The organism is Gordonia alkanivorans NBRC 16433 (assembly GCF_000225505.1).
In the GTDB taxonomy this organism is placed as follows: Bacteria; Actinomycetota; Actinomycetes; order Mycobacteriales; family Mycobacteriaceae; genus Gordonia; species Gordonia alkanivorans.
In genome coordinates, this window is record NZ_BACI01000016.1 from 1 (window position 1) to 115,343 (window position 115,343).

Here is a 115,343-nt window from a genome sequence, read left to right on the forward strand (position 1 = left end):
CCATACTGCCGATGGCATCGCATCCAGGTCGAACTCGATGAAAGCCACTTCATCGAGTCGATACGTCCCCGGCGAACCGCCGAGGGACGAGAGGTATGTCAAGACGACGCCAGGTAACCGAGCAGAATTCCGATGCAGAAGGTCAGGATCGGGTAGGTGATGAACATCGACAGTTTGCCGGTGAAGTAGGTGCTCAGCTGTCGCCATTTATTGTCGTCGTCAACCACTGGTCTTCCATTTCTCTGATCTCTGATTGGACTGTTTCCGCCGCCGACACGGTAGTCGTGGCAGTGAAAATTGTCAGGGCCGACTGCCCGGTTGGGGTCCGGTAGGCCAGTTGCGCGCGGCGAACGCGCAACTCAGTGTCCTGTGCGGTGTACACGCCGTCGTCTGTGCAGAAGTATCCGTCTCGGTCGACGGTGTGGCCGATGACCGTGGCATGCGGAAGAGCCGTGATATCGAGCGACGTATCGAGTACCGAGAGGCGAACCGGTTCGATGTCACCGAGAGTGAAGTACTGAACAACCACGTTCGACACGAACATTGCTGGCGGCATCTCTGCGCGTAATAACACGCGACTTGCCATCGCACCGTGCGCGGCGGAGGTCTCGAGGTCGTACCACGCTGGCGGCGGATTGAAAGTCAGCTCAGCCGACGTCGCCCGGAGTTCGGCCGTGGCCGCGAAGTTGGCGATTGCGTACTCGGGCGCCGCGATCACGAGTTTGCCGCCCCTTCACAGATCAGTTTGATATCGCACCTCCACACATCAGTCCTAAGAAGAAAGTGAGGCCGGACGGCAGGCACGCCAGGGGTGTCCAGAACATGAAACTGGTTGTACTGTCGGACAGGCTGGTGGACAGCCTTCGTCGCAGACTTTTGTCTTGAGACCGAGGTTTCCACGGCGGCAGAGATTTCGGGTCGCCGTCACCAGAGTCAGCATGTCGCGCCATCAATCGAACCAACCTTTCACGACTTTCATTGCGTCGGATCCGGCTTTGCTGCCGATGGCGGCTCCGATTCCGGCTCCGATTGCCGTGCCGACAGGACCGGCAAACGAGCCCACCACGGCGCCTGCTGCCGCCCCTCCGATCGCTCCGCCGCCGACCGCTCCGACCACGGCGGTAACAGCGTCGCCACCATCTTGCTCGTCGCGATCGTACTTGCTCCATTCGTCGTAAACCGTCACCCCCAACCCGAGGAAGAATGAGCCTTTGGCCATCGACTTGCCGAGAGAGTTCATGCGTGCGACGTCGTCTGGACCCATTCCCGCTTGACCGACTGACCGCCTCGTCCGGCGGTAGGCCTCGGCGATGTCCTCTCCTCGTCGCTGAATGGCGGAGATAGCCGCGGTCGCCGCTGGCCCGGATAGATCACCTTCGAGCCCGAGAGCGGTCTTGATGTACTCGATTCGGGACGGGTCCAGTCCACTCAGTCTGCCCGCTCTTAGGTCCTCCAACTGTTGCGGCGTCAGCGCCATCATGCGCTCGAAACGTCCGCGTTGTTCGGGGGTGGCCGTGCCATCGCGGACCGCTTTGGCATCGCTTTCCGCGAGGTTGGGGTCGATGAGTCCTCGGTTCGAGGCCACAGACGGTGGCGTTATGGCGCCGATCTCGCCGAGTGCGCCATTAATAGCATCCCGGGTCGCTGTCACGGTGTCGTCAGCCGCAGTTCCGAGGCGGATGAGAGCGGCGTGGTGCTCGTACGCAAGCCCGGCGTCGTACTCTGCACCTTCAGGCGCGCGCGCCTGATCGAAGTTCACTGTGTAGCTGCGGCTTCCTCAGTCGAGGATGTAACCATCCCCGTCTGCGAGGATGGTGCGGTTCTCGAGCGCGGTGATGGTGCCGCGGATGTCGGCTGCGCCCGTCCGCAGTGCGGCCGCGAGGTCGCCGTATTCGTCGGCGGTGTTCCTGATCCAGCTCGTGAGTCCAGCGGCGCGATTATCGGCCGGCGTTCTCGCCTCCCCGTGCCATTGCGCGCCTGTCAGATTCAGGACCGGGTTGCCTGCCTTCGGCGCTTCGACCTCCAGGTGTGCCTGGAGCCGAACAATGCCGAACGCGATTTGTGTCATGACCTCTGGTTTCCAAGAGGTCACCTCGCTATAACTCGGAGGCATGAGTTTTACTGCACCGACAACAGGATGCTGAGTGGGACGACGTGATTCTTCTGGTCACCCTGACGCGTGGGATACGGAACGGCGTCTCGGATATGACCGGCGCTCTGACCGTCCGTTGCCACGGTGGTCTCCTTGGCGTCGACCACCAGTTCGGAGAACGCGGCGACTGCGCCGGACAGGTTAGCCAGGGATGTGGCGATGTGCTCGTCTGCGGTGGCGGCCACCACTGACATGTCGGCGGTCGCGCCTTTGAAGTTGCCGGCCAGTTCGCTGAACGTCGAAGACGTCCCCTCCAAGCCCGCATACGAGGACAGCTCGAGCGCCATCAGTCGCGACGCGCAGTTCGAGACATCCGACGCTGCGGTGTCGAGCGCTGACGGGTCAACAACCAAGTCCGACACAAATCCCCCTTTTGATGCCGCAGACCACCATAGATGTTCGGTCGCCACCCTAGTTCGGCAGGTCGCGGCCTTCAGATCTATGTCCACAGCCCACCGGCGAACCTCAACTCGACCCCCAGACCTCGATCGAAATCTGCCGGTCGAGTTGAGGTTCGCCGGTCAGTCGTTGAGCGGCCCGTCGCGATGGGTTTCGAGCACGCGCGCCTTGAGGTGCTTGTATCCCCGGACTCGCAGGGAGGGCATCGATTTGAGGTAGAACCGGTCGTCGGCGCTGATCTCGTCGGCGATGGTGTCATCGATGAGAGTGGTGCCGGGCCGGGCCGAACTCGCCAGCCGGGAGGCGATATTGACGGGTTCGCCGAAGACGTCGCCGAGCCTGGTCAGTACCGGGCCGCGGGCGAGTCCGACGCGGAGCGGCGGGACGTGATCGTTCTCGGACAGTTCGTGGATTCGGATCGCTGCTGCCGCCGCGGCATGAGCATCCTCGAAGGTGAACATCACCGCGTCGCCGAGAGTCTTGACCACGCGACCGCCATGATCGACGACGACGTCGAAGGTGTCGTCCTCGAAAGACCCGAGAAGTGCTTCGAGGTCGGCCAGATCGATACGGCGCGAGAGGCTGGTGTACCCGACGATGTCGGCGAATCCGACGATCAGATCGAACTGTTCATCCGCGGAGTGATCGGCGTGGCGTTCCAGCGCCAGCGCCATGTGGCGTCGCCAGATGAGCTGCTGGACCTGGCCCAGCGCGGCACTCATCTGCTCGAGGGACCAGGGGATGTCGGGGTCGTCGGCGATCTCGCGAAGTTGGTCGGCCTCCCAGTCGGCCAGACGCGACATGGTCTGGCCGATCGCTCGTGCCATCGCGATCTGAGTCGACTCCGGCATCGCCGCCGACGACGCGGCGAACATGCGCAGCGCGGCGACGTCACTCTCGGTGGCGACCTTGTCGTTGGTCGAGCGTCGCACGAAACCGAAAGCATTCCAGGCCTTCTCGGCGAAATCCGATTCGATGCCGAGCTCGGCGATCAGTTCGTCGCGCGTGTAGCGGGGTTCGTTGGCATCGTCGGCGGTGAGGGAGGGGGCGTCTTCCGGCATGCAGAAAGTGTCTCGCACTGCCGGGCCGTTGGGGAGCGCAACGGCGCCAGGGCAGTCAGATCGCCAGCACGCCCTTCATCAGATAGGCCATTCGAGCGGCGAACTGCGGGCTCTGTGCTCCTCGGCGCATCCGCACGGCGTCGTTGACGACCGACAGCGCCGCGTGTACGGCGACCGCGCCCTGGTCGCGCTTGAGCGAAGGATCCACCTCGACGAGCAGATCGATCCACCGCGCGACGTAGCGCCGCTGGATGTCGAGGAGGTCGGTGGCGCCGGGTTGCCCGGCGAGCACGGACGAGTTGTTGAAGCTGACCGAGAGGTCGGGCGTGCTGGTGATGACGTCGACATAAGAGTCGACGAGTGCCGCCAGGAGCTTCGCCGGGTCGTCGGTTGCGCCGTACGCCGCCATCACTCCGGCGTCCAGGCGCGCGCCGCTGCGATAACCGATGGCTACCAGGATCGCCATCTTCGACGGAAAGTGTTTGTACACACTGGGTCCGGCGATTCCGACGGCCCGTCCGATCTCGTCGACGCCGACATCGGAGTAACCGCGGTCGGCGAACAGGGCGGCCGCGGCGTCGAGGATCTCGTCGCGACGCGACCGTGTGACACCGGATATCACCGGTGCGGTGTCGAGGGTCGGTGCGGTCGCCGGACTCAGGGTCAGCAGGCGTCGGACCAGCTTTTCGATCTCCTCCTGGGCGCGGGCGCTCGACATTCGCGTGTGATGGACGGTCAAACTGCCGCTGACACTCAGTATCGCCCACGCCAACTGGACCGCCTCGCGTTCGGTCAGGTCGTCGCGTCCGGTGAGGATCGCCGCCGCCCACTGTCCGATCACCTCGCGAATGCGCAGCGCGACCTGCTTGTTCTGCTCGACGGTCAGGTAGTTGCTCGTCCAGCGCCAGAGCGAGGCCGTCTGCGGACTCTCGACGGCAAGCGCGCACACGGTCGATATCAGCGTCACCGCGTCGTTGCCGTCGCGGAGGACGCGGTCGGTGCACGCTTCGAGGTCGTCGACACCGGCGAGGACAGCCGCGGCGAGGAGTGACTGCTTGTCGTCGAAATGCCGGTAGACCGACGGGGCGGTGACGCCCGCCGAACGGGCGATGTCGGCGACCGACACCCGCGCGTAGCCGCGCTGGACGAAGAGCGACGCCGCGGAGTCGACGAGCTGTCGTTTGCGGTCGGCGCCCTTGGTGCGGGTCGTCTTTCGGTCAGGCATGGTGAACAGACCATAGCGCACATTCGGCGGAGATCCAGACCGGCTGAGCACGGGGTATAGCCAAATAAGTGATTCCGCGTTAGCCTCGGTGAGTAACCAACTGGTGGTTCGTGTGAAAGGAACACTTTCGTGCCTGATCAAGCATTCATCTACGAGGCGATCCGCACGCCTCGTGGCAAGCAGCGCGGCGGTGCGCTGCACAGCGTCAAGCCGGTCGACCTGGTCTCGGGTCTGATCGACGAGGTTCTGGCCCGCCACGGCGGCCTCGATCCCGCCGACGTCAACGACGTCATCCTCGGTGTCGTCTCGCCGGTCGGCGAGCAGGGCGCGGTCATCGCACGTACCGCCGCCCTCAACAGCGGCCTCCCGGAGACCGTTCCGGGCACCCAGATCAACCGCTTCTGCGCCTCCGGCCTGGAAGCCACCAACCTCGCCGCGGCCAAGGTCGCCTCCGGCTTCGACGACCTGGTTCTCGCCGGTGGCGTCGAGTCGATGTCGCGCGTCCCGATGGGCAGCGACGGCGGCGCACTCTTCACCGACCCCGCCACCGCCTACGACCACTACATCGTCCCGCAGGGCATCGGCGCCGACCTGATCGCCACCATCGAGGGCTTCTCGCGCGAGGACGTCGACGCCTACGCCGCCGAGTCGCAGGCTCGCGCCGAGAAGGCTTGGACCAGTGGCTACTTCGCCAAGTCCGTCGTGCCCGTCAAGGACATCAACGGCGTCACCATCCTCGACCACGACGAGCACCGTCGTCCGGGTTCGACCGTCGAGAGCCTCGGCAAGCTGAAGGCCGCCTTCGCCGCCCTCGCCGACATGGCCGGCTTCGACGACGTCGCGCTGCAGAAGTACCCGAGCGTCGAGAAGATCAACCACGTCCACACCGGTGGCAACAGCTCCGGCATCGTCGACGGTTCGGGCCTCGTGCTCATCGGTAGCGAGGAGGCCGGCAAGCGCAACGGCCTGACCCCGCGCGGCCGCGTCGTCGCTTTCGCCGAGGTCGGCTCCGAGCCCACCATCATGCTGACCGGCCCCACGCCGGCCACCGAGCTGGCGCTGAAGAAGGCCGGCCTGACTGTCGACGACATCGACGTCTTCGAGCTGAACGAGGCCTTCGCCTCGGTCGTCATGAAGTGGATGAAGGATCTGAAGATCCCGCACGAGAAGGTCAACGTCAACGGTGGCGCCATCGCCATGGGGCACCCGCTCGGTGCGACCGGCGCGATGATCTACGGCACCTGCCTCGACGAGCTCGAGCGCACCGGCGGCCGCTACGGCCTGATCACCCTCTGCATCGGTGGCGGCATGGGCGTCGCGACCATCATCGAGCGTCTCTGACCTTCACAGAAAGAACTTCTGAAACACCATGAGTGACAACATGATCAACTGGGAGAAGGACGCCGACGGCGTCGTCATCCTCACCATGGACGACCCCAACCAGGGCGCCAACACGATGAACGCGCTGTACCAGGAGTCGATGGCAGCGACCGTCGACCGCCTGGAGGCGGAGAAGGACGACATCACCGGTGTCGTCCTGACCTCGGCGAAGAAGACCTTCTTCGCCGGCGGCGACCTCAAGGACATGACGAGCGACCGCTCGAACGTCTCCAAGGCCGAGATCGCCACCCAGATCACCGAGACCACCAACGCCATGAAGAAGGTGCTGCGTCGTCTCGAGACCCTGGGCAAGCCCGTCGTCGCGGCCATCAACGGTGCTGCACTCGGTGGCGGCCTGGAGATCGCGCTGCACACCCACTACCGCATCGCCGCGGACGTCAAGGGTGTCCAGATCGGTCTGCCCGAGGCCACCCTCGGTCTGCTCCCCGGTGGCGGCGGCGTCGTCCGTACCGTCCGCCTGCTCGGCATCCAGAACGCCCTCATGGGTGTTCTGCTCCAGGGCCAGCGCTTCAACCCGACCAAGGCCAAGGAGACCGGCCTGGTCAACGAGGTCGTCGGCTCCATCGAGGAACTGATCCCCGCCGCCAAGGCATGGATCAAGGAGAACCCCGAGGCCCAGCAGCCGTTCGACGTCAAGGGCTACAAGATCCCGGGCGGTGCTCCCACCAACCCGGCCTTCGCCGCGAACCTCCCGGCTCTGCCGGCCCTGCTGCGCAAGCAGATCAAGGGTGCCAACATGCCGGCTCCGCGCGCCATCCTGGCCGCAGCCGTCGAGGGTGCCTACGTCGACGTCGACACCGCCGACATCATCGAGACCCGCTACTTCGTCTCGCTGGTCACCGGCCAGGTCGCGCAGAACATGATCAAGGCGTTCTTCTTCGACCTGCAGCACATCAACGGTGGCGGCTCGCGCCCCGATGGCTACGACAAGTACACCGCCAAGAAGGTCGGCGTCATCGGCGCCGGCATGATGGGCGCGGCCATCGCGTACGTCTCGGCCAAGGCCGGCATCGAGGTCGTCCTCAAGGACATCGACCTCGAAGCTGCCAAGCGCGGCAAGGGTTACTCGGAGAAGCTCGAGGCGAAGGCTCTCGCCAAGGGCAAGACCACGCAGGAGAAGAGCGACGCGCTCCTCGCCCGCATCCACCCGACCGTCGACCCGCAGGACTTCAAGGGCGTCGACCTCGTCATCGAGGCCGCGTTCGAGTCGGTCGAGGTCAAGCACAAGGTGTTCCAGGAGATCGAGGACATCGTCGAGCCCGACGCCGTCTTGGGTTCCAACACCTCGACCCTGCCGATCACCATCCTCGCCGAGGGTGTGAAGCGGTCCGAGGACTTCATCGGTATCCACTTCTTCTCGCCGGTCGACAAGATGCCGCTGGTCGAGATCATCAAGGGTGAGAAGACCTCGGATGCCGTGCTGGCCAAGGTCATTGACTACACCCTGCAGATCCGCAAGACCCCGATCGTCGTCAACGACAGCCGTGGCTTCTTCACCAGCCGCGTCATCGGCACCTTCGTCAACGAGGCCATCGCGGCCGTCGGCGAGGGCGTCGAACCGGCGTTCATCGAGCACGCGGGCACCCAGGCCGGTTACCCGGCCGCGCCGCTGCAGCTCATGGACGAGCTGACCCTGACCCTGCCGCAGAAGATCCGCAAGGAGACCGAGGCAGCGCTCAAGGCCGAGGGCAAGGACGTCCCGCAGCACGGCTCGAACGCCGTCGTCGACTGGATGGTCGAGAACGGCCGCACCGCCAAGAAGGACGGCAAGGGCTTCTACGACTACGACGAGAACGGCAAGCGCACCCAGCTCTGGCCGGGCCTGCGTGAGCAGTTCAACTCGGGCTCCAAGGAGATCCCGCTCGAGGACATGAAGGAGCGTATGCTCTTCGCCGAGTCTCTCGAGACCGTCAAGTGCTTCGACGAGGGTGTGCTCACCTCCGTCGAGGACGCCAACATCGGCTCGATCTTCGGCATCGGCTTCCCGGCCTGGACCGGTGGTGTCATCCAGTACATCAACGGTTACGAGGGTGGCGTACCCGGCTTCGTCGCGCGTGCCAAGGAACTCGCCGCCAAGTACGGCAAGCACTTCGAGCCGCCGGCCTCGCTCGTCGAGAAGGCTGAGCAGGGTGTCACCAAGCTGACCAACGAGAACCTCGCTGCCAAGTAAGGCTCTCGCTGGGTGACCAGCAGACATCAAGAGCCCCGGCCGGATTCGTTCCGGTCGGGGTTCTTGCGTTCGCTCATTCATTCCGTTCCCGCTCACCCTTCAACGGTGAGCGGGAACGGATTCAGTGAGCGAAACTAGGCGGCGAGGAGCCCGAACTTCTTGAGCCAGGGTCGAAGCAGTGGAACGAGCCGACGTTCCTCGAGGGTCGACCACGTCCATCGGACGACGGTGATGCCTTCGGCGCGCAGACGATCCTCGCGGAGCTTCTCACGAATCACGACATCCGTCGCCGATTCGTCTGCACCGCGCAGCCGACCGTACTTGTGGAGGCCGTCGAACTCGCCGACGAGCAGTTCCTCCCAGCCGAAGTCGCAACGGTACTTCTGACCGTCGACGGTGAACTCGCGCTGCAGCGTCGGAGTCGGAAGTCCCGCGTCGATCATCTGCGCGCGGCTCCAGGACTCGCCGACACTTTCGGAGGCGGCGTCTGCGAACGGCAAGGCGCGGCGAGCATTCCGGGCACTCTGGCGTCGACGGCCCGCGAGCAGATCTGCCATGACCGTCCGATCGGCACTCATCCGAAGTGCGGCGTCGAAGACCACGAGAGCCTGGTCGAAGCTCCCCATGGTCGCGACGTCGACGGCGGTACGTTCGATGGAGGTGACCCGCATGTCGTCGACCTCGACCACTTCGTCGATGTCCAATGGCGCGGCATGCAGGTGGCGGTGGGCGCGGATCGATCCGCCCGAGGCCCGGCCGGTGGTCACGTGGACGAGGCTGAGATCCGGATGGAGCATGGGTAACTCGTGAAGGGCTGCGGCGGAGACGTGGCTGAGTGGATGACCGTCGGAGGGGCCCGAGGTTGCGACCGCCAGGGCACGTAGGCGGTGGCGCTTCTCCAGGGAGTCCACGCCGGTCGGTTGGTCGGCGGCGGGAACCCAGACACCCGGTACCAGTCGTACGAGTTCGCGGCGCGTGACGGCGCCGGACAGTTGCTCGTCGGAGAAACCCGCGTGCAGTGCGCGTCGCGATGTACGAGCCCGAACCGATCGGTGGGGAAGGGTGGCATGGAGATACGACGCAGCGCGCGGCGATTGGGTTCCCGCTTGAGCGATCGCTCACACGATCCGTTCCCGCTCACTTTTCATGGGTGAGCGGGAACGGACATTGTGAGCGAAACTCAGTCCGCCGACGGCACCTCGGCACCGCCGACGCTGAGCACGACGCGCGCACCGTAGGGCACCGACTCGACGAGCCGCAGCTGCGCCAGCGCCGGGTGCGCGTCGAGGAGGCGACCCGCATTCGCAAGTGCCCGCAGTGACGCGGTCTCGGCCCGGGCCGCCTCGAGCTTCGCCAGACCGCGGGTCCTCGCGGTGACCACCTCGAGTGCGGCACTTCGGATCTCCGACGGCACGATGATGTCGCGGATGACGGCATCGAGGACCTCGACACCGACGGTTGCGGCGACCTCGGCCGCCGCCTCGCGGATCGGGCCGACGTCGACGACATCACCGCGTCGGATCAGGTCCTCCGACGCGGTGTCGGCGCAGACCTGGCGCAGTGCGATCTGCGCGGCCAGGTAAACCGCACCGATCGGATCGGCTGCCCGCTCGACGAACGCTCGCGCGTCGACAACCCGGGCACGCAACGACATCGAGACACGTATCGAGATCGAATCCGAGGTGAGGATCTCCTGCGGCGCAACAGGGATCAGTCGGTCGCGCAGGTCGACTGTCACCGTCGAATCGGGCTTGGAGATCCGATGACGACCGGTCGGCAGGGACCGGACCTCGGTACCCCGGTAGGTCAGCACCGTGTGACCCGGTGGGACGGTGATCTCGCGGTAGAACAGCATGGCGATCCTCCTTTCCGTTGCGTCGCAATGCTCGTCGGTCTACGTGGTGGCGACACCGCTCGCGGGCGGTCCGGCCGGTGGGATCGCATCGTCGAATCGCGAACGATCCGTCGACACGACCGCAGGACCGACCGATCCCGTGATCCCGGGAGCGGTGCCGTGATCAGGACTCGAACCTGAAAGGGTTGAGAAGACCCGTTGCCATCAAGGTAGGCACCAGGATTCCGACGCGCAGGAACACGTCGCGGTACCCCGCTCCGGCCTGCTGGTCCTCGTGCCGAACGGGAACTATGCCAGCGAAGAGGATTCGGGGCAACGGATTATTCAGAGACATTCCCGCGGAACGGTTGCCTTCCGGCTTATCGAGCTCGATAAGCCGGAAGGAAACGGAACGGGTTGGAGGAGACGGCGCCGCGGGAACGAGCGGTCAGCGGGACAGGAAGGAAGTGACCGTCGCCTCGAAGGCCTCCTTGGCCTCGATCATCACCCAGTGGCCGCACTTCGGGAAGATGTGGAGCTCGGCGTCGGGGATGAGACGCATGGGGACCATCGCCATGTCGGGCGGGCTGACGCGGTCGTCGCGGCCCCATGTAAGCAGTGTCGGGCAGGCGACCTTGTGCATCGACGCCCAGTACGGCGGGGTGTCGGAGGCGGCCATGAACTGCTGCTGCATCTCGAAAGCCGCAGAGCCGTACATCATCTGGGCGGTCTTCTGGGCGTCGGGGTTGATGGCGGCTTCCCATCGTTCCGCGATGAGTTCCTCGGTGACCAGGGAACGGTCGAAGACCATCGAGTTCAGCCAGCGGACGAGCTTGTCCTTGTCGGGGGCGTCGGTGAACTCCTGCAGGAGTCGCAGGCCCTCGCTCGGGCTGGGGCTGAACACATTCGGGCCCACGCCGCCGATGGTGACGAGCTTCTCGACGCGGTCGGGCTTCTTGATCGCCAGGTTGACGCCGACGACGCCGCCCATCGAGTTGCCGATCATCGGGGCCTTGTCGATGCCGAGCGCATCCATGAACCGGATGACCGAGCCGCTGGCGGTGAGGACCGGGTGACCCTCGACCGCATCGCTGACGCCGAAGCCGGGGAATTCGATCACGTAGCAGTGGTGCGTTTGCGCGAAGTGCCCGAGGTTGCCCCGGTAGTTGCGCCAACCGGTGACACCGGGACCCGACCCGTGCAGCAGGATCAGTGGCGGCGCGTCGGCGTCACCCGCCTCGTGGTAGCGCAGGGTGCCCTGGTCGGTCGTCAGTTCCCGTTTGGTCGCATCGAAGGAGACATCCACGCGAATAGACTAGAACGTGTTCTAATCCGTTGTCACGGGTGTGCGTGATCGTGCCTGTGAACTGGGGTGATGTGACCCACTCCGATGATGTCGTGGAGGATGCGGTGCACGATCGCGTCGCCGACGACCTCGTAGTGGACCCTCCGGCCGACCTTCTCCGACCGGACCCAGCCCTGATCGCGGAGGGCGCGGATCGACTGCGAGGCCGCGTTCTCGGTGATGCCGATGGAGGCGGCGAGTTCGGCGACGGTGGAGCCGGGGTGGGCGTGCATCTCGGCGACGAGCCGCAGTCGCGTCGGGTCGCTGAGCAGTGTGAAACGTGCCGCCCATGAGTCCGCGTCGAAATCGGTCACTGGAGCCTCCTCTGCTCGTCCCGCCCCACGAATTACACCACCGGTCGAGATCGCCGGGGTCGAGTGGCGACAGTCGTATGTCTGGGAGAACATATGTCTGTGACGACACGTGTAGGCCGCCGGTCCCTCGGACGCCGCGGACGACCGGTGACCGTGTCGGTTGCCACGACGCTGCTCGCCGGATTCGTTCTCGCGGGATGCGCCGATGGGCAAGGCTCTCCGGAGTCGGATCAGATCGTGCTCGCCGAAAGCCAGGAGCTCGGACAGTTCAACCCGATGCTCGGCTACGGGCAGTCCGGGGTGTCGCCGATCTACGACGGACTGTTGGTGCCGGCCGCCGACGGCGACGACCGCATCCCCGATCTCGTACCGGCGCTGGCCGCGTCGAAGCCCGAACGCGTCGCACCGCGCACGTGGCGGATGCCGCTCAAGGACGGCGTCACCTTCTCCGACGGCAGTGCCTTCGACTCGGCCGACGTGGTCGCGACCTATCGCGCCGCTGTCGACCCGAAGGTCGCGTCGAGCATCTCGACCGACTTCGCCCCGATTGTCACCGTCGAATCCGACGGGCCGCAGGCGATCAGGCTGACCATGAACACCGACGCCGATCCCTCGCCGTACCTGCTGCTGGGCATCGTCCCGTCGGAGAAGGTGGAGACGGTGCCCGCCGCGCGGTGGGCGCTCAACACCGAACCAGTCGGGACAGGCCCGTATCGCCTAGAATCCCTCGACCCCGACCAGGCGGTCCTCGTCGCCCGCGACGACCGTCCGGAGCCGCCCGCGCTGCGCAAGATCGTCTACACACATGTCTCCGAGGACAATTCCCGTGCGCAGCGGGTGCAGGCCGGCGAGGCCGACGGGGCGAGCCTCCCGCCGCGACTCGCCGACGGGTTCGTCGATCGGCCCGGTGTCGACGTCGCCGTGGTGGCGTCGGCGGACTGGCGGGGCGTGTCGTTGCCGTCCGAGAACGCCTTCACCGCAGATCCTTCCGCGCGGCTGGCGATGAACGTCGGCGTCGATCGATCGGCGATCGTGGATGACGTCCTCGTCGGCAAGGGTGAGCCGGCCAGCACGCCGATCGCGAAAGTCTATGGAGACGCCTACGATTCCGACGCCCAGTTCGCCTACAACCGGTCACGAGCCGCGTCGATCCTCGACGATGCAGGCTGGCGGCCCGGGCCCGATGGCGTGCGTGTCCGCGACGGTGTTCGCGCATCCTTCGTGCTCCTCTACAACGCCGAGGACACCCTGCGTCGTGATCTGGCGGTGGCGTTCGCGGCGTCGATGAAGAGGATCGGGGTCGAGGTGCTGACGCGGGGCACCAGCTGGGACGAGATCGTCACCAAGATGGACACGGCGGGTGTGCTTCTCGGCGGTGGCGCGACCCCGTACAGCATTGACGCCCAGGTCTACGACGCCCTGCACACCCGTGTGCCGGGCTCCTCGCCCTACTCCAACCCCGGGAACTTCACGGCACCCGGTCTCGACGAATTGCTGGACGCGGCACGCGAATCAGCAGCGGGGCCGGAGAACGACGAACGGTACCGTCGCATCCAGCAGGTCTACGCCGCCCGGCCGTCGCAGGTCTTCCTCGCCTTCGTTCACCACGCCTATGTCGCGAGGAGTGTCGGATGGTCGCATGATGCGCCGATTCTCGAACCCCACTCGCACGGCGTGACGTGGGGGCCGTGGTGGAATCTGCCGTCCTGGACGCCGACGTCGTGACCACGCAGACCCGAGCGGCCACCGAGCCGGTCGCGGGTACCCCGCGTCCCGCCCCGGAAAGGCCCTTCGGCACAGTCGAACACACACGACGCCCCACTCGCTCCCGGACCGTCCTTCGACTCCTCGGACGTCGAATCCTGGTGATGATCCCCACGGTGCTTCTCGTGTCGCTGGGGGTGTTCGCGGTCGCCGCGGCCTCGCCGTTCGATCCGCTGACGGCGCACCTCGGCGACAATTACCAGTCGGCGACGCAGGCGCAGCGGGGTGCCGTGACGCAGGCATACGGACTCGATGACCACTGGTTCGCGGCCTGGTGGAAGTGGTGGGTCGCGGTGTTCCAGGGGGACCTGGGGTGGTCGTCGACCATGCGCCAGTCGGTGGCGGACGTGATCGGCCAAGGGCTCCCGTTCACCCTCGGAATGTCATTGGCGGCGTTGCTGTCTGCCGCGGCCGTCGCCATCGCTCTCGGCGCGGTCATCGGCATGCGGCGTGGTGGGCTCCTCGACCGCGCCTGCACGGCGCTCGCCGCGATACTCGCCGCCACCCCGCCGTTCGTGGTGTCCCTCGTGCTGGTCAGCGCATTCGCGGTGGGGCTCGGGTGGTTCCCGACGTCGGGCGCACGACGACCGGGTGACGACTATTCGTTCGACGGACTGATCACGCACGCGGTGTTGCCCTATCTGGCGCTGACGATCTCGATGATCCCGTGGCTGCTGTTGACGATGCGCTCGGCGGTCGTCGACGCGGCCGCTTCCGACGCGGTCCGGGGCGCCCGTGCCCGAGGTGTGGGCGGATGGACCTTGCTGCGCGGGCACGTCGTTCCGGTGTCGGTGTTGCCCACGCTGGCCCTGCTCGGGACACGGTCGCCCGAACTCATCGCGGGCGCCGCGATCGTCGAAACCGTCTTCGGCTGGCCGGGTCTCGCCGAGGCACTGGTCGATTCGGCAGTGGCACTCGACTTCTCACTTCTCGCGCCGTTGGCCGTCGGATCGGTTGTCCTCGTCCTGATCGGATCGGCATTGTCGGATGCGGCCGCGGTGTGGATTGACCCACGGATCGGGTTACGGGCATGACCGCGGTCTTCCAGCCGGCGTTGCGCGACGAGAACCGTTGGGCCACAGCGGCCGACCGGATCAAGACTGCCGCCCCGTGGATTGTTCTCGCCGTCATCGGAGTGCTCGCGGTCGGATGGCCGCTCATCGCGGGAGACCAGACCGCCGACTTCGCGCAGGCGTTGCGCGCCCCCGGCGACGGTGCACTGCTCGGCACCGACCATTCCGGGTACGACCTCGGGGTGCGCACCGCAGAGGGCCTGCGGATCTCGTTGCTGATCGCGCTGGCGTGCGCGGTCCTGGCCACGCTCCTCGGCGTGACGATCGGCATCGCGTCGGTGACGGCCGGGGGGTGGGTCGACGCGATCGTGATGCGCGTCGTCGACGGCGTCAACGCGTTACCGCACCTCGTCGTCGGCGTGGTGATCGCCGCGATGTGGCGCGGCGAGCCCGTTGCGATCATCGCCTCGATCGCGCTGACCCACTGGCCGGCCGTGGCACGGGTGGTTCGCGCCGAACTGCTCGAGGCGACCTCAGCGGGGTGGGTGGAGACCGCCCGGCTCGCCGGGGCGTCGCGGACGTTCGTCGCGACCCGCCACCTCCTGCCTGCGGTGTCGGGCCAGGTGCTGGTGGCGATGACGGTGCTTCTCCCGCACGCGGTGTGGCATGAGACGACGCTGTCGTTCCTCGGCGTCGGCCTCTCTCCGGACGCTGCGAGCCTGGGCACGCTCCTCGGGCAGGCCCGCGGCGACGTCATCACCGGCGCCTGGTGGACGCTGGTGGTACCCGGTGTGGCGCTCATCGTCACCGCGCTCGCGTGCTCGGGCGCTGCGGCCTCGCTGCGTCGGGCCACGCTGCCGCCGAGCGGGGAGGTGTGGCGTTGAGCGCTCGTCTCGACGGGGTGACCGTCGACGTCGCAGTCCGACGCCGCGAACGGGTACGGGTACTCGACGACGTGACCCTGGAACTGCCTGCCGGGTCGATGACGGCGCTCGTCGGCGAGTCGGGTTGCGGGAAGTCGATGGTCGCGGCCTCGCTTTGCGGACTGCTCCCACCTGGGTCGAGCGTGACGGGGCGACTCTCGTTGGGCGACGACTCTTTCAGCGGGGAGGAGATCAGTGGACGCGACCCACGCTGGCGAGAACTGCGTGGTCGCCGGGTCGGGTTGGTCCCCCAGTCGGCGGCGACGTCGTTCACGCCGGTGCGCACGCTCGGCTCTCAGCTCCACGAGGTGATCGCCGGCCTTGACGGCGCGCGCGACGCCGTCGAGCTGTGTCACGCTGTCCATCTCGATCCCGATGCGTTGGAGCTGTACCCCCACGAACTGTCCGGCGGTATGGCGCAGCGTGCCGCCATCGCCGCAGCCCTGGCCGGCGATCCGCAGGTGCTGGTCGCCGACGAGCCGACCTCCGCTCTGGACCCCGAACTCGCCGCCGCCATCTGGGACCTCCTGGCGGCTACCGCCCGACGCGGAGCCGCAGTACTGGTGATCACCCATGACACGGAGACGCTGAGGGGGGGCCTTCGTGACGCGTCCTCCGCAAGCTCCGGACGCTCCTCAGGGGGCGAGGGGTTGGGTGTCGCCGCAAGGGTGGGGGTTCGTTCAGGGGGCGAGGGGTTGGCCGGGGTCGCGGTCATGCGCGCCGGCCGGGTCGTCGAGCATCGCCCAGCCGCCGACCTCGCTACGTCCGATGACGAGTACGTCGCCGCCTTCTTCGAGCCGGTCTCATGACGGCGACGCTCGTCGGCAGCGGCCTGACCGCGAGTTTCGGCGATCGTGAGGTGTTCACCGGCCTCGACATCGCGGCGCACGCAGGATCGATCACCGGCGTCGTTGGACGGTCGGGAACCGGTAAGACGACGCTGCTGCGCATCCTCGCCGGTCTCGCCGAGCCCGCAGCAGGCAGCGTGGAGCAGCGCGGTGTGGACCCACGCCCGGGGAACATCGGGTTACTCGCGCAGCATCCCCGCGTGGTCGCGAACCCACGATGGACGTTGCGACGGATCGTTGCCGAACCCGCCGCGATCGTGCGACGGAACTGTGACGTCGAGGCGATCGCCGGCCGCGTGGGCCTCGACCCCGCTCTGCTCGACCGCTTCCCGTCACAGGTCTCCGACGGTCAGCTCCAGCGCGCCTGCGTCGGCCGCCTGCTGGTGCAGGCTCCACGGTTCGTGCTGTGCGACGAACCGACCGCGATGCTCGATCCCATCTCGGCGCGGGCGGTGATCGGACTACTTCAGGAGCTGGTCGACGACGGTGCGGGAATGGTCCTGGTCAGCCACCAGCGTCGGCTCGTCGGCGCGCGGAGCGATCAGATCATCGACCTGGACCCGTCGTGACGGGCGGTCGGCTCGCAATTCCGGCCCCCTGAGCGCCGTCCGAGGGCACATTGCCCTCGAACCACGCTGAGAGGGACGGAAATCACCACGGCGTCGAGGTCCTTGGCGGAGGGACGTGACCTACATCTGCAACCGCGCCGCGTCGTCCTCGCCCATGGCGTCTTCGAGAACCTCGGGGGAGTAGTCGACGTCGATGTCGGCGACCGAGCGGCCGCGGGCGGATTCGATCGCGGAGAGTCGGCGTTGGGCGCGATCGGCGGCGTAGGTGAGGAACTCGTTGTTGTCGAGGCCGAAGGGTTGTTCGTCGAACTGCTGGTTGACCCAGTCGATCATGCCGAGCGCCAGGGGGAGCAGTTCGTCCATCCGCTCGCCGACGGTGGCCCACAGCGAGTCGTCGGCGGCGACGTGGCGGCGGCAGGTGAAGGTGCCCCACGCCATGTGGCGCCGCTCGTCGTCGCTGATGAAGCGGATCAGCTTCTGCATGCCGGGGAAGATGTCGAAGCGGGTGCACACCTTCTGCCAGGCGTGATACCCGGTCAGCGCCAGGCTGCCCTCGATGACGTGGTTGTAGGTGACACTGGCGCGGATCTGGTTGCGCGGCGACGCGTCGTGTTCCAGGGCGTGCAGAGACTCCGGCAACTCCTCGTAGAACAAACGGCGATAGAAGGGGTTCTCGGACACGAAGGCCTGAAGGTCTCCCCGCAGGCCGACCGAGTCCATCCACATGCGGAAGACCTGGGTGTGCTTGGCCTCTTCGAAGCAGAACTGGGTCAGGTACATCTCGTCGCCGAAGCGGCCCTCGGTGGCCATCGCCTTCATGAACGGCTGGATGTCCTCGGTGACCGCTTCCTCGCCCGCGATGAACTGACTCACGAGATAGGTTGCGCTACGGCGCTGCTCGTCGTTCAGCTCCACCCAGTCCTGGGCGTCGCGCGAGAAGTCGATCGCCATCGGGTCCCAAAACCGTGAGTTCCCTTTGATGAAGAGACGCAACGGAAATGAGTCCCAGTTGAGACCTCCCGGCCGCAATGACGAGAAGTCCTCGCGGCCCTCTTCCTTGTGCTCGATAAGGGTCATGAGATCACCAGCCAACTGACGGGGAATATGCGAATACCCGACGCTAACCCTTTACTGCGCGAACGGTATCAGGTTCAGCGAATTCGCTTGTCGTGGCTGATGTTACGCCTTGTCGAGGACCGGCTCCCGGGCCGCGTCCGGATCTTGTTTCTTCGTGAGGGCGCTGGGCCACCAGATCTTGCGGCCGATGTCGAGGGTCAGGGCGGGAACCAGGAGCGTGCGCACGATGAGGGTGTCGATGAGGACACCGAACGCGACCAGGAACGCCACCTGTGCGAGGAACAGCAGCGGGATCACGGCGAGTGCCGCGAACGTCGCCGCCAGCACGACACCGGCCGAGGTGATGACACCGCCGGTCGCGGTGAGACCGCGGATCATGCCGATCCGGGTCCCGTGCCGCAGCGCCTCTTCGCGCACCCGGGTCATCAGGAAGATGTTGTAGTCGATGCCGAGCGCCACGAGGAACACGAAGGCGAACAGCGGGACCACCGGATCGGCGCCGGGGAAGCCGAACGGGCCGTTGAACAGCAGCGCCGCCACGCCCAAGGTGGTCGCGAACGACAGCACCGTGGTCGCCAGCAGGATCGCCGGTGCCAGGATGCTGCGGAGCAGCGCGACCAGCACGAGGAACACCACGATCAGGACGATCGGGATGATCAGGTTGCGGTCGTGGATCGACGTCTCGCGGGTGTCGAGATCGATGGCGGTGGTGCCGCCGACCAGCGCGTCGGCGTTCGGGACGGAGTCCACCGCCGATCGGATGTCGGTGACGGTCTCCTGGGCGGCAAGCGACTCCGCGTTGTCGGTCAGCGTCGCGGTGATCGCGACCTTGCCGTCGACGACCTTCGGGGCGTCGCCCTCGGTGATCAGTTCGGCGTTGGCCACGCCGTCGGTCGCACGAACCGCCTCGAGAACCGCGGTTCCGGCGGCCTGATCGGCGATGACGTAGGTGGGCGTGCCGCTGCCGGCGTCGAAGTGCTTCGCCTGGATCTCGGCGCCCTCCACGGACTCGACCGAGCCCATGAAGAAGTCGGTCGAGGCGATGCCGTCGGCCTTGAAGGTGGGGGCGAACGCCGCGCCGATGAGCAGCACGATCAGCGTGCCGGCCCAGATGGCGCGCGGCTTGGAGGCGACGGTGTCCGCGATGCGCTTCCACAGGCGGTGGGTGGCACCGCTGTCGGCCGAGGTCTCGGGGGCGTACTTGGGGCGAAGCGGCCAGAACGCGGAGCGGCCGAGGAGCGCGAGCGCGGCGGGCAGGAAGGTCATCGACGCCAGGAACGATGCGACGATGCCGATCGCGGCGACCGGGCCGAGGCTCTTGTTGGAGTTCAGATCGGACAGCAGCAGACACAGGACACCGGCGATGACTGTTCCCGCCGACGCCGCGACCGGCTCGATCGTGGCGCGCCACGCCTGCCGGAGCGCCGCGTATTTGTCCTCGGTCGCGATCAGTTCCTCGCGATACCGGGACACGAGCAGCAGCGCGTAGTCCGTCGCCGCGCCGAACACCAGGATGAACAGGATGCCCTGGCTCTGACCGTTGAGGTCGAGAACGCCCTGCTTGGTCAGGAAGTAGACGAGCCCCGACGCGAGTCCGAGGGCGAAGACCGCGGAGATGACCACCACGAACGGCAGGATCGGGCTGCGGTAGACGACGATCAGGATCAGGATCACGACGGCGCCCGCGACCAGTAGCAGCAGCCCGTCGATGCCGGCGAAGGCCTCGCCGAGGTCGGCGACCTGGCCCGCTGGGCCGGTGACCGCGACCGTCAGGCCGTCGGGGGCGTTCGCCAGTTTGTCGCGCAGGATCTCGACCGTGTCGGCGGGTTCGCCGGCGCTCTGGATCGGGACGAAGACCTGCGCGGCCTGGCCGTCCTGCGACGGGATGGGCGGGGAGACCGCCGGACCGAAACCGGGCGTGCCGGCCAGGTCGGAGGTGGTGGTGCGCAGGAACTCGAGGTCGCCGGGGGTGATCCCGCTCGAGCGTTCGGCGATGACGATGCCAGGGATCTCGTCGGTGTCCTGGAAGTCGGCCAGAAGGTTCTGAACCTGCGTCGACTCGGCCGAGGCGGGAAGGAACGAGCTGTTGTCGTTGCTCGCGACGCTCGCGAGCTTGCCGGCGAAGGGTCCCGTGATCCCGCCGACGATCAGCCAGGCGAGGAGTAGGAGCGCGGGGATCAGCCAGCGGAGCTTGCGGGTGGGACGGGGACTCGAAACGGTCTTGTCCGGCATGGGGCCATCGTTCCATGTGTTGCTCTCACGTGCCGACAAGGGGCTCGAGGACGGTCGCATGCAACCGATTCGACGCCGAGCACGTGCCGGATGGCCGCCGCGCAAACACACGGCACGGATCGCGTGAAATGGCTGCGGCAACCGAGTGCGTGGACCAACATGTGAGCTACGTCGCGTAAGTAGACGGCGATATCTGACGCCCTGTCTCGGGGCGGCACGAGCGAGGAGTACATGTGAAGACCAAGGGTGCAGTTCTCCGGAATCCGGGTGAGAAGTGGCAGATCGAGGAATTCGAGCTCGGCGACCCGGTGGCAGGCGAAGTCCAGGTGAAGCTCGTCAGCTCGGGTCTCTGCCACAGCGATCATCACCTCCGCACCGGTGACAGTCCGGCACCGATGCCGGTGCTGGGAGGTCACGAAGGTGCCGGTGTGGTGACCAAGGTCGGCCCGGGCGTCTCGAACTTCAAGGAAGGCGACCACGTCGTGACCGCGTTCATCCCGGCGTGCGGCACCTGCGAACCCTGTTCGCGGGGCCAGCAGAACATCTGCGACGAGGGTGCGCGTCTGCTGACCGGCCTCGCGATTTCCGACGACACGAACCGCGCGCACACACACGACGGGCTCCCGCTCGTGCAGATGTGCATGCTCGGCACCTTCGCGCCGTACATCACCGTCAACCAGGCATCGGTGGTGAAGATCGAGGACGACATCCCGCTCCAGGCCGCGGCACTCCTCGGATGCGGTGTGGCGACCGGTTGGGGATCGGCGGTCGAGATCGGTGGCACCCACGCCGGCGACACCGTGATCGTCGTCGGCATCGGCGGTGTCGGCATCAACGCGATCCAGGGTGCGGCCGCCGCCGGCGCCCGGCACGTGATCGCCGTCGACCCGGTGCCGTTCAAGCTGCAGATGGCCGAGAAACTCGGTGCGACACACACCTTCCCGTCGATGGAGGCGGCACTCGAGGCGATCGGCGACATCACCTGGGGCAAGATGGCCAACACCACCATCCTCACCGTCGGTGAGATCGACGGCTCGATGATCGCGCCCGCTCTGGCCCTCACCGGCAAGGGCGGACAGGTCGTCGTCGTGGGTATGGGCAACTTCCAGGCGATGGACGCCCAGATGAACCTGTTCGACCTCACGCTCATGCAGAAGCGGGTGCAGGGTGCGATCTTCGGCGGCGCGAGCCCGCGGACCCAGGTCCCGGCCCTGCTCAACGAATACCGCGCGGGCAAACTCAACCTCGACGACCTGGTGACCAACACCTACCGGCTCGACCAGATCAACGAGGCCTACGACGACATGCTGGCGGGCAACAACATTCGCGGCATGATCGTCTACGGGGAAGACGACTACTGATCGCTCCGACGACACGCGAATCGACGACGCCAGGTCACCCCGCGGTGGCCTGGCGTCGCTGATTGATCAGCAGGTTGAGGAATCGCAACCCCAGGCCGAGGAGCACCAGGGTGCTGGCCATCTGGATCGACACCGCTACCCGGGCGCCCTGTGAATCCGCGGCGATGTCGCCGAAGCCCGTCGTGGTGAACACCGTCAGGCAGAAATACAGGGCGTCCACGCGGGTGAGGTACTCGTTGAAGCTGCCCGGATCGTATTCGGAGAACAGGTAGTACGTGGCGGCGAAGGCGACGACATAAAAGGTCGCCAGGGCGACCAACATCTCCATCGCGGTCGCGATCGGATGGATCGACCGGGCGAACCTGCGGACCTCCCAGACGCAGAACGACACGAGCAGGGTCGCGCCGAGCAGCATGCCGAGGACGTTGAGGTCGCTGTTCTTGTTGATCGGCAGCAGAAAGTACCCGGCCAGCAGCACGACGGCGGCGCCGATGGGCCGGAGGAGCGCGACCGTCAGCTCGCGGCCCTTCGCCAGGACGAGGGCATCCCGCGACCCCGGTACCGGCGGCGGGGCGCCGTCATGCGGGCCGCGGGCGCCGGATGCCTCGCTCACCAGATCCGAACCCGCTGCTCTTGTTCGAGATACAGGTCGTCGCCGGGCTTCACGTCGAAGGCCTCGTAGAACGCATCCATGTTGCGCACGACGCCGTTGCAGCGGAACTCCGGCGGCGAATGCGGATCGATGGACAGGCGGCGGATCGCCTCGGCGTCGCGGGTCTTGGTGCGCCAGATCTGCGCCCAGCTGAAGAAGACTCGCTGCGTACCCGTCAGCCCGTCGATCACCGGGGGTTCGGTGCCTTCATTGGCGATCTCATAGGCAACCAGCGCGATCGACAGCCCGCCGAGGTCGCCGATGTTCTCACCGATGGTGAAGTCGCCGTTGACCTTGTGCTCCGGGTCGAGGCCCGTCGGGGTGAACTCGCCGTACTGATCGATGAGTTTACGTGTGCGGGAGGAGAACTCGGTGCGGTCGAGGTCCGTCCACCAGTCGACGAGGTTTCCGTCGCCGTCGTACTTCGCGCCCTGGTCGTCGAACCCGTGGCCGATCTCGTGGCCGATGACCGCGCCGATGCCGCCGTAGTTGACCGCGTCGTCGGCCTCGGGATCGAAGAACGGCGGCTGCAGGATGGCCGCGGGGAAGACGATCTCGTTCATGCCCGGGTTGTAGTAGGCGTTGACCGTCTGCGGGGTCATGAACCATTCGTCGTGATCGACCGGTCCGCCGATCTTGGCGAACTCGCGGTCCTGCTCGAACGACGATGCGCGCGCGACGTTCCCGATGAGATCGCCACGGTCGACGCTCAGTGCGCTGTAGTCGCGCCACTTGGCCGGGTAGCCGATCTTCGGGGTGAACTTCTCGAGTTTCGCGAGGGCCTTCTCCCGGGTGTCCGGGGTCATCCACGGGAGTTCGGAGATGTTGCGGCGATAAGCCTTCACCAGGTTGGCGATCAACTCGTCCATCCGGGCCTTGGCCTCCGGCGGGAAGTGTTTGGCCACATAGAGTTTGCCGACCGCGAAGCCCATCGCGCCCTCGACGAACCCGACGCCGCGCTTCCAGCGGTCGCGGATGGTCTCCGCGCCGGTCAGCGTGCGGCCGTAGAAATCGAAGTTCTCGTCGACGAAGTCCGACGACAGGTACGACGCCGCGGAGCGGAGGAGGCGCCACGTCAGCCAGGTCTTCCACTCGTCCAGCGGACGCGAGGCGATGAGTGCCGACGCCCCGGACACGAACGAGGGTTGGGCGACGACGACCTCGGCGAAGGTCGGATCACCAGTGGTGCCCAGGCCGCCCAACCACTCGCCGATCGGGAAACCGTCTGCGGCGGATGAGAATTCGTCCAGCGTCATCAGGTTGTAGGTGAGTTCGGCGTCGCGGCGCTTCACCACGTCCCAGTGCTCGGCCGCGATGGCGGTCTCGAGGTCGAGGATGGTGGCGGCGCGGGTGGCCGCATCGTCGAACCCGGCGAGGGCGAACATCCGCTCCACATGCGCCATGTAGGCGGTGCGGGTCTCCGCGTGCTTGTCCTCGCGGTAGTACGACTCGTCGGGCAAGCCGAGCCCGGACTGGGTGACGTGCACCAGATAGCGGTCGGACTTCTTGGCGTCGGTGTCGACGTAGTAGCCGAACAGTCCGCCGGCGCCGTGACGCTGGAGCCGGCCGATGCGCCGGGCGAGTGCGTCCACCGAGTCGATGGCGGCGATCTTCTCGAGCTCGCCGGTGATCGGGCCGATGCCGAGCGCCTCGATGTGGTCGGTGTCCATGAACGACGCGTAGAGGTCGCCGATCTTCTGTGCGTCGGAGCCGCTCGCGGGGCTCGACTTCGCACACTCGGTGATGATGTCGCGAACGTTCTCCTCGGAGTTGTCGCGCAGCACGTGGAACGCTCCGTCGACGGAACGGTCGTCGGGGATGACGTGCGACTCCAACCACTTGCCGTTGACGTGGGCGAACAGATCGTCCTGGATGCGGACGGAATCGTCGACCCACTCGAGGTCGAGTCCGGACTTGAGATCGGTATTCGAAGCAGTCACGCGCTCCATCCTGTCACCGGATGGGCGATCCGTCAGCAGCGTTCGGTACCGGCGAAATCGCGCGAGGTCCCGCGCAGGTCCCTACGGTGGATCCATGGTGGGAGAAACCAGCTACGACGTCGTCGTGATCGGCGGCGGGCCGGTGGGCGAGAACGCCGCAGACTATGCGATACGGGGCAGCGATCGCACCGCCGCGATCGTCGAACACGAACTGCTGGGCGGGGAGTGCTCCTACTGGGCGTGCATGCCGTCCAAGGCGCTGCTCGGCCCCGGGAACGCTCTCGGCGAGGCGCGATCGCTGGGCGGATCCCGGGAACGGGCGTCGGCGTCGAACCCGGAACCCTCCGGCGTGCTCGAGTGGCGCGACACGGTCACCGGCCGGCTGGACGACAGCTCGGCACATCGGGGCGGGGCGACGCACGACGACGCCGGTCAGGTGCGGTGGGCCAACGGTGCCGGTATCGAGGTGATCCGCGGCCATGGCCGGCTCGTCGGCGAGAAGCAGGTCCGAGTCGGTGACCAACTGCTGACCGCGCGCGAGGCGGTGGTCATCGCCACCGGAAGCACCGCCTCCGTCCCGCCGATCCCGGGACTGCGCGAGGCGCTGCCGTGGACGTCGCGCGACGCGACCAACATCCTCGAGATCCCGGAGCGGGTGGTGGTGCTCGGCGGCGGGGTCGTGGCCTGCGAGGCCGCGACGTGGCTGCTCGACCTCGGCGTGCGCGGCCTCGTGATGGCGATCCGCGGGGACCGGCTGCTGCCACGGATGGAACCCTTTGCCGGAGAACGGGTTGCCGACGCGCTGCGGGCGCGCGGCGCCGACCTCCGCTTCGGGACGACGATCGAGGCGGTCGACCGGCCCGATGCCACTGGCTCGGGATACGGGCGACTGCACGGCGGCCCGGCGGTCGTCCGGCTCACCGGCGACGGTGCGGGTGAGCTCACCGTCGACGAGATCCTGGTTGCGGCCGGACGGTCGCCGGCGACAACCGATGTGGGTCTCGACGCGCTCGGACTGACGGCCGAGGGGCCGCTGGGGGTCGACGATCACCTCACCGTGCCGGGCCACCCCTGGCTCTACTCGGTCGGAGATGTCAACGGCCGCAATGCGCTGACCCACATGGGTAAGTATCAGGCGCGGGTCGCCGGTGACGTCATCGCCGCGCGGGCCGAGGGCCGGGAACTCGACGACATCAGGTACGTCGCCGGTTCCGACCATGCCGCGGTGCCGCAGGTGGTGTTCACCCGACCGGAGATCTCGTCGGTCGGGCTGACCCGGGAGCAGGCCGCCGACGCCGGGATCGACGTGCGGGTCGCCGAGGGTGAGATCTCGGTGGCCGGGTCGTATCTGCTGGGGCCGGACTACTCGGGGTACGCGTCCGTGGTCGTCGACGCGACGCGGGATGTCCTCCTCGGCGCGACCTTCGTCGGACCGCAGACCGGTGAACTCGTGCACTCGGCGACGGTCGCGATCGTCGGAGAGGTTCCGCTTGCGCGGTTGTGGCACGCGGTCCCGTCGTATCCGACGGTCAGCGAGGTGTGGCTGCGGCTCCTCGATCAGCTGCGCTGACCTCGCAGAATCGCGACTTCATCACGGATTCGCGACGTCGAGACAGCGCGGCCACGTGCAGCGCTTCCGACCAGGCGAAATTGGTCTGACCACTTGACCACCTGACCGAGCGTGGTTACCGTCACACGTATGCCCTTCGAGCCGGTGACCCAGCAGAGCGCACCCGAGATCGTCTTCGACCAGATCGTCGAAGGCGTGCTGTCCGGCGATCTGGCTGCCGGCGAGGCGCTCCCCAGCGAGCGGGAACTGGCGCGGATGCTGGGGGTCTCCCGGCCGACGGTGCGCGAGGCTCTCAAGCGAGTCGCAGCGGCCGGCCTGGTCACCATCCGCCAGGGCGACGGCGCGCGCATCCAGGACATCGCCCGCACGGGCGGACTCGACCTGCTGCCGAGGCTGCTCCTCCGCGGCGGGGCGCTCGTGCCCGGCGTCGCGCGGTCGATCATCGAGGCGCGTGCCGCCGTCGGACCGGAGGTCGCCCGCCTCGCGGCGCGGCGTGCCACCGACAACGATCTCGTCGCGATCAGAGCGGTCCTCGATCATCTCGCCGCCGAGTCGGACCCGATCGGCCAGCAGGTCGCCGCCCTCGAGTTCTGGAGCGCCGTTGTCGACGCGGGCGACTCGATCGCCTTCCGGCTCATGTACAACTCGCTGCGCGCCGCCTACGAGCCCGCTGTCCCCGCTCTCGCCGGGGTCCTGGAACCCGAGGTCGGGAACATCGAGGGCTACCGGGCGCTCGTCGACACCATCGCCGCGCACGAACCCGAACGGGCCGAGGTCGCGGCCAGAGCTCTGCTCGAACCCGCGACGGCGACTCTGCTCGCAGTGTGCGAGGCACTCGAGAACGCCGAGACCGACCAGAAAACCGACACCAAACAGGGAGAGGGACACTGATGTCCGCCGACGAGATCGACATCCGGGCACGCCGACAGGTGGCCGCCGAGGAACGACGCATGCGATCGCGGCACTCGATGTCGTTGCGCGACGCCTTCGCCGAGTTCCTCAGGCACCCGTCGCCGTGGATCATGGCGGCTTTCCTCGTCGCCGCGCTGGTGGCACGAGTGTGGTTGGGCGGCTGGGGTCTCGCCGACCTGATCGTCCCCGTCGTCATGGTCGCGAGCTTCCCGCTGGTGGAGTGGCTGATCCACGTGTTCGTCCTGCATTGGCGCCCCAAGCGGCTGGGGCCGATCACCATCGATCCGCTCGTCTCGCGCAAACACCGGGAGCATCATCACAACCCCCGCAACATCCCGCTCATCTTCATCCCATGGCAGGTGCTGATCGTCGTGATCGTCGCCGCGCTCGTCGTCGGACTGCTGGTCTTCACCAGCGTCGAGCGGGGACTCACGTTCCTCGTCGTACTTCCGGCGATCGGCCTGGTCTACGAGTGGACGCACTACCTGATCCACTCCGACTACCGGCCGCGACACGCGTTCTACCGCCGACTCTGGCGCAACCACCGGTTCCACCACTACCGCAACGAGCACTACTGGTTCACGGTCACCACCGCCGGGACCGCCGACCGGTTGCTCCGGACCTACCCCGACCCGGACACCGTTGAGAAGTCGCCGACGGCGAAGGATCTGCACGCGCTGTCGCGGACGGAGTAGGACAGGGCTTCGACACGGCTCGTCGCAAGCTCCTCGCCCACTCAGCCGGCGGAGGAACCCCCGAGCCCTGTCGCCATCGACCAGACGAGGATCTCGGCGCCGGCGCCGGAGGTGATCGACATCAGTTCGGCGTCGACGGCGCGCACGGCGTCCCCGGCGTTCAAGGCGGCGGATTCCCCCTCGACGGTGGCCTCTGCCTGGCCCTCGACAACGAACAGGTGTGTGAAGCGGGCAGTCGGGAGTTCGACCGTCCCGCCGGGGCTCAGCCGAGCGGCAAAGAGGGTGGCGCCGGCGTTGGCGACCGAGATCGCGGCCCCACGGTCGGGGTCACCGGAGGCGACCGGGACCAGCTCGCCGGCCGCCAGTCGGTCGGCGACGTCGGCCTGGTCGTAGGACGGAGCGAGTCCATGCCGGTCGGGCATGAGCCACATCTGCACGTAGCGCACCGGTTCGGTCCCGGAACCCGGTAGCCCGGGCCAGGAGTCGTTGCGCTCGGAGTGTTCGACGCCGGTGCCGGCACTCATCCGTTGCACGAGACCCGGATAGAGCACGCCCGAGTGCCCGGCCGAATCGCGGTGCACGAGCGTCCCGGAGACCACCCAGGTGACGATCTCGCTCTCCTGATGGTGGTGGAGTTCGAAGCCCTCGCCGGGCGCCACCTGTTCGTCGTTGAACGCGAGGAGGGCGCCGAAGTGGGTGTTGTCGGGATCATAGTGATCGCCGAAGGAGAACCCATGCCGCGAGGTGAGCCAGTCGGTCGTCGTGACCATGCGATCGTCGCCGGGGATCACCGTGAAAGCCATGGGTCCATCATCGCAGTCGGACGACTCGGGCCGGGGTCCGGTTTGCCGCGGTTTCGTGAACGGAACCACCCCCGGCCGTCAGCTGTGGCGCGAAGATTGCGGGACGAGACGCGTTCGTGACCGGCTTGATTCCCGAATGGAAGCTGGGAGCGTCGATTTCGAGTGTTACAAGAGTGAAAATTGTCGTCATGAAGATCTGGGTCAAGCGCGCAACGTCCGCCGCTTGTGCCGCGGTCGCCTGTGCCGTCGTCGTGAGCTCCTGTTCGCTCACCGGAACGTCCAACACCGGTGCCGCCGCCGCCATCGACGCTTTCGCCACCGCGCTGAGCCGCCAGGACGCCGGCGGTGCCGCGCAGTTCACGACGGCCCCTGGTCAAGCCGGTGAGAGTCTGACCACGACGCTGAAAGAGATGTCGGCACAACGGATCGACGTCGACATCGAGAAACCCGTCGAGTACAGCGACGGCACCGCGACCTTCGCCCTGACCACCAAGTGGAACTGGGACAAGGGGCGCGTCTACGAGGCGAACAGCGAGGGAACCGCGCGGAAGCTGTCGTCCGGGTGGAAGGTCACCTGGGATCCGGCGGTCCTGCATCCCGGCCTCGGTGCCGGCGGCCACCTCCGCGAGATCCGCACCGACGCGACACCCGCGCCGTCGGTGCGCAGCTGGTCGGGCAAGGTCTTCATGTACCTCCAGCCGGTCAACGAAATCGTCATCGACCCTGCACAAACCCGCGATCTGGCGGCCACGACGCGAGCGCTGGCCGGCGTGATCGCGCCGATCGCGCCGCTGATCACCCCCGCGGTCATCGGCGAGAAGCTGGCCGAGACGCCGGGTAAGCCGGTCATCGCCGTCACGCTGCGCGATCCCGACATGCAGGTTCTCGCCGGCGACCCCGGGCGGGTGCCCGGTGTGAGCGTCAACCGCACGGACAAACTCGTGATGGCCGACCGTCGGTTGTCGTCGCCGCTCGAGGACGGCCTGACCAACTACTGGCAGGCGATCCGCGATGCCACGGCCGGCTGGCAGGTCGAGATGGTCAACCCGGGCCTCCGGCCGCGCCGCCTCGCCGGTGAACAGGGGCCGCCCGGACCGGATGTGTTGTCGACCGTCGATCAGGGTGTGCAGCTGACCCTCGGCGACGCTGCGGTCGAGGTGGGGCAGCCGGCCACGATCCTGACCCTCGACGCGCAGAGCGGCGCCATCCTGGGCATGGCGCAGAACACCTATGCGGTCGAGCGTGGCATCGAGATCGATCGGGCCTACCCGGTCGGCTCGACGCTGAACCCGGTCTTCGACGAGGTCGGGCGCATCGCCGGGCCGCAACCCGAGAAGGCGGAGACGTTGCTCGACCGCCTCGGTCTCGGTGTCCAGTTCACTGTGCCGGGGGCCAGTGTTCCCACGCCGGGCCAGCCCGGGATCGCGACCATCGGCTACCGCCCGGGCCAGACCAACATGTCGATGACCAACATGGGTGCGTTCGGCGTCGCACTGGCACGCGCCGCGGCGGGACAGCCGTCATCGGTGGCGCCGTTCGTCCTGAAGAACGTGCCCACCAAGGTCGCCGGTGGTGAGCTCGGCGGCCTCGACCCCGCGCTCGTCGGTCCGATCCTGAAGGCGATGACCACCACCGCGGCCACCGGAGACGCCAGCGACCTCACCCGTGCACCCGGCTTGAAGGCGCTCGTCGGGACCAACGGCCCGGAAGGCCCCGGCTGGTTCGTCGGTGTCCAGGGCGGTCAGGTCGTCGTGATCTACACCGAGGGGCCGAAGTCGGGCACCGCTGCGCTCCAGGTGGCGCAGAAGTACTTCACCATCAAGTAGGCGCGAACACCGGCAGTCCGAGACGCCGGCGAGGGGTCAGCGGGTGGCGGCGCGGCGGCCCAGGTAGGCGAAGACCGCGCGCCACCCGAGCAGGAACAGCGCCAGCGTCACGGTCGCGACGATGACGAAGCTGACCGCCACACCCTGGCTGAGGATGAACCGCAGGATCATCGCGACGGTCACCGTGCAGAACCAGATGACGATCCCGACCGGCACGACGCGGTCGGGCCGGAAGTCGTGGCCGAAGAAGTCGCTGGACCGCACGTGGGCGTACACGTAGGTGATCGACCAGCCGGCCGCACATCCGACCAGGAACGGCCACAGCGTGTGCAGGAAGGCGGCCGGTGCGTACCCCTCTTCGTGGCTGGCCCGGCCGATCACCACGAAGATCGTGATGGCCACCGCGTCGAACAGGGCGGCGACCGGTCCGGTCGCGGTCCCCCGCACCGGCGAGGTCCCCTCCTCGGCGGGGTTCGGGATCGACATGGTGGATTACCGTACCGGGTCCGGCGGCGGATCAGTGTCGGACCCTTGACCGGGTTCCGTACCGGAGGAGTCCTCGCGCGCGGCCGCGTCGACGTCGCGCTCCACCTCGTCGATGAAGGTGTCGTCGCGCCTGATCCGGTTGCGGAACATGAGCGCGATGACGACCCAGCCGACCGCCGCGACGAACACGTAGCTGATGATGCGGTAGATCAGGACGGCGGTGATCGCGTCGGCGGCGGGCATCCCGGCACTGGTGAGGGCCGGGACCAGCACGGCGTCGACTACCCCGATCCCGCCCGGGAGCAGCGGGATCGCCGTACCGACGGCCTTGCCCGCCGCGTAGGCGACCATCAGTCCCGCGATGCTCGGATGTGCGTCGACGGCCCAGCAGGCGAACATCAGACAGGCGACGTCGGCGACCCAGTTGAACAGGCTCCAACCGAAAGCGATGGAGGTGTCGCGCTTGGTGAGCTGGACCGCCCGGAGCTGTTCCAGCAGCTCGAGGAGCTTCTCGGTGCCGTGATCGTCGGGCTTGTTGCGGATCTGGTTGGTCCACCCCAGCATCCGGATGCCGGTGCTCTTCAACGATTCGGGATGGCTCGCGAGGTACTGCAGGACGACGGCGACGGCGAGCAGCCCGGCCACCGAGAAGACGACCGAGAACGGGCTGGTCTTGGCGCCGGCGAGCAGTGCGCCGCCGAAGCCGAGAACCGCGAGTCCGACACCCGCGAGCAGACCCGACATCACGACCTGCCACGACGCGACGACCGGGGTCGCGCCCCACTTGCGGGTCTCGCGGTAGGTGAAGGCCGGGGCGAGCACCTGGCCGCCCGGCATCGTCTGGCTCAGCGAGTTGGCGGCGAGGATGACCGAGAGCGACTTCCACTGCGTCACCCGGACGCCGGCCGAGCGCAACAGCGCACGCTGGACCTGAGCAAAGCTGTCCATCGACAGCATCGCGGCCACGACGCAGGCGAACACCCAGTGCCATTTGATCTCGCCGATGCGTAGCCACGCGCCCTTCAACTCGGGCCAGATCAGCACGATCTCGACACCGAGGATCACCAGGACGACGGCAAGGAGGACCCAGCGCACCCACCAGAAGCGGGGACGGGAGGCGGGGCGGGCGGTCACGTCCCCCGGCGAGCCAACATCCTCCGACATAGGTGACACCCTAGGCCAGGGTGTACTCCAGCATGTCCACCACCGTCGGGTGACTCCACTGTCTACTGTTGCTCTCGTGAGCGAAGCCGAACCGGCCGGTCGGCCGTCCGTTGCCCCCGACCTCGCGTCCCTCGACCGTGCCAGGGTCCACCCGCAGGTGCGGGCCGCCGCGGAATGGGCGTGGCGACTGCTCCTGCTCCTCGTCACCGCTTACGTCGCCGCGAAGCTGTTCGTGGAGTTCGAAGAGGTCCTGGTCCCGGTCGCGCTGGCGATCCTCGTGGCGGCGATGCTCGTGCCCGCGGTCGACGCCCTCGACCGTCGCGGGGTGCCGCGATCGCTGGCGGTGCTCCTCAACATCCTCCTGGCCCTGGGCTTCATCGCCGGGGTCATGACCTTCGTGGTGCGCGAGTTCATGCGCGGCGTCCCGCAGTTGGTCGAAGAGGTCAGCGCCACCGTGGAACGCACCAAGTCGTGGTTGATCGAGGGGCCGCTCGATCTCGACCCCGAGCAGGTTCGCAACGCGGGCACCGACATCCTCGACTTCCTGCAGCACAACCAGGACCGGGTCACCAGCGGTGCGCTCGCGACCGCCACCACGGCGAGCGAGATCATCACCGGTGCTCTGCTCACCCTCTTCCTCCTCATCTTCTTCCTCTACGGCGGCGGCCAGATCTGGCGGTTCTCGACCGGCGTCGTGCCCGACGGAAGTCGCGATCGGGTGTGGCGAGCGGGGATCGCCGGGTTCGGAACGCTCGTCGGCTATGTCCGGGCAACGGTCGCCGTGGCCTTCGTCGATGCCTGTGGAATCGGCGTCGGCCTCGCGATCCTCCAGGTGCCGCTCGCGCTTCCGCTGGCGTCGCTGGTGTTCCTGGGAGCGTTCATCCCGATCGTCGGTGCGCTGCTGAGCGGTTCGCTGGCCGTGCTGGTCGCCCTGATCACCCAGGGCTGGATCGCGGCGGTCGTGGCACTCGCGATCGTGGTCGGCGTGATGCAGCTCGAAAGCCATGTGCTGCAGCCGTTCCTGCTGGGCCGTTCGGTCCGGTTGCATCCGGTCGCGGTGGTCCTGGGCATCGCCGCGGGCCTGGTCTCGGCGGGGATCATCGGCGGCTTGCTGGCGGTGCCGCTGATCGCCTTCCTCAACACCGCGATTCGGCACCTGAAGGGCACCTCGGACGCCCACGCCGCTTCCGAGGCGGTCACCGGCGGGTACGTCGCCGAACCCAGTGAACCCGTGTGGGACACCGCCGATCCCGATGCGACCGCGGACGTGCTGGCCGAAGGCGGGACGACGGCGGACGGAGAGACCCCGAAATCGGCCGAGCCCGAGTCGAAACCGCAGGACCCCGGGACGTCATGAGCGCGCAGCCGTCGGCGCGGTGGGTCGCGCAGATGCGGGACACCGAGGCGGGCCGGTTGGCCCGCGCCGCCGACGTCGATCCGGTCGGCCCACTATGGCGTGGTGCGCAGATCTTCCGGCTCCTGTCCTATCTCTACGCGCTCGGCTTCCAGCTGGCGATCAACGACGACCTGGAACATCGGGCCGTCGCGTGGGCGCTCTTCGGTCTGCTGACCGTCTGGACGGCGGTCAGCGGCGTCGGGTACTTCGTCGGCTTCGCCCGCAACCGCTACTGGGTGAGCGTCGAGGTCGTCGTAGTCTGCGGCCTGATGCTGTCCACCTCGTATGTCGCCGACGCCGATTGGGCGTGGAACAACCAGACCTGGCCGACGACGCTGTGGGCCACCAACGCGGTCATCTCGGTGGCGATCCTGTCGGGACCGGTCGGCGGGATCGTCGCCGGACTCGTCGTCGGGGGAACGAGCACGTTCGTCAAGGGCGAGCTGAACCTGAACTTCGGACGCAACGCCACGATCATCGTGATCGTCGCGACCGGTATGGCAGTGGGGCTGGCCGCGGCGAATGCCCGGCGCTCCCATGAGAAGCTCTCGGCGGCAGCACGAATCGCGGCGGCAGCCGAGGAACGCGAACGCCTGTCGCGCGAGGTGCACGACGGAGTGTTACAGGTGCTCGCACTCATCGCCCGGCGCGGACGTGAGATCGGCGGGCCCACCGCAGAACTGGCTTCGCTCGCCGCCGAACAGGAACGGGCTCTGCGCCGATTGATCTCCGACGGCGACGCGAGCCCGGAATCCGTGCTCGACGGCGCAGGAGGAACCGCCGACGTCGACCTCGCGGCCGCCCTGCGGGTCTTCGCCGACGACCGGGTCTCGGTGAGCGCACCCGCCGACCCCGTTCCGGTACCGGCTCACATCGGGCAGGAGATCCGCGCCGCGGTGGTCAACGCCCTCGACAACACCCACCACCACGCGGGTCCCGGAGCGCGGGCCTACATCCTGGTGGAGGATCTCGGGGACGACGTGGTGGTGAGTGTGCGCGACGACGGCGTCGGGATCGGTGAGGGCCGGTTGGCGCAAGCGGTGTCGCAAGGCCGTCTCGGTGTCGCGAAATCCATTGTCGGACGGATCGAGTCGCTGGGTGGCAGGGTCGTCCTCGACACCGAACCCGGTGGCGGGACCGAGTGGGAGTTCACCGTTCCGCGGCAGTTGGGCCGGTAGGACCGAGGGTCGGCGGGACTGATGGGAGAGACGGATGGGCACGGTCGAATCGGAGGGTGGGCGCATGGTGGACGGTGAGGCCGGACGGCTGCGGATCATGGTCGTCGACGATCACCCGATCTGGCGCGACGCGGTCGCCCGAGATCTCGCCGACGAGGGCTTCGACGTGGTCGCCACCGCCGACGGGGTGGCCAGTGCGGGCCGACGTGCCGCCGCGGTCACGCCGGACGTCGTGCTGATGGACATGCAACTCCCCGACGGCTCCGGCGCCGATGCGACCGCGGAGGTGCTCGAGGTCTCGCCGCGCACCCGCATCCTCGTGCTGTCGGCCTCCGGGGAGCGCGACGACGTTCTCGAGGCCGTGAAGGCCGGGGCGAGTGGATATCTCGTGAAGTCGTCATCACGCGAGGAGCTGGTGTCCGCGGTCCGTGCGACCGCCGACGGACAGGCGGTCTTCACACCCGGACTCGCCGGCCTCGTCCTCGGCGAGTACCGCCGGATGTCGCAGCAGCCGGATGCCTCCCCGGCGACGCCGGTCCTGACCGAGCGGGAGACCGAGGTTCTACGACTCGTGGCGAAAGGGTTGAGCGCCAAACAGATCGCCCGGCGATTGTCCCTCAGCCACCGCACGGTCGAGAACCACGTCCAGGCCACGCTCCGTAAACTGCAGTTGGGCAATCGGGTGGAGCTGACCCGCTACGTCATCGAGCACGGCCTGGAGGAGGACTGAGTCCTCGTCCAGACCGTCCGTCGAACCTGTTGTGCCTGGCGACTATTCGGTGGCAGCGAGCGCGGTCGGCAGGACCGGCGTCGGCGGCGCCTCCCTCGGTGTGACCACCAGCAGCGTGGCCGCCGCGCCGGCCAGCGCGATGCCGGCAAACAGGTAGAACGCCGTGCCCGACGAGATCCCGGCGCCGATCAGCAGACCGCCGACGGCCGGACCGACGATCCCACCCAGGCGGCCGAAGCCGGCGCACCAGGCGACACCCGCGCCGCGGGCCTCGGTCGGATAGAAGTTCGACACGAAACCGTAGATCAGCACCTGGGTTCCGATGGTGCCCGTGCCGGCGACCGCGACAGCGGCGAGCAGGATCGGCAGCGGCAGACCGAAGGTCAGGCACACGAGCGCAAAGGTGGCCAGGCAGAACGATGTCGCGACCACCTGCTGCGGGCCGCGGCGATCGGCGAACCGGGCGGCGATCAGGCCGCCGACGATGGCGCCGCCGTTGAGGACCAGCAGGAACGACAGCGATCCCTTCGCATCGAATCCGTTCGCCTTCATGATCTGCGGAAGCCAGGTGTTCAGGCCGTAGGTCAAGAGCAGTCCGACGAAGCTCATCATTCCCAGAAGCATTGTGGGAACAGCGAATCGGCGCGTGGCGAGGGCGGCGAAGCCGAGTTTCGCGGGCACGGATTCCGGCGCGATGCCGAGATGGCGTGCGCGCAGATCGACGGGAATACCGGTGTGCGTACTGATCCGACGGGCCTCTTCGTACCGTCCGCGTGCCGCGAGCCACTGCGGGGACTCGGGCATCTTGAGCACCGCCAGCGGAAGGAGCGTGACGAGGGGCAGTGCTCCGATCCAGAACAGACCGCGCCACCCGATGTGATCGGCGAGCAGCATCGCCAGCACCGAGGCGAGGACACCGCCCGCCGGGACCCCGCTGTAGACCATGGCGTTGAACAGGTTTCGCTTGGAGGTCGGCGCGAACTCGGCGACCATCGCCCCCGCGGTCGCGACCAGGCCGCCGATGCCGATACCGGTGAGACAGCGCAGGATTCCGAACGAGACGAGGTCGGTCGCGAGCGCGGTGAACGCCATGCCGACCGAGAACCACACGATGTTGAACAACATCATCCGGCGCCGGCCGACCCGGTCGCCGAACGCTCCGGCCGCCAGGGCGCCGATCATCACGCCGACGAGGGCGTAGGAACCGAGAGCGCCGGCGGTGGCCGGGGTGAGACTGCCCAGTTGTCCCGGGTCCTCGAGCAGCGTGGGCAGGACCGTGCCGTAGACGACGAGGTCGTAGCCGTCGAAGACGATCGCGACGGCGGCGAGGGTGACGATCCAGAGCACACTGCGACGGTGCTCCGGAGACGTCCAGGTCGAAGAGTCCATGCGGGCTGTACCTCCAGCGTTGGTGGGCTGGAAGACATCATGCGTCAGGTGTGGGCACAGTCACATCGGGGCAATGTCCAGTCCTGACCAATCCGCGATTGATCCACGCCGACACCGGATCCATAACGAGAACGGCCGGCGGGGGCGAACCCCCACCGGCCGTCGGCGACTCACTTCTCGGTGCTCATTTCTCGGAGCGGCTGCGCTTCAGCAGCTCCTGCACGCTGATCTGGGCGTCGTCACCGGTCTCGTCCGAGCGGGCGTGCCGGTCGGTCCGCGGGCGTCGACGGCCCGAGTCGGCCTCCCCGGACGGCGGGACGGGGCCGGTTCCCGGACGGGGCGTGGCCGCCGGGGTGGCGTCCGGACTCAGTCCACGCTCCATCGGCGACGGTCCCGAGGTCCGGCGACCACGAGTCGTCGGCGTCGAGTTCTCCGGCGACACAGATGCGGCCAGCGGCCGGCGACCCGCGTCGTCGAGGGTCGGGCGTCGACCCAGTGGGGACCGCGAATCGGCGTCACGCGCAGGTGCGGCGGCCGGCTGAGGCGCCTGGACCGGCGGTGCCGGCGGGGGAGTGGTGCCCGTCGGGCGGTCGCCGTTCCCCCGCGGGGCGGCGTCGCCGAGGCGGATGCCGCCCTCGCCGAGCGTCCACCCGCCGGTGTCCGGACGGTCGCTCTTGGGTAGACCCGATCGCCGGTACGGCGCCATCGGGCGCCGCTCGGGACGAGGTGCCTCGGCCGACGCGCCCGGTGCCCGGGAACCGGCCGGCTGCGCGGTGGGCGGTGCCGACGGACCGACACGGCCGGGGGCCGCGCGACCGGGGGAGTCCCCGGGCATGGGTGCGGGCGGGACGGGACCCGGGCCTCCGTTGCGCTGCACGGGTGCACCGGGTTGGCGCGTCTTCGCCGCCGGCGCGTTGGTGAGCGGCCCGTTCGGCTGGGGTACACCGGGCTGGGGCGCGTTCGTCATGGGTGCGCCGGGTGCGGGACGCGGGGGAACGGGCTGCCGGCCGTCGCGTCCGGGTGCCCCTCGGCGAGCGGGTGCAGGTCCGGTGGGCGCGGTGCGCGGCCGGGCTGCGGCCATGACCGAGGTCGGGGCCTCCGCGACCAGCGTGCCGGCACTCATCTTGCGGGCCGCGCGGGAGTCGCGCTGCTCGTCGGGCTCGTCCTCGAGGACGGCCTCGCCGAGACCGATCTTGCGCTGCACGGTCTGCATCCAGCGAGGTGCCCACCAGCAGTCGTCGCCGAGCAGCTTCATCACCGACGGCACGAGCAGCATGCGGATCACGGTGGCGTCGAGGATGAGCGCCGCGATCATGCCGTACGCGATGTACTTCATCATCACGATGTCGGACAGGCTGAAGGCGCCGGTCACGACGACTAGGATCGCCGCCGCCGCGGTGATGATCCCGCCGGTGTGGGCGATGCCGCTCCGGATGGACTCGGTGGTGCTGGCTCCCCGCTGTCTGGCCTCGACCATTCGGGAGAGCAGGAACACCTCGTAGTCGGTGGAGAGACCGAAGATGATCGCGATGATCAGGACCAGGATCGCGGCGAACAGCGGACCCGGGGTGAAGTTCGCGAGGCCCGCGCCGTGGCCGTCGACGAAGATCCAGGTCAGGATGCCCAGGGTCGCGCCGAGACCGAGAGCGGTCATCAACGCCGCCTTGATCGGCAGGACCAGCGATCCGAACTGCAGGAACATCAGCAGTCCGGTGATCAGGACCAGCATGATCGCCATCAAGGGCAACCGGTTCATCAGCGCGTCGATCGAATCCTGGGTGAGCGCAGGGGTGCCCGTCACGTACATGGTGAGGCCCTGGGTGTCGATCGCCCGGAGCTGGTCGATCGCCTTGGCCGCCTTGGTGCGGTCGACCAGGCCGGCCGAGACCTGGTAGACGCCCACGTTCGGGTACCGCTCGGCGTCGTACGAACCGAAGCCGGCCTTGTCGGGATCACTGAACTTGTTGGTGAAGCCCGGAACCTGGTCGGCCTGGCGGGCGATGGCCTCGAGCTTGTTCTGGTCTTCCTGGTTTGTCTCGTCGTAGACGATGACGAGCTTGACCGCCTCGGTGCGCTCGCTGGGGAAGTACTCGTCGAACTTCTCCTGCGCGACACGTGCGGAGTTGTCCGGCGGCAGGAACTTCTCGCTGATGCCGCCGAACTGGATGCTGCCGAACGGGACCGTCAGGGCGAGCAGGAGGAGCACGGTCGGGATCGCCGTCTTCAGCGGGTTCTTCATCACCCACGTCGCGAGGCGTCCCCAGAAGCCGTTCTCGACTTCCTGGCTGGTCTTCATCCGGCCGGAGAAGCGGTTCTCCAGCGCGACGGCGCGCTCCTCGGTCGAGAAGCGGCGGACCAGCGGGATCGCGGTGTACTTGAGGATCGAGCCGATCGACAGCATGTTGACCCGTGGCCCGAGGATGCCCAGGATCGCCGGCAGCACGGTGATCGACAGGATCGCGGCGAGGGAGACCGAGGCGATGGCGCCGTAGGCCACCGACTTGAGGAATCCCTGCGGCATGATCAGCAGGCAGGCGAGGGCGGCGACGATGATGGTCGCCGAGAAGACCACGGTCTGACCCGCGGTCATCACCGTTCTTCGGACCGCGGCCTTCGTGGAATAGCCCTCGCCGAGTTCCTCTCGGAAGCGCGAGACGATGAACAGGCCGTAGTCGATCGCGATGCCGAGACCGATCAGCGTGACCACCGACTGCGCGAAGATGTTGAGCTCGGTGGTCAGCGCGAGGATCTTCATGATGCCCAGCGATCCCGCGATCGTCAGGCCGCCGATCAGGACCGGCAGACACGCCGCGACGACGCCCCCGAAGACGAAGAACAGCATGAGCGCGACGACCGGCAGCGCGATCACCTCGGCGCGCTTGATGTCCTTGTCCATGCCGTCGGCCATCGACCCGGAGACCGGCTGCAGGCCGGCGAGTTCGAAGGTGGCGCCGGGTATGTCGAAGCGTTCGGCGATGTCGTCGAAGAACGGTTCGATGGTGTTGTAGTTGGCCAGCACCGTGGTGTCGTCGTTGCCGGCGACACCGATGCTGATGAAGGCCTGACGTTTGTCCGGGGTGAACAGTCGCTCCTGGACTGCACTCTGTGCGGGCTGGACGAGGAACGGGTCGTAGAGGCCCGGGTCGGCGCGCCCGACGATGTCGGGGTGGGTGGCGATGAGGTCTTCGACGAAGGTCTCGACCTTCTTGCCGAAGGTCGGGTCGTCGACCGTCGTGCCCTCCGGTGGCGTGACCAGGAGGATGACATCAGACGTGTGATCGCGTCCCAGTGCCTTGTCGGCGTAGCGGGCACCGAGATCGGATTCCGACGTGGGGTCGAACCAACCGCTCTGACTCAGATGCTTGCTGAGATCGAGACCGTATAGCCCGAGTCCCGCCATCAGTGCGATCATCACCGCGATGACGAGGAAGCGCATTCGATACACGAATGTGCCGATTACTCGGAACACGCTGATGTCCTTTCGTGTGCGACGTGTCGGGCGCCGGCCGCGATCGGGGGTGTCGGGCCGTCGATGCGCTCGGACGGGGCGCCGTGCCGGAGGTGAACGGTGCCGGTCGCGATTCTGTCAGTTCTTCGTGAGATCTTGACAGTGTTGCCTGAGTGATCCCTGAGGTGTCGGGGTCGGTGACGCCCTCAGTGAGCACCTCGGCGTCCTGCGACGAGGCACCATGCGCCGGTCAGCGCAGTAGTGCGCTGAGCGGCCGGAACGGTGTGAGCCAGGCGCCTTCGTCCGGGAGCGAGTCCAGCCCGATGCGGGGCAGGGGCTCCCGGAACACGCCCGGGATGTCCTCGAGGTCGATGAACTCCAGTTCCTCGGTGGTGAGGGCCCAACTGGCGTGTTCGCGGAATCCGATGACGGTGACGGGCACTCCGTCGCCGGCCACTTGGAGGAGCGGCTCGCGGAACGCCTGGCCGTCGGCGGACGCCACGATCACGCCGGCTAGTCCAACAGTGTGCCTGCGAAGTTCGATGTGGTCGAGCATGTCGGAGTCCACATCGCTGTCCTCCGACAGCTTCGGCTTGGCGAAAACCGCAAAACCGACGTTACGCAGGGCATCCACCCAGGGACGCACAACATCGGCACTACCTGGGGCGATGTTGGTGAAGACGGTCGCCTCGGGCTCGACGCCGCCGCCGTTCTCCGTGAGAGCCGACACATCTGCCGTGCGCTGCAGCAGCCAGCGGCCCAAGGCGTCGAATCGAGGACGATGTGCGGCGGTCGGACGGCCGCCGAGCAGGGCGCCGAGGCCCATGTCCATGTTGGGTGCGTCCCAGACCAGCAGCATCCGGCGTGTGCCGGTCTGGCCCGCGATGGTGTCCGCGAATCCGCCGGTTGTTCCGGCCGGGGTGGTCTGGTCGGTCATGCCGGGCTCCCGTCGAGGGTGTCGCCGGACGCGGAAGCCGGCGGGATGGGCCGCGTGTACACGAACTCGCTGACGTACCGGCCCTCTCGTTCCGCACGACCCTCGAACTTCGTCGTCGGCCGCTCCAGCAGGATCGGGGACTCGCGGGTGAGCTGAACGACGTGGGGGCGGTCGGCGTCCTGGGTGGCGAGCTTCTCGGCGATCCACTCGGCATAACCCGCGTGGTCGGTGGCGATGTGCAGCACGCCCCCCGGGACGAGACGGTCGGCGATCAGCTCCAGTGTGCCCGTCTGGACGAACCGGCGCTTGTGGTGACGCGACTTCGGCCAGGGGTCGGGGAAGAACAACCGGACGCCGGTGAGGCTCGACGACGGGATCAGTTCCCGCAGGACGATCGACGCATCGCCGCGGATCAGGCGCACGTTGGTCAACCCGTTGCGGTCGACGAGACCGAGCAGCTGGGCCAGTCCCGGCTTGTAGACCTCGACCGCCACCACGTCGACGTCGGGTTCGGCCTCGGCCATCGCCGCGGTCGAGATGCCGGTGCCGCTGCCGATCTCCAGCACCTTCGGGTTGTCCCGGCCGAACATGGCGTCCAGGTCGAGCTGGGGTTCGGGAATGCGCTCCGGACCGATCTCGAGGTCGCGGCCCAGGACGGGCCAGAGGGTCTCCCAGTTGCGTTGCTGTCCGGTCGTCAAGGTCCCCCGGCGGAATCGGAAGCTCGTCACGCGGGGGTACAACCGTGACCTGTCAGCGCTGTTGTTCACCCGTCCATCGTTGCGCATCGTGGCCTGTCCGCGAAGTCGCGGGTGATCGTGTCCGTCGAGCGGTCGGGGATTCGTGGGGACAGAGCGCGCTGTCGGCGGGGATGTGGAGGTCCGGAAGCCCATCGGGGCCAATCCGGATTAGTCTCGGGCCAGCCGCGGAACACGCGGGGTGTCTTGTGGGGAAGGGCTGTTGAGACGTGGGGGCGAACGTGCGCACAACGACGAACCCGCCACCCGGGTGGCGGCCGCCCCGGGATCCGCTTTCGGCGGCCGCTGAGCAGGGCGGACTCGCCGACCTCGTCGAGCCGTCGTCGCCGCTGGTCCCGGTCCTCTCCGCGGCCGGACACCGCTTTCTGCGTCCTCTACATGTGCAGGTGGTCGGCCGGCCGGGCGTCGGGCGCGACACGATGGCGCGCGCCCTGCGCGAGCGACTCGCGCCGACCGTGACCGGTCTGGGCGAGGACGCACCCGCCGCCGACCTCTGGCTGCACGTCCTGGCCGGGCCGCCGCGCCGCGCCGACCACGAACTGCTGAGCTCGCTGCCCGCCGACCGCGTGGTCGTCGTCCTCGGCAAGGCCGACACCCACCCGGACTGGGAAGCCGCCGTCGATGTCGCCAGGCGATGCTCGACGCAGCTGGGCCTGCCCGTGCACGCCGTCTCCCAACTGCTCGCGTGTGCCGACCTCGGCGCCGCGGAGTTCGCCGCCCTCACCCGGCTGGCCGCCGAGCGGGCCGAGATGCCGTCGATGGCCGGCCGGTTCCTCGCCGGTGCGCCCGAGTTGCAGGAGCGGTTGCTGCGGCAAGGACTGCTGCGCCGGATCGACGCGTTCGGCATCGGCACCGCGCTGCGGCTGATCACGGAGGAATCAGACGAGGCGGCCGACGCGGACGCGCTCAACCGTGCTCTTCACGCCCGAAGCGGGGTTACGCAGCTCGGCGCGGCGTTCGGTGACCGCGTGGGCCGCGTCCGCTTCTGGCGCGAGGTCGAGATCCGCGCCGAGCTGGAACGTGCCGCGGCCCGGGGCTGCGATCGGGAGAACGCCGAACGTCTGCTCGCGGCCGGAGGTGCCGGATGAGTACGCGGGTTCTCGAGGCAGCGCGGGAACTGACCGGATTCGACGCCGCGGCCGTCGGTACCGGCTCCGGGGGTCCTGGTCGTCGGGACCGACGGCGTCGGAGTGCGCACACTCGTCGACGCCGTGCGGGAACTGGCCCCCGATCTCGAAACCCACGCCCGGGCCCTGGAGGTCGGAAACCAGCCGGGCGTCGCGCTGGTCGTCGTCGACCCGTCGTCGTCGGTGGGTGACGAGGAACTCCACCTCGTCGAGCGGGTGCGTGGGACGGTCGGGACCGTCGCGCTGGTGTGCACCAAGATCGACGCCTTCTGGGAATGGCCCCGCATCGTCCGTGCCCATCGCAAGACCCTCGATCCGTTCGGGACGATGCCGCTGTTCGGGGTGTCGGCGGCCGCTTCGCTGGGCGGCGCCGTCGAGGAGTCCGGGGTCGACGCACTGGTCGGCTGGATACGTGAGGCGCTCGAGGCCCCCGCCGCGGTGCGCGTCGAGCGGGCCCGCCTCGCTGCGGGAGCCGGGGCCGTCGAACATCTGCTGGACGACACCGACGCCGGAACCGACACCGACACATCCGGCGCGCTGGACGAGCTGATGAGTACGCGGCGCCGGCTGGTGTCGTCGCGGGATCGCGGTCGGGTCGATCGACTCGCGGCCGTGCGCGCCGGCCTGACCCGAGCCCGAGCGCAGTCCTCGGCCGAACTGCAGTCTCGTGTCCGCGGGCTCGCGGCACTGGTCGCCGACGACGCGCCGGGGACCGGCGCCGAGCACCAGTCGTGGCTGCGCAGTCGGTGGGCCGACCTCGCCGACGGAATCCGCCGGGACGCCGACGAGCGCATCGACGAGGTCGCGGCCACCTCGCTCGTCGGGCTCGACCCCGAACCGTCCCCGCAGGAGCCGTGGCCGGAGACCCCGTTGCCCGCCGACGGGCCGGGCAACCGGCGGCGGCGCGGAGGTGCGGAGGACGCGCTGCTCGTCATCATCGGCGCCTCGACCGGATTGGGCGTGGGGCGTCTCGTCGTCGCGCCGATGGCGTCGGTGCAGACACTGCAGTGGATCAGCATGCCGCTGACCCTGTTGCTGGGGATCGGCGTCGCGGTCTGGGTGATCCGCGTCCGGCGTGGTGCGCTGGATCGCGCCGACCGCACGGGCCGCAGCACCGAGCGGCTGACCGTCGCCCGCTCCGCACTCGACCACCAGCTCGGACTGCGGTTCGCCGCGGCCGAGACCCGGATCGCGGGGCAGATCGCCCGGGCCCACGAACGCAGAGCCCGGCGGACGAGCGAGCAGGTCGCGCAGATCGACGACGAGATCCGGAGGCTGCGCAGCGGCACGGCGAACCAGGACGTGCGTGTTCGCCGCGACCGCGCGGAAGCCGTGCACCGCGAACTCCTCGCCCGCTCCGAACAGCTGTGGGCGGATGACAAGGACGAGAACGACCCGAGCACGAATGATCAGGCCGGCTCCGGCGAGGACGGGACAAGGTGAACGAGATGGATTCGATCTTCGACGGCGACCACGCAGGGGCCGATCCGCGCGACAGCGGCCGACCCGACGCGGGGGCGCTGTCGGGCGGGTCGTTCGAGACCGCCGACCTGCCCGGCACCGGCCCCGGGTTCGAGCCGCACGTCGACTCGGTCGCCGCGGTCCATGCGGAATCGGCCGCCGACGACCTCGACGACCACCTGTGGATGCACGAGGACGGCCGCATCTGGGATCTCGGCCCGGCGGAGGTCGACACCGACAACGACGGGGTCAACGACTCCCTCACGCGAAACGGTCCGGACGGGTTCACCGTGTACACCGACAGCGACCGGGACGGCCAGGTCGACAAGATCACCGAGATCGGCGCCGACGGCGGCTTCAGCTCGGCCGTGCTCGACCCGGAGACCGGCGAGTGGATTCCCGGCGGCTCGGGGCGTATCGGCTGAGCAGGCCGACGGCCGTCTTCCAGGGACTTTGGTCCCATATCGCCTGAGTGTGGGATAAGCCGCAGTCGCCGACCCCCACACCTAGCGCCCGCTCGGTGCACGTATCCTGGACACCTAGACGACTGACCGGTGACCATTCCAGCAGGTCACACGCTCGCCAGGAGGCCCCAACGATGACCGCAGCCACCATTCCCGGACTGGACCCGAGCAGCGCGCCGACCAACCATCAGGGTCTGTTGGCCTGGATCGCCGAGATCGCGGAACTGACGCAGCCCGATCGGGTCGTGTGGTCCGACGGCAGCGACGAGGAGTGGGAACGCCTCACCGACGATCTGGTGAAGGCCGGCACCCTCGTGAAGCTCAACGAGGAGAAGAAGCCGAACTCCTTCCTCGCCAGCTCCGACCCCGCCGATGTCGCCCGCGTCGAGTCGCGGACCTACATCTGCTCGGAGAAGGAAGAGGACGCCGGTCCGACCAACAACTGGGTCGAGCCCGCCGAGATGCGCGCCACCATGACCGAGCTGTACCGCGGCTCGATGCGCGGCCGCACCATGTTCGTCATCCCGTTCTGCATGGGCCCGCTGGACTCGGATGACCCGAAGCTGGGCGTCGAGATCACCGACTCCGAGTACGTCGTCCTGTCGATGAAGATCATGACCCGCGTCGGTCCGCGCGTCCTCGAGATCCTCGGCGACGACGGCTTCTTCGTGAAGGCACTGCACTCGGTGGGTGCGCCGCTCGAGCCCGGCCAGGCCGACGTGCCGTGGCCGTGCAACACCGAGAAGTACATCACCCACTTCCCCGAGACCCGCGAGATCTGGTCCTACGGTTCGGGTTACGGCGGCAACGCCCTGCTCGGCAAGAAGTGCTACGCCCTGCGCATCGCCTCGGTCATCGCCCGCGACGAGGGCTGGATGGCCGAGCACATGCTCATCCTCAAGCTCACCAGCCCGGCGAACAAGGTCTACTACGTCGCCGCGGCGTTCCCGAGTGCCTGTGGCAAGACGAATCTCGCGATGCTGCAGCCCACCATCCCGGGCTGGAAGGCCGAGACCGTCGGCGACGACATCGCCTGGATGCGCTTCGGCGAGGACGGCCGTCTCTACGCGATCAACCCGGAGTTCGGTTTCTTCGGCGTCGCGCCCGGCACCAGCTACGACTCGAACCCGAACGCGATGAAGACCATCGAGGCCGGAAACACCTTGTACACCAACGTCGCTCGCACCGACGACGGCGACATCTGGTGGGAGGACATCGACGGGCCCACGCCTGCGCACCTCACCGACTGGCTCGGCAACGACTGGACTCCGGAGTCCGGTCACAAGGCCGCACACCCGAATTCGCGCTACTGCACCCCGATCTCGCAGTGCCCGTCGCTGGCCGACGAGTGGGACGACCCGAAGGGTGTGCCGATCTCGGCGATCCTGTTCGGTGGCCGCCGCAAGACCACCGTCCCGCTGGTGACCGAGGCCCGCGACTGGCAGACCGGCGTCTTCATGGGCGCCACCGTCGGCTCCGAGCAGACCGCCGCGGCGGAGGGCAAGGTCGGCACCGTGCGTCGCGACCCGATGGCGATGCTGCCGTTCATGGGCTACCACGTCGGCGATTACTTGCAGCACTGGGTCAACATCGGCAAGAACGCCGACGAGTCCAAGCTGCCGAAGGTGTTCTACGTCAACTGGTTCCGACGTGGCGGCGACAAGCGCTTCCTGTGGCCCGGATTCGGCGAGAACAGCCGCGTGCTGAAGTGGATCATCGGCCGCATCGAGGGCGAGGCCGACGGTGTCGAGACGCCGATCGGCATCGTCGCCAAGCCGGAGGACATCGACGTGTCCGGGCTCGACGTGCCGGCCGAGGACGTCGCCGAGGCGCTGGCGTTCAAGGCCGACGAGTGGCGCGAAGAGATCCCGTCGATCGAGGAGCTCTTCGAGTTCATCGGCCCGAAGCTGCCGACCTCGCTGCGCGACGAGCTCGAAGGTCTCAAGCAGCGTCTCGCCTGATCCGCGGCCATCAGGCAGTTCGGCCTGAGGCTGATGTGACGGTTGAGGTATCGTGCCCCTCATGAAGCCACGTTTGTGGGGGGCCACGATCGCCGGAGCCTGTGTACTCGGGCTGTCCTCTCCGCTCGCAGTTCAACCAGCCACTGCCGCACCGGCTTCCGGTGCCGGCGTCAGCGCGTACTACACCGACACGACGACGCTCGGCGACTTCGTCCCGACGTTCAACCGGATCACCGGCCTGGACCGGACCGGTAACGGTCAGTACGCGCTGATCGCCGAAGACGTGCTCCCCGCACGGTTCTTCACCGCCCGGATCGGATACTCCTCGGAGACCGCATCATTCGTCGGTCGTCCCGCACTCAACGGTGGCGGCACGGTCCTCGGGCCGTGGTTCGTCCCGTTGCTGCCGGGCGGCGCGCAGTTCGAGGGCATCCGGAAGACCAACGGCGGTTACACCGTCGTCAGCGGCGGCAACAACCAGTTCGTCCGGCAGATCGGTCCGCTGGGCCAGTTCACCCGCGATCTCCCGCTGCCGGCCGCATGGCGTCCCTCGTCCAAGTCGGGCGTCGCCGGACAGCGTGGGCTCACCGGCCTCGCCGTCGGTCCCCAGGGCCAGGTCTCGGTGCTCACCGCGGGCGGACTCAAGCAGGACGGTCGCACCTCGGCGCGACTGCTCACCTTCGGCAAGCCCAACCGCGAATTCGTCTATCGCACCGACGCCAACAAGGTCGCGGCCGACGTGCTGGCCATCAACTCCACCGACTTCCTCGTCCTCGAGCGCGGTGCAGGGAAGCTGACCAACATCTTCTGGACCACCACCCGCGGCGCGACCTCGGTGACCGGCAACAAGAAGCTCTCCGGCAAGGAGAAGGCGATGCCGAAGCGTCGCATCTTCTCCACGACCGGCACGCCGCGCCTCGTCACCGGCGACATGTCGGGCCTCGCCTGGGGCAACTGGCACCCCGACAACCCGTTCGCCAACGCGCGCAGCAGGACACTGCTCGTCGTGTCCCAGAACGCCGGCGCGCCCACCCGCGTCCACTCGTTCGAGGTTCAGCTGCCCAGATAGCGACTCTCGGAAGCTCTGCCCTACCCAGCGAGCGGTGGGGATCGGTCCTCCGTCGGTTCGGGGCTGAGCGGGGAGCGGATGGGAAGGTGTGACAATTCCCGCCTCAGGGTGGTGTCAGGGGGTTACCTGATAGCCATTCGGCGTCGGATTTGGCACCGTTGAGGGCATGACGACGACTGATGCGGCCGCCCGCGATGCCGGAGCGCCGAAACACGGAGTGGCTGCGGGTGCGGAGAACCTGTCCAAGAGGTACGGCACGGGCGACACCGCCGTCGAGGCCCTGAAGGGCGTCTCGATCGAGTTCCGCGAGGGCGAGTTCACCGCCATCATGGGCCCGTCGGGGTCGGGCAAGTCGACGCTGATGCACTGCCTCGCCGGCCTGGACGTCGCGAGCGACGGCCGTGTCCACATCGGCGACACCGATCTCACCGCGTTGTCCGACAAGGCGATGACCATGCTCCGCCGCGACCGCATCGGGTTCGTCTTCCAGGCGTTCAACCTGGTGCCGACGCTCACCGCGAAGGAGAACATCACCCTCCCGGTCGACATCGCCGGCCGTACCGTCGACACCGAGTGGTTCGACGCGGTCACCGAACGACTCGGCATCACCGACCGACTCGGGCACCTGCCCAGCGAACTCTCCGGCGGCCAGCAGCAGCGTGTGGCGTGTGCCCGGGCGCTGATCGGCAAGCCCGCGATCATCTTCGGCGACGAACCCACCGGCAACCTCGACTCGCGGTCCTCGGGTGAGGTCCTGTCGATCCTCCGCGCCGCCACCGACGAGTTCGGGCAGACCGTCGTCATCGTGACCCACGATCCGCGCGCGGCGTCGTACGCCGACCGGGTGGTGTTCCTCGCCGACGGACAGATCGTGCAGGAGCTCGCCCGCCCGAGCGCCGACGACGTCTTCGAGGTGATGAAGAACCTCGACGTGGTCCACCACGCCGACGCTCCCTCCCAGTCGGCTCCCGCCGAGACCTCCAGAGCGCTCTGAGCCGTGGCGTCATCATCGGTGATGCGCCGGGTTTCCCTGCGAAACCTGCGGGCGCACAAGCTACGTCTGTTCCTGACCCTCTTCTCGATCGTCCTCGGCACGTCCTTCGTGGTCGGTTCGATCGTGTTCACCAACTCCGTCTCGAAGGCCTTCACCGACATCTTCGACAGTGCCGCGCAGGGTGTGGCGGTCGAGGTGACGCCCGCTGATCGGCAGTCGCCGGGCGTTCCGCTGTGGGTGGTCGACCAGTTGCGTGACCAGCGCACCGCACTCGGCATCGACAAGCTCGTCGTCAACAACAGCGGGTTGGTCACCGTCGCCGACTCCGACGGCAAGGCCATCCAGACGGGTGGTGCGCCGAGCGTGGGCACCACCTACATCCCGGAGAACGAGGCGCTCGATCCCGACGAGTCCCGGATCCTGCCGGGTGGTCGCGGGCCGGCCGACGCCGGCGAGATCGCCCTGAACGCCTCGGCTGCCGAGGAGGCCGGGCTGAAGGTCGGGTCGAAGACCAAGGTCGTCATCGGCCAGGGCAGTTCCACCCCGCTCGACGTCACCGTCGTCGGACTGATCGACCTGCCCGCCTCCACCGGCGGGTACGTCAACGCACAGTTCGACGCGGCGACCGCGTCGGGGCTCTTCACCGACGGGCGCCACGTCGGGCTCGTCGACATGTCGGCCGTCGACGGGGTGTCCCCGAAGCAACTGCAGGAGCGGGTGCGCACCTTCCTCGGCTCCGACGCCGATCTGTACGAGGTGCGGACCGGCGATCAGGTACGGGAGGACCAGAAGGCGCAGGTCAACGAGTTCCTGCAGATCTTCCAGTACATCCTGCTGGCGTTCGCGGCGATCGGCCTGGTCGTCGGCACGTTCATCATCTACAACACCTTCTCGATGATCGTCGCGCAGCGTAACCGCGAGTTCGCGCTGCTGCGTGCGGTCGGGGCGAGTCAGCGACAGGTGTCGCGGTCGGTCCTCTTCGAGGCGTTCGTCGTCGGTGTGCTCGGCGGAGCGCTGGGCCTGGCCATCGGCATAGGCCTGGCGGCCGCGCTCAAGGCGTTCACCAGTGCGTCGTCGGGTCTGCCGGAGGGCGAGCTGACGATCGGGGTCGGCGCGGTACTCGCGGGCATACTGGTCGGCGTCGTGGTGACGATGATCAGCGCATGGGTACCGGCAGCTCGTGCCGCCCGGGTGCCGCCGGTGGAGGCGATGCGTGCCTCGGCCGCCGAGGGATCGGCATCCCTGCGCAACCGCACCCTCATCGGTGCGGTCATCGGCCTGGCCTCGATCGTGGCGATCGTCGTCGGCGCGATGGACGAGGGCTCCGGACCGGCGCTGACGGTCGGCGCGGGCGCGGCCGGTCTGGTGCTGGCCGCGGTGCTGGTCGGACCGGCTTTCGCGCGGCCGTTCGTGGGAGTGCTCGGCCGTGTGGTCGGTGCGCCCTTCGGCACGATCGGACGGCTCGCACGCACGAATGCTGTTCGGAATCCCCGACGTTCGGCTGCGACGGCGTTCGCCCTGACGCTGGGCCTGATGCTGGTGGCGATCATCGGCACGCTCGGCCAGTCGTTCAAGGGCACGGTCGACGAGGCCGTCGACTCCGGCATCACCGCCGATTACATCCTCTCGGGCACCAACCAGGGGCCGTTGCCGCCCACGGTGGGTCCCTCGGTGGAGAAGGTGCCGGGTGTCGGCGAGGTGGTCTCGTTCGGCGTCGTGCAGGCGAAGGTCGACGATCAGCCGGTGCAGGGTTTCTCCGCGCTCGGTGGACCGCTGAGTGACGTCACGGTCATGGACATGGAGGACGGCGCGTCGTCGACGCTGCCGGCCGACGGGATGCTGATCAGTCACCGCACGGCGATGACGAAGGGCTGGGAGCGCGGCCAGGTCCTGAACTTCACCTCACCCATCGGTGAACAGGTTCAGGTCCCCATCGCGGGCGTGTACGCCGACAACGAGGCTCTCCAGCCGTGGGTCGTCGGTCCCGCGGTCTACGACCGCCTGGTCCCGCCCCCGGCGCGTTTCGACATCACGGTCTTCGTGAAGGCCGAGGCCGGTGCCGATCTGGAGACCCTGCGGACCGGGCTCGAGGACGCGACCGCCGGGTACCTGACCGTCCAGGTCAAGGACCGCGACCAGTTCAAGGGCCAGATCTCCGCGCAGATCGACCAGATGCTCGGCACGCTCTACGCGATGCTCGGCCTGGCGCTGCTGATCGCGGTGCTGGGCATCATCAACACCCTGGCGTTGTCGGTGGTGGAGCGGAAGCGCGAGATCGGCATGTTGCGTGCGATCGGCATGGTCCGAGGTCAGGTGCGTCGTTCGATCTACCTCGAATCGGTGCTCATCTCGATCTTCGGTGCCGTCGTCGGCGTCATCCTCGGAACGCTGATCGGCGTCGCCCTCGTGCGCACGCTGGCGGCGTGGGGTCTGGGCGCGCCGGTGATCCCGTGGTCGCTGATCGTGATCACGCTGGTCGCCTCGGCGGTGGTCGGTGTGCTGGCGGCGCTCTGGCCGGCGGTCCGCGCCGCCCGGACGGGGCCGCTCGAGGCGATCGCCGACCTCTGACGCCCTCCTCCTGTTCTGTGGCCCACGCGACCCGGGTTCTGTCCGGGCCGCGTGCTCACAGGTCGATATCAGGAACCGGATGACAGAATCGTCCGCATGACGCGACCACCCCAGGGCGATCCGAACGATCCGCGGAACAATCCGCCGGAGACCCGACAGTTCGATCCCGACTTCGACCCCTCGGCGCCGCCGTCGCAGGCCTACACCCAGCCGCACGCCGGTGAGCCGTATCCCGGGCCGTACACCGAGCCGCACGCCGGACCCCAGTACGACGAACCCCAGTACGCGGATCCCCGGTACACCGGCGGCTCGCCGTATGCGGGATCGCCGTACGACGCACCCCCGGGTGGTGAGCCCCCACGCGGCGGATCGTCGAAGGGACGCACCATCGGCCTCGCGCTGGTGGCGCTGGCCGCCCTGGTGATCCTCGGACTCGTCGTCGTGCTGGTCACGAAGTCCGGCGGTGACGAGGACTCACCCACCGCAGCGGGTTCGTCGTCGACGACGGCCACCAGTGAGGAGACGACGACCACCAGTTCGTCCCCGACCACCACGACGACGACGACCGAGGAGACGACGTCGAGTCCGAGCAAGAAGCCGGGTCCGGCGACGGTGGTCTACCAGCTCACCGGAAACGGTGACGTCGTGGCGCTCAGCTTCAGCAAGGGTGGCGGTTCGCCGACGGTCATCGCTGCCACCGGTTCGCCCTGGTCGCAGCGGGTGAACGTGAAGGGCAACAAGGCGACCCTGTCGGCCATCGTCGTCCGCGGTCCGGTCACCTGCAGCATCCTCGTCGACGGGGAACAGCTCGCGACCGCCACCAGCAACGGCGGCACGCTGAACTGCACCGCCGATCTCCCCGCGGAATAGGGGCTACCGCTTACGCAGCACCAGCACGAGGTTCGTGCCCAGCACCTCGCGGAGGCCCGGGACGCGCATGACCCACCACATCCAGCGCGGGATGTAGCGGGGGAAGGCGGCCAGCAGCTCGGCCCGATCGGTCACCGATCCCGCCCAGCGCAGGCCGTCGGCGGCGTGGACGGCGAACAGCGAGGTCCCGAAGAGGTTCTTGGGCGGGTGGCCGTGGCGTCGGGTGTAGAGACGTGCGGCGCGGTGTCCGCCGAGGTAGTGGGTGAGACCCATCTCGTGGCCGCCGAACGGACCCCACCACAGCGTGTAGCTGATGATGACGACGCCGCCGGGACGGGTCACGCGCAGCATGTCGTCGGCCATCTCCCACGGCGTCAGCGTGTGCTCGACGACGTTCGACGACACCGTCACGTCGATGCAGTCGTCGGCGAAGGGCAGATTCTGGCCCGACCCGCGGACCGAACCGCGATGTTCGAGACCGCCGGCGTGCATCTCCGTGGGGTCCGGCTCGACCGACATGTAGTGCGCGCCCCGTGCGCGGAAGGCGTCGGCGAAGTAGCCGGGACCGCCGCCGACGTCGAGGATGACGCCGCCGTCGAGGTCGGGTACGAACGCCTGCACCATCTCCGCGGTGTCGGCCGCCAGGGCGCCGTAGAACCGGGCGGGATCGGACTGCTCGTAGCGGAAGTCGTTCAGCAGCCCGGCCGCGCGCCGCAGGGTGGCCAGTCGGGCCATACGGTCGCGGCCGGAAGTCGTGGTCGTCATCGTCGGGAAACTCTAATCGACCGGAGTCTCGGCAGTTCATCAGCTACTCGGCGGTAGGCTGTCGTGCGATGCGCGTACCTTCCGACGTCCTGCTGCTGTGCTGGCGGGATACCCGCCACCCTCAGGGCGGTGGCAGCGAGACATATCTGGAGCGCGTCGGTGCCGAACTGGCCCGACGCGGTACCCGCGTCACCTTTTTGACCTCGGCGTATCCGGGCGCCGCCGGCGAGGAGTACCGCGACGGCATGCGGTTCGTGCGCGCCGGCGGGCGGATCAGCGTGTATCCGCGCATGCTGGCGACGATCCTGGCCGGGCGTCTCGGCTTCGGGCCGCTCCGGGACTGTCGGCCGGAGGTCGTCGTCGACACCCAGAACGGGGTGCCGTTCTTCGCGACCGCCGTCGCCTCGGCACCGACGGTGGTGCTGGTCCATCACTGTCATCGCGAGCAGTGGCCGGTTGCCGGTCGGTTACTCGGGCACGTCGGATGGTTCATCGAGTCACGACTCTCGCCGCGGGTTCATCGCCGGAACCGCTATGTCACCGTGTCCACGCCGTCGAAGACCGAACTCGTCGCGCTCGGCGTCGACGCGGATCGGATCTCCGTCGTGCGCAACGGCATCGACCCCGTCCCCGCCGGCGCTGTGCTCGCCGTACGGTCGTCCGACGCCGGCTCCGAGCCGGTGCGCCTGTGTGTCCTGTCGCGACTGGTGCCGCACAAGCAGGTCGAGGACGCGCTCACGGTGCTGGCGCAGCTGCGTCGTTCCGGGATCGATGTCCACCTCGATGTCATCGGCGGTGGTTGGTGGTCCGACGAACTGCGCTCGGCGGCAAGCGAACTCGAGGTCACCGACGCGGTCACCTTCCACGGTCACGTCAGTGAGGAGCGCAAGCACGAGCTGCTCTCGCAGGCGCGGGTCCACCTGATGCCCTCGCGCAAGGAGGGTTGGGGTCTGGCGGTGGTCGAAGCTGCGCAGCACGGGGTTCCGACCATCGGCTACCGCAGCTCGGTCGGTCTCGCCGACTCCATCGACGATGGCAACACCGGTCTCCTCGTCGACGGCGTCGACGAACTGGTGAGTGCCACCAGGAAGCTCATCGACAACCCGGACGAGGCCCAGCGGCTGGGGGACAGCGCCCGGGTTCGGGCGGGCCGCTACTCCTGGGCCGCCACGTGCGACGGGTTCATCGAGACGTTCGACGCCGTTCTCGCGCGCTGACGACGATCGCCCCCACGACCCCGGTCCCCAGCATCGCCGCCCAGAGAAGGTGTGCGGCGATCGCCATGGTCCGATCGGCCGCTCCCGCACCGCGATCGGCCGGATCGTCGACCCGGTACAACCGGAGATCGTCCCCGTCGTGGGCGAGGCGCGCGTCCGCCGCGAGCCGGGCGGGCGGGGAATTGTTCTCGACGAGAACCCAACCCACACCGAGTGCCGCGAGATCCTCGGGTGAGCCGCCGGCCTCGAGCGCCGACGCCACGGCCGCTGCGTGCTCACTCGGTGGGTCGACGACCTCGCCGTCGACGGTGAGTGCACCGGACTCGATCACCGGGGCCCGCAGCATCCGCGCCGCCGGATCGAGCGAGACGCCGTCCGCGAATCGGTAGTGCCGCACGGTGTCCGCGGGCCAGAGGGCGACCGAACCCTGATCGTCGGGCACTATCGCCGACACCGCGGCCCAGTCGTCGGGGTAGGCCACCGGCCGCACCGAACCGCCGGCACCCCAGGCGAGATCGGGCAGGGGGGCCACGACGAGCAGGGCGACGCCGGCCAGGGCGAAACCGGACGGCACCCGACGACACGCGGCCGCAACCGCGGCGGCCACGGCGAGGGTGGCGCCGGGCACGAGCAGTGCCGAGAACTTCTGGGTGTCCCGCAGCAGGCCGGCACCCGCGATGTGCTCGACCGCGACCTCGAGCAACCACCGTCCCGGACCGAATGTGCTGAGGACCAGCAGGATCGAGACGACGACCGTCAGGATCCCGATCGCCCGGACCAGCGGATCGAGAGCGCCGCGCCGCCGCCACAGCGCGACGACCCCGGCCGCGACCACGAGCAAGAAGCAGAACGTCGCGACCGCCGCCCACCACATTGTTCGGCTGGCCGGGACCGCATCGGCATTCCAGATCCCGCCGAGGGACAACACCGTCCCGACCGGGCCGAGTCCCGGCTCGGACCGAAGACCGAATGCTTCGACACCCGCCGCGGCGGACGTCGTGGTGGCGTCGCTGATCACCGACGTCACCACCCAGGGCAGCGTGCTCAGAATCCACAGGAGCACAACCACGATCGTGGACCGCAGCCCGACCGGACGGCCGATCAGCGCCACCGCCAGCACGATCCCGGCGAGCACCGATCCGGTCGGTGTCAGCCCGGCGGCCGCCAGCAGTCCGCCGAGCTGGAGAAACCGCACCGGCCCGGGACGGTCGCGGAGATCGACCACGGCGACGAGGAGCCAACCCAATGCGGCGTAACCGACCAGCAGACTCCAATGTCCCTGCAGGAGACGTTCGGCGACATAGGGATTCCAGATCGCCACGAGCACGGCGGCGACGGCTCCGGCGCGTCCGGCACCGGGGACGAGGCGGAAAGCCAACCGGCCGAAGCCGACACCGGCGAAGACCAACGCGGCCAGCAGGATCGCGGTGACCGCCGCGCCGCCGTCGACGACCGTCGACGCCATCGCGACGAACCAGTCCTGCGGTACCGCGCGCGGCGGCAGGTCACCGATGCCCAGCGTGGTGTCGGTGACGTGGGTGCGCGGCGTCGACACCGCGTCCCGGTACAGCAGGTAACCGGGTCCGACGCCGATCAACCCGGGGAGCAGCGGCGCCAGGACGGCCACGGCCGCAACGACACTCACCAGGTAGAGCGTCGGCAGCAACCGTCCGGAGAACACCGCGACCCGCGCGGCTCAGAAGTGGTGGGTGTCCGACGGCGCGGGTGCATGCACCGGGTCGTCGTCGAACTTCGACTCGGTGATGCCGTAGGCGCGCGCGAGGTCGAGGATCTTGGTGGCACGCGCGATGCGGGGGAGGTCCGATCCGTTGCGGATCTCCCCGCCGTCTCGCTCGAACTCCGCGAAGAACTCCCGCGCCCAGGTGATCTCGTCTTGGGACGGGGACAGGCCCTCGTTGACCGGGGCGCACTGCGCGGGGGTCAGACAGATCTTGCCGGTCATGCCGAACTCCGCACTCACCGCGGTGGCCTCGCTCAGCTTGAGAGCGCTGGAGCCGACGGTCGGTCCGTCGATGGCGCTGGGAAGATGAGCGGCCTTGGCGGCGATGGTGAATCGCGACCGGGCGTAGGCCAGCGTCAGCGGATTGTCGCCGAAGCCGGTGTCCCGCCGGAAGTCGCCGATCCCGAAGGCGAGGCGGAAGGTGCCCTTGGCGGAGGCGATCTCGCTGATCCGCTCGAGTCCGCGGGCGGTCTCGACGAGGGCGACGATCGGGAGACCCGGTAGGCGCTTGGCGGTCTCGGTCACGTGGTCGACGGACTCGACCATCGCCAGCATCACGCCGCCGACGGCGGTCTGCGCGAGTGCCTCCAGGTCATCGGCCCACCATGGGGTGCCGAAGCCGTTGATGCGGACCCATTCACCGGCGCCGGGACCGGAACCGTCCTTGGGGCCGATCCAACGTACGACGTTGTTCCGCGCCTCGACCTTGTCCTTGGGAGCCACCGCGTCCTCGATGTCGAGCACGACGATGTCGGCGCGCGAGCGAGCCGCCGGCTCGAACTTCGCGTAGTGGGCGCCGTTGACCAGGAGCCAGCTTCGGGCCAGCACCGGATCGATACGCGAACCGACATCGGTCGATTCGGCGTCGTAGGTCGTGTTGTCGTCGTACATCGATGTCTCTCGTCCGTGAATTCTGCAGCCTACCCATCGTTGCCTATGCCCGATGACCGGTGCAAAGCACCCTGCGCGCGGGAGCCGGTGTCAACTCGGCACACTTGTGCCATGCAGCAGACCAGGCCGACCGGACGGCGCCGGGCCGCTTCGGGCACCGTCGGCGCCGTCGGATCGGTGGCCGTCGGCTCGATGGTCGCCAACATCTGCATGTACGTGGTCCATCTGAGCGCGAGCGCGCGCTATCTGGATGTCAGCGAATACGGCGAGTTCGCGGTCCTGCTGTCGGCGATGCTCGTGTTGGGCGTACCCGCGCTGGCGCTGCAGAACGTCGTCGCACGCGAGGTGGTCCTGGGCTGCGACGAGCGCCGTCTGCGGCGGGTGGGGATTCAGACGACCCTGTATGTGGTCCTCCTGGTCGCGGTCGCCACACCGCTGGTCGCCCTGCTGATGCGCACCGATGTGGTCACGACACTGGCCGCCCTCGGCGCTGCCCCGTTCCTCGCACTGATCGCCGCAGGTCAGGGCATTCTGCAGGGGCGCGGCGAGTTCCGGACGCTGTCGTGGGTGTTGGCCGCGGTCGGGATCCTGCGCTCGATGCCCATCGTGGGCGCTTTCGTCGCGGGTGCCGGTCCGGCGGGCGGACTCCTCGCCGGAACCGTGGGTGCCGCGGTCTCGGCGGTCGTCGTCTGGCTGGTCGTCGGGAAAGTCGGGGAGCGCGCGTCGGACGCGGGCACGGTGGGAGTCCTCAGCGTGGTCCGCGCGTCGCAGGTCCAGTTGGTGCTCATCGTGGCGTCGTCGGTGGATCTGCTGCTCTCACCGCGGGTTCTCGACGCCGAGTCGGTCGGCGTCTACGCGCTCGGCGCGATAGCCACCAAGGTCGCGTTCTGGCTGCCGCAGGCCATTGGCGTCGTCTTCTACCCGCGCCTCGCCGACCCCGCCCGGTCCCGGGTCTCCCTGCGGCAGGCAGTGGCGGTGGTCGCCGGCGTCGGCGTGGTCCTGACTCTCGGCGCGGGGCTCGCGGGACCGCTGGTGCCGACCGTGTTCGGCGACGGCTACGACCAACTCGTCCCACTCCTGTGGCTCTTCGCCTACATCGGTGCCGCCCTCGCCGTCCTCCAGGTCGTGTTGCTGTCGGCGATCGCCCGTGATCGCACCCGCGTCGCCTTCGTGACGTGGATCGTCGTGGCGATCGAGGTGGTGGTCATCCTCACCGCTGCCGGTTCGGTGCTCGGGGTCGCGGCCACCGCGGCGGTCGCGGTGACGATCGCAGCCGCCGGCACGTGGGCGCTCACACGCTGATCGGCGGTTACATTCGGCCCAGACGCAGGAACGTTGCCGGGATCGGGAAGTTTCGGCAGGGTTGTGTGATGAGCGACAACGGAGTCACCAAGGTCACTGTCCAACGAGTCATCGAGGCACCGGTCGACGCGGTGTTCGACGTCCTCTCCAATCCCGAGAGGCATCAGGCACTCGACGGTTCGGGGTTCATCCGCGGCGTCGACCACGCCGATCGCATCCAGAACGTCGGTGAAGTGTTCACGATGAACATGGCGGGCGACCACATGGGCGGCGAGTACAAGACCGACAACCACGTCACCGGGTACGCCAAGGACAAGCTGCTGGCGTGGAAGACGACTCCCGCCGGCACCGAGCCTCCCGGCTGGGAGTGGTTGTGGGAGCTGGAAGCCCAGGGCCCCAACGAGACGCTGGTCCGGCACACCTACGACTGGTCGAAGGTCACCGACAAGAAGCTCCTCGAGCAGGTGAAGTTCCCGCTCGTGACCGAGGCCCAGCTCGAGGACACCCTCGGCCGTCTTGCGGCCGAGGCTGCTTCCTGAGTTCTATCCGTCGGTTCCGGCGGTGCCACCGCCGCCGGACCGCCGGAACCTCGCGGGCATCCACGCCGGGTTGATCAGGAGCGCCCCGACGACCAGCGCGGCGACGCCGAGGACGCCGGTCACGATCGGCACGATACGACCCCAGATCGTGATCGGCGTCGCGAGATCCGAAGCGAGACGCGACATCTGGGACTGTGTCGTGTCGTCGTAGGAGAAGGTCGCCTGCAGGTGCGGCAGCCGGAAGTCCGGCGGCACACCGGGAGTGCCGTCGGGGAAGGCGTAGAACTCGTCGACGGTGATCTTCGCGTCGACGATCGTGCCCGTCCGCGGTTCGACGGCCAGGTCCCACGAACTGCGGTGTCGCAGAGTGGCAGTCAGGTCGCGGCGCGGGCCGTCGATGCCGAACCACGATGCCGGCCGGGTGATGACGACATCCGTGCCGACCGGCCTGCCGAGCGCGGCCCGGGCGAGGTCGGTCTCGGGGACCTCGGCGCGGAACCGGGCGACGTCCTTGCCGACGACCTCGGTGTCGCCGTCGTACTTCAGGGGCACGGTCGTCCGCGTGACGACGTCGAAGAACTCGTGGTCGGTCAGGCGGGTGTCGAAGGGCAGCAGGTAGGTGAAACCGCGGCGGTCGGGCACCAGCACCGGCGCCTGATTGCTGTCGTACTGGATTTCCGACGCCCCGCGCGCGGACAGCTGCGGTTCGGCGGTCTCCCGGTCGAGGGTCACCCGGTCCTTGACCGCGTTGACCGTGGCGTCGTTGCAGGCGTCCGGCGAATCGGCGTCGGCGCCACTGCCGGGCCGCGGATCCTCCGGCTCCACCGCCCGGTCGTCGATGCGCAGCGTCTCGGCCTGGACCGAGGTGCCGGCCTGCAGCGTGACCCGATGTTCGTCGGACGGCTGGACCGCGACGACCCGCTGCTGGCGGACCAGATCGGCGTCGAGTGTCCGTGCGGCGGGTGTCGCCAGCGAGCAGCGGTCGAGGATCGTCGCGTCCTCGGCGGTGGCCACCGTGGTGAAGTCGGTGCTCAGCGGGATCTCGCGGAAGTTGCCGACGAGCAGTGTCGGCAGCGCGATGGTCACCGCGACGAGGAAGCTGCCGATGAAGATGAGCGTCGGTCCGGCCAGATCCGCGGTCGACCAGCGGTGAGGTGCGGACTGTTCCACCGCGGATGGGGGCACCGGGGACGGCTCCGAAGACATGGTGGCGAGGGTAGTGGATGCCACCGGGCTACCCTGTCACCAGCATGACCAGCACCGACTCCGCCCGCGACTCAGTCGCAGCATCGAACACCGATTCCCGCTCCGGCGCGCCGCGCTCCGACGCCGCCGGTCCGGCGGCCACGTCGCGACGCTTCTACCCACAACTCGAGGGCATGCGTGCGCTCGCCGCGATCGGCGTCCTGATCACGCACGTGGCCTTCCAGACGCGGGCCGTCGAGATCGCGGTCCTCGGCCCCGTCCTCGGTCGCCTCGACCTTGCCGTCGCGCTGTTCTTCGGGCTCTCCGGGTTCCTCCTGTGGCGGCCGTGGGTCGACGCCGCGCACCGAGGTGCCGGGCATCCGTCGATCCCGCGGTATCTCAAGCACCGCGCCGTCCGCATCTGGCCCGCGTACGTCGTGGTCGTCGTGCTGGTGCTTCTTCTCCTGCCGGAGGCCCAGGGCGCCGACTTCGACGTCTGGCTCGCCAACCTCACCCTGACCCAGGTCTTCGTGCCCCTGACGCTGACCGCAGGACTCACCCAGATGTGGAGCCTGTCGGTCGAGATCGCCTTCTACGCGCTGCTCCCGCTCATAGGTCTCGCACTGGTGCGGTTGCGGGGCCGACAAGCTGGTGCGCGCATCCCGGTGCTCTTGGTGCTCGGCGTTCTCAGCCTCGGCTGGGCCTGGGTCGGCACCTCGCTCCCCGTCGCCGATGGTGTGGAGACCAAGAACTGGGTGTTCGGTCACCTGCCGTGGTTCGTCGCCGGCCTGATCCTCGCCGAGGTCGCCGGCGTGCTCGACACCGCAGGAGCGCCACGCGGGCGGTGGATGAACCTGGCGATACGGCTCAGCGCGAACCGGTGGCTGATGTTCGGGGTCCTCGTCGTCGCCTACGGGCTGGCGTGCACCCGCTTCGCCGGTCCGACCGGTCTCGGCGACGTCACCAACATCGAGTTCGTCGCCAAGATGACTCTCGGTGCGCTGTGCGGCTACGCGCTTCTCGCGCCGCTCGTCTGCAACCCGGGGCCGTTCCGGTTCCTCACCTCACGCGTGATGCTCGCGCTGGGACGCTGGTCCTACGGCATCTTCATCTGGCACGTCGCGGTCCTCGCAGTAGTCTTTCCGCTGTTCGGCATCGTGCCGTTCAACGGCAACACTCTCCTGGTCCTGGTGATCACTCTGGGACTCTCGGTCGGGATCGCCGCGGCGTCTTACGCCTTCGTCGAGGAACCGGCGCGGAACTGGTTGCGCAACCGCGACACCCGACGACGCAACCGGCCGGCTGCTGCTTCCTCGTCGGCGGATTCTTCGGATTCCCCGGCCGACCAGAACACCAGCCAGCCGGTCATCAACACCGCGATCAACGCGGGCAACTGAACCCACCACTCCCAGCCGTGGTAGCCGCCGGCGGCGTGCCACGGACCGGCGGTCAGACCGACGGTCGCGAGCATCATCATCGCGAAGGTCGTTGTCACCCCGGCTTTCGGCGGGATCGCCGCGGCGACCACACCCACCCCGATGCCCACGGCCAGGCCCCACCAGCCCGACAACAACCACGACGCACCGAGAATCCCCAGACCGGCAGCCATCAGGGTGAACCGCCCGGTGGTCACGGTTCGCGGTTCGGCGACGGCCTCCCGTCGCGAGGACGGCCACCATGCCGCGACGAGCAGCAGGGCCATCAGCACGAGTCCGACGACAAGCGACCAGCGGTACAGCGAGTCGAACCGGTAGGTGAGCTCGACCGTGCCCGACGCCCCGGCCGGCACGATCCAGCCCTGCTGCCAGCCGTTCACGACCACCGGCGACAACTCCCGGCCGTCGACCCGCGCGACCCAGCCCGGGTTGGTGGATTCGGGGACCACGAGCAGGCGTTCGGGACCGGAATCGATCTGCACCGCACGACTCGCCGCGGTCCACTCGGAAACGTCCGGCGTGGTCGTCGCGGCGCCGTCCACCGGCGACCCGACCGTCAGTGACACGGCGTCGACGGTGAACGCCTGACCGGGATTGACGGACACCTCCTGCTGCCCGGCGGGCAACCGCAGCTCGCCCGGCGTGCAGGCACGGGCCACCACTGGTTCCCCGGAACGCAGTGCGGCCGTGGTGGTCCGCGCGGAGATCCCGACCACCTGACCGGCGGCGGTGATGCCGAGGCCATCGCCGCAGCGGATCTCGACGACCCGGTCACCGTCAGCGGGTGCGCGCGGTGCCGGGAAGACCTCGACCTCGGCGATGCCCGGTGGTGCGGGCGTCGCGAATCCGAGGCTGTTGACGTCGATCAGGTCGCGCTGTTCGCGGATGGTGATCTCGATGCGGTCGGTGATCGCCGGGTCGAGCCGCAGGACGCCGTCCTTGCCGACCTCACGGATCTGTTCGCCGGTGCCGAGATCGACGGCGACCTCGGTCGGGGTGGCCGGGTAGTCGCCCGGCGCAACGAGTTTCACTGATTCGACACGCTGCTCGGCGGGCAGGTGGACGACCAGGGTCGGCGTGGCGTCGTCGGCCGGCTCTTCGTCGTCCTCGCGATCCTCGGGCTTCTCCTCGTCGGGGATCTGCGGCGCGGTCCACGTGGTGCCGGGGTCGCCGTCGACGGCCGCGGCCGGGCTGCCGCGGGGGTCGGTGACCGGTCGCGGTCCGGTGGCCGTCATGCCGCCCGGTGTGGCGAGCAGTCGGTCGAGTGCGGCGCCGGGACGTGGCCGGAGAACGGCCGACGGGGTGACCGCGGTGTCCTGGGGAACCGACAGGGCGCGGCTGAACACCGACGACGTCTCCGGTGACAGGCCGAGGCCCGGTGCGCAGCGGGTCTTCTCGCGAGCCGGATCGGCGACGCACCAGGCCCGCCCGTTGAGTTCGGAGTACAGCAGCCACTGGGCGACGGTGGTGCCCGCCCCGAGTTCGGGCAGGACGACGCGGTGTCTGATCTGCAGCGGCGTGGAGGTGCGCAGGTTCGACACCTCCACCTCACCGAGGGCGAACTGGTTTCCGGCGGTGCCGTCCTCGGTGCGCAGGGCGCGGATCTGAATCCAACGGGTCGGGCCGCTCGGGGCGGTCACCGTCGTCGGCTCACCCGGCTCGAGCCCCGACGCCACGGTGCTGCCGGCCTCCGTGGTGATCAGGACGCTGGTCACGTCCGAGCCGAGGGCCTTCGCGGTGGTCAGCGACAACGCGAGATCCGTCTGGGGAGTGGTGAACCCGATCCGCATCCACCGGCCGACAGCCCCTTCGAGTCCGCCGCTGACCCAGGCCGTCTGGGGGTTGCCGTCGAAGGCCGCGGCGGGGGAGTTCGCCGGCGAGGTCTGTCCCGGTTGCACCGCGTCCGATGCCGAGCCCGACGTCGTGACCTCGATCTCGCCACTCCGGTTGTCCAGCAGCCATTCCCCGCGGACGAGCGGCTGATCGTCGACCGGGTAGTCGGCGGCCGCGTTCTGCGTGCGCCGCGGGTCGTCGGCCGACCGGATGGCGGAGCTGTGGTCGTCGACCCGTCCGAAGTCGGTTTCGCGGTCGCTCGGGGTGTCGGTGACGATGAGTGGGCCGTCGGCGATCCCGGCGCGTCGGGCATCGGCGTCGAGCAGGACCGGTCCGAGAGGCGGAAGGCCTTGTCGTGCACGTACTTCGGCGAGCGCCGCGATGGCCTCCGGGCCGCCGGCCACGCGCGGGATGCCGCGCTCGTCGACGAGGAGGGGGCCGGTGCCGTCGAATCCCGTCGCCTCGACCGCATAGATCTGGACGGCGGGCATGGTGGGTCGCAAACCGTTGTCGCGCATCACGCCCCGGACGCTCGGCGGTCCGACCTGGGGACCGAACTGTGCCACCCGCGTCAAGCCGGGGGAGGTGTCGAGTGCCTGCTGCGCGAGGAGGGGTCGCGCGGACCGGGAGGTCTCGGGGTCGAGATCTGCGCGCAGCACGACGAAGCCCACGCCCTGCTGGGCGAGGGTCTCGGCCAGGCCGGGTGACCCCCGGCCGGCGGCGATCTCGCGTTGCACGGAGTCGAGTGCGCGGATGGCTCCGGGCGGGGTCAGCGGGATGGCGTCGCGCACGGCCCACGGGGCGTCGGCGAGCGGTTGCAGGGGTTCGTCGCGGGTGAGACCCCACAGCTGATCGGCGAACGGCGCGCCCGGGACGACGAGGGCGCGCGCTGGTGGCGAGTCGTCGGGGCGAGCGCTGTGTTCGGACAACCAGTCCGCGGTCTGCTTCCAGTGGTTCGGGATCGCGGTGTAGGTACCGGCGGGAGCGAGCTGACCGGTCCAGATGAGCGACCCGGCGCCGATGACCGCCACCAGCAGCACGATGGCCGCGGCCACCGGGCGGGATCGCTGGGGATGTGCGAAGGCCGAGAGTGTCTCCCGAACGGAGACGGTGCCGGGCAACGGGACCCGTGCCAGCAGGTGCGCGACACCGAGTACCAGCGGGATGCGGATGAAGGGTTCGAACTTGTGGATGTTGCGCAGCGGCGCACCCGAACCGTCGAGGAACACCCGGATCTGCTCGGCGATCGGCGACCCGAGACCCCCGGCGAAGCCGACACACATGACCACCAGGCCCACGCCCAGGATCGCCACGAGGCGACCGCGGAACGGCATGTGCCGCATGCACAGACCGGCGAGCCCCGCAGCGGCGATCGTGCCGGTGGCCAGTACCGCGGCCGGTTGGGTGACGAGGACCGCGCCGGCGACACGCTCGGTCGAGACGAACGGGGTCCACGAGCTCGCGCCGCGCATGACCTCGGTCAGCGACGTCCACTGCGTCGTGACGCGGGCGGACTCGATGTAATCCAGGAAGGGCGGGCTGACGCGGGACAAGATGAGCAGCGGGACGATCCACCACGCGCACGCCAGGAACAGGCCCAGGGCGGTCCAGGCACCGAAGCGCCACCAGCGGCGGTCTCGTGGCCGGTGCAGAAGCCACCACATGGCCGCGACGCCGAGCGCGGCGGCCGTGGCGACCGCGTTCACCGCACCCATCAGGGCGACGGCAGCCGCTGACCGTGCGGCCTCCCGCCAGAGCGGCCGACCATCGGAGGCAGAGGCGTCGAGCGCCCGGATCACCGGCAGCAGGACCCAGGGCGCCAGCATCATCGGCAGTGTCTCCGACGAGATCGAGCCGAGGGTGGTGAGGACGCGCGGACTCAGGACGAAGACGACGCCCGCGAAGATCCGCGACGCCGGTGAGCCCAGTCGCAACGCCTCCGCGACACGCACGATGCCGACGAAGCCGACGGTGAGGAGCAACGCCCACCACAACCGCTGGACGATCCAGGGCGGGACCGACAGCAGATCACCGAGGGCGAAGAAGGCGCCGTGCGGGAAGAAGTATCCGTACGCCTGGTTCTGGACCTGCCCCATCGGGGCATTCGGGGTCCACAGGTGCGCCGCCCGCGCGAGGAACCCGAGCGGGTTCGCCGTCAGGTCGAGCTTGGTGTCGGCGGCGATCTGGCCCGTCGACTGCAGCAGGCAGACGATCAGCGCGATCGCGGCAGCCACACCGATCCCACGTGCCGACAGGACACCTGTGGAAGCGGTGGTCGATGTACTACTCAGTTGCTGCTGCCGTCAGAAGGGCCCCGACGCCGAGCATCGGGGGCGGGCGTCAGTTGGTCTCGCCCGCGCCGCCGCGCGATCCGTAGTCGACCGAACCCTGGACGAATCCGCTGTTCGGATTGATGTTGTTCAGGTCCGTCGACGGGCTGTTCTCGGAGGCGAGGAACCCGCCGAGGAACACCGCGCCGAGTCCCACCAGGATGCCGGCCACTCCGGCGACGGCGCCGGCCACAAGGCGGTTGTTTGTCATGGCGAAGAAACTACCATCGCGCGGTGTCTCACCTCGGTGTCACCCGCGCATGTCCGGCGGTTCGGGCACGGGTTTCGACATCAGCGGCGCGAGCGGACCTTCGCCAGCGTGCGATCCCACAGCAGTTGGGTGCTCAGTTTCAGCACCTCTGGCTTGTGGACGTCGCGGCTGAGCAGCAGCGTCGACGCCGTGATCGTGCCGGCCGACGCCTTCGACCGGTGGCCGGAGTCCAGATGCGGTTGCGGGTCGTATTCGATGGCGAGCTGGATCGCCTCGGCCTTCTTCGTCCCGGCGATCTCGTCGGCGAGCCACAGCGCGAGGTCGATGCCGGCGGAGACACCGGCCGCGGTCACGATGCGTTCGTCGGGGCCGGCGCGCACGATGCGCTCGTCCGGCACCGCGGTCACGCCGTAGAGGGACAGCGCGGCCAACGACGACCAGTGGGTGGTCGCGCGGAGACCGTCCAGCAGCCCGGCGGCAGCCAGGACCACCGAGCCGGTGCAGACCGACGTCGTCCATTGCGCGCCCGGGCTGACAGCACGCAGCCAGTCCAGGAGCTTCTCGTCCTTCGCCGCGCCGAAACACCCCGGGCCGCCGGGGACGAGGATCAGATCGGGTGACGGCGTCTCGTCGAACGAATGCGTCGCACCGATGAGGAGAACACCGGAATCGGCGACGACCGGTCCGGCCTCGTGCGTGACGAACCGGACCTCCGCGTCGGGAAGCATGCGCAGCACCTCGTAGGGGCCGATGAGGTCGAGGGCGGTGAACCGCGGGTAGAGGACGATCGCGATCTGCGTCATGGGTGTGCCTGTCTGTTCGGTGATGGTGGTGCGGTGGTCAGCGAAAGGTCTTGCGATAGTGGTCGGGGGAGACGCCGAGGCGTCGGATGAACGTGCGGCGCAACGACTCCGAGGAGCCGAATCCGCAGCGCGCGGCGATCACCGGCATGGTGTCGGAGGATTCGGTCAATGCACGGCGAGCCGCGTCGGTGCGGACCCGCTCGATGTAGTCGCTGGGCGGTTCGCCGGTCTCCTCGGTGAAGACGCGGGAGAAATGGCGAGGACTCATCGCGGCTTCCTGCGCGAGGTCGTGAAGCCGGTGGGGCAGTCCGGGTTCGGCCTCGATGCGTTGCTGCGCATCGCGGATCACGTCGCGGCGCGCCCGTGGCATCCACACCGGCGGAGCGAACTGGCTCTGCCCGCCGGGGCGCCGCATGTAGAGGACCAGCCAGCGGGCGACCAGCTGGGCGAGCTCGGTGCCATGGTCCTCTTCGACGACGGCGAGGGCGAGGTCGATGCCCGCGGTGACGCCGGCCGACGTCCAGACGTGATCGGAGCTGCGGACGAACAGCGCCTCGGCGTCGACCTGCACCGTCGGGTATCGCTCGGCGAGGTGCTCGGCCATGGCCCAGTGCGTCGCCGCGCGCCGGCCGTCGAGGAGACCGGCCTCGGCGGCCAGGAAGGCGCCGTTGCAGACGCTGATGACGCGCCGCGCCCGGGTGGCCGCCTCCCGAATCCACTCGATGAGTTCGGCGTCGTCGACGGCCCGGTGGACGCCCATGCCGCCGGGCAGCAGCAGGGTGTCGACGAGTTCGGCGGGGTCTGGCAGTACGTGGGCGACGAACTGCAGTCCGACGCCGGTGTCGATCGGCTGCCCGTGCTGCGACACCAACCGCAGGTCATAGGTGACGGGCGACCCCTGATCACGCAGGGCGATCGACGCGGTCGTGAAGACGTCGGCCGGTCCCGTCACGTCGAGCGACTGCACCCCGGGGAACCCGAGAACCAGCACGGTTCGTGTCATGAGCTCATCCTGGCCGACACGGCTCACGTCGTCCAGGTCATGCATCCCACACTTGAGGACATCGGGACTAGAGCGTCAGCTCTGGTTCCCGCTCGCACTTGGCCGGGACGATGAACACCGGTCGATGGCAGTGTTTGAGGACGCGTTCGGCGACGCTGGACCGCAGCAATGCCTTGAGGCCCGACGCCCCGCGGGTCCCGGTGACGAGCAGATCGACGTCGAGTGCCTCGGCGGCGGCGACGAGAGCGCCCCACACCGTCGACTCGACCTCGACGAGCGTGCCCTTCGTCGACAGGCCGCATTCGCGGGCCAGAGCCACGCCGCGTTCGTTGATCTTCGCGGCCTCGTCCTCGAGGGCGCGGTCGACCCCGGCGTCGAGTTGCGTGTCGACGAACGGCTGCATGCCGCCGGCGAGGGTGGACATCCGGGCGGGTGTCATGCCGCCGGGTTGCCAGGCGGTGACGACGACGGCGGATTCGGCGCGCAGGAAGTGTCCGGCATAACGGATCGCACGATCGGCGTTCGGTGAGCCGTCGTAGGCGATCATCAACGTCTGTCCGGCGCGATTGGCACCGCGACCGCTGGGGGCGGTCGCGGACCCGGCCGAGATGGACCCCACGTCCATTTGCTCAGGTTACATGCCAGACTCGAGCCATGGGCCCAACTCGACGACCTCGCTGGATTCGGAACGCGCTGACGACTGCGACGGTCGCGGCATTGAGTCTCGGTCTCGCCGCGTGTGATTCGTCGACGCCCGAATCCGCGCCGCCCACACCGTCCGCGTACGCCTCGCCCTCGGCCTCGCCGTCGTCGGTGTCCGCGACGACCACTCCTGTCGCAAACGCTTGTGGCGCGGAACAACTCGCGAAGCTCACGCTGCGGCAGAAGCTGGCCCAGCTGATCGTCGTGGGTGTCACGGGCGCCGGCGACGCGCAGCAGATCGTGGAGGACGAGCAGATCGGCGGGATCTTCGTCGGGAGCTGGACCGACAAGGCGATCCTGACGAGTGGTGCGGCATCACGGATCTCGCAGAACTCGTCGATCCCGTTGATGGTCACGGTCGACCAGGAGGGCGGTCGGGTGTCGCGGCTGTCGTCGCTCGGCATCGACCACGCCTCCCCTCGTGAACTCGCACAGACGAAGACGCCCGCGCAGGTGAAGGAGATCGCCGCCGGCGTCGGCCGTCAGCTCAAGGATCTCGGCGTCACCGTCGACTTCGCACCGGTCGCCGACGTCAGCGACGAGTCGGACAACGAGGTCATCGGCGACCGTTCGTTCAGCAACGACCCGGCCGTCGTCACCGAGTACGCGGCCGCCTACGCCGCGGGGCTCGCCGAGGCCGGAATCACGCCGGTGTACAAGCACTTTCCCGGTCACGGTCACGGCTCGGGCGATTCGCACCTCGGCGTGGTGACCGTGCCGTCGCTCGCCGAACTGCAGACCAGCGACCTCGTACCGTTCCGCAATCTGCTGCGCGATCCCGGGACCGCCGGCGTCATGGTCGGCCACCTCGTCGTGCCCGGGCTGACCGAGGGACTGCCGGCGTCGATCAGCCGGCCGGCCATCCAGATGCTGCGCACGGGGGAGGGCTACAGCGGACCGCGCTACAACGGCGTGATCTTCTCCGACGACCTGTCGGGCATGGCGGCGATCAGTCAGCGCTACCCGATCGAGCAGGCCGTGGAGAAGTTCATCCTCGCCGGCGGCGACGTCGCCCTGTGGCTGTCCACCGACCGCGTCTCGTCGGTGCTCGACAATCTGGAGGGCGCGGTCAAGCGCGGACGCCTTGCGCCTGCACGCCTCGACGCGAAGGTGATCCGCGTCCTCCGGTCCAAGGGTGTCGTCACCTGCTGAGTAATCTGTCCTCAGCAACCCGAGCGAACGTTAAACTTACCGCTTGGTAAGTTTATTGGGTATCGTCGTTCGGACACGACAGCGAGGATGGAGTTGGCCATGTCGGGCGGAACCAAGCGCCTGCCGCGCGCAGTGCGTGAGCAGCAGATGCTCGACGCCGCCGTGAAGGTGTTCGCGCAGAACGGTTTCCGCGAGACCTCGATGGATGCCATCGCGTCCGAGGCGCAGATCTCCAAGCCGATGCTGTACCTGTACTACGGCTCCAAGGAGGAGCTGTTCAGCGCCTGCATCGCCCGTGAGTCCGGACTCTTCATCGACGCGATGAGCGTCGGCTTCGACCCGTCACTCACCCAGCGCGAGCAGGCCGTCACCGTCATCCGTGAGTTCCTCCGCTTCGTGCACGAGAACCGCGAGTCGTGGCGTGTGCTGTACCGCGTCGCGATCGGGACCGCGAGCTTCGCCGGCATCGTCTCCGACAGTCGCCAGCGCGTGACGGAGATGGTCGCCGCGCTCATCAAGGCCGGCACCACCGTGGAGACCGCCGGCGACATCGACTTCGAGCTCACCGCCGTCGCCATCGTCGGCGCCTGCGAGGCGGTCGCCGACCGAATCACCGAGGGTGACGTCGACCTCGAGAAGGCCACCAACATGCTCGTCGGCATCGCCTGGCGCGGCCTGAAGGGTGTCGGTACCGACATCTGAGGCTTGGCCCTGAGTAGCGAGCTTGCGAGCGTATCGAAGGGCGCTCACACGATCCGTTCCCGCTCACGCGAATGGGGTGAGCGGGAACGGATCTCGTGAGCGAAAATCAGCCCTTCCGCGTCGTCGCGGTGAGGTGGGGGAATCCCTTGCGACGGTCGCGGATCGCGATGTCGAAGTTGCCCTCGCCGTCGATGCGGCGGGTGTAGAGGTTCACCTTGGCGGGCAGCAGGATCGGCTTGCCGAACTTGACGTCGTAGGTGACCGCGCCGGGCAGCTGGGCCTCGACGTTTGCGATTGCCGCTGCGGCGCTCCACATCCCGTGGGCAATCGCCTTGGGGAAGCCGAAGGCCTTGGCGGTCAGGTTCGCCATGTGGATCGGGTTGCGGTCGCCCGATGCGGCGGCGTACTCGCGGATGCGTCCCAGGTCCACGGACAGAACCGAATCCGGCGGCGGCGGGGTCTTCGACTTCGGTTCGGGACCGCGCGGCTCGTCGGACAGGCTGGTCCGCTGCTGCTTGAGGAACGTCGCCGTCTGCGTCGTCACCAGCTCGGTGCCGACGCTGATCTCGCTGATGACGTCGACGAGGATGCCCTTGCGGTGCTCCCGCAGGTTCTCCGCGTGGGTCTCGATGGACAGCGGCTCGCCGACCTCGATCGGACGCTTCCGCTCGATCTTGTTCGTCATGTGGACCGAACCGATTGCACCGAACGGGAACTCGTCCGACGTCAGCAGCTTCATGACCACCGGGAACTGCAGCACGAACGGGTACGTCACCGGCAGGGTGGCGCCGAAGCGCTGACCGGTTGCATGGCAGTACGCCTGCAGCGCAGCGGGATCGACGCGGACGCCCTCGAGCCGGTAGTGAGTGTCGGGCAGCGGCGCGTCGGCCGGGACGCGGGCCGGCTTGCCGACGCCCGGCAGCATCCCGGTGACGGCCTTGCCGTACAGCTCGCCGGTGCCGGGGGCGCCGGGAAGAGTGATCGTCTTACCCATCACGCACCCAGGAATCCCTGGCCGCAGACGCGGACCACGTTGCCGGTGATGGCGCTGCTCGCCGGGTTGGCGAAGTAGGCGACGGTCTCGGCGACGTCGACGGTCTGGCCGCCCTGCTGCAGCGAGCTCATCAGGCGACCGGCCTCGCGGGTGGCCAGCGGGATCGCCGCGGTCATCTTGGTCTCGATGAAGCCGGGGGCGACGGCGTTGATGGTGATGCCCTTCTCGCCCAGGATCGGCGCGTAGGCGTCGACCAGGCCGATGACACCGGCCTTCGATGCGCCGTAGTTGGTCTGGCCGCGGTTACCGGCGATCCCGGCGATCGACGAGACGTCGATGACCGCGCCGCCCTCACGGAGCGCACCCTTCTCCAGCAGCTTCTCGACGAGGGTCTGCGGAGCGATGAGGTTCACCGCGATGACGGCGTCCCAGCGGGCGTCGTCCATGTTGGCGAGCAATTTGTCGCGGGTGATGCCGGCGTTGTTGACGATGATGTCGATGCCGCCGTGGCGCTCGAGGGCGTGCTCGGCGAGCTTGTCGCCGGCGTCGGGAGCGGTCACATCCAGCGGGAACGCGGTGCCGCCGACCTTGTTGGCCGTCTCCGACAGCGCGTCCCCGGCCTGCGGGACGTCGGCGGCGATGACGTGGGCGCCGTCGCGGGCGAGGACCTCGGCGATGGTCGCGCCGATGCCGCGGGCGGCGCCGGTCACCACGGCGACCTTGCCCTCCAGCGGACGATCCCAGTCCTTCGGGGCGGTCGCGTCGGCCGAACCGACGCGGATGACCTGTGCGTCGACGAAAGCGGACTTGGCCGACAGCACGAAGCGTACGGTCGATTCCAGGCCGCTCAGACCGGTCTGGGCGTCCGGCGAGACGTACACGAGCTGGACGGTTGAGCCCTTGAGCAGCTCCTTGCCGAGCGAGCGGGTGAAGCCCTCGAGGGCCCGCTGTGCGACGCGCTCGGACGGATCGGTCACCAGCTCCGGCGTGGTTCCGATGACCAGGAAGCGCGCGCACGGCGCGGTTGAGCGCATGGCCGGCTGGAAGAACTCGAACAACTGACGCAGCTCGGCCGGGGAGGTGATGCCGGTGGCGTCGAAGACCAGGCCGCCGTACTTGTCGGCGCTACGGCCGGTCAGGGCGTTCTGGATGAGGTCGTAATCGTCGCCCGAGAGCATCTCCCGGAGCGGTTCGACGAGGCGCCCCGAGCCTCCGAGCAGCACCGGACCCGGCAGCGGCGGCTCCGACGGCTTGTACCGCCGCAGGGGCGGCGGGACGGGGAGGCCGGCCTGCTTGGCGATGAAAGCGCCCGGGCCGGAATGGACGAAGCTCGAGTACAGGCCAGTTGTTCCGTTGGCGGCCATGTTGGATCTCCTCTGACTGTCGTTCGACAACGAACTTACTGTTGAGTAAGAATACGCTATAGATACCGCACACGACCCTGGAGATCGACGTGGCAGAGAACAGCACCACCCCGAAGAAGCCCGAGACCCGCACCGAGCGCCCGGTGGCGATCCTCGGCGGCAACCGCATTCCGTTTGCCCGCCAGGACAAGGCATATGCCAAGGTCAGCAATCAGGAGATGTTCACCGCCGCTCTCGACGGCCTGGTGAGTCGCTTCAACCTGCAGGGTGAGCAGCTCGGCATGGTCGCCGGCGGCGCCGTGCTCAAGCACGCCCGTGACTTCAATCTCATCCGCGAATCGGTGCTGGGCTCGGCCCTGTCGCCCTACACCCCCGCCTTCGACATCCAGCAGGCGTGCGGCACCGGTCTGCAGGCCATCACGACCGTCGCCGACGGCATCGCACGGGGCCGCTACGACGCCGCGATCGGTGGCGGCGTCGACACCACCTCCGACGCCCCGATCGCCGTGGGCGAGGGCCTGCGTCGCCAGCTGCTCGAGGTCAACCGCGCCCGCTCCACCAAGGACCAGATCCTCGGCGCCGCGAAGCTGCTCACCAAGCTCGGGATCGAGATCCCGCAGAACGGCGAGCCGCGCACCGGGATGTCGATGGGCGAGCACGCCGCCATCACCGCCAAGGAATTCGGCATCAAGCGCGCCGACCAGGACGAGCTCGCCGCACGCAGCCACCAGAACATGGCGGCCGCCTACGACGACGGCTTCTTCGACGACCTGATCACCCCGTTCATGGGTCTGACGCGCGACCAGAACCTGCGCGGCGATTCGACCGCGGAGAAGCTCGCCAAGCTCAAGCCCGTCTTCGGTGTCTCCCTCGGCGACGCGACCATGACCGCGGGCAACTCGACCCCGCTCACCGACGGTGCGTCGACCGTGCTGCTGGGCAGCGACGAGTGGGCCGCCGAGCGCGGTCTTCCGGTGCTCGCGTACTTCGTCGACAGCGAGACCGCTGCAGTCGACTACGTGAACGGACCCGACGGCCTGCTCATGGCCCCGACCTACGCCGTGCCGCGCCTGCTGGCCCGCAACGGTCTCACCCTGCAGGACTTCGACTTCTACGAGATCCACGAGGCGTTCGCGTCGGTGGTGCTCGCGACGCTGCAGGCGTGGGAGTCCGAGGAGTACTGCAAGGAGCGACTGGGCCTCGACTCGGCGCTCGGACCCATCGACCGGTCCAAGCTCAACGTCAACGGCTCCTCGCTCGCCGCGGGTCACCCGTTCGCCGCGACCGGCGGCCGCATCGTCGCGCAGGCGGCGAAGCAGATCAAGGAGAACGGCGGCGGTCGCGCGCTGATCTCGATCTGTGCCGCCGGCGGCCAGGGCGTCACCGCGATCATCGAGGGCTGATCCCTCGTCCGGCACGGTCCGGACCGAGCAGAGGGGACGGATCGAGCGACGAATCGCTCGATCCGTCTCCTTTTGGCACCCCGAATGGGGTCCTTCGTCACATGTTTGGACGAAACGTGGCCCCGAACGTGTCATCGGCCGAAAAGTAGCGTAAACATGAAGACAGCTCGGCAGAGCTGTCAGACCCCCGACCCGACAGCTCAGCCGGGGCACCTACATTTCTGGGGTATGAGTTCTGCGGCCACCACCCCGACTGGCCCAGGTAGTCAGCCGTGATGGATGGAGTTGTGACCACGAGCGCCCGGCGAGCACGCCACGCGGTACGCGCTGCGGTCGTCGTCGTCATCATTTTGGCGCTCGCCCTCTCCATCGACTTCGTCGCCACCCGCGATCACTCCGCACGCGGAGCCGTCGTCGGCGGGATCTCGGCGGGCAACCGCCACGCCGCCAAGCTGAACCCCGTCATCGACGAGCTGACCGCCCGCTCCACGCAGCCGGTCGTCCTGCGCACCCCCGAGGGCTCGGCCGAGGTCGCGCCGACCGAACTGGGGCTGACCTTCGACGCGGACGCGACCCGCGCACGTCTTCTCGAACAGCCGCGCAACCCGCTCACGCGCTTCCTGTCGCTCTTCGGTCGTGACCTCGACGTCGAGCCCGTCGTGACGATCGATCCCGCCGCCATGAACAAGGCCCTCGACGCCCACCGCAGGTCGCTGGAGAAGGCCGCGGTCGAGGGTGGAGTCCACTACGACGGCGCCACGCCGGTCGGCGACGAGCCGGCACCGGGTGAGCGCGTCGCCCGCCAGGCCGCCGCCGTCGTGCTCGTCGACCACTGGCTCGACGGCACGCCGATCGACATGCCGATGGAACCGTTCTCGCCGACCGTGACCTCGGAGGTCGTCGCCGCCACCGTGGCCGGCCCCGCCGACCGCGCGACGTCGGGGTCGGTGAAGCTCATCGACCGGCGCAAGCGCACGGTCGAGGTTCCGGCAGGCGACATCGGGGCGATGCTGACCTTCGTGCCCGACGGAAAGGGCGGTCTCACCCCGCACGTCGACGTCAAGAAAGCGCGCGAGTCTCTCGGCCCCGATCTCGATCCGTCCCAACGCCCCGCCGTCAGTGCGACATTCAGCCTCGCCAGTGGCCGCCCGACCGTCGTGCCCGCGATCACCGGTTCGAAGATCAACTGGGACAAGACACTTCAGGCGCTCGCCACGACGGCGACCGCAGCCGGTGGCAACCGTACCGCCGATGTCGTCTACGACGATGTCGACCCCAAGCTCACCACCGACGCCGCCCGCAAACTCGGTGTGCGCGAACTGATCAGCGAGTACACCACCGACGGCTTCTCGAGTGCCTCCGGTGAGAACATCCGCCTCGTCGCGGCCGAGGTCGACGGCGCGTTGGTCCTGCCCGGCAAGGTCTTCTCGCTCAACGGCCACACGGGTCCGCGAGGCACGGCCGAGGGTTACGTCGACTCGACGATCATCAACAACGGCCGCGCCGCGACGGCCGTCGGCGGCGGCATCTCCCAGTTCGCGACCACCCTCTACAACGCCGCGTACTTCGCGGGTCTCGAGGACGTCGACCACACCGAGCACGCGTATTACATCTCGCGCTATCCGGAGGCCCGGGAGGCCACCGTCTTCGAAGGCGCCATCGACCTGAAGTTCCGCAACAACACCCGGCACGGGGTGCTCATCGAGACCGGTTGGTCGCCGTCCGCGGTGACCGTGAGGTTGTGGGGCACCAAGGCATTCGAGGTCGAGTCGATCACCGGCGAGCGGACCGACCCCACCGAACCGGAACGGATCAAGCTCCCCAAGGGCGACGACTGCATTGCGAGCAGCGGCAGCAAGGGCTTCACGACGTCGAACACGCGGATCATCCGCGACGCGAGGACCGGCCGTGAGATCAACCGGTACACCCGCACCGTGCGGTACGCACCCGAGCCGAACGTGAAGTGCGTGTAGACCGATCGGAGTGTTTCGCGCGGGGTCTTTACCGAGCGATAGAACGCTCGATAGGCTCCGAGTCGTGGATATCAATGGAGCTAGTGCAATCGTCACGGGTGGGGCGTCGGGGATCGGCGCAGCTGCGGCTCGCCAGCTGGCGGCCAAGGGTGCGAAGGTCGTCGTCGCCGACCTGAACGCCGACAAGGGGGAGGAGCTTGCCAAGGAGATCGGCGGTGTCTTCGTCAGCGTCGACGTCACCTCGACCGAACAGATCGAAGCCGCCATCAACGCGGCCACCGAACTCGGCCCGCTGCGTGCCCTGGTCAACTCGGCCGGCATCGGCTGGGCACAGCGCACCATCGGCCGCGACGGGGAGTTCGGTTCGGCGCACAACCTGGACGCCTACAAGAAGGTCATCGCGATCAACCTGATCGGCACCTTCGACTTCATCCGTCTCGCCGCCACCGCGATGAGCCGCAACGAGCCGCTCGACGCCCACGGCGAGCGCGGCGCGATCGTCAACATGGCCAGCGTCGCCGCCTTCGACGGCCAGATCGGTCAGGCGTCGTACTCCTCGTCCAAGGGCGGCGTCGTCGGCATGACCCTGCCGGTCGCGCGTGACCTGGCGGCGGTCGGCATCCGCGTCAACACCATCGCCCCCGGCCTGATCGACACCCCGATCTACGGCGAGGGCGAGGCCGCCGAGGCGTTCAAGGCGAAGCTGGGCGAGTCGGTCCTGTTCCCGCACCGTCTGGGCGCTCCCGACGAGCTGGCCTCGATGGTCGTCGAGCTGGTCACCAACAGCTACATGAACGCTGAAGTGATCCGCGTCGACGGCGGCATCCGGATGCCTCCGAAGTAGTCACCAGCACACATCACCACTCGCCGAACCCACTGCCCCGCGGGGTGGTGGGTTCGGCCGTTCGTGGGTTACTCAGGCCTGTAGGACCACCTTGAGTGCCTTGGTCTCCGCGGCCCGGCCGAAGACGTCGTAGGCCTCCATGATGTCGCCGAGGGCGAAACGGTGGCTGATGAACAGGTCGGGGTCGATCCGACGCTGCGCGACCAGCTTGAGCAGGACGCCGAGCGTGTCGGTGTTCACCAGGCCCATCGAGACGTTGATGTTGGAGATCCACAGATCCTGGAGAGCGAACTCCACCGGGGCGCCGTGCACGCCGACGTTGGCGACATGACCCGCGGGCCGGACGACATCCAGACACATCTGGAAGGTCTGCGGGATGCCCACCGCCTCGATCGCGACGTCGACGCCGAGCCCGTCCGTCATCGCGAGGACCTGGTCCTTCCAATCGGCATCCGACGACACGACGCCGTCGGTCGCGCCGAAGGACTTGGCCTGCTCGATGCGGTTGGGGTCGATGTCGATCGCGATCACGCGGCTCGGTCCGTAGAGTCCCGACGTCGCGATCGTCGCGAGACCCACCGGTCCGGCTCCGACGACGGCCACCACGTCACCGGGTTTGACGTTGCCGTAACGGATACCGATCTCATGCCCGGTCGGCAGGATGTCGCTGAGGACGACGCCCTGCTCGGGCGTGACGCCCGACGGCAGTTTGTAGACCGAGGTCTCGGCGTAGGGGACTCGTACGAGCTCGGCCTGGGTGCCGTCGATGAGGTGTCCGAAGATCCAGCCGATACCCGACGCCCCCTCGTCACCGAGGCAGTGTGAGTGCACTCCCTGCTTACAGAAGTCGCACTTGCCGCAGGCCGATATGCACGACAGGATCACCTGGTCGCCGACTGCGAGAGTGGTTACCGCAGGGCCGATCTCGGTGATCGTCCCGACGCCCTCGTGGCCGAGGATTCGCCCCTTCTCGACCGCGGGGACATCACCTTTGAGGATGTGCAGATCGGTGCCGCAGATGGTGGTGGCGTCCATCTTCACGATGACGTCGGTGGGTTGGAGGATCTTGGGATCGGGTACGTCGTCCCAGCTCTTCTTGCCCGGTCCGTGAAAGACGAGTGCCTTCATGGCTCTCCCTCGAGTTGTCCCCGACTGCCTGTGGTTCCCTTCCCGAGGCTAGGAAACATCGACGGGACTCGCCCGGAGCATCTCGTATTGAGATGCGACCGCAACCGGAAACCCACCACAGATCAGTAAACCCACCGCCTCGCAAGGCGGTGGGTTTACCGATCAAGGGTGGGTGTGCTGTCAGAAGGCCGCTTCGTCGAGCTCCATGATGTCGTTGTCGACGTTCTCGACGGTGACACGGACGGCGGTGAGAAGCGGCAGCATGTTCTTGGCGAAGAAGCTCGCCACGGCGACCTTGCCCTCGTAGAAGGCCTTGTCGCTGTCCGATGCGCCGTTGTCGAGTGCGGCGAGGGCGATCTCGGCCTGGCGCAGGAGCAGCCAGCCGATCATCAGGTCGCCGACGGACATCAGGAAGCGGACCGAACCGAGGCCGACCTTGTACAGCTCGGCCGAGTTCTCCTGGGCGGCCATGAGGCTGCCGGTCAGGGAGGCGGCCATTGCCTGCACGTCTTCGAGGGCGGTCTTCAGCAGGGCGCGCTCGGACTTCAGGCGACCGTTGCCGGCCTCGGAGTCGATGAAGCTCTGGATCTGGCCGGCGACGTGTGCCAGCGCCTGGCCCTTGTCGCGGATGATCTTGCGGAAGAAGAAGTCCTGCGCCTGGATGGCAGTGGTGCCCTCGTAGAGCGAGTCGATCTTCGAGTCACGGATGTACTGCTCGATCGGGTAGTCCTGCAGGAAGCCGGAACCACCGAGGGTCTGCAGGGACTCGTGGCCGAGGGTGCCGTAGGCGCGCTCGGAACCGACACCCTTGACGATCGGGAGCAGCAGATCGTTGACGCGAGCGGCCATCTCGGCGTCGGCGCCGGAGACGATCTTCGCGGCGGCGACGTCCTGGTGCGACGCGGTGTAGAGGTAGACCGCACGCAGGCCCTCGGCGTAGGCCTTCTGGGTCATGAGCGAACGACGCACGTCCGGGTGGTGGGTGATCGACACGCGCGGTGCGGCCTTGTCGGTCATCTGGGTCATGTCGGCACCCTGGATGCGCTCCTTGGCGTACTCGAGCGCGTTCAGGTAGCCGGTCGACAGGGTCGAGATGGCCTTGGTGCCCACCATCATTCGAGCGTGCTCGATGACCTCGAACATCTGGGCGATGCCCTTGTGGACCTCGCCGACGAGCCAGCCCTTGGCGGGGATGCCGTGCTGACCGAAGGTGACCTCACAGGTGGCCGACGCCTTGATGCCCATCTTGTGCTCGACGTTGGTGACGAAGACGCCGTTGCGCTCGCCGAGTTCACCGGTCTCGAAGTCGAAGTGGAACTTCGGCACGAAGAACAGCGACAGGCCCTTGGTGCCCGGGCCGGCGCCCTCGGGGCGGGCGAGCACCAGGTGGAAGATGTTCTCGGTCATGTCCTGGTCGGCCGAGGTGATGAAGCGCTTCACACCGTCGATGTGCCAGGAGCCGTCCTCCTGCTGGGTGGCCTTGGTGCGGCCGGCGCCCACGTCCGAACCGGCGTCCGGCTCGGTGAGGACCATGGTGGCGCCCCAGCCGCGCTCGGCGCAGATGGTGGCCCACTTCTTCTGCTCGTCGGTGCCGTTGTTGTAGAAGATCTCGGAGAACCCGGCGCCGGCGGCGTACATGAACACCGGCGGGTTGGCGCCGAGGATCATCTCGCCGATGGCCCAGTACAGCGAACGCGGGGCGGGGAGGCCGCCGAGCTCCTCATGGATGCCGATCTTGTCCCAGCCGCCTTCGATGAGGGCGTTGTAGGACTTCTTGAAGCTCTCCGGGATGGTGACACTGTGGGTCTCCGGGTCGAAGACCGGCGGGTTGCGGTCGGCGTCGACGAAGGATTCGGCGATGGGGCCCTCGGCGAGTGCCTTGACCTCGCGGAGCATGTCGACGGCGGTCTCGTGGTCGAGATCGCCGAAGTCGCCCGACTCCAGCACCTTGTCGAGCTCGAACAGCTCGAACAGGTTGAACTGCAGGTCGCGCATGTTGCTCTTGTAATGGCCCATGGTGAATTCCTTCTCTGGTGTGGCCGTATGCGTGATGACGGTGTTGTCTTCCAGGTCCCGGTCCGACCCCACTCGGTTGAAGTGGGTACCGGCCGGGCGTGGTGTAGCTGTCTCGGTTCGAGCTAAGTTACTCGCCGGTAACCCTCAATATAGACCCATATCGCCAGGGGATCAATCGCCGTTTATGTGATCTCCTCCGCCGGCAGGACGGACTAAGTCCCACGACAATTCCGACAACCGCTGCAGGTGAGGGCCGGATGCGGTCCAATCGGACATGCGCACACGACGCGGGACCAGAATTCGGATCATGATCTTCGTGGCAGCGGTCGTCGCTGTCGGACTGGCACCGATGGTGAGCGCCGCTCCGGCGCACGCCGCCGATCCCGCGTGGAACGGGGTGTACTCGCTCAAGCGGTTCGCGGCGTCGAAGACGGGCACCAGCCTCGCGGCGAGGCAGGCGGAGCCGGACTTCTCCGACGACTACACCTTCACGACCTCATGCGACGGCGGTACGTGCGTGGCGACGGTGATCGACGGGCCGAAACCCGCGAACCCGACGCTCCCGCAACCGCCTCGCTACACCTGGGAGGCGGGATCGTGGGTGCACCGCTACGACTGGCAATGGGATTGCTGGCAGGGCGCGGGGGTGCCCAAGGTGTGGCGACCGGCGACGTCGGTCGCCACGTACGCCCCACAGGGCGACGGCACGCTGAAAGGCGTGTGGCGAACCACGATCGACGGCGGGCCCTGCGACGGGACGGTGGTCATGAACGTCGCCGCGTATCCGGTGACTCCGCCGGCTCCCGGCTGGAACCTGTCGTGACAGACGCCCTACAGCGCTGAGCGCAGGTACTCGAGGTCTTCGGGGATGCCCTCGGCGGGTGTCTCCAGGATCACCGGTGCGTCGGCGGCCTTGGCCACGGCGGCGAGTATCTCGGGGTCGATCTGACCCGACGCCAGGTTGGCGTGACGGTCGCGGCCGGAGTCGAACTCGTCGCGAGAGTTGTTGAGGTGCACCAGGTCGATGCGTCCGGTGATCTCCTTGACGCGCTCGACCAGTCCGACGAGATCCTCCCCGCCGGCCCAGGCGTGGCAGGTGTCGAGACAGAAGCCGGCCTGCTCGAAGTCGCCGACTGCTTCCCACAGCCGGTCGATGGACTCGAGGGTGCGTGCCATCGCGTGGTCGCCGCCGGCGGTGTTCTCGATCAGGATCGGCACCCCGAAGCCGCCCTTGTCGACCTGGCGGTCGAAGAGCTTGCGCCAGTTGGCGAATCCCTCGGCCGACGCCTCGCCGTCACGCAGATGACCACCGTGTACGACGAGGCCGAAGGCGCCGAGTTCGGCGGCCGCGGCGGCCTGCTGTTCGACGGCCTTGCGCGACGGCATGCGCAGCCGGTTGTTCAGGCTCGCGACGTTGATCTGATAGCTGGAGTGCACGACGACGTCGATGTCGGATTCGCGGATCGCGGCCGCATGAGGATTCGGTTGCGGCTTCTTCCAGCTCTGCGGATCGGTGACGAACATCTGGAAGACGTCGATGCCGAGTTCGGCGGCGGTGACCAGTGGGTCGGTGTCCTCGCGAAGGTGTGCTCCGATGCGCATGGGTCAACGATAGTGGCCGCCTCCGGGCGGCACCGCCGATGCCCGGGGTCGGCTCGCTCGGCGCGTCGGGTCACTCGCCAGGCGCCGGCTCCGTCTCGATCGTGATCGGCACACCGGCTGCGATCAGCAGACGGCAGGGGGCCGCGCTGTCGTGATACAGATTCAGCCACTCATGGCCGCGGGTCCCGTCGGAGTACACCGCATCGAGGGTGCGATTCAGTCGAGCCTCCGCCTCCTTGGTGATGATGTAGCGCTGGTCGCCGTAGCGCAGGTAGCGATTGGGCACCGAGACCTCCTCTGGGATGGGGCATTGCAGGTCTTCAGTGTGATCCACGACACGCCCAGTGGACGTGAATCCGTCGAAACGGGTCGTCGGCGCGGGTGATCACGGTGGTCGCGACGACCAGCCCGCACGTGCTGTGCAGCGGTGGCTCACCAATCGGACATGGCCACTACACTGACGGCAGGTTACGAGCGTGGGTGCCCTGAGGGGCGTGACGGGCGGGATTGTGTCGGGTGAGTGTTGACGAGTCGGTGGGCTTCCCGCGGCCGGGTAAGTCCTCGGAGCGCGGTGAGGGCCAGGAGCCTGATGACACGACCTCGGCGGAGGTGACGCTGTCGAAGTCTGACCGGTCGAGCGCAGGATCAGACGTCGACCCGCCCGAGATGGCGCCGGTCTTCGACGACCTGGCCGCTGCCGCCGAGATGGAAGCCCACCCGGAGAACCGTCGCGACCTGACCATGGTCCGGCGCATCGCGGTCACGGCTTGGTTCCTGGTGATGGCAGTGCACATCTACCTCGAGGGTCTGGCGTGGGACCGCACGCGGCTCATCATCCTGCTCTGCCTCGGACTGGCTGCGGCGAGCATCGGGCGCCGCAAGTTCATCACGATCATCCTCGACTGGGCGCCGTTCGCGCTGATCCTGATCCTCTACGACTGGACGCGCAACATCGCCCAGATCGTCGGCATGCCGACTCACTGGCACCTGGCGATCGATTTCGACAAATGGCTCATGGGTGGCGACATCACCCCGACCGCGTGGCTGCAGGAGCAGCTCAAGCAGGCGAGTCCTCCGTGGTGGGAGGTCATCGTCAGCATCGTCTACATGTCGTACTTCATCGTCCCGTACGCGGTGGCGGCCTGGCTGTGGCTCAAGGACCGCACGGCCTGGCGCCGTTACGCGGCCTGCTTCGTGGCGACCACATTTCTCGCGCTGGTCGGCTACACCCTCGTCCCCGGCGCACCGCCGTGGGCGGCGGCGCGGTGCACCGCGGTCGAGGTGCAGGACTACCCCCGCGATCCGATCTGCATGTACTCGACGGAGGCCGACGATCAGGGAGGTCTCCTCGGACCCCTGGACAATGCGTACCCCGACGCCGAGCCGTACGTCGAGCGGATCTCCGCGCGTGGCTGGAACTACCTGAACATCAGCATGGCGTCGCAGCTCGTCACGCTCGGACAGGGCAAGTCCAATCTCGTCGCCGCCATCCCGTCCCTGCATGCCGGTCTCACCATGTTGCTGGCACTCTTCATGTGGCCACGGGTCAAGGCGCTCGGAAAAACGCTCTTCATGGGCTACGCGCTCGCGATGGCCTTCGCCCTCATCTACACCGCCGAGCACTACATCTTCGACATCCTGCTCGGGTGGGGTCTCGCCGCGGGCGTGATCGCGGCGTACCGGATCATCGACCGGAAGTACCTGATCCCGCGGCAGAAGCGTCTGGCCGCCGAGGCGGAAGCCGAAGCCGCCGAGGTCGAATCCGACAGCGAGGACCCGGACGCGGAGAAGGTCTCGACGCCCGCGTCATGACCTCGCTAGCCTGGGAGAGGTGAGCCGGCCTGGGCCCCGGGCCGCCATCTGGTTCCGGGGGCTGATAGTTCCTCTCGCGCTCGCGGTGATGCTCATGCACACCGTGATCGCGGGTCCGGCCACGGCGTCCAGCCATCCCGACGCCCACTTCGACCCTGCCGGTCACCACTCGCCGTCGACGGGTTCGGCGATGACACCAGCCGCAGTGATGGGCGAACACCCGGCGATGTCCGGTGAGGACTGCGGCGACCATGACCACGCGTGTGTGTTCACCCGCGCCGCCGGCATCGACATCCCGCCCGTGGTCCTCGTACTACTGATCTGGGCATTCCTGTCCTTGTCGGTGGCCGGGCTGTACCGTCCGGCTCGCCGGGGCATCGTCGTCCTGGGGCGTCCGCCCCCGTGGGCGATCCGAACCCACCTGCAGTTGCAGGTGGTCCGCTGCTGAGGAGACGTCTGCGGACCTTTCGGGTCCGCCATGTCGTCGTATCCGAAAACCCTCAGCAGCAAGGAAATCCAATGTCTGTACAGCACAATGCCAATATTCGACGCCGCGTTGCGGTCGGAACCGCCGTCGGCGCCGCGCTCGCCCTGGCCCTCGCCGGGTGTTCATCCGACGAGTCGCCTTCCGGAACCACCACCGCAGACCGCCCCGCGACCTCGTCCCCGGCGGACGCGTCTGCGCCGGGCCAGTCGCCCGCCGCGAAGCACAACGACGCGGACGTCGAGTTCACCACCGAGATGATCCCCCACCACCGGCAGGCGGTGATGATGGCCGACCTCGTCGAAGGCCGGACGCAGAACCGCGAACTGATCACTCTCGCCGACACCATCGAGGACGCACAGGACGACGAGATCGACCAGATGACAGCGCGTTTGAAGTCGTGGGGGGTGCCGGTGGCCGGACACATGGACGACGACGGGGACATGGGCCACGGGAACATGGGCCACGGGAACATGGGTCACGGGGACATGCCGGGAATGATGTCCGCCGAGCAGATGGCGGCGCTCCGTCAGGCCAGCGGTGGCGAGTTCGACCGACTGTGGCTCGAGGGCATGATCCGGCACCACGAGGGTGCCATCGCGATGGCCGACGAGGTGCTGGCCAACGGTACCGACCCGGCGACCAGAGCCCTTGCCACACAGGTCACGACGACGCAGCAGGCCGAGATCGACCAGATGCGGGCGATGCTGGGCCAGAACTGACGGCATGAAAGCGAGGTGGGGCGGTTCGGAGGAGATCTCCGAACCGCCCCACATCTCTCGAGCGTCATCGCTTGAGCGGCAACCTCATCAGGTAGACCTGGTAGCCGATCGAGATCGAGTACGTGAAGTACAGGGTGCTGCCCTTCGACCACGGGTGGATGTACGGCGCATAGCCGGTGTACGGGTCGGCGGACGGCGCCACGAGCTCACCCGAAGTCCACGGACCCCAGGGCTTGTCGGCGGTCCGGAGGGTCACGCCGATGTCCTGGCTGGCCAGCGAGATGTACTTGCCGAGATAGTCGTTCCACGCGACAGACATCTCGCCGGTCGGCGCGCCCATCACCGGGGTGGCGGCGCCGGGGTTGTTGCGGACCCAGCGGCCGTAGGAGAAGTAGTCCCACTTGCCGAGGTTCTCGATGTCCTTCTCGTCGACCCGGGCCAGGTACACGCCGCCCCAGCGGCCGTCGGGGGTGCCGTAGTGGTAGACGGTCTTGCCGACCTTCAGGAAGGCGCCCATCTGGAACTTCTTGTTGCCACCGCCGTTGGGGCGGAAGGCGTCGAGCGCACGCCAGTTCTCGCCGTTGTCGTCGGACACCACCAGGCCCGACCAGTTGGTCGTCCAGATGCCCGGCGAATCCCACCGTTTGACCGACATGACGGTCATGTACTGCTTGCCGTTGGCGGCGACACCCGCGGTCGGGATGATGGTGACCTCGCGACGGACGTTCGGCTTCAGTAGACGCTTGGCGTGCCCGGGACGGCCGGCGTGCGAGGTGAACGTCATGCCGTCGGCCAGGTTGCGGTCGGTGCTGCGCAACAGGACGTTGGACCGCCAGTAGTACAGCTCGCCGTACAGCAGTGACCAGCCGTTGAACGACTGGGTGTCGCCGAAGGCGGTGAGAATCTCGCCACGTCCGTTGTCCCACATGACGCCCAGATCGGTGCCCACGATGTTGTGGCGGCCGACGGTGTCGTTCATGGCGAACGGGCCGGTGAGGCGGTTGACGATGGTCGCCGGGCCCGCGGCGTTCGTGGCCTGCGCCGGCGAGGCCAGCGTGGACGTCAGGGCAAGCGCGAGGGTCGAGACGACGAGACCCAGGAGAAGCCGATGAAGGCGTCGTGTCATGGGCGTGACCATATCAAGACCTGAGAGCCCTGTGGGAAGTAATTTGCCTGGTTAAATACAGGTTCTTCCTCATGCTTCGCGGTAGCGCTCGGAGGTGTCCACAGTGGTGAAGTCGATCTGGGCGGCGGCGTTGTTGACCGCCGTGACGAGCGCCGTCCCGAACATGCCGTCGGCGTCGTAGAGACCGGCGTTGCTGACCGAGACCCCGTCGTCCTCGATGTGGATGTCCGCCTCGACACCGATCCGCTCACCGTGGGGCAGGCGGCTCAGCGCAACGGTGAGATCGCAGTTGATGAAGCCGATCCCGGTACTACCCCAGTTCGAGATGAGGCTCGCCGACTCGGCGCTGACCACCGCACGCTGGAACGGCGTCGGCTCCTCGCCCGGCACGATCGGGGCCGCGCGGGTCCAGATCCGCTTGCGGTGACCGTTCTGGTGACCCGACATGTCCCGCTGCCACTCGCCGAGGCCGCCGTCCGGCGCGTCGGAGGCGAATCGCGGTGCGAGGTCATCGCCGGTGGTCGCCGGCGGATGAAAGGTGACCATCTCCGGCGGCCGGTGCCACCGCTCACCCGGAGGGTTGGTCGACGTTCGCAGGAACACCGTCGTCCCGCGTGCCACCACCACCTCGTCGGCGCCGTCGGGATGCTGGACGATTTCCACGTCGACGACGCGGATTCGCCCGCCGGAACGGATGAGCCGCGTCCGGGTCGAGGTGAGAACGTCTCGGGCGGCCTTGAACAGATCGATCGTGCACCGGGCGGGCAGGAACTCTTCCGTGCCGAATTCCACCTCGACCGCCCGAGCGGCGAGCGCGCACACCGCCGGACCGTTGAGGGTTCCCGGGGCCCAGAGACTCGCGGCGAAGGTGGTCGGGCGGTACCTGATCTCGCCGGACGGGTCGCCGGCCCTCTCGAAGAACGCGATGGAGGTCATTCGATACTTACTACCGGTACGAGTATCAGTTTGTGCCACGGGCCCTCAAGGACAGCGTGTCACGGCCCTCCGGGCGATAACCTTCGACCATGACTTTCGCGACGGCGTACACGAAGCATTTCCCTGATGAACTGATCGGCGCCGTCCGGACGGCCCTGATCATCACCTCGATCGTCGGCATCGTGCTCGGCATCGTTGCCATCATCTGGCCCGGCCCGACCATCGTCGTGGTCGCGATCCTGTTCGCGATCTCGCTGATCATCGCCGGCATCTTCCGCATCTACCAGGCCTTCGCGGCGTCGTTCCTGAGTACGGGCGTCCGTGCCCTGCTCGGTGTGGTCGGCGTGATCGTGCTGCTCGCGGGCATCATCGCGCTCTTCAGCCCCGGTGACGCGGTCTGGCTGCTCGCGGTCTTCATCGGCATCGGCTGGATCTTCCAGGGCGTCGCCGACCTCTACGGCGCGGTCACCAAGTCCGGCCACAGCCCGACCTGGTTCCTGATCCTCTCCGGCATCATCTCGGTGATCGCCGGCATCGTGATGATCATCCTGCCGGTCTTCTCGCTCCAGGTCCTGGCCTGGGTCGGCGGCATCATGCTTGTCGCACTGTCCATCGCGACGCTGCTGACGCTCCCGAAGAAGGTCGAGGCCCCGGCCGAGCCCGCGGTCTGACCGCAGCGGCGAGACCTATCTCGCCGTCGGCCATGGGGCGATGGGGTTGCCCTGCCAGCGGGTGTGCGCGGGTACGACGTCGCCGCGCATGACCAGCGATGCCGGTCCGACCGTTGCCGATTCGCCCAGCCCCGACGCCGGGAGCGCGACGCAGTGCGGCCCCAACGTCGCGCCGGCGTCGAGGGTGACACGGTCGATGGCCATGACGCGGTCGTGGAACAGATGGGTCTGGACGACGCAGCCGCGCTGGACGGTCGCGCCGTCGCCGAGGCTGACGAGGTCGGCCTCGGGGAGCCAGTAGGTCTCGCACCACACGCCACGTCCGATGCGGGCGCCGAGCAGGCGCAGCCACAGGTTGAGGATCGGTGTCCCGGTGGCGGCGTTGGCGAACCACGGTGCGGCCACGGTCTCGACGAAGGCGTCGGACAGTTCGTTGCGCCAGACGAAGGAGCTCCACAGCGGGTGCTCGCTGACGGTGATGCGGCCGACGACAAGCCATTTCGCGGCGGCCGCGGTGCCACACGCGACGGCGCCGACCCCGAGCAGCAGTAGTCCGCTGACCAGCGCGGTGACGCCGTAGTGCACGTGGACGGCGACGTACTGCAATGCGATCAGCATGCCGACGCCGAGCCCGAAGGACACCATCACCGGGATGAGGCGGAGGGTCTCGATGACCGAACGTGCCACCTTCAGCTTCGTCGGCGGATCGAAGGTGCGGGAGGTGTCGGTCTCGGCGGCGGTGCGGCGCAGGCGGACCGGGGGACTGCCGAGCCAGCTCGACCCCGACTTCGCTCGGTTCGGCGTCGCCGACAGCACGGCGACCAGGCCGTTCTTGGGCACCTTGCGGCCCGGGCCGGTCATCCCCGAATTGCCGAGGAACGAGCGTTTGCCGATCTTCGCCTCGTCGATGTGCAACCAGCCGCCCCCGAGCTCGTACGACGCGACCATCGTGTCGTCGGCGAGGAAGGCGCCGTCGCCGATGGTGGTGAAGCGCGGCAGCACCAGTGCCGTCGAGATCTCGGTGCCCTTGCCGACCTTGGCACCCAACACGCGGAACCAGACCGGCGTGAGCAGGCTCGCGTAGAGCGGGAACAGGTAGGTGCGGGCGGCGTCGAGGAGGCGTTCGGTCAGCCAGACCTGCCAGCCGACGCGTGACCGCACCGGGTGGTAGCCGGTGCTCAGGCCCAGGGATGCCAGCCGCACCAGCACCGCGGTGATCGCGGCGAAGACGGCCAGACTGGTGAGGGTCGCCGCCGGCAGGAGGATCACGGCGCGGATCGCGACGTCGCGCAACCGGTCGGCGGAGAGGGCCCACAGGCCGATGACGGCGAGTCCCGCGGCCAGTGAGATCAGCGGGATCGCGGCCAGCACCAGCGACGACAACCCGTATATCGGCACCCAGGCGCGGGCGCGTGGCGGCCGATGATCGGGCCATGGGTGCATGGCCTTGCCGACCTTGACCGCGGGTGAACCGGCCCAGTGCTGGCGCGCCTTCACCCGGCCGAACACCGCCGACCCGGGTGCGACGACGGCGTCGCGTCCGACGACGGCCCCCGGCATGAGCGTCGAGCGCGCACCGATCGACGCCCCGCGCTTGATGGCGATCTCCCCGATGTGGACCACATCGCCGTCGATCCACCAGCCGGCGAGGTCGACCTCCGGCTCCACCGACGCGCCCTCACCGACCGTCAGCAGACCGGTGACCGGCGGGATCGTATGCAGGTCGACGTCGCCACCGATCCGCGCCCCGAGTGCCCGGGCGAGGTAGATCATCCACGGCGCACCGGACAGGTTCGCCGCGCCGCTCGCGTCGAGGAGCCGTTCGGCCACCCACAGACGCACATGCACGTTGCCGCCGCGCGGGTACACACCCGGTGTGACCCCGGCGAGGAGCAGGCGGGAGCCCAACGCCGCGATGCACATCCGGCCGGGCGGGGTGATGAAGAGCAGGAAGGCCGCGAGCAGGACCCACCAGTTCACCTCGACCAGCCACGGGACCGAACGATCCAGCCGGTCGGCCACGACGGCGCCCAGGTTGTTCACCACGCCGAGCCAGGTCGCCCACTGCAGACCGGTCAGGGTAGTCAGCGGAACGGTCAGCGCGAGCTGGGCGAGACCCGTCGCGCGTGGCGTGGGTGCGACATCGCGTTCGACGATGCTGGTCGCCGGTCGGCGCGCGTCGAGCATCTCCGCCATCGATCCCAGTCGCGGATGGTCGTAGAGGTCGGCCACCGAGATGTCGGGGTGGCGCCCACGGATCGCGGTCACCAGCTGCGCGGCCGCGAGCGAACCACCGCCCTCCGCGAAGAAGTCCACGTCGGGATGGGTGATCCGGATGCCGAGCACATCGGTCCACAACTGGGCCAGCCACAGCTCGGTCTCGCCGAGTTCGACGTCGTCATCCACTGGTCTGCTGCTGCCCGGCAGAGGCCAGGGCAGCGCATCACGATCAACCTTTCCCGAAGTGCGCGTGGGCAGTTCGTCGACGACGGCGAGGGTTGGGACCATCGCGGCGGGCAGATGGCGGGTGAGCTCGGCGTGTGCTGCCGAAGCGTCGAAGTCGGGGTCGGTGGAGACCAGATAGCCGACGAGCAGGCTGTTGCCCGCCGCCGACTTGCGGACTGCGGCGGCAGCTCCGCTCACGCCGGGCAGATTCTGCAGGGCGTTGTCGATCTCGCCGAGTTCTATGCGTCGACCGCCGACCTTCACCTGGTCGTCGGCGCGGCCCATGAAGATCAGGCCCGCGGGGTCGAGCCGCACGAGATCTCCGCTGCGATAGGCGCGTTCCCAGCCCAGGGCCGGCATCGGTGCGTACTTCTCGGCGTCCTTGGCCGGGTCGAGGTAGCGGGCCAGGCCGACGCCGCCGATGACCAACTCGCCGACCTCGCCCTCGGCGACGGGGTTGCCGTCCGCGTCGACGACCGCGAGATCCCAACCCTGCAAGGGCAATCCGATGCGCACCGGCCCGGGGCCGCCCAGTGGGGCGGCGCAGGCGACGACCGTCGCCTCGGTGGGGCCGTAGGTGTTCCAGACCTCGCGACCGGGTACGGCGAGGCGGTCGGCGAGTTCCGGCGGGCAGGCCTCGCCGCCGAAGATCAACAGCCGCACGGCTTCCAGGGCCTCCGGTGGCCACAGCGAGGCCAGGGTCGGCACGGTGGAGACGACGGTGATGTCGCGGGCCACCAGCCACGGCCCCAGGTCCATGCCGCTGCGCACCAGCGATCGGGGCGCCGGGACGAGGCAGGCGCCGTTGCGCCAGGCCAGCCACATCTCCTCGCACGAGGCGTCGAAGGCGACCGAGAGCCCGGCCAGGACCCGGTCACCGGGTCCGATCGGCTCGTCGGGGAGGAACATGTGTGCCTCGGCGTCGACGAAGGCTGCCGCATTGCGGTGCGTGACCGCCACGCCCTTCGGCGTTCCCGTGGAGCCCGAGGTGAAGATGATCCACGCGTCGTCGGCAGGGGTCGGCCGTGCCGGGGCCGTGCTCGTCCCGGCGGCGGGTTTCGTCGGGCGAGGGCCGTCGGCGTCGACGATCGCATCGACACCGGCCTCGCCGAAGACGAGTTCGGCGCGCTCATCGGGGTCGTCGGCGTCGACGGGGACGTAGGCGGCGCCGGCGTAGAGGGTGGCCAGGATGGCGACGTAGAGGTCACGCGACCCGGAGGGCATCCGGATGCCGACGCGGCTGCCGTGTCCGACGCCGACCTCGGCGAAACGCGCGACGGTGCGGCGGATCAGGGCCAGCAGCTGGCCGTAGGTGAGGGTGACGTCGCCGTCGTCGATCGCGGGCGCATCGGGGTGCGCACGCGCGGTCGCGGTGAGGACATCGCACAGGGTTCGCGGATCGCCTGCCTGCGCGGACCGCAGGAACTGCGGAAGGATCTGTACCTGCGTCACGGCCACCGTCTTGTCACGAGTTCGAGAATATAGCGGACCCAGGTGGCCGGCAGGCCAAGGCTTGGTGAATGTTTTTGCTCGGCGTTTACCGGTTATACGGAGGCGCCGAGGGTGTAGCTTCGGCTCAGACCAGGAGGAGTCCCATGCCCATCGTTCACCACCGGCGGCCGAGCCTCCTGTCGTATCCCCTCTGGTTCGGCTCCCGCGTGTTCCTGAAGCCGCTGCTCACGCTGTGGCCGATCAACAAGGCGGGCATGGCCGGACTGTTCCTCATCGACCGGGTCGTCGCCGTGGGGCCCAAGCCCCGGGGGGTGGTCCGTGAACAGCTGACCCTCGCCGGGCGCTCGACGGAGCTGGCGATGCCGGCCGGCCCGTCACGCCGCGACAGCGACACGGCGATGCTGTACCTCCACGGTGGTGCCTTCGTCGTCTGCGGTATCGGCACCCATCGCTCGATCGCCGCGCGGCTGGCCCGGGCCTGCGAGGTCCCGGTCTTCTCGCTCGAGTACCGGCAGCTGCCGGAGGCCGGGGTGGGCGCGTCGGTGGCCGACGCCGTCGCCGCCTACGCCGAGCTCATCAACGAACGCCACTATCGACGGGTCATCGTCGCCGGCGACTCGGCCGGCGGGTTCCTGGCGGCGAAGGTCGTGGAGGCCGCCGTCGAACGCGGACTCCCCGCCCCGGCCGCACTCGTCGGCTTTTCCCCGCTGCTCGACGTCGACCTGGGCACCAACCCGGACCGGTCCAGCCGCTCCGACGCCTACATTCCGAAGTCGAAGATGGCGAAGCTGGCACCGCAGTTCGATCGCGGTCCTGTGCCTCTGACCGGGGTGCGCCGTATCGCCGACCTCGACCCGGTCGAGTTCCCGCCGACGGTCATGGTCACCGCAGAGGGGGAGATGCTCGAACCGGACGTCATCGGCCTGATCGAGATTCTCGACGAGGCCGGGGTCGAGGCCCTCGCCCACAGTTACGCTTGGCAGGTACACGCGTTCCCGGTGCTCGCCTCGCATCACCCGGAGACGATCCACGCGATCGAGGCGACCGCGGCCTTCGCGAAAGAGGCGATACGAGAGGGCAAGAGCGCTGACGACCGAGAGGACCAACGGGCCGGCTGACGGAGTGGGCGCCGGACCCGGCGAGGGCGCGACGCCGACCCCCGCGCCACCCGGAGCGATCGACGCGCGCTTCACCCTCGCCGCCGAACGCACACTCCTCGCGTGGGTTCGCACCGCCCTCGGGTTCATGGCCGCCGGGATGGCGATCGTCTACCTGGCCCCGGACATCGACAATCCGGTCCTCGAACTGATCCTGGGGCTCATCCTGGTCGCTCTGGGCTGCTCCCTGGCGGTGATCGGTGCGTGGCGCTGGCGTCGAACGATGCGCGTCCTCCAGCGCGGTGGGCAGATGCCGGGCCCGGCCCAGATCCTGTTCGTCGTCACTGCGATAGTGGTGGTGGCCATCCTGATCGCGGTCGTCGTCGTAATCCAGACGTGATCGGGTCCAGACCTGATCGCCAGCAACCGTTCTATCCAGGAGTTCCCGTGAGTACCGGCCCCGACTTCTCCCGCGGCGCGCAGACGCTGTCGACGACGATGACCAGCATCGGAGCGGCCATCCTCATCGTCTGCATCGGCTGGCTGACCGTCGGCTGGTGGCAGGACGGCCGCTGGTTCTGGGTGGCCGTCGGCATCGCCGTCATCGTGGTCAACATCGTGCTGATCGGCATGCAGCTGCGCCGCCGCCTGAGCAAGCGCGTCAACGATCCCCGGAAACCCCGCCGCCCGCTGATCGACACCTTCGACGACCTCGAAGACGAGCAGTGAGCCCTGCGTCCCCTGTCGCCTGAGGTGCGAGGAGCGCAGCGACGAGCCTCGAAGGCCTAGGCGCTCAGCGTGCCGTCGTCGTCCTCGTCCCCACCGTCGGCGAACTGCGTGCGGTAGAGCTCGGCGTAGCGACCGTTTCGTGCGAGGAGCGTCGGATGATCGCCGCGTTCGACGACGCGTCCCGCTTCGAGCACCACGATCTGATCGGCCGCGCGGATCGTCGAGAGCCGGTGCGCGATCACGATCGAGGTACGACCTTCGAGGGCCTCGCCCAAGGCCTCCTGAACTGCCGCCTCCGAGGTCGAATCCAAGTGTGCGGTCGCCTCGTCGAGGATCACCACCGACGGCTGTGCCAGCAGCAGGCGTGCGATCGTCATCCGCTGACGCTCACCGCCGGAGAGCCGGTAGCCGCGTTCGCCGACGATGGTGTCGAGTCCGTCGGGCAACGATGCCACGAGCTCCTCGAGGCGTGCTCGGCGCAGCGCGTCCCAGATCTCCTCATCGGACGTGTCGGGTCGTGCGAGAACGAGATTGGCGCGGATGGTGTCGTGGAAGAGGTGGCCGTCCTGGGTGACCAGGCCGACCGTACGATGAACCGACGCGATCTGCAGGTCACGGATGTCGACGCCGGCGAGCTGGACCGAGCCCTCGTCGACGTCGTACAGCCTCGTGGCGAGACTCGCGATGGTCGACTTGCCGGCACCCGAACTGCCCACGAGCGCCACCATGCTCCCCGCGGGAACATCGAGGTCCACGTGGTGCAGGACGGTCTGTCCGGCCCGGTTGTCCAGCTGCGCAACCTCTTCCAGCGACGCCAGCGAGACCTTGTCGGCCGACGGGTAGGCGAAGGAGACGTCGTCGAAGCGCACCGACACCGGCACCGGCCGGCCGCTCTCGGTGCCGGGCACCGGGCGAGCGTCCGGGGCGTCGACGATCAGCGGTGTCAGGTCGAGGACCTCGAAGACGCGCTCGAAACTCACCAGCGCGCTCATGATCTCGACGCGGGCGTTCGCCAGGGCGGTGAGCGGCGCGTACATCCGGGTCAGCAGCAGTGCGAGGGACACGACCGCGCCCGCCGACAGATGTTCGTGCACGGCGAGCCATCCGCCGAGCCCGTAGACCAGTGCGAGCGCGAGTGCCGACACGAGAGTCAGAGCGGTGAAGAAGTAGGCCTGCAGCATGGCGCGCCGGACGCCGATGTCGCGCACGCGATCTGCGCGGTCGGCGAACTCGCGGGATTCCAGGTCGGGCCGTCCGAACAGCTTGACCAGGGTGGCACCGGGAGCGGAGAACCGCTCGGTCATCTGCGTCGACATGCGCGCGTTGTGCTCGGCTGCTTCACGTGACAGGGCAGCCATCCGGCCTCCCATCCGACGTGCCGGGATCACGAACACCGGGAGCAGCGCCAGGGCGAGAATCGTGATCTGCCAACTGATGTAGATCATCACGCCCAGAGTCAGGGTGAGCGTCACGATGTTCGACACGACACCGGAGAGGGTGTCGCTGAAGGCGCGCTGGGCGCCGATCACGTCGTTGTTGAGCCGGCTCACGAGCGCGCCGGTCCGGGTTCGGGTGAAGAAGGCGACCGGCATGCGCTGGACATGGTCGAAGACCGCGCGCCGCAGGTCGAGGATGAGACCCTCGCCGATGTTCGACGACAACCAGCGGACGCCGATCCCGGCCGCCGCCTCGGCCACCGCGATCAGTGCGATCGCCACCGCGAGCCCGACGATCATCGACTCGGCCCCGTTGTCGGTGATGAGGTTGACGACGCGTCCGGCGAGGAGCGGGGTCACCACGGTGAGGACCGCGGTGAACACCGACAGCACCAGGAACAGCGCGATCCGCCGTCGGTGGGGGCTCGCGAAGCCGCCGATCCGACGCAGCGTCGCGCGCCGATCCCCGCGCAACCGCTTACCGTCCGGCGAGGTCGACGACTTGTACATCATGTCCCAGGCGACCGACTCCATGCTCATGTCGCCCAGGGTAGAACTTAAAGTTGACTTGAGGTCCAATCCGGGGGGTGGGCGCCCGGGTCGGACGGGAAGAGTCGCACTCTCACCGATGCTCTAGGTTGGTAATCGAGGTCATAACAGCGATCACGATCAGCGGATCGACCAGGGAAAGGTCGGCACGGCCGACGGTTAGGGGCGAGGCTCATGGCAGAACTCAAGCTCGGTTTCAAGGCGTCGGCGGAGCAGTTCGATCCGCGCGAGCTGGTGGAGATCGCGGTCGCGGCCGAAGAGCACGGGCTGGATTCGGTCGCGGTGAGTGACCACTTCCAGCCGTGGCGGCACAACGGCGGCCACGCTCCCTTCTCGCTCGCGTGGATGGCGGCCGTCGGCGAGCGCACCAAGCGCGTCCAGATCGGCACGTCGGTCATGACCCCGACCTTCCGTTACAACCCCGCCGTCATCGCCCAGGCCTTCGCGTCGATGGGCTGTATGTACCCGGGCCGCATCATGCTCGGCGTCGGCACCGGCGAGGCGCTCAACGAGTACGCCACCGGGTTCCAGGGGGAGTGGCCCGAGTTCAAAGAGCGCTTCGCCCGCCTGCGCGAGTCGATCAAGCTCATGCGTGAACTGTGGACCGGCGAAGAGGTCAACTTCGACGGCGAGTACTACCACACGCAGGGCGCGTACATGTATGACGTTCCGGAACAACCGATCCCGGTGTACGTCGCCGCCGGCGGGCCGGTCGTCGCACGATATGCGGGACGCGCCGGCGACGGCTTCATCTGCACCTCCGGCAAGGGCGCCGAGCTCTACACCGAGAAGCTGCTGCCGGCGGTGAAGGAAGGCGCGGAGAAGGCCGAACGCGACTTCGACGCCATCGACAAGATGATCGAGATCAAGATCTCCTACGATCCGGATCCCGAGCTGGCGCTGGAGAACACGCGCTTCTGGGCTCCGCTGTCGCTGACCCCCGAGCAGAAGCACAGCGTCAACAGCTCCACCGAGATGGAACGTCTCGCCGACGAGTTGCCCATCGAGCAGGTCGCCAAGCGGTGGATCGTCGCCTCCGATCCCGACGAAGCCGTCGAGAAGGTCAAGTTCTACACCGACGCCGGACTCAACCACCTCGTCTTCCACGCGCCGGGGCACGATCAGCGTCGCTTCCTGGAGAACTTCCAGCGCGATCTGGAACCGCGCCTGCGCAAGCTGGGCTAGCCGGGTTTCGTAGCAATAGTGCGCGCTATGGCCGCACTATTGCTACGAAATCGACTGCAGCACAGCGGCGTCGAGGAGTTCGAGTACACGCCGGACCGGCGGGAGGTCGTGTGCGCTCTGGCGCACGCGCACCCGGATCGCGCGGGTGGGTGTGGGATCGACGATGGGGATCGCCACCACCCCCGCGGGCAGGTCGGTGAGCGCGAGTTGCGGTACCACCGTGAGGCCGACGCCGGCGGCGACGAAGCGGATCGCCGTCGGGTAATCCTGTGTCTCGATGCTGAAGTCGGGCACGAAGCCGACGGACGTGCACGCGCTGAGGAGCGCCTGCCGGCACGGGCCGCGCGCGACGTCGTTGTCGACCCAGGGCGCCTGGGAAAGCTCGCGCAGGGTCACCGACTCGTGTGCTGCCCACGTCGAATCATTCGGCACCACAGCGTGATACGGATCTGAGGTCAGCGGCCGGCTGATGAGCCCGGGGGCGTCGAGGGCGGGTCGCTCGGTGTCCTCGACGTAGATCTCCACGTCCGGCGACGCGGTGGACGGCGAGACGAGCTCGATGAGTCGCAGGTCTAGGCGTAGGCCGGGGAACTCCCGCGAGATCGTGGCCACGATCGGTGGAATCCAGGCGGCGCCGGCGGATGCGAAGTAGTTCATCCGCAACTGCCCGAGCCGCCCGTCGCGCAGTTCGGAGATCAGCCCGTCCACCCGGGACAGTTCCTCGAACACCGCCTCGGATTCGGCGGCGAGGATGGTGCCGGCCTCCGTGGGCACGATGCCGCGCCCGTCCCGTTCCACCAGGGTCAATCCGGTCTCGCGCTGAAGGGCGGCGATGTGCTGGCTCACCGCCGACGGTGTGTAACCCAGGGCGTTGGCGGCCCCGCCGATGGAACGCTCGCCGATGACCGAGCGCAGAACCCGAAGCCGGTGGACGTCGACCATGAACATGACGATACAGCCAGACTTAACAAATCGATAGAAACTTTCACTTGTCCTGAAGTGGCTCATGCCGGACGCTGAATGACATGACCCCGCGCCCCTCGTCTCCTGCAGTTCTCGGCGTCTCCCTCCCGGCTCTGGCTGCCCTCGTCACCGTCGTGCTGTGGGCGTCGGCGTTCGTGGGCATCCGGGCGTTGGGCGAGTCCTTCTCGCCAGGTGCGATGGCGTTCCTGCGATTGCTCGCGGCGGTCCTCCCGCTGACGGTCATCGTGCTGGCGGTGCGACTGCGCCGACGCAGTGTCGTCGGCGACGACCGTCCGGTCACCGCGCGTTTCCCGCGCGGGCGTCCGTTGATGCTGGTCATCGCGTATGGCGTCGCGTGGTTCGCCGGCTACACCATCCTGCTGAACTGGGCCGAGCAGCACCTCGACGCCGGGACCGCGGCGTTGCTGGTGAACCTGGCCCCGATCCTGGTCGCGGTCGCGGCCGGGCTGTTCTTCGGCGAAGGGTTCGCGCGGCATCTGGTGATCGGCATGACCATCGCGTTCGCCGGTGTCGTGCTGATCGCCACGGGCGGATCCGCCACCACCGACGCACACGCCGACTGGCTCGGAGTGCTCCTCGGGATCGCTGCCGCGGTGCTCTATGCGGCGGGCGTCCTCATCCAGAAGTCTGCACTCCGCACGGTCGACGCGCTGACCGCCACGTGGCTCGGCGCGCTCGCGGGTCTGGTCGCGACGCTCCCGTTCGCGCCGACCGCGGTCACCGAACTCGCGCGTGCCGACGCGTCTGCGATCGCCGCGGTGATCTATCTCGGCGTCGGACCCACTGCGATCGCCTTCTCGACGTGGGCATATGCCCTGGCGCGCACCGACGCCGGTGCCATGGCCGCGACGACTCTGGTGGTCCCCGCGATCGTCATCGTGATGTCCTGGGCACTTCTCGACGAACTGCCGACCGGCGTCGGGATCGTCGGCGGCGTGCTCTGCATCGGCGGGGTGGCGATCGCTCGTCGGTTGTTTCCGCGCACCCGCAGGGGCGGCCGCGTCGACGCCGCTCGTTCTCACCCGGTGATCGACGAGGCGGCCGGTGCGGACCTCGAGACGGAATCCCGTGTCGCGGATAGAAGCGCGACTTCCACGTAGCGCTACCGATGCGAAGTGGCGACTCTTCTTCGACAACCGCGACCAGGTCGGCCACGCCCCACCCCGATTCGATAGATTTTTCGCATGGATCGTGACCGCATGGTGGATGTCGGAGTGGGACTCGTCTCCCGCTTCGGCGCCAAGACGTTGAGTCTGACGTCCGTGGCGCGTCACGCAGGTGTCGCCCGGGCCACCGCTTACCGCATGTTCGGCGGGCGGAATGCGCTGGTCGCGGCGATCGTCGACCGCGAGGTGTCACTGCTGCGCGTGAAGCTGCGGGAGTGGTCGGCCTCCGCGCCCGACGCCGCGGGCAAGGTCCGCGCGCAGGTCGTGAACGTGTTGCCCTACATCCGTGAGCACGAGGCGCTGCAGTACGTGCTGCGCAAGGAGCCCGAGGAGATCGTGCGGGCGCTCGTAGCGACGAGCGATTCCTCTGGTTCCACCCTCATCCACCAGATCGTCGACCAGACGCTGCCCGATCTCGATCCGCTGATCCAGGACCAGCTCGTCCCGGACCCGCGTGGGGCCGCGGAGTTCCTGGTACGGACGATCTACTCGTTGATGCTCATCCCGGACAGTTCGCTCACCGACGAGCAGATCGCCGATCTCGTCGTGCGGGCGGTCGTCAAGAACGAGGAGTGATCGCACGATGACCGGGAAACAGGGGTCCACCGCGGACGAGACCGCGATCCCGGTCGTCGACATGCGCCGGCCGCGTTGGGGCGACCCGGCGCGCGTCACCGAGCTACCCGCCGCCGCGGCCGCGCTGGCCGGCGACGCCACCGAGGATCGCGGTGTCGCCCCCGAGGCGGTCACCCCGCCCGCGCAGACCGTGCCGTCGGCAGTGCGTGCCGATCTCGAAGCCCTCGTCGGCACCGAGCACGTCGTCGGCTCCGACGACGCACGCATCCAGCACACCCGGGGCTACTCGACGCCCGATCTGCTGCGGCTGCGCATCGGCGACGCCTCGGACGCTCCGGACCTGGTGGTCTATCCCGCCGATCACGACGAGGTCGTGCGGATCCTGCAGATCTGCGCCGCTGCGAAGGTCGCGGTCGTGCCGTTCACCGGCGGGACCTCGGTCGTGGGCGGGCTCGCCCCCGACCGTGCCGGGTTCGACGGTGTCGTCAGCCTCGACCTCCGCCGCCTCGACCGTCTCGTCGAGATCGACGAGATCTCTCGTGTCGCCACCCTCGAGGCCGGGCTTCGCGGGAGCGCCGCCGAAGCACTTCTGCGTGAGCGGGGATGGACACTCGGACACTTCCCGCAGTCCTACGAGGGCGCCGGGATCGGCGGCTACGCGGCGACCCGGTCGGCGGGGCAGTCGTCGGCCGGCTACGGACGCTTCGACGAGATGGTCGAGGGACTCGTGCTCGCCACCCCGCGTGGCACCGTCGAACTCGGGACTGCACCCCGGTCGGCGGCCGGACCCGACCTCCGCCAGCTGATTCTCGGCTCCGAGGGCGCCTTCGGTGTCATCACCAGCGTCCGGCTGCGCGTCCGTCCCGCCCCGACGACCCGGATCTTCGACGGCTGGCGGTTCGCCTCCTTCGCCGACGGCGCCGCCGCGTTGCGTCGCCTCGCCCAGGACGGCCCGCTGCCCACCGTCATCCGCCTGTCCGACGAGGTCGAGACCGCGATCAATCTCGCCGATCCTGCACAGCTCGGCGGTGAGTCGACGGGATGTCTCGTCGTCACCGGATACGAGGGCGAAGAGCGCGAGGTGCTCCGACGCCGCGACGCCGCGTCGGAGGTGCTCGTCGGCGCCGGTGGCACGGCACTCGGGGCCGGCCCCGGAGAGTCTTGGCGCACAGGACGTTTCGCCGGACCCTACCTACGCGATCCGCTGCTCGACGCCGGTGTGCTCGTCGAGACCCTGGAGACCGCCACCTATTGGTCGAAGCTCCACGAGCTGCGGGCCTCGGTCACCGCCGCGATCACGGATACGCTGACCGCTTCGGGTACTCCGCCGCTCGTGATGTGTCACATCAGCCACGTCTACTCTTCCGGTGCCTCGCTGTACTTCACCGTGGTCGCGCCGTTCGGCGCCGACCCGATCGCGGAGTGGGCGGCGGCGAAAACCGCGGCGAACGCCGCGATCCGGGCCACCGGCGCGAGCATCACCCACCATCACGCCATCGGCCGCGACCACCGCGACGCCTACCACGACGAGATCGGTCCGCTGGCGCTCGAGGCTCTGCGGGCGGTGAAGGCGACCGTCGATCCCGACGGCGTCTGCAATCCCGGCATCCTGATCTGAACCCCGGGGCGCCACTATGCTGGGGCGCATGGCCACCGACGCTGCCGTTACCGACCCCGCCGCTGGAGATCGAACCGCAAGGGATGGAGGTGCTGCGGGCGAGTCGACGACCAGCATCTATCTCGCGTCGGCGGAGGGGGAGACCGGGAAATCCGTCGTGGCGCTGGGCCTGCTGGCACTGCTCGCGGCGACCGGCGGCCGGGTCGGCGTCTTCCGCCCGATCATCCGTGCCAACGGCGACAAGCGGGACCCGTTGCTCGACCTCCTGATCGACTACGACTCGGTGGACGTGCCCTACGAGGACTGCCTGGGCGTGACCTACGAGGAGGTTCACGAGGATCCCGACGCCGCGATCGGCGAGATCGTCGCCCGATTCCATGCGCTGGCAACGCACTGCGACCGCGTCGTGATCGTCGGGTCGGACTACACCGACGTCGGAACCCCGTCGGAGCTGAGCTTCAATGCCCGCATCGCTGCCAACCTGTCGGCCCCGATGGTGATCGCGCTGAAGGCCGACGACCGGTCTCCCGCCGAGATCGCCGATCTCGCCGCGGGGTTGGTGTCCGAGGTCGGCGCGGCCCATGCCACGCCGATTGCGATTGTCGCGAACCGCTGCGACCCGGACCGGCTCGACGAGATCCGGACGACGCTGCGCCGCACCGGGGTACCGAGTCTGTGTCTGCCCGAGGAGCCGATCCTGTTCGCGCCCACCATGGCCGAACTCAAAGAGGCGCTCGGCGCCACCATGTACAGCGGTGACGAGGAACTCCTCGACCACGAGGCCTTGCGGGTGATGGTGGGCGGCATGACCGTCGAACACATCCTGGAACGCCTCACCGACGGCACGGTCGTGATCACCCCTGCCGACCGCTCCGACGTCCTCCTGGCCCTCGTGAATGCCAATACGGCGCACGGATTCCCGAGACTGTCGGGCATCATCCTCAACGGTGGACTCAAACCGCACCCGATGATCGAGGCGCTGGTGAGCGGGCTCAAGCCGACGCTGCCGATCATCAGTTGCCCGCACGGCACCTACGACACCGCGCGGACCGCGGCCCACACCCGGGGCCGGCTCAACGCCGGATCGGCCCGCAAGATCGAGGCGGCGCTGTCGCTGATGGAGACCTACGTCGATCCCGACGTCGTCATGCGCAACCTCAACGTCGACGTCCCGTCGGTCGTCACCCCGCAGATGTTCGAGTACCGGCTGATCTCCCGGGCGCGGGCACAGCGCAAGCACATCGTGCTGCCCGAGGGCGGCGACGATCGCATCCTGCGGGCGGCGAGCAGGCTCCTCCGTCGCGGCGTCGCCGACCTCACACTGCTCGGCGACCCGGAAGCCGTGCAGGCGAGGGCGATCGAACTCGGCCTCGACCTCTCGGAGGCCACCGTCATCAACCCGGTCACCTCGGAGTACCTGGACGAGTTCGCCCGGATCTACACCGACCTTCGCAAGCACAAGGGCATGGATCTGGAACGCGCACAGGAGAAGATGCTCGACGTCTCCTACTTCGGCACCATGATGGTGCACACCGGGCGCGCCGACGGGATGGTGTCGGGAGCGGCTCACACGACCGCCCACACCATCCGACCGGCCTTCGAGATCATCAAGACCAAGCCGGGCGTCTCCACGGTGTCGAGCGTGTTCTTCATGTGCCTGGCGGACACGGTGCTCGCCTACGGTGACTGCGCGATCGTCCCCGATCCCACGGACGAACAGCTCGCCGACATCGCCATCTCGTCGGCGGAGACGTCGGCGGCGTTCGGCATCGACCCGCGCGTGGCGCTGCTGTCGTACTCCACCGGGACGTCCGGATCGGGTGTCGACGTCGAAAAGGTCAAGACCGCAACAGAACTCGTTCGGAAGCGCGCTCCCGAGCTGCTCGTCGAGGGGCCGATCCAATACGACGCGGCGGTCGAACCGTCGGTCGCGGCGACCAAGATGCCCGGCTCCCCGGTCGCCGGTCGGGCGACCGTGCTGATCTTCCCGGATCTCAACACCGGCAACAACACCTACAAGGCGGTGCAGCGCAGCGCCGGTGCCGTCGCGATCGGTCCGGTCCTGCAGGGCCTGAACAAGCCGATCAACGACCTGAGCCGTGGCGCGCTGGTGTCCGACATCGTGAACACGGTCGCCATCACCGCGATCCAGGCGCAGCAGGTCGACGCCGACACGGTCGCCGGAGACTCGCGTTGAGCGCCGACACCGCCGGGGCGGTCCTGGTCTTCAACGCCGGCTCCTCGTCGCTGAAATATCAACTGGTACAACCCGACACTGGGGCGGTCATCGCGGACGGAATCGCCGAACGCATCGGTGACGCCGGATCGTCGATGACGCACGAACAGAACGGGGACACGGTCACCGAGTCGGTGCCGCTGCCCGATCACCTGACGGCGGTTCGGCGGGCCGAACAGTTCTTCGCCGACAACGGCACCGATCTGGTGCACGCCGGGCTCGCCGCGGTCGGGCACCGCGTGGTGCACGGAGGCCGGTCGTTCTACGAGCCGACCCTCGTCGATGACTGGGTCATCTCGGAGATCAAGCGGATCTCCACCCTTGCGCCGCTGCACAATCCGGCCAACCTGGTGGGCATCGAGGCGGCCCGGACCCTGCTCCCCGACGTGCCGTCGGTCGCCGTGTTCGACACGGCCTTCTTCCACGGCCTGCCCCCGGCGGCCGCGACCTACGCGATCGACCGCGCGGTGGCGGCCGAACATGCCATCCGGCGGTACGGATTCCACGGCACCAGCCACGAGTACGTGTCGGGCCGCGTCGCCGAGTTTCTCGGGAAGGACCCCGCCGGCCTGGACCAGATCGTGCTGCACCTCGGCAACGGCGCGTCGGCGTCGGCCATCTCGGGCGGACAACCCGTCGACACCAGTATGGGCATGACCCCGCTGGAGGGGCTGGTCATGGGAACCCGCAGCGGCGACATCGATCCCGGCCTGGTGCTGCACCTCAACCGCGTGGCCCATCTGTCCGTCGATGAGATCGACACCCTGCTCAACCAGCGGTCGGGACTTCGAGGCCTGTGCGGCGAGAACGACTTCCGTTCCATCACCGCACTGGTCGCCGCCGGTGACGAGGACGCCCGGCGCGCCTACGACGTCTATATCCACCGGCTGCGGCACTACCTCGGCGCGTACACCTTCGGGCTCGCCAAGCTCGACGCGATCACCTTCACCGCCGGCGTCGGCGAGAACTCGGCCCGCGTCCGGGCGGATGCGCTCGAGGGGCTGCAGCGATTCGGGATCGTCCTCGACCCGGACCGCAACGCCGCCGCCGGCCGCTCGGCGCGTCGGATCTCCGCCGACGACAGTGCGGTCGAGGTCCTGGTGGTCCCGACGAACGAGGAGCTCGCCATCGCGCGGCAGTCGGCGGCGCTTGTCGCGGACTCGGCCGGCGGGCAGCCCTAGAACAGCGTGTTCGGCCGCACATAGTTCGCGAGATCGACCAGCATGAACCGGTGTTCGCGGTTGTTGCGGGTCTGACGTGCGAGCTGGCGCAGGGATCTTTCGGTGCCGGTGCGGATTCCGTACTCGGTGAAGGGGAAGCCGAGCAGGGTGGAGGGTTCCTTGTCCGAATCCTCTTCCTCGGGGTTGTCGTGGATCCAGCCGAGCGCGGTGCCGAGCACGATCAGCAGCATCCGCGACTTGCGGGGTTCGGTGTCGGGGATCTGTTCGAGTCGTCGTGCGGCCTCGACGATCTGGTTGCGGGTGACCTGCGAGGTGGGCCGGCCGTGTACCAGGGCGATGATCGCCGTCGCCCGGGCGGTGTTGAAATGCCTACTGGTGGCGGGCACTTCGTCGAGGGGGCGGATCGCGCCGTCGTAGTCGCCGGCCGCCACGGCGAGGCGGGCCAGCCCGAAGGCGGCGGTCACGATGCTGTGATCGGTGAGCCACAGGTCGTGATAGTGGTGTTGCGCGACATCGTAGAGCCGGGAGATCTTGTCGGCCGACTTCGACGACCCGTTCTCGTCGGCGAGCCAGCGTCCGATCAGTTCGGCGGTCCCGGCGACCGCGAGTTTCGGCGCCACCTCGCCGGGCATCGCGCCCAGCACCTCGTCGAAGCGTTCGTAGGCCAACTCGGGCTCGTCGTTCATCAGCGCGCAGATGCCCATGTACCACTCCACCCGCCACGAATCACCGTGGTGCTCACGGACATCGCGGAGCAGCGCCAGAGCGGTGTCGACGTCGTCGAGCTGCAGGTGGGCGCGCGCCTCGGCCAGGTCGATCTCCAGCGACGGATGGGCGTTCTTCACCGGCCGGCCGCCGAACAGCGACGCGAACCCTTCGGCGCGTGCGGTGTTGATCGAGTCGAGAGTCTGCCGCGGGTCCGACAGGGCCGCCGACGTCAACAGGCTCGCGGCCGGATCCAGCGGATTCACCAGGGGCAGGGGGAGTGCGGTGGCGATGTCGACCGGATCGTAGAACGCGGCCTGGTCGGGGTCGAAGAAGCCGTCGACCGGGGCGAGCATCAGGTCGGTGCCGAACGTCGACCGCTGCGGGGTGAAGACCGTGGACAGCGAGGGCCGGGGGACGCCGGTGTGTACGGCGACCGTCTCGCGCAGCACGTTGAGCACCTGGGTGCTCATCTCCTCCGCGGAGGCGAACCGGTCGGCCGGATCGGGGGCGGTGGCACGTTGCAGCAGAAGGTAGAACGACGGATTGTCGCGGAAGACGGCAGTCTCGTCGGGGGCCGGCAGACCGTCGACGTAGCGGCCGTTGCGCATCTCCATCGGCACGGTCAGCACCGCGAGGGTGCGTCCGACGCTGTAGATGTCGGTGGCCACCTGGGGCCCGGTCTTGACGATCTCGGGGGCCTGGAAACCCGGTGTGCCGTAGAGATGTCCGTAACCGTTGATCGGTGAGACCGCCCCGAGGTCGATCAGCTTGACCTCGTCGCTGCCGACCATGATGTTCTCGGGTTTGACGTCGTTGTAGACCAGGCCCACCGAGTGGAGATAGCCGACGGCCAGCAACACCTCGAGGATGTAGGCGAGGCCTTGTTCGACCGACAGCAGCGACTTCTCCGGGTCGCCCGAGGTGATCTGTTTGAGCGTCTGACCGCCGATGTACTCCATGACGATGTAACCGAAACGCTCACCGTCGTCGCTGATGTGTTCGACGAAGTTGTAGATCTTGACGATGCCCGGATGGTTCACCGACGCGAGGAACTGCCGCTCGGCCACGGCGACGCGTTGGGCCTCCGAATCAGAGGAATTCAGAAGGCCTTTCAGAACGACGGGCCGGTCGCTGACGTTGCGGTCGATGGCCAGGTAGATCCATCCGAGGCCGCCGTGGGCGATGGCGCCGGCGATCTCGTACTGGTCCGCGACCAGTGTCCCCTGGGCGAGTCCCGGCACGAACGAGTACCGCGCACCGCAGTTGGCGCAGTCGCCGGTGGGTGGGCCCTCGCCTTCGCCCTCGAGTCGCCCGACGGGTTTGCCGCAGCGCCAACAGAATCGCTTGCCCTCGGCGATCACCGGATCGTCGATGACCGCGTCCTCGGGTTCGATGTCGGTGATCTTCGGCATCTCGACCAGGCCGCTGCCCAGACGGCGCTCGTGGACCGGCGGGCGACGCCGTGGGACGAGTCGCCGCCCGAGCGGACCCGAATCCGGTTCCGGTGTCGCCCGGGTACGGACGACCCGGTCGGTCCGGCCGTCGAAGCGATCCTGCGGCGCGATGCCGACGGTGAATGCGGGTGCGGCCGCCTGTGTTCCGACCTCGGGGTCGGTCACCGCGCGGGGTCTGGTGGTGTCGTCGGCGGTGTTGTCGCCCTCGGCCATGAGTGCGTCGAGATCGACCTTCTGCGTGCCGACTTCGACGACCTGGTCGGTGGTGCCCTCGTCGGGGGAACGGACGTCGGTCGTGTGGTCGTCGGTGGTGTGCCGGTCGGTGTCCGTCGCGTCGTCACCCATCAGGTCGGCGAGCGAGACGCGCTGGGTACCGACCTCCTCCGGGGTGTCGGGGGTGGGTGCGTCCGGACCCTCGGGTCCGTGAGGGTCTGCCTGGGATGGTTCGCCGGCGTAGTCCATGGGCATCAGTCCCGGTAGTACGGCTGCGGAGCGCCGAATCCACTGTCGAGGATGGTGAGCCAGCGATCGCGGATCTGTTGCCAGCGCCCGGTCGCGCGGGCGCGTTCGAGGACCCCGTTGACGAAGCGGACCATGTCGTCCTCGCCCTTCGGGATGCCCACGCCGTAGAACTCCTCACCGAGGCTGGGGCCGACGACCCGGACCCACGGGTCCTGCGCGGCGAGCCCGGCGAGGATGGCGTCGTCGCTGGTGACCGCGTCGACCTGACCCTGCTGCATGAGCACGAGGCAGTCGGCCCAGGTGGTGGTGCTGACGATCCGCACCCGCGGCTGGATGGACTGCATCCGGCCGATCGAGGTGGTGCCGCGTGCGGCGCAGACCCGCTTGTCGGCGAGCTGGGACGGTCCGACGATGTTCGAGTTACGGAACGACAGGATACGTTGCGACGCCACGTAATACGGGGCCGAGAACGAGATGTCGCGGAGGCGGTCGCAGGTGATGCTCATCGTCTTGATGACGACGTCGACGGTCTTGTCCCGCAACGCGTCGATGCGTTGCGCGGAGCTGAGCACCTGGAATTCGACGCGGTTCGGGTCGCCGAAGATCGCACCCGCGATCTCGCGGGCGATGTCGACGTCGAAGCCCTCGATGTCGCCGGAGATGGGGTCCCGGAAGCTGAACAGGTTGGACCCGATGTCGAGTCCGACGATGAGCCGCCCGCGTTCGAAGATGCCGGCCATCGTCGAGTTCGGCGGCATGCGTCCGGGCGCCGGCATCTGGGCGGGTGGGCGCAGGGTGAGGGTCGCGTTGCACGCCTCCGAACTCGGCGGCGGCTCGACCGGCACGTCGGTCTGGACGCCGGGCAACACCAGCGGTCCGGCGGTCGCGGTCGGAGGCGGTGCGTCCGGGGCGGGAAACCGGACACAGCCCGTGGCGACCAGAGCCACGAGCAGGAGGACCGCAACGACCAGCGGTCGCCGCGAGCGGGCGGGGCCGGACAGATGGAATCGGGGGCGGGTCATCGGTACTCCCGTATTCGGGGGACGAGTCCGCCGACGATCGCGACGGCGGCGAGGACCGCGAGCAGGAGTATCCCGGTCCCGGTGAAGCCGAGTACGCGCTGAGCGGTGTTGATGTCGTCGCGGAACGACGTTCGCGCGGTGGTGATCGCGTCGACGAGTGCACTGTCCACGGCTGTATACGCGCGGGCCGAGCTGTTCAGCCCGTCCCCGACGGTGAGTTGCCGGGCGCGGTCGAAGTTGCCGGTCTGGATGTACCGCCGGACGCCGGCATCGGTGCGTCTCCACTCCGCCAGCGCCGAGCTCACCGTGTCGAGCTGCTCCGCCGACACCGATCCGGTCTCCTTGGATGTGCGGACGTCGTCGACGATGCCGCCGATCTTGGCGGTCGTCGCGGCGAAGGTGCGTTCCAGCCCACCCTGATCGCCGCGGCGGATGAGGGACAGGGTCTCGGCCGATCGCGCCTGCTGGGTCAGGATGCGCGCGGCGGTGAGTTCGCGGAGCGGGTCGGCGCCGTCGGTCCGGGCGTTGCTGGTCGCGGCGACCGACATCAGGCCGGACGCGAGCAGCCACACCGTCCCCAGGAAGAGCGCGCCGATCGCGGCGACCAGTCCGATGTTGAATCGGCGGCGGGTCCTGCGTGCCAGGTAGCGGGACGTCAGCACCATGGCCGTGAGCAGCAGCAGCAGGGGGATGTAGACCGTCCACGGCGGGCGGGTCAGCGAATGCTGCGGATCGGCGATCGCCATCGAACGTCGCTCGTAGAGGCGCTGGGCGGCCGGCAGGATCTTGTCCTGCATCAACGACGACGCCTGGCCCAGGTACGCCGACCCGACTGGATTGCCCAACCGGTTGTTGGTACGGGCCGTCTCGATGAGCCCGCTGTAGACCGGGATCGACGTCGACAGGGTGTCGAGGTCCGACGACAGGGCCCGCTCGGTGGCGTCCTCCGTCATCCCCGGTCCCGGTTCGCTCGAGGTTCCGGTCGCGAGAATCAACGACGACGCTGCCGTCGCCAGCGCGTCGGAGTAGCGTTGCCGCAGCTCCGGCGTCTCCAGGCCGCCCGAGATGAACGCGGCGTTCGCGGACGCGTCGGCGATCGACAGGGAGCTGTAGAGAACCTGCGCGGCCTCGGCGAGCGGTTCGGTGCGATCGATCAGGCGCTGCAGGGTCTGGGTGCGGTCTTCGAGCACGGTCGAGGCGTACAGGCCGGTGGTCACGCAGCCGAGGAAGAGGATGACGCAGATGATGATCAGCTTGCCCGGCGTGGTGACCGAGTAATGCCGCAGCGTTTGGAACGGTGACTGCGCACGCTCGCGGGCCGTGGCGACGAGCTCTCGACGATCGGCGAGGACCTGGCGGATCGGCGGCGACGACTGGGCGGGACGGATCATGCGACCGCCACGGGTGAGTGCCGTCCGCACGGAGGACGCATCGCCGGTCACCTAGCTGATCCCCTTCTCGAACGCTGGATCGTCTCCGGTGTGGCCGCTCGGTCGCCGGTCCCCGTTCCGGCTCCCGCGACCTGTAAGAAGAAATGACTCATCAGGGTCATCGCTCACCGGGTCGTGCGTGTTTCAGCCTATGCCATCGGGGAGGGTTCCTCCGGGCATCGCCGTCGCCACGCCGACGGGTTCGTGATCGCCCTGGCAGGTCGCGCGTGTCTCACTTACGGTGGAGGAAATCCGGCGATCGGCTCGTCGGGCGGCAAGGAGGCGTGGTGCGCGGAGACGGCGACGGCTGGCTGATCGATCCCGACGGTTCACGGTATTGGGGTGTTCACGGCGCGGCGGGTCTGCTGCTCCGGGCGCCGCTGACCGACGGCGCGACCGGCGTTCTGCTCCAGCATCGCGCCGCGTGGTCGCACCAGGGCGGCACCTGGGCCCTGCCCGGCGGTGCGCGCGACTCCCACGAGGGCGCCATCGACACCGCGATGCGGGAAGCCGAGGAGGAAGCCGGCATCGACAGCGCCGACCTGCGTGTCGTCGCCGCCGTCGTCACTCACGAGTCACCGGGCGGCTGGACCTACACGACGGTCATCGCCGAGACCGATGCGCCGGTCCGCACGGTCGCCAACTTCGAGTCGACGGAACTGCGCTGGGTCGAAGAACAGCACGTCGATCAACTCCCGCTGCATCCGGCGTTCGGCCGGGCCTGGCCCACCCTGCGCGAGCGGATCGCCGCACTCGACCCGCAGGGTTAGGGGCTGAGCAGCCGGTTGGCGCCGGAGATCAGCGCGGCGATGTTCGCCTCGTCCCCGGTCCTGCCCTCGCCGAAGGCCCACGCCTGCCGACCGTTGTTCTCACACAGCAGGAACGTGGCGATCGCCCCGTCGACCTCGCGCTGGTGCAGCCGCAGGATCTGAACGGGTGCGCCGAGGTCGTACAGGATCGACGTCATCGCGCCGAGCGGTCCGGCGGCGACAGCGCTGCACGACATGAGGCGATCGGCGATCGCGATGGTCGCGCGGCATTCGACGAGGTCCTGCCGCGCCGGTGCGACCGACCACGATCCGAGCCGGATGGCTCCGTTGCCCGCGTACTCGTCGGTGAAGTGTTGCCAGCTCATCCCGATGGCCTCCTCGCGCATACCCGCGGGCAGCGGACGGCCGAAGTGTTCGGTGATGGGATCTCCCGACGGCGCGGTCGTGTGCCTGTGTCGTGAGAAGGATGGGTGAGGCAGATGAAGAAGGTGCATCTCGAAAGCCGATTTCGGTCGAAGAACGGATGACCGACAAGAGCGTGCAACCGACCCGCAGCGGGGGGTCGGTCAGAATCAGACCCCGCTGCGGCGGGTTACGAGCGCGCTCTTGATGCACATCATGATCGGTCCAGGCTAGACCGCGGTGTCCGGATCAGGCAAACGGATTCCGCCTCGGCAGTCCACTCTGACAACCGACCCTGAGGACCACCCCTGGGCTACCACCGGCCGAGGAGGTCGGCGGCCGCGGCAGCGGGATCGGTGGCGGCGGTGATCGCCCGCACCACGACGATCCGGCGGGCACCTGCGGCGGTCACCTCCGGCACCCGCGGGGCGTCGATGCCGCCGATGGCGAACCACGGCTTGCCGGGCGCGGCGCCGGCGGTCGTCGTCACCAGGTCGAGGCCGGCAGCACTGCGACCAGGCTTGGTGGGCGTGGTCCAGCACGGGCCGACGCAGAAGTAGTCGACGTCGGGGTCGGCGGTTGCGGCCGCGGCCTGCTCGCGGTCGTGGGTGGACGCCCCGATGATCGTGTCGGGGCCGACGATCCGGCGCGCCACCTCCGGCGGCAGGTCGCCCTGTCCGACGTGGAGGACGTCGGCGCCCGAGAGAGCGGCGATGTCCGCGCGGTCGTTGACCGCCAGCAACGCGCCATGGGCGTCGACGACGCCCCGCAGCGCGGCGAGGATCTCGAGCTCCTCACGGGCCTCGAGCGTGCCGAACTTCTTCTCGCCCGCCGACCCCTTGTCGCGTAGCTGCACGATGTCGACGCCGCCGGCGAGGGCGGAGCCGACGAAGTCGAGCAGGTCGCCGCGCTCGCGTCGCGCGTCGGTGCACAGATAGAGCCGGGCGGAATCAAGGCGGCGGCGCGATTCGGAAGCAGTCGTCACGGCGACCAGGCTAGCCCTGCGTCGACCGGCCGGGCGTAGGGTGGACCGCGAGAACACACGGGAGCCCGGGCAGGCGGGCTGAGAGTGCGGACCCCTCCGCAGACCGTCGAACCTGATCCGGGTCATTCCGGCGAAGGAAGGTGATCTGGCTTGAGCAACACCCCAGCACGACTCGACCGTGCGCTCACCGTCGTCGGCGGTGGCGTGATCGGTCTGACCTGTGCGCTCGCCGCCGCCGACGCCGGCTGGCAGGTGTTCGTCGTCGACGCCGGTCACGACGAGCGGGCCTCATGGGTTGCGGGCGGGATGCTCGGCTCGCTGGGCGAGGGACATCCGGGGGAGGAGGCCGCGCTCGCGCTGTCGGTCGAATCGGTGCGGCGCTGGCCGACGCTGGTGAAGCGGCTCGACGACCCCGCGATCGTGACGGCCACCGACTCCCTGTTCGTCGCCGGTTCGGCAGCCGACGCCGAGTACCTGCGCCATCTCGCCGATTTCGTCTGGGCCAATCAGCCGCGCACCGACGCCACGCTCAGCACGGTGACGGGTCGTGAGATCCGTTCCCTGGAGCCGTCGTTGAGTTCGCGGCTCGTCGGCGGCTACCGGGCGGTCGGGGAGTGGTCGATCGACAACCGACGGCTGCTGGCGACCCTGCGCAGCGCCGGGGCCGCGGTCGGGGTGCGGTTCATGGATGCACGGGTGGAGAGCCTCGCCGACGTCCGCGAACAGGCCGGCCCGCGAGATCAGATCCTCCTCGCCGCCGGACTCGCCACGGCGGCACTGCTTCCCGAGGTGCCCCTCCACGCGGCCAAGGGGGAGATCCTCCGCTTGCGTCGGACACGGTGGTCGGTTCCGCCGCCCGGGCACGTGGTCCGGGCCCGGCTCCACGGCCGGGCGGTCTACCTGGTCCCGCGCGAGGACGGGATCGTGGTCGGCGCAACGCAATACGAGGCCGGTGACTTCGGCGACCGCACTCCGCAGGCAGGTGGCGTCGCCGATCTGCTCGCCGACGCGATCGAGGTCATGCCGGGACTGCGCACCTACGAACTGACCGAGGCGGGCGCCGGACTACGGCCGTGCACCGCCGACGGACTGCCGATCGTGGAGCGGATCGACGACCGTACAGTGGTCGCGACCGGCCACGGCCGCAACGGCATCGTTCTCGCACCGGGCACGGCGGACAGGGTGCTCGGGATTCTGGAAGGAGCATCCGCGTGACCATCACCGTGAACGGAGAGAACCTCGACGTGGGCGACGACGAGTCGGTGAAGGATGTCGTCACCCGCCTCGGACTGCCTGACCGCGGGATCGCGGTGGCCGTCGACGGCGCAGTCGTACCGCGAGGACGATGGTCGGAACACACGATGACCTCGGGAGCCGTAGTGGAGATCGTGACGGCGGTGCAAGGTGGCTGAGTCCGGCATCATCGACGGCGCAGACGTTTCCGAGGCAGACCCGCTTCGGATCGCCGGCCGCGAGTTCTCCTCCCGCCTCATCACCGGAACCGGTGGCGCGACGAATCTCGCGTCCCTCGAGCGTGCACTCGTCGCGTCGGGTACCGAACTCACGACCGTCGCCGTGCGTCGCGTCGACGCCGCGTCGGGGACGGGGGTGTTCGACCTGCTGCGCCGCCTGGACATCGCGGTCCTGCCCAACACCGCCGGATGCCACACCACCGCCGAGGCGGTGCTCACCGCGCAGTTGGCCCGCGAGGCGTTCGAGACGAACTGGGTGAAGCTCGAGGTGGTGGCCGATGAACGCACCCTGATGCCGGATGCCGTCGAACTCGTCGACGCCGCAGCCGCATTGGTGGCGGACGGATTCGTCGTGCTCGCCTACACCAACGACGACCCGGTCCTCGCTGCGCGACTCGCCGACCTCGGCGTCGCCGCGGTCATGCCACTCGGCTCACCGATCGGGACCGGACTCGGAATCCTCAACCCGCACAACATCGAGATGATCATCGACCACTGTTCCACGGCCTTCGACGATCCCCTCCCGGTGATCCTCGACGCCGGTATCGGCACCGCCAGCGACGCCGCTTGTGCGATGGAACTCGGTTGCGACGGAGTGCTTCTCGCGACCGCCGTCACCCGTGCGGAGAATCCGGAGCGAATGGCGACCGCGATGCGGCATGCGGTGATCGCCGGACGACTCGCCGCACGGGCGGGTCGCATCCCGAAACGGTTCTGGGCGCGGGCATCGTCGCCGACGCCGGAGCGGGGCTGATCCCACGCAACTGCCTGCTGCCCGACCCGCCCTTTGCTGCCTGAGGTGCGGGGAGCGCAAGCGACGAGCCTCGAGGGCCCGGTGTGTCGCAACCACCCGGCGCACCCCCGGTCGGCGGCTATGGTCGACTCGTGTTGCGGGTAACGAATCTGACGAAGGACTTCGGGAGTCAGCGCGCGGTCGACAACCTCACCTTCGAGGTGGGGCCGGGGCGGGTCACCGGCTTCCTGGGGCCCAACGGTGCTGGTAAGTCGACGACGATGCGCATGATGCTCGGACTCGACCGTCCGACGTCGGGGACCGCGACCATCGACGACGTGCCGTACTGCGATCTCGACCATCCGCTGCGCCAGGTCGGTGCGCTGCTCGACGCACACTGGGTCCACCCCAATCGGAGTGCGCGTTCGCATCTGCGTTGGCTCGCCGCGAGCAATCGGATTCCGAAGTCCCGGGTGGACGAGGTGCTCGAGATCGTCGGCCTGGCGTCGGTGGCCCGGAAGCGTGCCGGTGGGTTCTCGCTCGGTATGTCGCAGCGGCTCGGACTCGCGGGTGCGCTGCTCGGCGACCCGCACACCCTGTTGTTCGACGAACCGGTCAACGGGCTCGATCCCGAGGGCATCGTGTGGATTCGGGGCTTCATGCGGCAGTTGGCCGCCGAAGGCCGCACCGTACTCGTCTCCAGCCATCTGCTGACCGAGATGTCGCTGACGGCAGACCATCTCGTCGTCATCGGTCGTGGGCGTCTCATCGCCGACTGCTCGGTCGGTGAGTTCACCGGCCGGGCCCGGCAATCGGTGCGGGTGCGCGGACCCGAACTCGAGAAGCTGCACACCGCACTGGCGAAGGCCGGCCTCGCGCCGGCGCCCGGTGCACCCGACGCCCACGGGCGGCCGGTGATGCGGGTACCCGACACGACGACCGACCGCGTCGGGGACATCGCCGCCGCGGCCGGCGTGACGCTGCACGAGCTCGCCGCCGAATCGGCCTCGCTGGAGGAGGTGTTCATGTCTATGACCGCCCACGCCGTCGACTATCACGGTGGCGACGGCTTCCGGTCCGTCGAATCCGGTCCGGGCACCCCGGAAGGGAGCCGGCGATGATCGGCCAGGCGCTCGCGGCGGTTGACGCCGAACGCATCAAGCTGTCGAGCACCCGTGCCCCGTACTGGTGCCTCGCGATGGTGGTCCTGTTCGGCATCGGCGTTGCGGTCCTGCTCGGTTGGCTGCTGTCGGGCGGTTACGCCGACTCGGCGTCGGTAGACACCCGGACCATCGACTACCTGGTCGGCGTCAACCAGTTCGGGGCCGCGGTCTTCGCGATCATGGCCGTCCTGGGCGTGACCACCGAATACCGGTTCGGCACCATCCGGCCGACCTTCGCCGCAGTAGCCCGACGGCCCCTCGTGATCCTCGCGAAGACCGTCGTGTTCGGTGGACTCACCTTCGTGGTGGCCGCGATCGTGGGGCTCCTCGGTGTCGTTCTGGGGCAGGCGCTCACCGGTAACGGCATCGCGCTCGGTGGTCCGGACACGATACGACAGCTCTGGGGCACGCCGGTTTTCGCGATGCTGTGCGCACTGATCGGGCTCTCGGTGGGTGCTCTCGTACGGCATTCCGCCGGAGCGGTGGCGATCGTGCTGGGATGGATGTTCGCGCTCGAACGCATCCTGTCGGTGCTCCCGCGTATCGGCGAGAACATCACGCCGTTCCTGCCGTTCCTCAACGGCTGGAACTTCTTGTCCGGCGGCGACCCCACCTTCCACTGGAACGCCTACGGCTCTTTGGCGTACTTCGCGGTGGTCACCGCGATCCTCTTGACGATCGCAATTGTCGTGACCAGTGCCCGGGATGCGTAGTTTGCGGATCTGCTCATACGTCCTGTGACCCGGAACGGCCGCCGAGAGAGGTGCGATTCGGCGGCCGAATGACGATTGACGATCCTTCGCGCAGCCCGCCGAAGGCCGCCGCGGACTAAAATTCAGTGGTATGTCCACAAATTGGCCGATGGTCGAGCGTGAGCGTGAGTTCCGCACGATCCTCGCCGCACTCAGTGGAAAGACGAACGGATGCGGGGTCGTGCTCACCGGCGATTCGGGGGTGGGCAAGACGACCCTCGCCCGGCATGTCACCGCCGAACTGCCGACCGGCGTGCGCTGGGTGGCCGGGACCGAGTCGGCACGATCGATTCCGTTGGGGGTCTTCGCCCACCTGGTCGGTCCGGCGACGTCGAGCGATCCGGTCACTTATCTGGCGGCCGCCCG

99 protein-coding genes, 1 pseudogene and 1 riboswitch (1 of these 101 running past the window's edge) are annotated in these 115,343 nt (G+C 68.4%); of the genes and pseudogenes, 53 read left to right on the forward strand and 47 right to left on the reverse strand.

Annotated features, from left to right (window positions below; genetic code table 11):
- Positions 1-98: 98 nt before the first annotated feature.
- The 7 genes from GOALK_RS24460 to GOALK_RS01755 form a co-directional block, all read right to left on the reverse strand.
- A complete protein-coding gene (locus tag GOALK_RS24460; protein ID WP_262339053.1) occupies positions 99-227 on the reverse strand; it encodes a hypothetical protein in 129 nt (42 codons plus the stop codon).
- Complete coding sequence (locus GOALK_RS01735) at positions 194-718, reverse strand: hypothetical protein (protein WP_006357055.1); 525 nt, start codon at positions 716-718, stop codon at positions 194-196. Before GOALK_RS01735 ends, GOALK_RS24460 begins: the two co-directional genes overlap by 34 nt.
- A gap of 231 nt (positions 719-949) precedes the next feature.
- Entirely contained in the window at positions 950-1,759 is an 810-nt protein-coding gene (locus tag GOALK_RS01740) for a hypothetical protein (protein ID WP_006357056.1), read from the reverse strand.
- An 18-nt stretch (positions 1,760-1,777) separates the two neighbouring features.
- Positions 1,778-2,068 (reverse strand): hypothetical protein, encoded by a 291-nt coding sequence (locus tag GOALK_RS24110; protein ID WP_230461855.1) that lies wholly within the window; start codon positions 2,066-2,068, stop codon positions 1,778-1,780.
- A gap of 50 nt (positions 2,069-2,118) precedes the next feature.
- A complete protein-coding gene (locus tag GOALK_RS01745) occupies positions 2,119-2,514 on the reverse strand; it encodes a hypothetical protein (RefSeq protein ID WP_006357058.1) in 396 nt (131 codons plus the stop codon).
- 159 nt (positions 2,515-2,673) lie between these two features.
- Positions 2,674-3,612 carry an adenylate/guanylate cyclase domain-containing protein gene (locus tag GOALK_RS01750; protein WP_006357059.1) on the reverse strand — a complete coding sequence of 313 codons (939 nt, stop codon included), beginning with the start codon at positions 3,610-3,612 and terminating at the stop codon, positions 2,674-2,676.
- 55 nt (positions 3,613-3,667) lie between these two features.
- Positions 3,668-4,837 (reverse strand): TetR/AcrR family transcriptional regulator, encoded by a 1,170-nt coding sequence (locus GOALK_RS01755; protein ID WP_040003932.1) that lies wholly within the window; start codon positions 4,835-4,837, stop codon positions 3,668-3,670.
- A 129-nt stretch (positions 4,838-4,966) separates the two neighbouring features.
- On the opposite strand from GOALK_RS01755, the gene GOALK_RS01760 reads away from it, so the two are divergent.
- Both GOALK_RS01760 and GOALK_RS01765 read left to right on the forward strand, forming a co-directional pair.
- Entirely contained in the window at positions 4,967-6,178 is a 1,212-nt protein-coding gene (locus tag GOALK_RS01760) for an acetyl-CoA C-acetyltransferase (protein ID WP_006357061.1), read from the forward strand.
- 28 nt (positions 6,179-6,206) lie between these two features.
- On the forward strand, positions 6,207-8,408 hold the full coding sequence (locus GOALK_RS01765; RefSeq protein ID WP_006357062.1) for a 3-hydroxyacyl-CoA dehydrogenase NAD-binding domain-containing protein: 2,202 nt from the start codon (positions 6,207-6,209) through the stop codon (positions 8,406-8,408).
- Between the two features lie 134 nt (positions 8,409-8,542).
- On the opposite strand, the gene GOALK_RS01770 is transcribed toward GOALK_RS01765, so the two are convergent.
- The 4 genes from GOALK_RS01770 to GOALK_RS01785 form a co-directional block, all read right to left on the reverse strand.
- Positions 8,543-9,205 (reverse strand): hypothetical protein, encoded by a 663-nt coding sequence (locus GOALK_RS01770; RefSeq protein WP_373278702.1) that lies wholly within the window; start codon positions 9,203-9,205, stop codon positions 8,543-8,545.
- 383 nt (positions 9,206-9,588) lie between these two features.
- The gene (locus tag GOALK_RS01775) at positions 9,589-10,263 is read right to left on the reverse strand and encodes a slipin family protein (RefSeq protein WP_006357064.1); all 675 of its coding nucleotides are present in this window, start codon (positions 10,261-10,263) and stop codon (positions 9,589-9,591) included.
- Positions 10,264-10,690: 427 nt separating this feature from the next.
- Complete coding sequence (locus GOALK_RS01780; RefSeq protein WP_006357065.1) at positions 10,691-11,548, reverse strand: alpha/beta fold hydrolase; 858 nt, start codon at positions 11,546-11,548, stop codon at positions 10,691-10,693.
- A 32-nt stretch (positions 11,549-11,580) separates the two neighbouring features.
- Positions 11,581-11,901: an ArsR/SmtB family transcription factor gene (locus GOALK_RS01785; RefSeq protein ID WP_006357066.1), complete on the reverse strand. Its 321-nt coding sequence runs from the start codon at positions 11,899-11,901 to the stop codon at positions 11,581-11,583.
- Positions 11,902-11,994: 93 nt separating this feature from the next.
- Here GOALK_RS01785 and GOALK_RS01790 point away from each other — a divergent pair, with 93 nt between their 5' ends.
- From GOALK_RS01790 to GOALK_RS01810, 5 genes are read left to right on the forward strand one after another with little or no spacing between them, the layout of a single operon-like run.
- Positions 11,995-13,626, forward strand: a complete 1,632-nt coding sequence (locus GOALK_RS01790) for an ABC transporter substrate-binding protein (RefSeq protein WP_155225628.1) — start codon at positions 11,995-11,997, stop codon at positions 13,624-13,626.
- Entirely contained in the window at positions 13,581-14,699 is a 1,119-nt protein-coding gene (locus GOALK_RS01795) for an ABC transporter permease (RefSeq protein WP_006357068.1), read from the forward strand. The genes GOALK_RS01790 and GOALK_RS01795 overlap by 46 nt, the downstream gene beginning before the upstream one ends.
- Positions 14,696-15,562 carry an ABC transporter permease gene (locus tag GOALK_RS01800; protein WP_006357069.1) on the forward strand — a complete coding sequence of 289 codons (867 nt, stop codon included), beginning with the start codon at positions 14,696-14,698 and terminating at the stop codon, positions 15,560-15,562. The genes GOALK_RS01795 and GOALK_RS01800 overlap by 4 nt, the downstream gene beginning before the upstream one ends.
- Positions 15,559-16,410 (forward strand): ATP-binding cassette domain-containing protein, encoded by an 852-nt coding sequence (locus GOALK_RS01805; protein ID WP_006357070.1) that lies wholly within the window; start codon positions 15,559-15,561, stop codon positions 16,408-16,410. Before GOALK_RS01800 ends, GOALK_RS01805 begins: the two co-directional genes overlap by 4 nt.
- Positions 16,407-17,018: an ABC transporter ATP-binding protein gene (locus tag GOALK_RS01810; protein WP_006357071.1), complete on the forward strand. Its 612-nt coding sequence runs from the start codon at positions 16,407-16,409 to the stop codon at positions 17,016-17,018. The genes GOALK_RS01805 and GOALK_RS01810 overlap by 4 nt, the downstream gene beginning before the upstream one ends.
- 120 nt (positions 17,019-17,138) lie before the next feature.
- Here the strand turns inward: GOALK_RS01810 and GOALK_RS01815 are convergent, their stop codons facing one another.
- Together GOALK_RS01815 and GOALK_RS01820 are read right to left on the reverse strand one after the other, a co-directional pair.
- Complete coding sequence (locus GOALK_RS01815) at positions 17,139-18,095, reverse strand: R2-like ligand-binding oxidase (protein ID WP_006357072.1); 957 nt, start codon at positions 18,093-18,095, stop codon at positions 17,139-17,141.
- 102 nt (positions 18,096-18,197) lie between these two features.
- A complete protein-coding gene (locus tag GOALK_RS01820) occupies positions 18,198-20,327 on the reverse strand; it encodes an MMPL family transporter (protein WP_006357073.1) in 2,130 nt (709 codons plus the stop codon).
- A gap of 233 nt (positions 20,328-20,560) precedes the next feature.
- Here GOALK_RS01820 and GOALK_RS01825 point away from each other — a divergent pair, with 233 nt between their 5' ends.
- A complete protein-coding gene (locus GOALK_RS01825) occupies positions 20,561-21,688 on the forward strand; it encodes an NDMA-dependent alcohol dehydrogenase (protein WP_006357074.1) in 1,128 nt (375 codons plus the stop codon).
- 34 nt (positions 21,689-21,722) lie between these two features.
- Here the strand turns inward: GOALK_RS01825 and GOALK_RS01830 are convergent, their stop codons facing one another.
- Positions 21,723-22,301, reverse strand: coding sequence for a potassium channel family protein (locus GOALK_RS01830; protein WP_006357075.1), 579 nt, complete (start codon positions 22,299-22,301; stop codon positions 21,723-21,725).
- A complete protein-coding gene (locus tag GOALK_RS01835; RefSeq protein ID WP_006357076.1) occupies positions 22,298-24,289 on the reverse strand; it encodes a M13 family metallopeptidase in 1,992 nt (663 codons plus the stop codon). The genes GOALK_RS01830 and GOALK_RS01835 overlap by 4 nt, the downstream gene beginning before the upstream one ends.
- 85 nt (positions 24,290-24,374) lie before the next feature.
- On the opposite strand from GOALK_RS01835, the gene GOALK_RS01840 reads away from it, so the two are divergent.
- The 3 genes from GOALK_RS01840 (at position 24,375) to GOALK_RS01850 (ending at position 27,457) form a co-directional block, all read left to right on the forward strand.
- The gene (locus tag GOALK_RS01840) at positions 24,375-25,850 is read left to right on the forward strand and encodes a dihydrolipoyl dehydrogenase family protein (protein ID WP_006357077.1); all 1,476 of its coding nucleotides are present in this window, start codon (positions 24,375-24,377) and stop codon (positions 25,848-25,850) included.
- 129 nt (positions 25,851-25,979) lie between these two features.
- Positions 25,980-26,741 (forward strand): FadR/GntR family transcriptional regulator, encoded by a 762-nt coding sequence (locus GOALK_RS01845; RefSeq protein ID WP_035753749.1) that lies wholly within the window; start codon positions 25,980-25,982, stop codon positions 26,739-26,741.
- Positions 26,741-27,457 carry a sterol desaturase family protein gene (locus GOALK_RS01850; protein ID WP_006357079.1) on the forward strand — a complete coding sequence of 239 codons (717 nt, stop codon included), beginning with the start codon at positions 26,741-26,743 and terminating at the stop codon, positions 27,455-27,457. Before GOALK_RS01845 ends, GOALK_RS01850 begins: the two co-directional genes overlap by 1 nt.
- A gap of 41 nt (positions 27,458-27,498) precedes the next feature.
- On the opposite strand, the gene GOALK_RS01855 is transcribed toward GOALK_RS01850, so the two are convergent.
- Entirely contained in the window at positions 27,499-28,260 is a 762-nt protein-coding gene (locus GOALK_RS01855) for a pirin family protein (protein ID WP_006357080.1), read from the reverse strand.
- Positions 28,261-28,448: 188 nt separating this feature from the next.
- Here GOALK_RS01855 and GOALK_RS01860 point away from each other — a divergent pair, with 188 nt between their 5' ends.
- A complete protein-coding gene (locus GOALK_RS01860) occupies positions 28,449-30,086 on the forward strand; it encodes an NTF2-like N-terminal transpeptidase domain-containing protein (protein ID WP_035753751.1) in 1,638 nt (545 codons plus the stop codon).
- A 36-nt stretch (positions 30,087-30,122) separates the two neighbouring features.
- Here GOALK_RS01860 and GOALK_RS01865 read toward each other — a convergent pair whose 3' ends face one another.
- Both GOALK_RS01865 and GOALK_RS01870 read right to left on the reverse strand, forming a co-directional pair.
- On the reverse strand, positions 30,123-30,572 hold the full coding sequence (locus tag GOALK_RS01865; protein ID WP_006357082.1) for a DUF3054 domain-containing protein: 450 nt from the start codon (positions 30,570-30,572) through the stop codon (positions 30,123-30,125).
- 6 nt (positions 30,573-30,578) lie between these two features.
- Positions 30,579-31,736: a lysylphosphatidylglycerol synthase transmembrane domain-containing protein gene (locus tag GOALK_RS01870; RefSeq protein ID WP_006357083.1), complete on the reverse strand. Its 1,158-nt coding sequence runs from the start codon at positions 31,734-31,736 to the stop codon at positions 30,579-30,581.
- A 76-nt stretch (positions 31,737-31,812) separates the two neighbouring features.
- Between GOALK_RS01870 and GOALK_RS01875 the strand changes: the two genes are divergently transcribed.
- The 3 genes from GOALK_RS01875 to GOALK_RS01885 are packed head-to-tail and all read left to right on the forward strand — an operon-like array spanning position 31,813 to position 35,040.
- Complete coding sequence (locus GOALK_RS01875; RefSeq protein ID WP_006357084.1) at positions 31,813-33,093, forward strand: AI-2E family transporter; 1,281 nt, start codon at positions 31,813-31,815, stop codon at positions 33,091-33,093.
- On the forward strand, positions 33,090-34,310 hold the full coding sequence (gene macS / locus GOALK_RS01880) for a MacS family sensor histidine kinase (RefSeq protein WP_006357085.1): 1,221 nt from the start codon (positions 33,090-33,092) through the stop codon (positions 34,308-34,310). The genes GOALK_RS01875 and macS overlap by 4 nt, the downstream gene beginning before the upstream one ends.
- A gap of 34 nt (positions 34,311-34,344) precedes the next feature.
- The gene (locus GOALK_RS01885) at positions 34,345-35,040 is read left to right on the forward strand and encodes a response regulator (RefSeq protein WP_006357086.1); all 696 of its coding nucleotides are present in this window, start codon (positions 34,345-34,347) and stop codon (positions 35,038-35,040) included.
- 42 nt (positions 35,041-35,082) lie between these two features.
- On the opposite strand, the gene GOALK_RS01890 is transcribed toward GOALK_RS01885, so the two are convergent.
- From GOALK_RS01890 to trmB, 4 genes are all read right to left on the reverse strand, one after another.
- On the reverse strand, positions 35,083-36,429 hold the full coding sequence (locus GOALK_RS01890) for an MFS transporter (protein WP_006357087.1): 1,347 nt from the start codon (positions 36,427-36,429) through the stop codon (positions 35,083-35,085).
- A 184-nt stretch (positions 36,430-36,613) separates the two neighbouring features.
- Positions 36,614-39,898, reverse strand: a complete 3,285-nt coding sequence (locus tag GOALK_RS01895; RefSeq protein WP_006357088.1) for an MMPL family transporter — start codon at positions 39,896-39,898, stop codon at positions 36,614-36,616.
- A 229-nt stretch (positions 39,899-40,127) separates the two neighbouring features.
- Positions 40,128-40,814 carry an NYN domain-containing protein gene (locus GOALK_RS01900; RefSeq protein ID WP_006357089.1) on the reverse strand — a complete coding sequence of 229 codons (687 nt, stop codon included), beginning with the start codon at positions 40,812-40,814 and terminating at the stop codon, positions 40,128-40,130.
- Complete coding sequence (trmB, locus tag GOALK_RS01905) at positions 40,811-41,599, reverse strand: tRNA (guanosine(46)-N7)-methyltransferase TrmB (protein ID WP_006357090.1); 789 nt, start codon at positions 41,597-41,599, stop codon at positions 40,811-40,813. Before trmB ends, GOALK_RS01900 begins: the two co-directional genes overlap by 4 nt.
- A gap of 191 nt (positions 41,600-41,790) precedes the next feature.
- Between trmB and GOALK_RS01910 the strand changes: the two genes are divergently transcribed.
- The 8 genes from GOALK_RS01910 (at position 41,791) to GOALK_RS01945 (ending at position 52,083) form a co-directional block, all read left to right on the forward strand.
- A complete protein-coding gene (locus tag GOALK_RS01910; protein WP_050918619.1) occupies positions 41,791-42,657 on the forward strand; it encodes a hypothetical protein in 867 nt (288 codons plus the stop codon).
- A 102-nt stretch (positions 42,658-42,759) separates the two neighbouring features.
- A complete protein-coding gene (locus tag GOALK_RS01915) occupies positions 42,760-44,139 on the forward strand; it encodes an ERA-like protein 1 (RefSeq protein ID WP_006357092.1) in 1,380 nt (459 codons plus the stop codon).
- The gene (locus GOALK_RS01920; RefSeq protein ID WP_006357093.1) at positions 44,136-44,582 is read left to right on the forward strand and encodes a DUF6802 family protein; all 447 of its coding nucleotides are present in this window, start codon (positions 44,136-44,138) and stop codon (positions 44,580-44,582) included. The genes GOALK_RS01915 and GOALK_RS01920 overlap by 4 nt, the downstream gene beginning before the upstream one ends.
- A gap of 173 nt (positions 44,583-44,755) precedes the next feature.
- A complete protein-coding gene (locus tag GOALK_RS01925; RefSeq protein WP_006357094.1) occupies positions 44,756-46,582 on the forward strand; it encodes a phosphoenolpyruvate carboxykinase (GTP) in 1,827 nt (608 codons plus the stop codon).
- A 61-nt stretch (positions 46,583-46,643) separates the two neighbouring features.
- Positions 46,644-47,651, forward strand: a complete 1,008-nt coding sequence (locus tag GOALK_RS01930) for an esterase-like activity of phytase family protein (protein WP_035753757.1) — start codon at positions 46,644-46,646, stop codon at positions 47,649-47,651.
- Positions 47,652-47,817: 166 nt separating this feature from the next.
- Positions 47,818-48,645, forward strand: a complete 828-nt coding sequence (locus GOALK_RS01935) for an ABC transporter ATP-binding protein (protein WP_006357096.1) — start codon at positions 47,818-47,820, stop codon at positions 48,643-48,645.
- 21 nt (positions 48,646-48,666) lie between these two features.
- Complete coding sequence (locus GOALK_RS01940) at positions 48,667-51,213, forward strand: ABC transporter permease (RefSeq protein WP_006357097.1); 2,547 nt, start codon at positions 48,667-48,669, stop codon at positions 51,211-51,213.
- A 96-nt stretch (positions 51,214-51,309) separates the two neighbouring features.
- Positions 51,310-52,083 carry a hypothetical protein gene (locus tag GOALK_RS01945; RefSeq protein ID WP_006357098.1) on the forward strand — a complete coding sequence of 258 codons (774 nt, stop codon included), beginning with the start codon at positions 51,310-51,312 and terminating at the stop codon, positions 52,081-52,083.
- Between the two features lie 3 nt (positions 52,084-52,086).
- Here the strand turns inward: GOALK_RS01945 and GOALK_RS01950 are convergent, their stop codons facing one another.
- Complete coding sequence (locus tag GOALK_RS01950) at positions 52,087-52,848, reverse strand: class I SAM-dependent methyltransferase (protein ID WP_006357099.1); 762 nt, start codon at positions 52,846-52,848, stop codon at positions 52,087-52,089.
- 68 nt (positions 52,849-52,916) lie between these two features.
- Here GOALK_RS01950 and GOALK_RS01955 point away from each other — a divergent pair, with 68 nt between their 5' ends.
- The gene (locus GOALK_RS01955) at positions 52,917-54,065 is read left to right on the forward strand and encodes a glycosyltransferase family 4 protein (protein ID WP_006357100.1); all 1,149 of its coding nucleotides are present in this window, start codon (positions 52,917-52,919) and stop codon (positions 54,063-54,065) included.
- Here GOALK_RS01955 and GOALK_RS01960 read toward each other — a convergent pair.
- Both GOALK_RS01960 and GOALK_RS01965 read right to left on the reverse strand, forming a co-directional pair.
- Positions 54,031-55,746, reverse strand: coding sequence for an MmpA family trehalose lipid delivery protein (locus GOALK_RS01960; RefSeq protein ID WP_006357101.1), 1,716 nt, complete (start codon positions 55,744-55,746; stop codon positions 54,031-54,033). The two genes, GOALK_RS01955 and GOALK_RS01960, sit on opposite strands and share 35 nt — an antisense overlap.
- 15 nt (positions 55,747-55,761) lie before the next feature.
- Positions 55,762-56,697 carry an HpcH/HpaI aldolase/citrate lyase family protein gene (locus GOALK_RS01965; protein WP_006357102.1) on the reverse strand — a complete coding sequence of 312 codons (936 nt, stop codon included), beginning with the start codon at positions 56,695-56,697 and terminating at the stop codon, positions 55,762-55,764.
- 111 nt (positions 56,698-56,808) lie between these two features.
- On the opposite strand from GOALK_RS01965, the gene GOALK_RS01970 reads away from it, so the two are divergent.
- Positions 56,809-57,999, forward strand: a complete 1,191-nt coding sequence (locus GOALK_RS01970; RefSeq protein ID WP_006357103.1) for a lipopolysaccharide biosynthesis protein — start codon at positions 56,809-56,811, stop codon at positions 57,997-57,999.
- Between the two features lie 68 nt (positions 58,000-58,067).
- A complete protein-coding gene (locus tag GOALK_RS01975) occupies positions 58,068-58,538 on the forward strand; it encodes an SRPBCC family protein (RefSeq protein ID WP_006357104.1) in 471 nt (156 codons plus the stop codon).
- 3 nt (positions 58,539-58,541) lie between these two features.
- Here GOALK_RS01975 and pgfA read toward each other — a convergent pair whose 3' ends face one another.
- Positions 58,542-59,744 carry a cell envelope lipid trafficking protein PgfA gene (pgfA, locus tag GOALK_RS01980; protein ID WP_187346522.1) on the reverse strand — a complete coding sequence of 401 codons (1,203 nt, stop codon included), beginning with the start codon at positions 59,742-59,744 and terminating at the stop codon, positions 58,542-58,544.
- A 44-nt stretch (positions 59,745-59,788) separates the two neighbouring features.
- Between pgfA and GOALK_RS23230 the strand changes: the two genes are divergently transcribed.
- Entirely contained in the window at positions 59,789-61,120 is a 1,332-nt protein-coding gene (locus tag GOALK_RS23230) for an acyltransferase family protein (RefSeq protein ID WP_006357106.1), read from the forward strand.
- Positions 61,121-61,947: 827 nt separating this feature from the next.
- Here the strand turns inward: GOALK_RS23230 and GOALK_RS24700 are convergent.
- The 5 genes and pseudogenes from GOALK_RS24700 to GOALK_RS02005 all read right to left on the reverse strand — a co-directional run.
- Positions 61,948-65,226: pseudogene (locus tag GOALK_RS24700) on the reverse strand (DUF3367 domain-containing protein); the annotation flags it as partial.
- Between the two features lie 106 nt (positions 65,227-65,332).
- Positions 65,333-65,533, reverse strand: a complete 201-nt coding sequence (locus tag GOALK_RS01990) for a DUF2613 domain-containing protein (protein ID WP_005196483.1) — start codon at positions 65,531-65,533, stop codon at positions 65,333-65,335.
- A gap of 80 nt (positions 65,534-65,613) precedes the next feature.
- Positions 65,614-66,336 carry a DJ-1/PfpI family protein gene (locus tag GOALK_RS01995; protein ID WP_006357108.1) on the reverse strand — a complete coding sequence of 241 codons (723 nt, stop codon included), beginning with the start codon at positions 66,334-66,336 and terminating at the stop codon, positions 65,614-65,616.
- A 37-nt stretch (positions 66,337-66,373) separates the two neighbouring features.
- Positions 66,374-67,339 carry a GlxA family transcriptional regulator gene (locus GOALK_RS02000; protein WP_040003934.1) on the reverse strand — a complete coding sequence of 322 codons (966 nt, stop codon included), beginning with the start codon at positions 67,337-67,339 and terminating at the stop codon, positions 66,374-66,376.
- A gap of 67 nt (positions 67,340-67,406) precedes the next feature.
- Complete coding sequence (locus GOALK_RS02005) at positions 67,407-67,964, reverse strand: universal stress protein (RefSeq protein WP_006357110.1); 558 nt, start codon at positions 67,962-67,964, stop codon at positions 67,407-67,409.
- A gap of 29 nt (positions 67,965-67,993) precedes the next feature.
- On the opposite strand from GOALK_RS02005, the gene GOALK_RS02010 reads away from it, so the two are divergent.
- Together GOALK_RS02010 and GOALK_RS02015 are read left to right on the forward strand one after the other, a co-directional pair.
- Positions 67,994-69,193, forward strand: a complete 1,200-nt coding sequence (locus GOALK_RS02010) for a glycoside hydrolase family 3 N-terminal domain-containing protein (RefSeq protein ID WP_050918614.1) — start codon at positions 67,994-67,996, stop codon at positions 69,191-69,193.
- Between the two features lie 99 nt (positions 69,194-69,292).
- On the forward strand, positions 69,293-69,895 hold the full coding sequence (locus GOALK_RS02015) for a TetR/AcrR family transcriptional regulator (RefSeq protein WP_039880169.1): 603 nt from the start codon (positions 69,293-69,295) through the stop codon (positions 69,893-69,895).
- Between the two features lie 106 nt (positions 69,896-70,001).
- Here GOALK_RS02015 and GOALK_RS02020 read toward each other — a convergent pair whose 3' ends face one another.
- Both GOALK_RS02020 and GOALK_RS02025 read right to left on the reverse strand, forming a co-directional pair.
- Positions 70,002-70,889 (reverse strand): MaoC/PaaZ C-terminal domain-containing protein, encoded by an 888-nt coding sequence (locus GOALK_RS02020; RefSeq protein ID WP_006357113.1) that lies wholly within the window; start codon positions 70,887-70,889, stop codon positions 70,002-70,004.
- A complete protein-coding gene (locus GOALK_RS02025; protein WP_006357114.1) occupies positions 70,889-72,253 on the reverse strand; it encodes a 3-oxoacyl-ACP reductase in 1,365 nt (454 codons plus the stop codon). Before GOALK_RS02025 ends, GOALK_RS02020 begins: the two co-directional genes overlap by 1 nt.
- An 89-nt stretch (positions 72,254-72,342) precedes the next feature.
- Between GOALK_RS02025 and GOALK_RS02030 the strand changes: the two genes are divergently transcribed.
- The 3 genes from GOALK_RS02030 to GOALK_RS02040 all read left to right on the forward strand — a co-directional run bounded on the left by GOALK_RS02030 (position 72,343) and on the right by GOALK_RS02040 (position 76,473).
- Positions 72,343-73,656 (forward strand): acetyl-CoA C-acetyltransferase, encoded by a 1,314-nt coding sequence (locus GOALK_RS02030; protein ID WP_006357115.1) that lies wholly within the window; start codon positions 72,343-72,345, stop codon positions 73,654-73,656.
- A 275-nt stretch (positions 73,657-73,931) separates the two neighbouring features.
- Positions 73,932-75,629, forward strand: a complete 1,698-nt coding sequence (locus GOALK_RS02035) for a VanW family protein (RefSeq protein WP_232283130.1) — start codon at positions 73,932-73,934, stop codon at positions 75,627-75,629.
- 64 nt (positions 75,630-75,693) lie between these two features.
- The gene (locus tag GOALK_RS02040; protein WP_006357117.1) at positions 75,694-76,473 is read left to right on the forward strand and encodes an SDR family NAD(P)-dependent oxidoreductase; all 780 of its coding nucleotides are present in this window, start codon (positions 75,694-75,696) and stop codon (positions 76,471-76,473) included.
- 72 nt (positions 76,474-76,545) lie between these two features.
- Here GOALK_RS02040 and GOALK_RS02045 read toward each other — a convergent pair whose 3' ends face one another.
- Complete coding sequence (locus tag GOALK_RS02045) at positions 76,546-77,601, reverse strand: zinc-dependent alcohol dehydrogenase family protein (RefSeq protein ID WP_006357118.1); 1,056 nt, start codon at positions 77,599-77,601, stop codon at positions 76,546-76,548.
- Positions 77,602-77,781: 180 nt separating this feature from the next.
- Positions 77,782-79,617, reverse strand: coding sequence for an acyl-CoA dehydrogenase (locus GOALK_RS02050; RefSeq protein ID WP_040003937.1), 1,836 nt, complete (start codon positions 79,615-79,617; stop codon positions 77,782-77,784).
- Positions 79,618-79,924: 307 nt separating this feature from the next.
- Here GOALK_RS02050 and GOALK_RS02055 point away from each other — a divergent pair, with 307 nt between their 5' ends.
- A complete protein-coding gene (locus GOALK_RS02055) occupies positions 79,925-80,440 on the forward strand; it encodes an Rv2253 family sensor-like surface protein (protein ID WP_232283131.1) in 516 nt (171 codons plus the stop codon).
- Between the two features lie 8 nt (positions 80,441-80,448).
- Here GOALK_RS02055 and GOALK_RS02060 read toward each other — a convergent pair whose 3' ends face one another.
- On the reverse strand, positions 80,449-81,219 hold the full coding sequence (locus GOALK_RS02060) for a deoxyribonuclease IV (protein ID WP_006357122.1): 771 nt from the start codon (positions 81,217-81,219) through the stop codon (positions 80,449-80,451).
- Between the two features lie 70 nt (positions 81,220-81,289).
- Positions 81,290-81,505: a hypothetical protein gene (locus GOALK_RS02065; RefSeq protein ID WP_005194730.1), complete on the reverse strand. Its 216-nt coding sequence runs from the start codon at positions 81,503-81,505 to the stop codon at positions 81,290-81,292.
- A gap of 248 nt (positions 81,506-81,753) precedes the next feature.
- Here GOALK_RS02065 and GOALK_RS02070 point away from each other — a divergent pair, with 248 nt between their 5' ends.
- The 3 genes from GOALK_RS02070 to GOALK_RS02080 all read left to right on the forward strand — a co-directional run bounded on the left by GOALK_RS02070 (position 81,754) and on the right by GOALK_RS02080 (position 84,237).
- Positions 81,754-83,031 (forward strand): phosphatase PAP2 family protein, encoded by a 1,278-nt coding sequence (locus GOALK_RS02070; protein ID WP_006357123.1) that lies wholly within the window; start codon positions 81,754-81,756, stop codon positions 83,029-83,031.
- An 88-nt stretch (positions 83,032-83,119) separates the two neighbouring features.
- Positions 83,120-83,479, forward strand: coding sequence for a hypothetical protein (locus GOALK_RS02075; RefSeq protein WP_006357124.1), 360 nt, complete (start codon positions 83,120-83,122; stop codon positions 83,477-83,479).
- A gap of 71 nt (positions 83,480-83,550) precedes the next feature.
- Positions 83,551-84,237 (forward strand): DUF305 domain-containing protein, encoded by a 687-nt coding sequence (locus GOALK_RS02080; protein ID WP_006357125.1) that lies wholly within the window; start codon positions 83,551-83,553, stop codon positions 84,235-84,237.
- Positions 84,238-84,301: 64 nt separating this feature from the next.
- Here the strand turns inward: GOALK_RS02080 and GOALK_RS02085 are convergent, their stop codons facing one another.
- Both GOALK_RS02085 and GOALK_RS02090 read right to left on the reverse strand, forming a co-directional pair.
- Complete coding sequence (locus GOALK_RS02085) at positions 84,302-85,363, reverse strand: glycoside hydrolase family 183 protein (RefSeq protein WP_035753787.1); 1,062 nt, start codon at positions 85,361-85,363, stop codon at positions 84,302-84,304.
- Between the two features lie 69 nt (positions 85,364-85,432).
- Positions 85,433-86,299 carry an acyl-CoA thioesterase domain-containing protein gene (locus GOALK_RS02090; protein ID WP_006357127.1) on the reverse strand — a complete coding sequence of 289 codons (867 nt, stop codon included), beginning with the start codon at positions 86,297-86,299 and terminating at the stop codon, positions 85,433-85,435.
- An 89-nt stretch (positions 86,300-86,388) separates the two neighbouring features.
- Here GOALK_RS02090 and GOALK_RS02095 point away from each other — a divergent pair, with 89 nt between their 5' ends.
- Positions 86,389-86,970 carry an HdeD family acid-resistance protein gene (locus GOALK_RS02095; RefSeq protein WP_035753790.1) on the forward strand — a complete coding sequence of 194 codons (582 nt, stop codon included), beginning with the start codon at positions 86,389-86,391 and terminating at the stop codon, positions 86,968-86,970.
- Positions 86,971-86,985: 15 nt separating this feature from the next.
- Here GOALK_RS02095 and GOALK_RS02100 read toward each other — a convergent pair whose 3' ends face one another.
- Positions 86,986-90,867, reverse strand: coding sequence for a Pls/PosA family non-ribosomal peptide synthetase (locus tag GOALK_RS02100; RefSeq protein ID WP_006357130.1), 3,882 nt, complete (start codon positions 90,865-90,867; stop codon positions 86,986-86,988).
- A 143-nt stretch (positions 90,868-91,010) separates the two neighbouring features.
- On the opposite strand from GOALK_RS02100, the gene GOALK_RS02105 reads away from it, so the two are divergent.
- The 3 genes from GOALK_RS02105 to GOALK_RS02115 are packed head-to-tail and all read left to right on the forward strand — an operon-like array spanning position 91,011 to position 92,693.
- Positions 91,011-91,985, forward strand: coding sequence for an alpha/beta hydrolase (locus GOALK_RS02105; protein ID WP_006357131.1), 975 nt, complete (start codon positions 91,011-91,013; stop codon positions 91,983-91,985).
- Between the two features lie 4 nt (positions 91,986-91,989).
- Positions 91,990-92,364, forward strand: a complete 375-nt coding sequence (locus tag GOALK_RS02110; protein WP_006357132.1) for a YidH family protein — start codon at positions 91,990-91,992, stop codon at positions 92,362-92,364.
- A 47-nt stretch (positions 92,365-92,411) separates the two neighbouring features.
- Positions 92,412-92,693: a hypothetical protein gene (locus GOALK_RS02115; protein WP_006357133.1), complete on the forward strand. Its 282-nt coding sequence runs from the start codon at positions 92,412-92,414 to the stop codon at positions 92,691-92,693.
- A 56-nt stretch (positions 92,694-92,749) separates the two neighbouring features.
- Here GOALK_RS02115 and GOALK_RS02120 read toward each other — a convergent pair whose 3' ends face one another.
- Positions 92,750-94,669, reverse strand: coding sequence for an ABC transporter ATP-binding protein (locus GOALK_RS02120; RefSeq protein WP_040003927.1), 1,920 nt, complete (start codon positions 94,667-94,669; stop codon positions 92,750-92,752).
- Between the two features lie 183 nt (positions 94,670-94,852).
- Here GOALK_RS02120 and fgd point away from each other — a divergent pair, with 183 nt between their 5' ends.
- A complete protein-coding gene (gene fgd / locus GOALK_RS02125) occupies positions 94,853-95,863 on the forward strand; it encodes a glucose-6-phosphate dehydrogenase (coenzyme-F420) (protein ID WP_006357135.1) in 1,011 nt (336 codons plus the stop codon).
- A 42-nt stretch (positions 95,864-95,905) separates the two neighbouring features.
- On the opposite strand, the gene GOALK_RS02130 is transcribed toward fgd, so the two are convergent.
- Positions 95,906-96,805 carry a LysR family transcriptional regulator gene (locus tag GOALK_RS02130; RefSeq protein WP_006357136.1) on the reverse strand — a complete coding sequence of 300 codons (900 nt, stop codon included), beginning with the start codon at positions 96,803-96,805 and terminating at the stop codon, positions 95,906-95,908.
- A gap of 83 nt (positions 96,806-96,888) precedes the next feature.
- On the opposite strand from GOALK_RS02130, the gene GOALK_RS02135 reads away from it, so the two are divergent.
- From GOALK_RS02135 to GOALK_RS02155, 5 genes are all read left to right on the forward strand, one after another.
- Positions 96,889-97,947, forward strand: coding sequence for a DMT family transporter (locus GOALK_RS02135; protein ID WP_006357137.1), 1,059 nt, complete (start codon positions 96,889-96,891; stop codon positions 97,945-97,947).
- An 84-nt stretch (positions 97,948-98,031) separates the two neighbouring features.
- Positions 98,032-98,589: a TetR/AcrR family transcriptional regulator gene (locus tag GOALK_RS02140; protein ID WP_006357138.1), complete on the forward strand. Its 558-nt coding sequence runs from the start codon at positions 98,032-98,034 to the stop codon at positions 98,587-98,589.
- 7 nt (positions 98,590-98,596) lie between these two features.
- Positions 98,597-100,207, forward strand: coding sequence for an FAD-binding oxidoreductase (locus GOALK_RS02145; RefSeq protein ID WP_006357139.1), 1,611 nt, complete (start codon positions 98,597-98,599; stop codon positions 100,205-100,207).
- 16 nt (positions 100,208-100,223) lie between these two features.
- Positions 100,224-102,404, forward strand: coding sequence for a phosphate acetyltransferase (pta, locus tag GOALK_RS02150; protein WP_006357140.1), 2,181 nt, complete (start codon positions 100,224-100,226; stop codon positions 102,402-102,404).
- Positions 102,401-103,624, forward strand: coding sequence for an acetate kinase (locus GOALK_RS02155; RefSeq protein ID WP_006357141.1), 1,224 nt, complete (start codon positions 102,401-102,403; stop codon positions 103,622-103,624). Before pta ends, GOALK_RS02155 begins: the two co-directional genes overlap by 4 nt.
- Here GOALK_RS02155 and GOALK_RS02160 read toward each other — a convergent pair.
- Genes GOALK_RS02160 through GOALK_RS02170 form a run of 3 tightly spaced genes read right to left on the reverse strand, consistent with a single transcriptional unit; the run spans position 103,621 to position 108,712 of the window.
- Positions 103,621-106,254, reverse strand: coding sequence for a serine/threonine-protein kinase (locus GOALK_RS02160; protein WP_006357142.1), 2,634 nt, complete (start codon positions 106,252-106,254; stop codon positions 103,621-103,623). The two genes, GOALK_RS02155 and GOALK_RS02160, sit on opposite strands and share 4 nt — an antisense overlap.
- On the reverse strand, positions 106,254-107,270 hold the full coding sequence (locus GOALK_RS02165; RefSeq protein ID WP_006357143.1) for a glutamate ABC transporter substrate-binding protein: 1,017 nt from the start codon (positions 107,268-107,270) through the stop codon (positions 106,254-106,256). Before GOALK_RS02165 ends, GOALK_RS02160 begins: the two co-directional genes overlap by 1 nt.
- Positions 107,267-108,712, reverse strand: coding sequence for a GlnX family signal transduction membrane protein (locus GOALK_RS02170; protein WP_006357144.1), 1,446 nt, complete (start codon positions 108,710-108,712; stop codon positions 107,267-107,269). Before GOALK_RS02170 ends, GOALK_RS02165 begins: the two co-directional genes overlap by 4 nt.
- A 275-nt stretch (positions 108,713-108,987) precedes the next feature.
- On the opposite strand from GOALK_RS02170, the gene GOALK_RS02175 reads away from it, so the two are divergent.
- Positions 108,988-109,470, forward strand: coding sequence for an NUDIX hydrolase (locus tag GOALK_RS02175; protein ID WP_006357145.1), 483 nt, complete (start codon positions 108,988-108,990; stop codon positions 109,468-109,470).
- Here GOALK_RS02175 and GOALK_RS02180 read toward each other — a convergent pair.
- Positions 109,467-109,835 carry a hypothetical protein gene (locus GOALK_RS02180; protein WP_006357146.1) on the reverse strand — a complete coding sequence of 123 codons (369 nt, stop codon included), beginning with the start codon at positions 109,833-109,835 and terminating at the stop codon, positions 109,467-109,469. The two genes, GOALK_RS02175 and GOALK_RS02180, sit on opposite strands and share 4 nt — an antisense overlap.
- A 350-nt stretch (positions 109,836-110,185) precedes the next feature.
- Positions 110,186-110,857, reverse strand: a complete 672-nt coding sequence (gene thiE, locus GOALK_RS02185; RefSeq protein ID WP_042375129.1) for a thiamine phosphate synthase — start codon at positions 110,855-110,857, stop codon at positions 110,186-110,188.
- 47 nt (positions 110,858-110,904) lie between these two features.
- A riboswitch (TPP riboswitch) is annotated at positions 110,905-111,014 on the forward strand.
- On the opposite strand from thiE, the gene thiO reads away from it, so the two are divergent.
- The 6 genes from thiO to GOALK_RS02215 form a co-directional block, all read left to right on the forward strand.
- Positions 111,008-112,072 (forward strand): glycine oxidase ThiO, encoded by a 1,065-nt coding sequence (gene thiO, locus GOALK_RS02190; protein WP_006357148.1) that lies wholly within the window; start codon positions 111,008-111,010, stop codon positions 112,070-112,072. (Overlaps the previous riboswitch by 7 nt.)
- Entirely contained in the window at positions 112,069-112,269 is a 201-nt protein-coding gene (gene thiS, locus GOALK_RS02195) for a sulfur carrier protein ThiS (protein WP_006357149.1), read from the forward strand. Before thiO ends, thiS begins: the two co-directional genes overlap by 4 nt.
- Complete coding sequence (locus GOALK_RS02200; protein ID WP_006357150.1) at positions 112,262-113,083, forward strand: thiazole synthase; 822 nt, start codon at positions 112,262-112,264, stop codon at positions 113,081-113,083. The genes thiS and GOALK_RS02200 overlap by 8 nt, the downstream gene beginning before the upstream one ends.
- A gap of 131 nt (positions 113,084-113,214) precedes the next feature.
- Positions 113,215-114,183, forward strand: coding sequence for an ABC transporter ATP-binding protein (locus GOALK_RS02205; protein ID WP_040003940.1), 969 nt, complete (start codon positions 113,215-113,217; stop codon positions 114,181-114,183).
- Positions 114,180-114,938: an ABC transporter permease gene (locus GOALK_RS02210; RefSeq protein WP_006357152.1), complete on the forward strand. Its 759-nt coding sequence runs from the start codon at positions 114,180-114,182 to the stop codon at positions 114,936-114,938. Before GOALK_RS02205 ends, GOALK_RS02210 begins: the two co-directional genes overlap by 4 nt.
- A 130-nt stretch (positions 114,939-115,068) precedes the next feature.
- Positions 115,069-115,343, forward strand: partial view of a LuxR C-terminal-related transcriptional regulator gene (locus tag GOALK_RS02215; protein WP_040003928.1) — the 5' portion only. It continues 2,365 nt past the right edge of the window; the window shows 275 of its 2,640 coding nt (coding positions 1-275); the start codon lies at positions 115,069-115,071; its stop codon lies beyond the right edge, outside the window.

Coding starts and splice junctions, on each gene's coding strand:
- GOALK_RS02050 (WP_040003937.1), bottom strand. CDS start 79,617: ATGGGCCATTACAAGAGCAACATGCGCGACCTGCAGTTCAACCTGTTC.
- GOALK_RS02210 (WP_006357152.1), top strand. CDS start 114,180: ATGATCGGCCAGGCGCTCGCGGCGGTTGACGCCGAACGCATCAAGCTG.
- GOALK_RS02120 (WP_040003927.1), bottom strand. CDS start 94,669: ATGAGCATGGAGTCGGTCGCCTGGGACATGATGTACAAGTCGTCGACC.
- GOALK_RS01835 (WP_006357076.1), bottom strand. CDS start 24,289: ATGGAGCGCGTGACTGCTTCGAATACCGATCTCAAGTCCGGACTCGAC.
- trmB (WP_006357090.1), bottom strand. CDS start 41,599: ATGCGCAACGATGGACGGGTGAACAACAGCGCTGACAGGTCACGGTTG.
- GOALK_RS02020 (WP_006357113.1), bottom strand. CDS start 70,889: ATGGGTAAGACGATCACTCTTCCCGGCGCCCCCGGCACCGGCGAGCTG.
- GOALK_RS02000 (WP_040003934.1), bottom strand. CDS start 67,339: ATGACACGAACCGTGCTGGTTCTCGGGTTCCCCGGGGTGCAGTCGCTC.
- GOALK_RS24110 (WP_230461855.1), bottom strand. CDS start 2,068: ATGACACAAATCGCGTTCGGCATTGTTCGGCTCCAGGCACACCTGGAG.
- GOALK_RS01870 (WP_006357083.1), bottom strand. CDS start 31,736: ATGTCGGAGGATGTTGGCTCGCCGGGGGACGTGACCGCCCGCCCCGCC.
- GOALK_RS01900 (WP_006357089.1), bottom strand. CDS start 40,814: ATGACCGACCAGACCACCCCGGCCGGAACAACCGGCGGATTCGCGGAC.
- GOALK_RS01775 (WP_006357064.1), bottom strand. CDS start 10,263: ATGCTGTTCTACCGCGAGATCACCGTCCCACCGGGTCACACGGTGCTG.
- GOALK_RS23230 (WP_006357106.1), top strand. CDS start 59,789: ATGACCAGCACCGACTCCGCCCGCGACTCAGTCGCAGCATCGAACACC.
- GOALK_RS02180 (WP_006357146.1), bottom strand. CDS start 109,835: ATGAGCTGGCAACACTTCACCGACGAGTACGCGGGCAACGGAGCCATC.
- GOALK_RS01800 (WP_006357069.1), top strand. CDS start 14,696: ATGACCGCGGTCTTCCAGCCGGCGTTGCGCGACGAGAACCGTTGGGCC.
- GOALK_RS02080 (WP_006357125.1), top strand. CDS start 83,551: ATGTCTGTACAGCACAATGCCAATATTCGACGCCGCGTTGCGGTCGGA.
- GOALK_RS01965 (WP_006357102.1), bottom strand. CDS start 56,697: ATGTACGACGACAACACGACCTACGACGCCGAATCGACCGATGTCGGT.
- GOALK_RS01945 (WP_006357098.1), top strand. CDS start 51,310: ATGACGCGACCACCCCAGGGCGATCCGAACGATCCGCGGAACAATCCG.
- GOALK_RS02025 (WP_006357114.1), bottom strand. CDS start 72,253: ATGGCCGCCAACGGAACAACTGGCCTGTACTCGAGCTTCGTCCATTCC.
- GOALK_RS01755 (WP_040003932.1), bottom strand. CDS start 4,837: ATGCCTGACCGAAAGACGACCCGCACCAAGGGCGCCGACCGCAAACGA.
- GOALK_RS02160 (WP_006357142.1), bottom strand. CDS start 106,254: ATGCCCATGGACTACGCCGGCGAACCATCCCAGGCAGACCCTCACGGA.
- GOALK_RS02035 (WP_232283130.1), top strand. CDS start 73,932: ATGGATGGAGTTGTGACCACGAGCGCCCGGCGAGCACGCCACGCGGTA.
- pta (WP_006357140.1), top strand. CDS start 100,224: ATGCTGGGGCGCATGGCCACCGACGCTGCCGTTACCGACCCCGCCGCT.
- GOALK_RS02005 (WP_006357110.1), bottom strand. CDS start 67,964: ATGGACGTGGGGTCCATCTCGGCCGGGTCCGCGACCGCCCCCAGCGGT.
- GOALK_RS01840 (WP_006357077.1), top strand. CDS start 24,375: ATGGTGGGAGAAACCAGCTACGACGTCGTCGTGATCGGCGGCGGGCCG.
- GOALK_RS01810 (WP_006357071.1), top strand. CDS start 16,407: ATGACGGCGACGCTCGTCGGCAGCGGCCTGACCGCGAGTTTCGGCGAT.
- GOALK_RS02045 (WP_006357118.1), bottom strand. CDS start 77,601: ATGAAGGCACTCGTCTTTCACGGACCGGGCAAGAAGAGCTGGGACGAC.
- GOALK_RS02060 (WP_006357122.1), bottom strand. CDS start 81,219: ATGCGCATCGGAGCACACCTTCGCGAGGACACCGACCCACTGGTCACC.
- GOALK_RS01885 (WP_006357086.1), top strand. CDS start 34,345: ATGGGCACGGTCGAATCGGAGGGTGGGCGCATGGTGGACGGTGAGGCC.
- GOALK_RS02015 (WP_039880169.1), top strand. CDS start 69,293: ATGTCGGGCGGAACCAAGCGCCTGCCGCGCGCAGTGCGTGAGCAGCAG.
- fgd (WP_006357135.1), top strand. CDS start 94,853: ATGGCAGAACTCAAGCTCGGTTTCAAGGCGTCGGCGGAGCAGTTCGAT.
- GOALK_RS01820 (WP_006357073.1), bottom strand. CDS start 20,327: ATGCCGGACAAGACCGTTTCGAGTCCCCGTCCCACCCGCAAGCTCCGC.
- GOALK_RS02140 (WP_006357138.1), top strand. CDS start 98,032: ATGGATCGTGACCGCATGGTGGATGTCGGAGTGGGACTCGTCTCCCGC.
- GOALK_RS01845 (WP_035753749.1), top strand. CDS start 25,980: ATGCCCTTCGAGCCGGTGACCCAGCAGAGCGCACCCGAGATCGTCTTC.
- GOALK_RS01970 (WP_006357103.1), top strand. CDS start 56,809: ATGCAGCAGACCAGGCCGACCGGACGGCGCCGGGCCGCTTCGGGCACC.
- GOALK_RS01990 (WP_005196483.1), bottom strand. CDS start 65,533: ATGACAAACAACCGCCTTGTGGCCGGCGCCGTCGCCGGAGTGGCCGGC.
- GOALK_RS01930 (WP_035753757.1), top strand. CDS start 46,644: ATGAAGCCACGTTTGTGGGGGGCCACGATCGCCGGAGCCTGTGTACTC.
- GOALK_RS02145 (WP_006357139.1), top strand. CDS start 98,597: ATGACCGGGAAACAGGGGTCCACCGCGGACGAGACCGCGATCCCGGTC.
- GOALK_RS01815 (WP_006357072.1), bottom strand. CDS start 18,095: ATGACCCTTATCGAGCACAAGGAAGAGGGCCGCGAGGACTTCTCGTCA.
- GOALK_RS01940 (WP_006357097.1), top strand. CDS start 48,667: ATGCGCCGGGTTTCCCTGCGAAACCTGCGGGCGCACAAGCTACGTCTG.
- GOALK_RS02135 (WP_006357137.1), top strand. CDS start 96,889: ATGACCCCGCGCCCCTCGTCTCCTGCAGTTCTCGGCGTCTCCCTCCCG.
- GOALK_RS01850 (WP_006357079.1), top strand. CDS start 26,741: ATGTCCGCCGACGAGATCGACATCCGGGCACGCCGACAGGTGGCCGCC.
- GOALK_RS02095 (WP_035753790.1), top strand. CDS start 86,389: ATGACTTTCGCGACGGCGTACACGAAGCATTTCCCTGATGAACTGATC.
- GOALK_RS01950 (WP_006357099.1), bottom strand. CDS start 52,848: ATGACGACCACGACTTCCGGCCGCGACCGTATGGCCCGACTGGCCACC.
- macS (WP_006357085.1), top strand. CDS start 33,090: ATGAGCGCGCAGCCGTCGGCGCGGTGGGTCGCGCAGATGCGGGACACC.
- GOALK_RS02130 (WP_006357136.1), bottom strand. CDS start 96,805: ATGGTCGACGTCCACCGGCTTCGGGTTCTGCGCTCGGTCATCGGCGAG.
- GOALK_RS01890 (WP_006357087.1), bottom strand. CDS start 36,429: ATGGACTCTTCGACCTGGACGTCTCCGGAGCACCGTCGCAGTGTGCTC.
- GOALK_RS02055 (WP_232283131.1), top strand. CDS start 79,925: ATGATCTTCGTGGCAGCGGTCGTCGCTGTCGGACTGGCACCGATGGTG.
- GOALK_RS01925 (WP_006357094.1), top strand. CDS start 44,756: ATGACCGCAGCCACCATTCCCGGACTGGACCCGAGCAGCGCGCCGACC.
- GOALK_RS01865 (WP_006357082.1), bottom strand. CDS start 30,572: ATGTCGATCCCGAACCCCGCCGAGGAGGGGACCTCGCCGGTGCGGGGG.
- GOALK_RS02090 (WP_006357127.1), bottom strand. CDS start 86,299: ATGACCTCCATCGCGTTCTTCGAGAGGGCCGGCGACCCGTCCGGCGAG.
- GOALK_RS02165 (WP_006357143.1), bottom strand. CDS start 107,270: ATGACCCGCCCCCGATTCCATCTGTCCGGCCCCGCCCGCTCGCGGCGA.
- GOALK_RS01790 (WP_155225628.1), top strand. CDS start 11,995: ATGTCTGTGACGACACGTGTAGGCCGCCGGTCCCTCGGACGCCGCGGA.
- pgfA (WP_187346522.1), bottom strand. CDS start 59,744: ATGTCTTCGGAGCCGTCCCCGGTGCCCCCATCCGCGGTGGAACAGTCC.
- GOALK_RS01995 (WP_006357108.1), bottom strand. CDS start 66,336: ATGACGCAGATCGCGATCGTCCTCTACCCGCGGTTCACCGCCCTCGAC.
- GOALK_RS01765 (WP_006357062.1), top strand. CDS start 6,207: ATGAGTGACAACATGATCAACTGGGAGAAGGACGCCGACGGCGTCGTC.
- GOALK_RS02075 (WP_006357124.1), top strand. CDS start 83,120: ATGCTCATGCACACCGTGATCGCGGGTCCGGCCACGGCGTCCAGCCAT.
- GOALK_RS02085 (WP_035753787.1), bottom strand. CDS start 85,363: ATGACACGACGCCTTCATCGGCTTCTCCTGGGTCTCGTCGTCTCGACC.
- GOALK_RS01750 (WP_006357059.1), bottom strand. CDS start 3,612: ATGCCGGAAGACGCCCCCTCCCTCACCGCCGACGATGCCAACGAACCC.
- GOALK_RS01860 (WP_035753751.1), top strand. CDS start 28,449: ATGAAGATCTGGGTCAAGCGCGCAACGTCCGCCGCTTGTGCCGCGGTC.
- GOALK_RS01855 (WP_006357080.1), bottom strand. CDS start 28,260: ATGGCTTTCACGGTGATCCCCGGCGACGATCGCATGGTCACGACGACC.
- GOALK_RS01935 (WP_006357096.1), top strand. CDS start 47,818: ATGACGACGACTGATGCGGCCGCCCGCGATGCCGGAGCGCCGAAACAC.
- GOALK_RS01975 (WP_006357104.1), top strand. CDS start 58,068: ATGAGCGACAACGGAGTCACCAAGGTCACTGTCCAACGAGTCATCGAG.
- GOALK_RS02010 (WP_050918614.1), top strand. CDS start 67,994: ATGGGCCCAACTCGACGACCTCGCTGGATTCGGAACGCGCTGACGACT.
- GOALK_RS01955 (WP_006357100.1), top strand. CDS start 52,917: ATGCGCGTACCTTCCGACGTCCTGCTGCTGTGCTGGCGGGATACCCGC.
- GOALK_RS01770 (WP_373278702.1), bottom strand. CDS start 9,205: ATGCTCCATCCGGATCTCAGCCTCGTCCACGTGACCACCGGCCGGGCC.
- GOALK_RS02105 (WP_006357131.1), top strand. CDS start 91,011: ATGCCCATCGTTCACCACCGGCGGCCGAGCCTCCTGTCGTATCCCCTC.